Annotated in this window: 104 protein-coding genes, 1 tRNA gene, 1 pseudogene and 1 CRISPR repeat array (1 of these 107 cut by a window edge); of the genes and pseudogenes, 42 read left to right on the top strand and 64 right to left on the bottom strand. The window is 67.0% G+C overall.

Annotation, left to right across the window (positions count from 1 at the left end; all coding sequences use genetic code 11):
- From ACYYG1_RS00530 to ACYYG1_RS00520, 3 genes are all read right to left on the bottom strand, one after another.
- Positions 1-1,346, bottom strand: the 5' portion of a protein-coding gene (locus ACYYG1_RS00530) for an efflux RND transporter permease subunit (protein ID WP_461208307.1). 1,744 nt of this gene lie to the left of the window's left edge; only the first 1,346 of its 3,090 coding nucleotides appear in the window; its start codon is at positions 1,344-1,346; the stop codon falls past the left edge of the window.
- A 10-nt stretch (positions 1,347-1,356) separates the two neighbouring features.
- A complete protein-coding gene (locus ACYYG1_RS00525; protein WP_461208306.1) occupies positions 1,357-2,505 on the bottom strand; it encodes an efflux RND transporter periplasmic adaptor subunit in 1,149 nt (382 codons plus the stop codon).
- A gap of 116 nt (positions 2,506-2,621) precedes the next feature.
- Positions 2,622-3,032, bottom strand: a complete 411-nt coding sequence (locus ACYYG1_RS00520; RefSeq protein ID WP_461208305.1) for a hypothetical protein — start codon at positions 3,030-3,032, stop codon at positions 2,622-2,624.
- A gap of 692 nt (positions 3,033-3,724) precedes the next feature.
- Here ACYYG1_RS00520 and ACYYG1_RS00515 point away from each other — a divergent pair.
- The 8 genes from ACYYG1_RS00515 (at position 3,725) to ACYYG1_RS00480 (ending at position 11,611) form a co-directional block, all read left to right on the top strand.
- On the top strand, positions 3,725-4,705 hold the full coding sequence (locus ACYYG1_RS00515) for a uroporphyrinogen decarboxylase family protein (RefSeq protein ID WP_461208304.1): 981 nt from the start codon (positions 3,725-3,727) through the stop codon (positions 4,703-4,705).
- Between the two features lie 29 nt (positions 4,706-4,734).
- Positions 4,735-5,730 (top strand): TRAP transporter substrate-binding protein, encoded by a 996-nt coding sequence (locus ACYYG1_RS00510; protein WP_461208303.1) that lies wholly within the window; start codon positions 4,735-4,737, stop codon positions 5,728-5,730.
- Positions 5,731-5,805: 75 nt separating this feature from the next.
- Positions 5,806-6,333, top strand: a complete 528-nt coding sequence (locus tag ACYYG1_RS00505; protein WP_461208302.1) for a TRAP transporter small permease — start codon at positions 5,806-5,808, stop codon at positions 6,331-6,333.
- The gene (locus tag ACYYG1_RS00500) at positions 6,326-7,621 is read left to right on the top strand and encodes a TRAP transporter large permease (protein ID WP_461208301.1); all 1,296 of its coding nucleotides are present in this window, start codon (positions 6,326-6,328) and stop codon (positions 7,619-7,621) included. The genes ACYYG1_RS00505 and ACYYG1_RS00500 overlap by 8 nt, the downstream gene beginning before the upstream one ends.
- A 40-nt stretch (positions 7,622-7,661) precedes the next feature.
- Positions 7,662-8,945, top strand: a complete 1,284-nt coding sequence (locus ACYYG1_RS00495; RefSeq protein ID WP_461208300.1) for an L-cysteine desulfidase family protein — start codon at positions 7,662-7,664, stop codon at positions 8,943-8,945.
- A gap of 26 nt (positions 8,946-8,971) precedes the next feature.
- Positions 8,972-9,616: a helix-turn-helix transcriptional regulator gene (locus tag ACYYG1_RS00490; protein WP_461208299.1), complete on the top strand. Its 645-nt coding sequence runs from the start codon at positions 8,972-8,974 to the stop codon at positions 9,614-9,616.
- Between the two features lie 190 nt (positions 9,617-9,806).
- Positions 9,807-10,397 carry a hypothetical protein gene (locus ACYYG1_RS00485; RefSeq protein WP_461208298.1) on the top strand — a complete coding sequence of 197 codons (591 nt, stop codon included), beginning with the start codon at positions 9,807-9,809 and terminating at the stop codon, positions 10,395-10,397.
- A gap of 209 nt (positions 10,398-10,606) precedes the next feature.
- Positions 10,607-11,611, top strand: coding sequence for a methyltransferase family protein (locus tag ACYYG1_RS00480; RefSeq protein WP_461208297.1), 1,005 nt, complete (start codon positions 10,607-10,609; stop codon positions 11,609-11,611).
- A gap of 177 nt (positions 11,612-11,788) precedes the next feature.
- On the opposite strand, the gene ACYYG1_RS00475 is transcribed toward ACYYG1_RS00480, so the two are convergent.
- From ACYYG1_RS00475 to ACYYG1_RS00455, 5 genes are all read right to left on the bottom strand, one after another.
- Positions 11,789-12,835 carry an HD-GYP domain-containing protein gene (locus ACYYG1_RS00475; protein WP_461208296.1) on the bottom strand — a complete coding sequence of 349 codons (1,047 nt, stop codon included), beginning with the start codon at positions 12,833-12,835 and terminating at the stop codon, positions 11,789-11,791.
- Between the two features lie 23 nt (positions 12,836-12,858).
- On the bottom strand, positions 12,859-14,010 hold the full coding sequence (locus tag ACYYG1_RS00470; protein WP_461208295.1) for an HD domain-containing phosphohydrolase: 1,152 nt from the start codon (positions 14,008-14,010) through the stop codon (positions 12,859-12,861).
- Entirely contained in the window at positions 14,003-15,220 is a 1,218-nt protein-coding gene (locus ACYYG1_RS00465) for an HDOD domain-containing protein (protein ID WP_461208294.1), read from the bottom strand. Before ACYYG1_RS00465 ends, ACYYG1_RS00470 begins: the two co-directional genes overlap by 8 nt.
- On the bottom strand, positions 15,213-16,991 hold the full coding sequence (locus ACYYG1_RS00460; protein WP_461208293.1) for an ATP-binding protein: 1,779 nt from the start codon (positions 16,989-16,991) through the stop codon (positions 15,213-15,215). Before ACYYG1_RS00460 ends, ACYYG1_RS00465 begins: the two co-directional genes overlap by 8 nt.
- A 283-nt stretch (positions 16,992-17,274) precedes the next feature.
- Positions 17,275-17,351, bottom strand: a tRNA-Pro gene (locus ACYYG1_RS00455).
- Positions 17,352-17,522: 171 nt separating this feature from the next.
- Between ACYYG1_RS00455 and ACYYG1_RS00450 the strand changes: the two genes are divergently transcribed.
- Positions 17,523-17,816 carry a TIGR03905 family TSCPD domain-containing protein gene (locus ACYYG1_RS00450; protein ID WP_461208292.1) on the top strand — a complete coding sequence of 98 codons (294 nt, stop codon included), beginning with the start codon at positions 17,523-17,525 and terminating at the stop codon, positions 17,814-17,816.
- 18 nt (positions 17,817-17,834) lie between these two features.
- Here ACYYG1_RS00450 and amrS read toward each other — a convergent pair whose 3' ends face one another.
- Positions 17,835-18,848: an AmmeMemoRadiSam system radical SAM enzyme gene (amrS, locus tag ACYYG1_RS00445; RefSeq protein WP_461208291.1), complete on the bottom strand. Its 1,014-nt coding sequence runs from the start codon at positions 18,846-18,848 to the stop codon at positions 17,835-17,837.
- A gap of 10 nt (positions 18,849-18,858) precedes the next feature.
- A complete protein-coding gene (locus ACYYG1_RS00440; protein ID WP_461208290.1) occupies positions 18,859-19,251 on the bottom strand; it encodes a hypothetical protein in 393 nt (130 codons plus the stop codon).
- Positions 19,252-19,364: 113 nt separating this feature from the next.
- Between ACYYG1_RS00440 and purM the strand changes: the two genes are divergently transcribed.
- Positions 19,365-20,426, top strand: coding sequence for a phosphoribosylformylglycinamidine cyclo-ligase (gene purM, locus ACYYG1_RS00435; protein ID WP_461208289.1), 1,062 nt, complete (start codon positions 19,365-19,367; stop codon positions 20,424-20,426).
- Between the two features lie 73 nt (positions 20,427-20,499).
- Here purM and ACYYG1_RS00430 read toward each other — a convergent pair whose 3' ends face one another.
- The 4 genes from ACYYG1_RS00430 to rplM form a co-directional block, all read right to left on the bottom strand.
- Complete coding sequence (locus ACYYG1_RS00430) at positions 20,500-22,596, bottom strand: transporter substrate-binding domain-containing protein (protein ID WP_461208288.1); 2,097 nt, start codon at positions 22,594-22,596, stop codon at positions 20,500-20,502.
- 144 nt (positions 22,597-22,740) lie between these two features.
- Positions 22,741-24,003: a radical SAM family protein gene (locus tag ACYYG1_RS00425; RefSeq protein WP_461208287.1), complete on the bottom strand. Its 1,263-nt coding sequence runs from the start codon at positions 24,001-24,003 to the stop codon at positions 22,741-22,743.
- Between the two features lie 104 nt (positions 24,004-24,107).
- The gene (gene rpsI, locus ACYYG1_RS00420; RefSeq protein WP_461208286.1) at positions 24,108-24,500 is read right to left on the bottom strand and encodes a 30S ribosomal protein S9; all 393 of its coding nucleotides are present in this window, start codon (positions 24,498-24,500) and stop codon (positions 24,108-24,110) included.
- A 23-nt stretch (positions 24,501-24,523) separates the two neighbouring features.
- Entirely contained in the window at positions 24,524-24,952 is a 429-nt protein-coding gene (rplM, locus tag ACYYG1_RS00415) for a 50S ribosomal protein L13 (protein WP_461208285.1), read from the bottom strand.
- A 233-nt stretch (positions 24,953-25,185) separates the two neighbouring features.
- On the opposite strand from rplM, the gene ACYYG1_RS00410 reads away from it, so the two are divergent.
- From ACYYG1_RS00410 to ACYYG1_RS00395, 4 genes are all read left to right on the top strand, one after another.
- Positions 25,186-26,427, top strand: coding sequence for an HD domain-containing protein (locus ACYYG1_RS00410; protein ID WP_461208284.1), 1,242 nt, complete (start codon positions 25,186-25,188; stop codon positions 26,425-26,427).
- Between the two features lie 134 nt (positions 26,428-26,561).
- Positions 26,562-27,518, top strand: coding sequence for an MBL fold metallo-hydrolase (locus ACYYG1_RS00405; protein WP_461208283.1), 957 nt, complete (start codon positions 26,562-26,564; stop codon positions 27,516-27,518).
- Between the two features lie 179 nt (positions 27,519-27,697).
- Positions 27,698-28,189 (top strand): GNAT family N-acetyltransferase, encoded by a 492-nt coding sequence (locus ACYYG1_RS00400; protein WP_461208282.1) that lies wholly within the window; start codon positions 27,698-27,700, stop codon positions 28,187-28,189.
- A gap of 40 nt (positions 28,190-28,229) precedes the next feature.
- Positions 28,230-29,033, top strand: coding sequence for a substrate-binding periplasmic protein (locus ACYYG1_RS00395; protein ID WP_461208281.1), 804 nt, complete (start codon positions 28,230-28,232; stop codon positions 29,031-29,033).
- Positions 29,034-29,115: 82 nt separating this feature from the next.
- Here ACYYG1_RS00395 and ACYYG1_RS00390 read toward each other — a convergent pair whose 3' ends face one another.
- The 4 genes from ACYYG1_RS00390 to ACYYG1_RS00375 form a co-directional block, all read right to left on the bottom strand.
- Positions 29,116-30,324 carry an aminotransferase-like domain-containing protein gene (locus ACYYG1_RS00390; protein ID WP_461208280.1) on the bottom strand — a complete coding sequence of 403 codons (1,209 nt, stop codon included), beginning with the start codon at positions 30,322-30,324 and terminating at the stop codon, positions 29,116-29,118.
- A gap of 112 nt (positions 30,325-30,436) precedes the next feature.
- Entirely contained in the window at positions 30,437-31,138 is a 702-nt protein-coding gene (gene thiE, locus ACYYG1_RS00385) for a thiamine phosphate synthase (protein WP_461208279.1), read from the bottom strand.
- Entirely contained in the window at positions 31,135-31,983 is an 849-nt protein-coding gene (gene thiM, locus ACYYG1_RS00380) for a hydroxyethylthiazole kinase (RefSeq protein ID WP_461208278.1), read from the bottom strand. Before thiM ends, thiE begins: the two co-directional genes overlap by 4 nt.
- A 253-nt stretch (positions 31,984-32,236) precedes the next feature.
- A complete protein-coding gene (locus ACYYG1_RS00375) occupies positions 32,237-34,165 on the bottom strand; it encodes a hypothetical protein (protein ID WP_461208277.1) in 1,929 nt (642 codons plus the stop codon).
- A gap of 205 nt (positions 34,166-34,370) precedes the next feature.
- On the opposite strand from ACYYG1_RS00375, the gene ACYYG1_RS00370 reads away from it, so the two are divergent.
- Positions 34,371-34,853, top strand: coding sequence for a CBS domain-containing protein (locus ACYYG1_RS00370; protein ID WP_461208276.1), 483 nt, complete (start codon positions 34,371-34,373; stop codon positions 34,851-34,853).
- Between the two features lie 257 nt (positions 34,854-35,110).
- Positions 35,111-36,013 carry a delta(1)-pyrroline-2-carboxylate reductase family protein gene (locus tag ACYYG1_RS00365; RefSeq protein WP_461208275.1) on the top strand — a complete coding sequence of 301 codons (903 nt, stop codon included), beginning with the start codon at positions 35,111-35,113 and terminating at the stop codon, positions 36,011-36,013.
- A gap of 22 nt (positions 36,014-36,035) precedes the next feature.
- Here the strand turns inward: ACYYG1_RS00365 and ACYYG1_RS00360 are convergent, their stop codons facing one another.
- A complete protein-coding gene (locus tag ACYYG1_RS00360) occupies positions 36,036-37,493 on the bottom strand; it encodes an aminotransferase-like domain-containing protein (RefSeq protein WP_461208274.1) in 1,458 nt (485 codons plus the stop codon).
- Between the two features lie 122 nt (positions 37,494-37,615).
- Here ACYYG1_RS00360 and ACYYG1_RS00355 point away from each other — a divergent pair, with 122 nt between their 5' ends.
- Positions 37,616-38,311 (top strand): type 1 glutamine amidotransferase, encoded by a 696-nt coding sequence (locus tag ACYYG1_RS00355; RefSeq protein WP_461208273.1) that lies wholly within the window; start codon positions 37,616-37,618, stop codon positions 38,309-38,311.
- A 1-nt stretch (position 38,312) separates the two neighbouring features.
- Positions 38,313-38,792 carry a pyridoxamine 5'-phosphate oxidase family protein gene (locus ACYYG1_RS00350; RefSeq protein ID WP_461208272.1) on the top strand — a complete coding sequence of 160 codons (480 nt, stop codon included), beginning with the start codon at positions 38,313-38,315 and terminating at the stop codon, positions 38,790-38,792.
- An 80-nt stretch (positions 38,793-38,872) separates the two neighbouring features.
- Here the strand turns inward: ACYYG1_RS00350 and ACYYG1_RS00345 are convergent, their stop codons facing one another.
- Positions 38,873-39,877 carry an HD-GYP domain-containing protein gene (locus ACYYG1_RS00345; RefSeq protein WP_461208271.1) on the bottom strand — a complete coding sequence of 335 codons (1,005 nt, stop codon included), beginning with the start codon at positions 39,875-39,877 and terminating at the stop codon, positions 38,873-38,875.
- A gap of 371 nt (positions 39,878-40,248) precedes the next feature.
- Here ACYYG1_RS00345 and mraZ point away from each other — a divergent pair, with 371 nt between their 5' ends.
- The 16 genes from mraZ to ACYYG1_RS00265 all read left to right on the top strand — a co-directional run bounded on the left by mraZ (position 40,249) and on the right by ACYYG1_RS00265 (position 58,733).
- Positions 40,249-40,704 (top strand): division/cell wall cluster transcriptional repressor MraZ, encoded by a 456-nt coding sequence (mraZ, locus tag ACYYG1_RS00340; RefSeq protein ID WP_461208270.1) that lies wholly within the window; start codon positions 40,249-40,251, stop codon positions 40,702-40,704.
- 9 nt (positions 40,705-40,713) lie between these two features.
- Complete coding sequence (gene rsmH / locus ACYYG1_RS00335) at positions 40,714-41,703, top strand: 16S rRNA (cytosine(1402)-N(4))-methyltransferase RsmH (RefSeq protein WP_461208269.1); 990 nt, start codon at positions 40,714-40,716, stop codon at positions 41,701-41,703.
- Positions 41,700-41,999 (top strand): FtsB/FtsL family cell division protein, encoded by a 300-nt coding sequence (locus tag ACYYG1_RS00330; RefSeq protein ID WP_461208268.1) that lies wholly within the window; start codon positions 41,700-41,702, stop codon positions 41,997-41,999. Before rsmH ends, ACYYG1_RS00330 begins: the two co-directional genes overlap by 4 nt.
- A 4-nt stretch (positions 42,000-42,003) precedes the next feature.
- Positions 42,004-43,992, top strand: a complete 1,989-nt coding sequence (locus ACYYG1_RS00325) for a penicillin-binding transpeptidase domain-containing protein (RefSeq protein ID WP_461208267.1) — start codon at positions 42,004-42,006, stop codon at positions 43,990-43,992.
- A 16-nt stretch (positions 43,993-44,008) separates the two neighbouring features.
- Complete coding sequence (locus ACYYG1_RS00320; RefSeq protein WP_461208266.1) at positions 44,009-45,439, top strand: UDP-N-acetylmuramoyl-L-alanyl-D-glutamate--2,6-diaminopimelate ligase; 1,431 nt, start codon at positions 44,009-44,011, stop codon at positions 45,437-45,439.
- A gap of 2 nt (positions 45,440-45,441) precedes the next feature.
- A complete protein-coding gene (locus tag ACYYG1_RS00315; RefSeq protein ID WP_461208508.1) occupies positions 45,442-46,833 on the top strand; it encodes a UDP-N-acetylmuramoyl-tripeptide--D-alanyl-D-alanine ligase in 1,392 nt (463 codons plus the stop codon).
- Positions 46,830-47,906 carry a phospho-N-acetylmuramoyl-pentapeptide-transferase gene (gene mraY, locus ACYYG1_RS00310; RefSeq protein ID WP_461208265.1) on the top strand — a complete coding sequence of 359 codons (1,077 nt, stop codon included), beginning with the start codon at positions 46,830-46,832 and terminating at the stop codon, positions 47,904-47,906. The genes ACYYG1_RS00315 and mraY overlap by 4 nt, the downstream gene beginning before the upstream one ends.
- Before the next feature lie 23 nt (positions 47,907-47,929).
- Positions 47,930-49,195 carry a UDP-N-acetylmuramoyl-L-alanine--D-glutamate ligase gene (gene murD / locus ACYYG1_RS00305; RefSeq protein ID WP_461208264.1) on the top strand — a complete coding sequence of 422 codons (1,266 nt, stop codon included), beginning with the start codon at positions 47,930-47,932 and terminating at the stop codon, positions 49,193-49,195.
- Positions 49,192-50,325: a putative lipid II flippase FtsW gene (ftsW, locus tag ACYYG1_RS00300; RefSeq protein ID WP_461208263.1), complete on the top strand. Its 1,134-nt coding sequence runs from the start codon at positions 49,192-49,194 to the stop codon at positions 50,323-50,325. Before murD ends, ftsW begins: the two co-directional genes overlap by 4 nt.
- Positions 50,325-51,428, top strand: a complete 1,104-nt coding sequence (murG, locus tag ACYYG1_RS00295; protein WP_461208262.1) for an undecaprenyldiphospho-muramoylpentapeptide beta-N-acetylglucosaminyltransferase — start codon at positions 50,325-50,327, stop codon at positions 51,426-51,428. The genes ftsW and murG overlap by 1 nt, the downstream gene beginning before the upstream one ends.
- On the top strand, positions 51,428-52,810 hold the full coding sequence (murC, locus tag ACYYG1_RS00290) for a UDP-N-acetylmuramate--L-alanine ligase (RefSeq protein ID WP_461208261.1): 1,383 nt from the start codon (positions 51,428-51,430) through the stop codon (positions 52,808-52,810). The genes murG and murC overlap by 1 nt, the downstream gene beginning before the upstream one ends.
- Before the next feature lie 2 nt (positions 52,811-52,812).
- The gene (gene murB, locus ACYYG1_RS00285; protein ID WP_461208507.1) at positions 52,813-53,697 is read left to right on the top strand and encodes a UDP-N-acetylmuramate dehydrogenase; all 885 of its coding nucleotides are present in this window, start codon (positions 52,813-52,815) and stop codon (positions 53,695-53,697) included.
- Complete coding sequence (locus tag ACYYG1_RS00280) at positions 53,694-54,497, top strand: cell division protein FtsQ/DivIB (RefSeq protein WP_461208260.1); 804 nt, start codon at positions 53,694-53,696, stop codon at positions 54,495-54,497. The genes murB and ACYYG1_RS00280 overlap by 4 nt, the downstream gene beginning before the upstream one ends.
- Positions 54,498-54,531: 34 nt before the next feature.
- Positions 54,532-55,761 (top strand): cell division protein FtsA, encoded by a 1,230-nt coding sequence (gene ftsA / locus ACYYG1_RS00275; protein ID WP_461208259.1) that lies wholly within the window; start codon positions 54,532-54,534, stop codon positions 55,759-55,761.
- 57 nt (positions 55,762-55,818) lie between these two features.
- Positions 55,819-57,207, top strand: a complete 1,389-nt coding sequence (gene ftsZ / locus ACYYG1_RS00270; RefSeq protein ID WP_461208258.1) for a cell division protein FtsZ — start codon at positions 55,819-55,821, stop codon at positions 57,205-57,207.
- A gap of 191 nt (positions 57,208-57,398) precedes the next feature.
- Positions 57,399-58,733 (top strand): M23 family metallopeptidase, encoded by a 1,335-nt coding sequence (locus tag ACYYG1_RS00265; RefSeq protein ID WP_461208257.1) that lies wholly within the window; start codon positions 57,399-57,401, stop codon positions 58,731-58,733.
- Positions 58,734-59,002: 269 nt separating this feature from the next.
- Here the strand turns inward: ACYYG1_RS00265 and ACYYG1_RS00260 are convergent, their stop codons facing one another.
- On the bottom strand, positions 59,003-59,260 hold the full coding sequence (locus ACYYG1_RS00260; protein ID WP_461208256.1) for an FmdB family zinc ribbon protein: 258 nt from the start codon (positions 59,258-59,260) through the stop codon (positions 59,003-59,005).
- A gap of 134 nt (positions 59,261-59,394) precedes the next feature.
- On the opposite strand from ACYYG1_RS00260, the gene ACYYG1_RS00255 reads away from it, so the two are divergent.
- A complete protein-coding gene (locus ACYYG1_RS00255; RefSeq protein ID WP_461208255.1) occupies positions 59,395-60,561 on the top strand; it encodes an ATP-grasp domain-containing protein in 1,167 nt (388 codons plus the stop codon).
- A gap of 10 nt (positions 60,562-60,571) precedes the next feature.
- Here the strand turns inward: ACYYG1_RS00255 and ACYYG1_RS00250 are convergent, their stop codons facing one another.
- The 16 genes from ACYYG1_RS00250 to ACYYG1_RS00175 form a co-directional block, all read right to left on the bottom strand.
- Positions 60,572-61,345: a substrate-binding periplasmic protein gene (locus tag ACYYG1_RS00250; protein ID WP_461208254.1), complete on the bottom strand. Its 774-nt coding sequence runs from the start codon at positions 61,343-61,345 to the stop codon at positions 60,572-60,574.
- A gap of 2 nt (positions 61,346-61,347) precedes the next feature.
- A complete protein-coding gene (locus ACYYG1_RS00245; protein ID WP_461208253.1) occupies positions 61,348-61,587 on the bottom strand; it encodes a hypothetical protein in 240 nt (79 codons plus the stop codon).
- 15 nt (positions 61,588-61,602) lie between these two features.
- Complete coding sequence (locus tag ACYYG1_RS00240; protein ID WP_461208252.1) at positions 61,603-63,786, bottom strand: hypothetical protein; 2,184 nt, start codon at positions 63,784-63,786, stop codon at positions 61,603-61,605.
- 4 nt (positions 63,787-63,790) lie between these two features.
- Entirely contained in the window at positions 63,791-64,345 is a 555-nt protein-coding gene (locus ACYYG1_RS00235) for a prepilin-type N-terminal cleavage/methylation domain-containing protein (RefSeq protein ID WP_461208251.1), read from the bottom strand.
- Between the two features lie 13 nt (positions 64,346-64,358).
- Positions 64,359-64,766, bottom strand: a complete 408-nt coding sequence (locus ACYYG1_RS00230; protein ID WP_461208250.1) for a type II secretion system protein — start codon at positions 64,764-64,766, stop codon at positions 64,359-64,361.
- The gene (locus ACYYG1_RS00225) at positions 64,763-65,227 is read right to left on the bottom strand and encodes a pilus assembly FimT family protein (protein WP_461208249.1); all 465 of its coding nucleotides are present in this window, start codon (positions 65,225-65,227) and stop codon (positions 64,763-64,765) included. The genes ACYYG1_RS00230 and ACYYG1_RS00225 overlap by 4 nt, the downstream gene beginning before the upstream one ends.
- Positions 65,224-65,595 (bottom strand): type II secretion system protein, encoded by a 372-nt coding sequence (locus ACYYG1_RS00220; protein WP_461208248.1) that lies wholly within the window; start codon positions 65,593-65,595, stop codon positions 65,224-65,226. The genes ACYYG1_RS00225 and ACYYG1_RS00220 overlap by 4 nt, the downstream gene beginning before the upstream one ends.
- A gap of 65 nt (positions 65,596-65,660) precedes the next feature.
- Positions 65,661-66,068, bottom strand: coding sequence for a type IV pilin protein (locus tag ACYYG1_RS00215; protein ID WP_461208247.1), 408 nt, complete (start codon positions 66,066-66,068; stop codon positions 65,661-65,663).
- Positions 66,069-66,169: 101 nt separating this feature from the next.
- Positions 66,170-67,399: a type II secretion system F family protein gene (locus ACYYG1_RS00210; RefSeq protein WP_461208246.1), complete on the bottom strand. Its 1,230-nt coding sequence runs from the start codon at positions 67,397-67,399 to the stop codon at positions 66,170-66,172.
- 16 nt (positions 67,400-67,415) lie between these two features.
- Positions 67,416-69,119: a GspE/PulE family protein gene (locus ACYYG1_RS00205; RefSeq protein ID WP_461208506.1), complete on the bottom strand. Its 1,704-nt coding sequence runs from the start codon at positions 69,117-69,119 to the stop codon at positions 67,416-67,418.
- Positions 69,120-69,121: 2 nt separating this feature from the next.
- Positions 69,122-71,146, bottom strand: a complete 2,025-nt coding sequence (locus tag ACYYG1_RS00200; RefSeq protein ID WP_461208245.1) for an ExeA family protein — start codon at positions 71,144-71,146, stop codon at positions 69,122-69,124.
- 19 nt (positions 71,147-71,165) lie between these two features.
- Complete coding sequence (gene pilQ, locus ACYYG1_RS00195) at positions 71,166-72,779, bottom strand: type IV pilus secretin PilQ (RefSeq protein ID WP_461208244.1); 1,614 nt, start codon at positions 72,777-72,779, stop codon at positions 71,166-71,168.
- The gene (locus ACYYG1_RS00190) at positions 72,766-73,311 is read right to left on the bottom strand and encodes a hypothetical protein (protein ID WP_461208243.1); all 546 of its coding nucleotides are present in this window, start codon (positions 73,309-73,311) and stop codon (positions 72,766-72,768) included. Before ACYYG1_RS00190 ends, pilQ begins: the two co-directional genes overlap by 14 nt.
- Positions 73,312-73,339: 28 nt before the next feature.
- A complete protein-coding gene (locus ACYYG1_RS00185; RefSeq protein WP_461208242.1) occupies positions 73,340-73,867 on the bottom strand; it encodes a hypothetical protein in 528 nt (175 codons plus the stop codon).
- A 9-nt stretch (positions 73,868-73,876) separates the two neighbouring features.
- A complete protein-coding gene (locus tag ACYYG1_RS00180) occupies positions 73,877-75,949 on the bottom strand; it encodes a hypothetical protein (protein ID WP_461208241.1) in 2,073 nt (690 codons plus the stop codon).
- A gap of 299 nt (positions 75,950-76,248) precedes the next feature.
- On the bottom strand, positions 76,249-76,614 hold the full coding sequence (locus tag ACYYG1_RS00175) for a CGGC domain-containing protein (RefSeq protein WP_461208240.1): 366 nt from the start codon (positions 76,612-76,614) through the stop codon (positions 76,249-76,251).
- Positions 76,615-76,942: 328 nt separating this feature from the next.
- Here ACYYG1_RS00175 and ACYYG1_RS00170 point away from each other — a divergent pair, with 328 nt between their 5' ends.
- From ACYYG1_RS00170 to ACYYG1_RS00155, 4 genes are all read left to right on the top strand, one after another.
- Complete coding sequence (locus tag ACYYG1_RS00170) at positions 76,943-77,416, top strand: FlxA-like family protein (RefSeq protein WP_461208239.1); 474 nt, start codon at positions 76,943-76,945, stop codon at positions 77,414-77,416.
- A gap of 477 nt (positions 77,417-77,893) precedes the next feature.
- A complete protein-coding gene (wtpA, locus tag ACYYG1_RS00165) occupies positions 77,894-78,871 on the top strand; it encodes a tungstate ABC transporter substrate-binding protein WtpA (RefSeq protein ID WP_461208238.1) in 978 nt (325 codons plus the stop codon).
- 3 nt (positions 78,872-78,874) lie between these two features.
- Positions 78,875-79,732 carry an ABC transporter permease gene (locus tag ACYYG1_RS00160; RefSeq protein ID WP_461208237.1) on the top strand — a complete coding sequence of 286 codons (858 nt, stop codon included), beginning with the start codon at positions 78,875-78,877 and terminating at the stop codon, positions 79,730-79,732.
- The gene (locus ACYYG1_RS00155; RefSeq protein WP_461208236.1) at positions 79,729-80,790 is read left to right on the top strand and encodes an ABC transporter ATP-binding protein; all 1,062 of its coding nucleotides are present in this window, start codon (positions 79,729-79,731) and stop codon (positions 80,788-80,790) included. Before ACYYG1_RS00160 ends, ACYYG1_RS00155 begins: the two co-directional genes overlap by 4 nt.
- Positions 80,791-80,803: 13 nt before the next feature.
- Here the strand turns inward: ACYYG1_RS00155 and ACYYG1_RS00150 are convergent, their stop codons facing one another.
- The 3 genes from ACYYG1_RS00150 to ACYYG1_RS00140 are packed head-to-tail and all read right to left on the bottom strand — an operon-like array spanning position 80,804 to position 82,797.
- Positions 80,804-81,397 (bottom strand): major capsid protein, encoded by a 594-nt coding sequence (locus ACYYG1_RS00150; RefSeq protein ID WP_461208235.1) that lies wholly within the window; start codon positions 81,395-81,397, stop codon positions 80,804-80,806.
- Positions 81,398-81,438: 41 nt separating this feature from the next.
- Positions 81,439-82,353 (bottom strand): substrate-binding domain-containing protein, encoded by a 915-nt coding sequence (locus tag ACYYG1_RS00145; RefSeq protein ID WP_461208234.1) that lies wholly within the window; start codon positions 82,351-82,353, stop codon positions 81,439-81,441.
- A gap of 21 nt (positions 82,354-82,374) precedes the next feature.
- Complete coding sequence (locus ACYYG1_RS00140) at positions 82,375-82,797, bottom strand: hypothetical protein (protein WP_461208233.1); 423 nt, start codon at positions 82,795-82,797, stop codon at positions 82,375-82,377.
- 101 nt (positions 82,798-82,898) lie between these two features.
- Between ACYYG1_RS00140 and ACYYG1_RS00135 the strand changes: the two genes are divergently transcribed.
- Positions 82,899-83,582, top strand: coding sequence for a HesA/MoeB/ThiF family protein (locus tag ACYYG1_RS00135; RefSeq protein ID WP_461208232.1), 684 nt, complete (start codon positions 82,899-82,901; stop codon positions 83,580-83,582).
- 14 nt (positions 83,583-83,596) lie between these two features.
- Here the strand turns inward: ACYYG1_RS00135 and ACYYG1_RS00130 are convergent, their stop codons facing one another.
- The 23 genes from ACYYG1_RS00130 to ACYYG1_RS00020 form a co-directional block, all read right to left on the bottom strand.
- Positions 83,597-85,522 (bottom strand): molybdopterin biosynthesis protein, encoded by a 1,926-nt coding sequence (locus tag ACYYG1_RS00130; protein ID WP_461208231.1) that lies wholly within the window; start codon positions 85,520-85,522, stop codon positions 83,597-83,599.
- Positions 85,523-85,580: 58 nt separating this feature from the next.
- The gene (locus ACYYG1_RS00125; protein ID WP_461208230.1) at positions 85,581-86,819 is read right to left on the bottom strand and encodes a molybdopterin molybdotransferase MoeA; all 1,239 of its coding nucleotides are present in this window, start codon (positions 86,817-86,819) and stop codon (positions 85,581-85,583) included.
- 80 nt (positions 86,820-86,899) lie between these two features.
- A complete protein-coding gene (locus ACYYG1_RS00120; RefSeq protein WP_461208229.1) occupies positions 86,900-87,124 on the bottom strand; it encodes a MoaD/ThiS family protein in 225 nt (74 codons plus the stop codon).
- 146 nt (positions 87,125-87,270) lie between these two features.
- Positions 87,271-88,998 (bottom strand): aldehyde ferredoxin oxidoreductase family protein, encoded by a 1,728-nt coding sequence (locus ACYYG1_RS00115; RefSeq protein WP_461208228.1) that lies wholly within the window; start codon positions 88,996-88,998, stop codon positions 87,271-87,273.
- 547 nt (positions 88,999-89,545) lie between these two features.
- The gene (locus ACYYG1_RS00110) at positions 89,546-89,809 is read right to left on the bottom strand and encodes a DUF7973 family transport facilitator (protein ID WP_461208227.1); all 264 of its coding nucleotides are present in this window, start codon (positions 89,807-89,809) and stop codon (positions 89,546-89,548) included.
- The gene (locus ACYYG1_RS00105) at positions 89,806-90,009 is read right to left on the bottom strand and encodes a hypothetical protein (RefSeq protein WP_461208226.1); all 204 of its coding nucleotides are present in this window, start codon (positions 90,007-90,009) and stop codon (positions 89,806-89,808) included. Before ACYYG1_RS00105 ends, ACYYG1_RS00110 begins: the two co-directional genes overlap by 4 nt.
- 442 nt (positions 90,010-90,451) lie before the next feature.
- On the bottom strand, positions 90,452-92,080 hold the full coding sequence (locus tag ACYYG1_RS00100; protein WP_461208225.1) for a Coenzyme F420 hydrogenase/dehydrogenase, beta subunit C-terminal domain: 1,629 nt from the start codon (positions 92,078-92,080) through the stop codon (positions 90,452-90,454).
- A 74-nt stretch (positions 92,081-92,154) separates the two neighbouring features.
- Positions 92,155-93,405: a hypothetical protein gene (locus ACYYG1_RS00095; RefSeq protein WP_461208224.1), complete on the bottom strand. Its 1,251-nt coding sequence runs from the start codon at positions 93,403-93,405 to the stop codon at positions 92,155-92,157.
- A 20-nt stretch (positions 93,406-93,425) separates the two neighbouring features.
- Positions 93,426-93,920 (bottom strand): PocR ligand-binding domain-containing protein, encoded by a 495-nt coding sequence (locus tag ACYYG1_RS00090; RefSeq protein WP_461208223.1) that lies wholly within the window; start codon positions 93,918-93,920, stop codon positions 93,426-93,428.
- A 201-nt stretch (positions 93,921-94,121) separates the two neighbouring features.
- On the bottom strand, positions 94,122-95,909 hold the full coding sequence (locus ACYYG1_RS00085; protein WP_461208222.1) for a hypothetical protein: 1,788 nt from the start codon (positions 95,907-95,909) through the stop codon (positions 94,122-94,124).
- Positions 95,910-95,949: 40 nt separating this feature from the next.
- Positions 95,950-96,816, bottom strand: a complete 867-nt coding sequence (locus ACYYG1_RS00080) for a cytochrome b N-terminal domain-containing protein (RefSeq protein WP_461208221.1) — start codon at positions 96,814-96,816, stop codon at positions 95,950-95,952.
- A gap of 20 nt (positions 96,817-96,836) precedes the next feature.
- Positions 96,837-97,253: a QcrA and Rieske domain-containing protein gene (locus tag ACYYG1_RS00075; RefSeq protein WP_461208220.1), complete on the bottom strand. Its 417-nt coding sequence runs from the start codon at positions 97,251-97,253 to the stop codon at positions 96,837-96,839.
- On the bottom strand, positions 97,250-98,836 hold the full coding sequence (locus tag ACYYG1_RS00070; RefSeq protein WP_461208219.1) for a hypothetical protein: 1,587 nt from the start codon (positions 98,834-98,836) through the stop codon (positions 97,250-97,252). The genes ACYYG1_RS00075 and ACYYG1_RS00070 overlap by 4 nt, the downstream gene beginning before the upstream one ends.
- Positions 98,837-98,838: 2 nt before the next feature.
- Positions 98,839-99,087, bottom strand: a complete 249-nt coding sequence (locus ACYYG1_RS00065; protein ID WP_461208218.1) for a hypothetical protein — start codon at positions 99,085-99,087, stop codon at positions 98,839-98,841.
- Between the two features lie 21 nt (positions 99,088-99,108).
- Entirely contained in the window at positions 99,109-99,459 is a 351-nt protein-coding gene (locus tag ACYYG1_RS00060) for a hypothetical protein (RefSeq protein WP_461208217.1), read from the bottom strand.
- Positions 99,460-99,480: 21 nt separating this feature from the next.
- Positions 99,481-99,789, bottom strand: coding sequence for a hypothetical protein (locus tag ACYYG1_RS00055; RefSeq protein ID WP_461208216.1), 309 nt, complete (start codon positions 99,787-99,789; stop codon positions 99,481-99,483).
- A 16-nt stretch (positions 99,790-99,805) separates the two neighbouring features.
- Positions 99,806-100,045, bottom strand: coding sequence for a sulfurtransferase TusA family protein (locus tag ACYYG1_RS00050; protein ID WP_461208215.1), 240 nt, complete (start codon positions 100,043-100,045; stop codon positions 99,806-99,808).
- A 50-nt stretch (positions 100,046-100,095) separates the two neighbouring features.
- Positions 100,096-101,283, bottom strand: a complete 1,188-nt coding sequence (locus ACYYG1_RS00045; RefSeq protein ID WP_461208214.1) for a YeeE/YedE thiosulfate transporter family protein — start codon at positions 101,281-101,283, stop codon at positions 100,096-100,098.
- 21 nt (positions 101,284-101,304) lie between these two features.
- Positions 101,305-101,745, bottom strand: coding sequence for a hypothetical protein (locus tag ACYYG1_RS00040; RefSeq protein ID WP_461208213.1), 441 nt, complete (start codon positions 101,743-101,745; stop codon positions 101,305-101,307).
- Between the two features lie 10 nt (positions 101,746-101,755).
- Positions 101,756-102,934, bottom strand: a complete 1,179-nt coding sequence (locus tag ACYYG1_RS00035; protein WP_461208212.1) for a rhodanese-like domain-containing protein — start codon at positions 102,932-102,934, stop codon at positions 101,756-101,758.
- A 40-nt stretch (positions 102,935-102,974) separates the two neighbouring features.
- On the bottom strand, positions 102,975-104,096 hold the full coding sequence (locus ACYYG1_RS00030; protein WP_461208211.1) for a hypothetical protein: 1,122 nt from the start codon (positions 104,094-104,096) through the stop codon (positions 102,975-102,977).
- A gap of 9 nt (positions 104,097-104,105) precedes the next feature.
- Positions 104,106-104,306 carry a hypothetical protein gene (locus ACYYG1_RS00025; RefSeq protein ID WP_461208210.1) on the bottom strand — a complete coding sequence of 67 codons (201 nt, stop codon included), beginning with the start codon at positions 104,304-104,306 and terminating at the stop codon, positions 104,106-104,108.
- 248 nt (positions 104,307-104,554) lie between these two features.
- A complete protein-coding gene (locus ACYYG1_RS00020; RefSeq protein ID WP_461208209.1) occupies positions 104,555-107,155 on the bottom strand; it encodes a sigma 54-interacting transcriptional regulator in 2,601 nt (866 codons plus the stop codon).
- A gap of 755 nt (positions 107,156-107,910) precedes the next feature.
- On the opposite strand from ACYYG1_RS00020, the gene ACYYG1_RS00015 reads away from it, so the two are divergent.
- Both ACYYG1_RS00015 and cas3 read left to right on the top strand, forming a co-directional pair.
- A complete protein-coding gene (locus ACYYG1_RS00015; protein WP_461208208.1) occupies positions 107,911-108,216 on the top strand; it encodes a terminase gpA endonuclease subunit in 306 nt (101 codons plus the stop codon).
- Between the two features lie 11 nt (positions 108,217-108,227).
- A CRISPR array of direct repeats spans positions 108,228-108,683; the repeat unit is 29 nt; unit sequence CGGTTCATCCCCGCGCATGCGGGGAACAC.
- A 225-nt stretch (positions 108,684-108,908) separates the two neighbouring features.
- Positions 108,909-111,659: a CRISPR-associated helicase Cas3' gene (cas3, locus tag ACYYG1_RS00010; protein ID WP_461208207.1), complete on the top strand. Its 2,751-nt coding sequence runs from the start codon at positions 108,909-108,911 to the stop codon at positions 111,657-111,659.
- A 129-nt stretch (positions 111,660-111,788) separates the two neighbouring features.
- Here the strand turns inward: cas3 and ACYYG1_RS00005 are convergent.
- Positions 111,789-111,898: pseudogene (locus ACYYG1_RS00005) on the bottom strand (IS1595 family transposase); the annotation flags it as partial.

Genomic DNA, 111,898 nt, shown 5'->3' with positions numbered 1-111,898 from the left:
ACCGGGATGAACACTGCGGCCAGGGACACGGTCATGGACAGGATGGTGAAGCTGATCTCGCGCGAGCCGTCCAGCACCGCGCGCATGGGCGGGGCCCCGCGCTCCATGTGGCGCACGATGTTCTCCAGCATGACGATGGCGTCGTCCACCACGAAGCCCAGGGACAGGGTCAGGGCCATGAGGGAGATGTTGTTCAGGCTGAAGCCCGCCACGTACATCACCGTGAACGCGCCCACCACGGACAGGGGCAGGGCCAGGCTGGGGATGATGGTGGCCCGGGCGTTGCGCAAAAACAGGAAGATCACCAGCACCACCAGGCAGGCCGCGGTGTACAGGGTGAACTCCACGTCGCGCACGGATTCGCGGATGGATTCGGAGCGGTCGTAGAGCACGTCCAGGTCCACGGCCGCGGGGATGCGGCTGCGGAAGGAGGGCATCAATTTCTTGATGTCGTCCACGATCTGCACGGTGTTGGACCCGGGCTGGCGCTTGATGGCCAGGATCACCGAGGGGTTGCCGTTGTAGGTGTTGCCCCGGCGCTCGTTCTCCACGCCGTCGCGCACCACGGCCAGCTCGCCCAGGCGTACGGGCGAGCCGTTGCGGTAGGCCACGATGAGGGGCCGGAAGGCATCGGCGTCCATGAGCTGGCCGCTGGAGCGGATGGTGAATTCGCGCTTGGGCCCGGCCACGGTGCCCACGGGCTTGTTCACGTTGCCCTGCTCCACGGCCTGGGCCACCTCGTCCAGGCCGATGCCCCGGGCCGCGAGGATCTCCGGGTCCAGGGCGATGCGCACGGCGTATTTCTGGGAGCCGTAGACGTTGACCTGGGCCACGCCCGAAACCATGGAGATGCGCTGGGCCATGAGGTTCTCGGCGTATTCCGTGACCTCGGACAGGCGCAGGCTGGGGGAGCTGACCGCTATGTAGTAGATGGACGAGGAGGCCGGGTTGGTCTTGCGGAAATAGGGGGTGGTGGTCATGCCGTCGGGCAGGGAGCGCTGGGCCGAGGAGATGGCCGACTGCACGTCCAGGGCCGCGCCGTCGATGTCGCGGTCGAGGTCGAATTCCAGGGTGATGCGGGTGTTGCCCTGGTAGCTGGTGGAGGAGATGGATTCGATGCCCGAGATGGCCGAGAACTCCTTTTCCAGGGGCGAGGCCACGGAGCTGGCCATGGTCTCGGGGCTGGCCCCGGCCATGGACGCGCGCACCTCGATGGTGGGGAAGTCCACGTTGGGCAGGTCGCTGATGGGCAGCATCTTGTAGCCCGCCAGGCCGAAGACCAGCACAGCCAGCATGACCAGGGTGGTCATCACCGGGCGCTCGATGAAGATGCGCGAGAGGTTCACGGCGCGTCCCCTAGTTTCCGGCCTGGGGCGCGGTGTCGCTCACGGGCTTCACGGCCGAGCCGGGCTTGAGGCGCAAATGCCCCTCCACCACCACGGTCTCGCCTCCGGCGAGGCCCGAGGCGACGACGGTTTCACCGTCCACGTCCGGGCCCGTGGCCACCGGGGTCAGGGCCACCCTGGAGTCCCGCCCCACGGTGTACACGAAGGGCCCGTCGCGGCCCACGCGCACGGCCGGGGAGGGCACCACCACGGCGTTCCTGATGGTGTCCAGGCGCAGCAGCACGCGCACGAACTGGCCGGGCCAGAGGCGCTTGTCCGCGTTCTCGAAGGTGGCGCGCAGGGTGATGGTGCCCGTGGATTTGTCCACGGCGTTGTCCAGGGCCGTGAGCCGTCCGCGCACGGGCTCTCCCGTGTCGCCCTCGGGCGCGGCCAGGACATCCATGGCCCCGGCGCGCATGCGGGCCTGGATGGCCGGGAGCCGCTTCTCGGGCACGGAGAAGTCCGCGGCGATGGGGCTGATCTGGTTGATGACCAACAGCGGCCGGGAGTCGTCGGCCTGGACCACGGCCCCGCGCTGGATGAGCACCCGCCCGGCCTGGCCGCCGATGGGCGCGCGCACGTCGCTGAAGTCCAGCCGCAGGGCGGCCTGGTCCACGGCTGCGCGGTCCATCTCCACGGTGGCGCGCAGGGCGTCGGCGTCGGTGAGGGCCTGCTCGTACTGGTCCCGGCTCACGGCGTCCTTCTTGGCCAGACCGGCGTAGCGGCGCATGTCGCGCTCGGCCTGGCCCAGGGAGGCCAGGTCGCGCGCCAAGCGGGCCTTGGCCTCGCGCAGGGAGGCCTGCAGGGGCCGCCGGTCGATCTCGAACAGGGGGTCGCCCTGGGCCAGCACCTGGCCGTCGGCCACGTGCTGGCGGGTGATCATGCCCCCCACGCGCGGGGTCACGGTCACCGAGGCCAGGGGCTGCACCGTGCCCACGGCGCGCACGTCCAGGGGAAAATCCTTGGTGCCGGCGTGGGCCACGCGCACCGGGATGGGGCCTTTGGCCTTGGTCTGCTTGCCGTTGGCGTCGTCGCCGCACCCGGCCAGGAGGCAGGCGCAGACAAGCGCCGCGCACGCGACCGGAGAGAGAAGGGAAAGGAGCGGGGCATGGGGGCGCATATGTCCGGGACCTCGCACGCCGGGCGGCGCGAAAAAAGATTGCTTGTCGCAGACAACGCAATAAATCGCGCCCGTTGGCTTCGTCAAAAGAAAAGTGCGGCGGCCCCTCGCCGAATTCAGTTTTTCGACTGGGTCAGGGCGCGCACCAGGCGGTCCGGGTCCAGGACCGCGAGGAGGTCCTGCTTCTGGGCTTCGGGCGCGGGTTTGATGATGCATTCCACATAGCTGTCCGGCGACTCCAGGATGGAGCAGCCCGTGTCCACCCGGTCCATGCAGACAGTGCGCTCGAAGAGATGGCGGATTACGATGTCCACGCAGACCTGGGCCTTGCCGTCCATCTCCTGTACGGTCTTTTTCAGAGGCTCCAGGCCGACCTGTGCAAGGAGCTTCGACGTTAGGCGCTGAAACCTCTGTCTGGTGGCCGTCATGTTCGTGCCGGTTCCGTTCATCCGGCCGAGGATGGGCAGCAGTTCCCGCTGGTTCCCGAGGTTGCCGGGCTCTTCGCGGTACCCCTCCACGTCGGCCATGTGTTGATCCTTCCAGAGAGCGGTCTTGTGTTTTAATATCCTTATAATATGGTTCTTTTGCATCCTTTATTTCCAACGGAAAGCAATAATTTTATTCAAAAGCGGCTTTATGCGAGGAAAAATAATATTCAGTAAAGCACGAATTAGTAAAAAATGAATTGCTCCGAGTCCTGTTCTCTGCGTTGCAATATCAGCCTGCGGCAGTAGGCATTTCCATGGCGCCCCATTGTGCGGTGCGCGGCCGCATTTCTGTCCGAAGGGATGATGAAAGGGCCTTACGAGAGTGGGCCGGTTTTTCTCTGCGGGAGGGAGGTGCGCACCATGGCTCCCGTAGGTTCGCCGGTACGCGCTCATGCGCGCGTGGCGGATGGCCGCAAGGGGTTCTCTCTGCGCAAGGGGCGAAAAGGGTTGCGGCCCAGGGGCGGGAGCCCTTTGTTTGTGGAAGGAAAGTTGAAAAGAGGGTTTTTCTGGTTTTTGTAAATTTTTTAATCTATATATAAACACTTGAAATTTTACAAAATTAATAAATCTTATGACATGATTGTAAAGCGTAAAATTTTTGTTGACGGATTCAAATAAATTTTGTTGAATTATTCAACAGTAACGATATGGCGGGCGCGCCACGGCGGCGGTGTGATTCCCGCGTTTCCATGCCAACAGCTGCCCATCCTAAGGAGGCTCACATGCCGGCAATGACCAGAAACGAACGCGTCCGTGCGGCCCTGGCCCTGGAGGACGTGGATCGGGTGCCCTGCAGCATCTGGTTGCACTACTCCCATCTCGATCAGGACCCCCGCAGCCTGGCCGAGGAGCAGGTCCGCGCCGCGCGCAAGTTCGACTACGACTTCATCAAGCTGATGCCCTTCGGCCTGTACAGCGCCCAGGACTTCGGCCCGCGCATCAACGTCTTTTCCAAGAAGGGCCAGCCGCCCGTGGTGGACCGGTTCTGCATCGACAAGCCCGAGGACTGGAACTCCGTCCAAGAGCTGCCCGGCACCTACGGCGCCTACGGCAGCCAGGTCACCCTGGCCAAGCACGTGCGCCGTCTGGTCGGCGACGAGATCCCCTTCATCCAGACCATCTTCAGCCCCCTGACCACGGCCCGCAAGTTCGCCGGCGAGCGTATCTTCGACGACATGAAGAACTGCCCCGAGCTGCTGCACAAGGCCCTGGACGCCATCACCCGCACCTCGGTGAGCTTCATCGAGGAGAACATCGCGGCCGGGGTCAGCGGCTTCTTCTTCGCCACCCAGAATGCGGTGAAGACCGAGCTCTCCGACGAGGCCTTCGAGGAGTTCGCCGCGGCCTACGACCTGCGCCTGTTCGAGGCCTTCGCCGACAAGACCTGGTTCAACGTCATCCACATCCATGGCGACCCCGTGCGCTTCGAGCGCGTGGCCCAATATCCCGGCAACTGCATCAACTGGCACGACCGCTGGGGCGGCCCGGAAATGCCCGAGGCCCGCAAGCTCACGGACAAGTGCCTGCTCGGCGGAATCAACGAGCGCGATGTGCTGCACGTGGAAGACAGTGACACTATCCAGAAGCATGTGACCGAAGCCGTGGTGGCGGCCGGCCGCAAGGGCCTGATGATCGGCCCCGGATGCGTCGCGGATCCCGCAACCCCCGAGGCGAACTATTTTGCGGCTCGCCTGGCGTTGGAACACCTCTAACCCGTTTCCCTATCGCGAGGAGGAATCAAATGAGGATCAGGAACCTGTTAGTCGCCCTGCTGGCGCTGGTGGTGGTCTGCGCGGCCGCCCCGGCCATGGCCAAAACCTACAAGCTGCGCGTGGCCACCGTGGTCTCGCCGGTCCACCCCTGGATCAGCGGCATGGAGTTCATGGCCCAGGAGCTGGACAAGCGCTCGAACGGCGAAGTCAAGATGACCATCAGCCACAGCTCCGTGCTTGGCTCCGACCAGACCACCATCGATGAGATGCGCATGGGCACCGTCGATATGGTCGTGGGCGGCGTGACCGCCGTGAGCTCCTTCGTGCCCGAGTACGCTCTGCTGTCCATCCCCTATCTGTTCAAGGACTACGACGCGTTCAAGAAGGCCACCGCCGCCGACAGCCCCATGGTCAAGATGTACCAGGGCCTCTACGCGGAGCATAAGCTGGGCCTGAAGCTGCTCGGCCTCACCGGCGGCGGCCTGCGCAACGTGTCCAACAATCTGCGTCCCATCGTGACCCCCGCCGATATGCAGGGCATGAAGATGCGCGTTCCCTCCAACCCGCTTCTGACCAAGATATGGGGCGCCACCGGCGCCATCCCCAGCCCCCTGCCCTGGAAGGAGATCTACTCCGCCGTGCAGACCGGCGTCGTGAACTGCTTTGACAGCTCCGTGTCCGGCTACTACGGCAGCCGCTACTACGAGGTGGCTCCCTACATGTCCCTCACCGGCCATCAGTTCATGGTCTCCCACCTGTCCATGAGCGAAGTCTCCTGGAAGCGCCTGCCCGAGAAGTTCCAGAAGCTGGTCGCCGAGGTCGCCGCCGAGGCCTGCGTGAAGATCACCGAACTGGCCGAGGAGGGCGACAACGCCAAGATCAAGACCATGGCCGAGAAGCATGGCGTGAAGGTCAACGAGGTGGACAAGGAGTCCTTCCTCAAGCTCTACCGTCCCCTGCAGGACGAACTGGCCTCCGACAAGCCCCACGGCAAAGAGATCCTTGATATCATCCGCTCCATGTAGCGAACCCTCCGGGCCCGCCTCCGGGCGGGCCCGGTCACATTCCAACACCGCATCCGAGGTTCCGGAGGTGCAACCGTGCTGTCCATTCTGACCGCAGTCAATGACCGCCTGTACAAGGTCATGCACACCTTGTGCGGCGTACTGCTGGCCGTGTTTGCCTTGTGCGTGTTCATCCAGGTCGTGACCCGCAACTACATTCATTTCAATCTGCCCTGGACCTCGGAACTTTCGCTGCTCTGTTTCGTGTGGGGCGTGATGCTGGGCTCGGCCGTGGCCGTGCGGGAGGGGCGCCACTACGTGGTGGATTTCCTGCCCGCGTCCTGTTCCAAATTCGTGGGCGGTCTGGATCTCGTGGCCATGGGCGTGTGCCTGTTCATCTTCTTCGTGCTCATCAAGACGGGCTACGATTTCAGCATGCTCGGTCTGAACCGGCGCGGCAATTCCGTGCCCATCAGCATGGCCTGGACCTTCGCCTCCATCCCCGTGTCCGCCTCGGCCATGGTCCTGTTCGGCGTGGAGGTCCTCTGGAAAAAGATCAACGACGTGCGCGCGGGCTGCGCCTGCGACGCGCGCACCGTGGAGGAGGGCACCTGCGATGAGTGATATCCAACTGCTTCTGATCAGTTTCTTCGGGCTGGTCTTCGTGCGAGTGCCCATCGCCTTCGCCATGATCCTTTCGTCCGTGCTGGTCATGCTGCACATGGACATGCCGCTGACGTCCGTGGCCAACAACATGTACGCCAGCATCAACTCCTTCCCGCTTCTGGCCGTGCCGTTCTTCATGCTGCTCGGCCAGGTCATGAACGTGGGCGGGGTCACGGACCGGCTGGTGAACGTGTCCAACGCCTGGGTGGGCCACATCCGGGGCGGCTTGGGCCACGTCAACGTGCTGGTCAGCATGCTCTTCGCCGGGCTCTCGGGCTCGGGCGCGTCGGACACGGCGGGCGTGGGCTCCATCATGATCCCCACCATGCACAAGGCCGGGTTCGCCATGCCTTTTTCCGTGGCCATCACCGCGGCCTCGTCCACCCTGGGCGTGATCATTCCGCCGAGCATCATGATGGTGCTCTACGGCGCACTGGGCCAGATATCCATCGGCGCGCTGTTCCTCTCGGGTATCGTGCCGGGCGTGCTCATCGGCCTGTCCCAGATGTTCTACTGCTGGCTGTGGTCGCGCAAGCACGGCGCGCCCGTGGAGAAGCCCATGCCCTGGGGCCAGCGCTTCGTGATCACCTTCACGGCCATTCCGCCGCTCATGCTGCCCCTGATCATCCTCGGCGGCATCACCTTCGGCATCTACACGGCCACTGAGGCCGCGGCCATCGCCGCCTTCCTGGGCCTGGTGCTGATGCTCGTGGTCTACCGCGAGACCCCCATCCGCAAGCTGCCCGCGCTGTTCAGCGAGTCCTGCGTGCACGCGGCCATGCCCATGATCTGCGTGGCCGGGGCGGGCATCCTGGGCTGGCTCATCGCCTACCTGGACGCGCCGGCGCAGATCTCCGACTGGATCCTGTCCGTGACCAACTCCTACTACGGGGTGTTCGGCATGGTGGTCCTGGCCATGCTGCTCCTGGGGACCTTCCTGTCGCCGGTGGCCACGGTGGTCATCTTCATGCCCATCATCCAGTCCCTGGGCCAGGCCGCGAACCTGGAGCCCGTGCATCTGGGGCTCATCGTCAACCTGACCCTGGCGCTGGGCATGGTTACGCCGCCCTACGGCATCTGCCTGCTCATCGCCTCGGAGCTGGGAGGCATCTCCGCGCCACGGGCGTTCTTGGCCATCATGCCCATGTTCCTCTTGGCCCTGGGCATCATCGTGGCCGGCATCGTCTGGCCCGACCTGTTCATGTTCATTCCCAAGCACTTCATGCCCGGGGCGTTCGCCAACTAGGCTGGCCCGAGCTAAACCACTGAACCATCAGGATTATATAATGGATCTGCACGAATTTTTTCACAGTGAAGTCAAGCCGGCCCTGGGTTGTACCGAGCCCGTGAGTGTGGCATTCTGCGCGGCCGTGGCCGCCTCTCACCTCACGGGCGAGCTGGAGTCCATGCATCTGGCCATGTCCGTGAATATCTACAAGAATGGGCGCGACGTGGGCATTCCGGGCACGGGCGGCCGCCGCGGCAACGAGCTGGCCGCGGCCCTGGGCGCCATGGCCGGGGACCCGGCCCTGGGCCTCATGGTCCTCAAGAACGTGACCCCGGACGACGTGGACAAGGCCCTGGCCTTCATGGCGGACGGCCGCCAGACCGTGGAGGTCATGAAGGAGGTCCCTGGCGTGCACACCGAGGTCACCCTCAAGAGCCAGGATCACAACGTGACCGCCGTGGTCAAGGGCCGTCACGACCAGGTTTGGAGCGTCGTCGTGGACGGCGCGGAAGTGGTCGCGCCCCCGGCGGCCACGGGAGGCGGCGACGCCGGAGGCCCCGGGTACGTGGAGGAGCTCAAGGCCATGGGCATGCAGGAGCTCTGGGACTGCGCCTCGGCCATCGACGACGAGCTGGTGGCCTTCATGTACGAGGGCGTGAAGGTCAACACGGGCGTGGCCGCAGAGGGCCTGCGCCACAAGGTCGGCCTGGGCGTGGGCAAGACCACTCTGGACCAGTCCTGCGGCGATGACCTGACCTGCCGCGTGCGCGCCACGGCCTCTGCCGCGGCGGACGTGCGCATGTCCGGGGCGGAAATGGCCGTGATGAGCAGCGGCGGCTCCGGCAACCACGGGCTCACGGCCATCCTGCCCATCGCGGTGGTGGCCGAGGCCGAGGGCAAGTCCGGTCGCGAGGTGGCCGAGGCCCTGGCCCTGTCCCACCTGGTCACGGGCTACATCAAGGCCTACACCGGCCGCCTGACCCCCATCTGCGGCTGCTCCGTGGCCGCGGGCGCGGGAGCGGCGGCCGGGCTGGTGCGCCTCATGGGAGGCACCCCCGGCGAGGCCGAGCGGGCCTCCTCGACCTTGATTTCATCCCTTATGGGCATGCTCTGCGACGGGGCCAAGGGCTCCTGCGGCCTGAAGGTCTCCACGGCGGCGGCCGAGGCCTGGAACGCCGCCCAGCTGGTGCTGGACGGCAGCGGCATCCAGGACGCCCAGGGAGTGGTGGACACGGACCTCAAGACCACGGTCAGCTCCCTGGCTGAGATCAGCCAGAAGGGCTTCTGCGGTCTGGACAACGTCATAGTGGACCTCATGCAGGCCCGGCCCAAGGCCGGCTGAGCCTTGCGAGCGAGGATGGGGGAAGCATGTTGGACAAGCAACGCATCATAGAATTGCTCATGAACCTGGCCGACACCACGGTCAGCGCATACGGCCGCAACTGCGAGGTGGTGATCCACGACCTCGAGGACATGGCCCATTCCCTGGTCTACGTGGCGGGCAAAGTCACCGGGCGCAAGCCCGGTGCGCCCATCACGGACCTCGCCTACACCATGCTCAAGGAGCACGGGGACGAGTCGCCGGACCTGCTCAACTACCGCACGGTGACCAAGACCGGGCGCATTCTCAAATGCGCCACGGTCTTCGTGCGCGACGACGACGGCAGGATCATGGCCTGCTACTGCATCAACCAGGACATCACCGATTTCCTGTCCGCCAAGGCCGCTCTGGAAGAGTTCACCCAGAACGAGGAGCCCCTGGTGGAGACCCGGCAGGAAACCTTCGCCGAGACCGTGGACGAGGTGGTGGAATCCCTGGTGCTGGAGTGTTCGTCGCGCATGGGCAAGCACCCCACGGCCATGAACAGGGCCGAGCGCATCGATCTGTTGCGCGACCTGTACCTGAACGACGTGTTCAAGTTCCGCGGGGCCGCCGAGGCCATCGCCGCCATCATGGGCGTGACCCGCTACACGGTCTACAACTATCTGAAAGAAGTGAAACGCCGGAACTAGACTCCGGCTCATGCGACCTCCAGGGCCCGGGGGCGGAGCGCGTGCTCCGTTCCCGGGTTCCGTGGTTCATGGGGCGGGGCTGATGGGTTTGCCTTCGGTCGCCCGGTCGGCTATGCCCTTGTTCCCGTGGATTCCGGCGGACGCAATTTTCCCATAGCCCACCGGCAGGCAGCCAAGCAGGAGAAACCGCATGCCCGACGACATCATCGCTTTGGCCGAACGCAACCAGCGGCGCGCGCGCCGCGTCCTGGACGACACCGGGATAGTGGACATCTGGGCCTGTTTCGGCATCCGGGCCGAACTGGTGGGCTCGCTGCGCATGGGGCTCTTGATAAGCAACCTGGACATCGACATGCACGTCTACTCGGAGCCCTTTTCCATGGAGGACAGCTTCGCCGCCATCGCCCGCCTGGCCAAGAATCCCCGCATCCGGCGCGTGGAATACGTCAACCTCCTGGACGCCGAGGACCGCTGCCTGGAGTGGCACGCCTGGTACGAGGAGCCGGAGGGCGACACCTGGCGGCTGGACATGATCCACATCCTGGCTGATTCGCAGTACGCGGGCTATTTCGAGCGCGTGGCCGAGGGCGTCATGACCAGGCTCACGCCCGAGACCAGGCTGGCCATCCTGGGCATCAAGCACGGCCTTCCCGAGGCCGAGAAGGCCATGGGCATCGAAATCTACCAAGCCGTGCTGCGCGACGGCGTGCGGGACCTCGCCGGGTTCCGGGACTGGAAGCGCCGCAACCCGGCCCAGGGCATCATCGACTGGATGCCGTAGGGCGGACGGGGTGCATGGCTACAAGGGGCCTGCGGCAGCTAGCCGCGGGCCCCTGTCGTTTTCGGCCGGGCGCGGGCGGCCGGATCGTCGTCGTCGGGCCCGTGGAGTTGACAGGGACGGACGCCTTGGCTAAATGTCGTGAAAATGAAAGTCACAATCATATCTGCGAATTGAGGATGAACACACGGCCCAGGCCGAGGAGGTGCGCCATGGACAAGCCGCAAAGCGATTTCAGCCCGGTTAAGACGATGATGATGCAGCGCATGGCGTTTTTCGCGCTGCTGCGGTCCCTGGAAATGGGGCTGTTCGACAGCCTGGAGCAGGCGGGCGGGCTGTCCGCCGGGGAAGCCGCCCGGGCGCACGGAGTGGACGAGGCGCGCCTGGAGGCGCTTCTGGAGGTGCTGGTGGCCAGCGGCGTGCTGGAGCGCCGGGGGGACGCCTACGCCAACACGCCCATGGCCTCGGAATACCTGGTCCGCGCCTCGCCGTTTTTCCAGGGCAAGTCCCTGAGGCTGCACGTGGGCTTCAACGACGCCGTGGAAAAGGACTTCATGGGGCTTTTGCGCGGCGACGTGCGGATGCGCGAGGAGGTGGATGACGGCTGGGGCGGCGGCGATACCATGGAGGGCACGGCCCAGGACGCGCGCGACGGCACCCTGCAGGACACGGTGCGTTTCGCCTCGGAGCTGCCGGGGTTCGCGGGCCTGCGGACCATGGCCGACATCGGGGGCAACCACGGGGAATTCTCCATGGGGCTCCTGGACCTGAATCCGGACTTGAGCGGCGAGATCCTGGATCTCCCCGGGGTCGTGCCGGGCATTGCGGAGCGCATCGACGCGCGGGGCTATGCGGGCCGCCTCAAGGCCACGGCCCACGACCTGCGCGCCAGGGCAATGCCGCCAGGTGCCTACGACCTCGTGCTGGCCTCCCACGTGCTCTACGCCTTCATCGACACGATCCCCGAGCGGCTGGCGGACATCCTCGCCGCCCTCAGGCCCGGTGGCTGGTTCGTGGCCCAGCACCTGGACCCCGAGGGGAACGCGTCCCCCCGGCATTCCACGGTGGTGGAGTTCGTGACCCGCATGGCGGGCTACAAGACCCACCACATCCACGGCCAATGGCTGGCCGGGCTCCTCGCGGACGCCGGATTCGCCGAAACGCGGACCGCCAAGGCCGGCCCCTCCGGGCTGCTGGTGGCCGCGCGCAAGGCGTGAAGCGAATCGGCATTGCACTTGCCATTGCACGACACCAAAAAGGCTTGCGCGGGTTACGCGCAAGCCTTTGATCTCATTGGTCGGGGCAAAAGGGTCTGAATCTTCGGCATTCAGCTCCCAAAGCTGACGCGCTGCCGGGCTGCGTTACGCCCGGGCGTGCACGGAGGCCTGCTGTGGCTAGGGAGGTGGATTGAGGCCGGAGCAGAGCCAGTCGCAATAGGGCGGGCTGCCCTCGGTGACGGCGAGGGTGAATCTGTCCTCCTCGAAGACCTTGATGCAGGCGCGCACCGCGTCCCGGTCGTAGATGATGCCCGAGCCCGTGCGGATCTCCGCCATGGCGGCGTTTATGCCCTTGCCAGGGCGATAGGGGCGGTGCGAATTGATGGCGTCAACCACGTCGGCCACGGCGAGAATTCTGGATTCAGGCAGGATGTCGTCCCCCGAGAGCCCCAGGGGATAGCCGCCGCCGTCCAGGCGCTCGTGGTGCTGGCGGACCATCTCCGCGATGGGCCAGGGGAACTCCACGGGAGAAAGGATGGAGTAGCCCACGTTGGGGTGGGCCTTGATGATGGCCAGTTCCTCCGGCGTCAGCCTGCCGGGTCGGTTGAGGAATTCCGCAGGCACGTAGAGCTTGCCGATGTCGTGCACCCCGGCGGCCAGGCGCAGGCCTTGGATGTGGTCGTGGCTCATGCCCATGGTTTCTGCGATGGCCACGGCCAGGCCGGTTACGTTGCGCTGGTGCCCGGCTGTGTAGGGGTCCCGGGCCTCGACGAGGATTCCGAATCCCGTGATGATGCCTTCCATGGCATCCTTGAGCCGCCGAAGGAAGACGATCTCCTGCTGGTCGAGAAGCAGCCGCCGCTGCCGGAGACCGTCGTCGATGGCCTTTTCCAGGTCTTGCTGGGTGATGGGCTTGGACAGGATGCGGAAGACGTGACCGTTGTTCACCGCTGAGAGGGCGTTCTCCAGGTCCGCGTATCCTGTCAGGACCATGAGGATTCTTTGTGGATCATTCTTCCTGAGCATGGCCAGGAATTTCAGCCCGTCCATGCCCGCCATGCGGATATCGGAGATGACCAGGGCGAAGGGAGGGGCAGTGGCGATGAGGGAGAGGCCTTCCTTGGCGCTGGTGGCCGTGACGATGTCGTATTTCCTGCCCAGCATGCGCCGGATGGACGTCAGTATCTTCGTGTCGTCGTCGACGAATAGGATTCTTTCGGGCATGCCTTGCTCTTGCGGGACTGTTGCTACAGGGTGCAGGTCAGCGGCTCGATGACCTGGATGGGTTCCTGGATCTCGTCGCGCTTGGAGTAGCGCAGGAGGTACTCGATGAGCATCTCCGTGATGACCTGGCCCTTGGCCAGGATTTTTTTCCTGTGGTGCTTCGCCACGAGGTCGGCGGCCAGCACCATGCCCGGCTGCAGGCCGAGCAGGTGGTATTTCCGTAGGGCGTAGCAGCCTTCCTCGCCGATGAGGTCGGCCAGGGCGTCGAGCACTTTCTGGTCGTAGCGGCCCTCGCGTTTGAGCAGAAGGGTCAGGGCGTCGCCCTTGGCCGCGCCGGAGCACAGGGCCGCGTCGTAGTCCGCCGCCACGCGGATGATACGGGCGCCCAGGGGGATGTCCTCGCCGGACACGCCGTCCGCCGGGGGGCCCGTTCCGTCGTAGTTCTTGAGTTGGTAGGAGACGATGCGGGCGACGTGCCCCATGCGGGGCACCCGGCTGATGAACTGGGCCGCGAAGGTGGGATGGTCCTCGAACAGCGGCGTCTCCACGGGGGCCAGCGGCTTGCCCGCGAGGACCTTGGCCACGATCGAGTCCGGCAGGGTGACGAAGCCGAGCATGGAGAGATGGGCGGCGGTCTCGATTTCCCAGTCCCCGGCCTGGGCCAGGCACCGGGCGAGAAAGTGCACGGTGGGCAGCATGCGGGACGTTCGGCTGAAGATGTCCGGCCGGACCAGGGAAATGACGTCGGCCAGAAGGCCTACGCTGGAGCGCAGGGTCTGGTCCAGCAACTGCGCCTCGGCCACCAGGGCCTCGTGGTACCGGATGGCGTCCTTGAGCGCCAGGGCCAGGTCCTTGGGATTGCAGGGCTTGGTCAGCAGGCGGAAGATGCCCGACTCGTTCACGGCCTTCAGGGCCAGGTCCAGGTCCGCATACCCCGTGAGCATGATGCGGACCATGTCGGGGGCCGCGTCCCGGGCCTTGGCCAGGAATTCGAGACCGTTCATTTCCGGCATCTTGTAGTCGGAGATGACGACGGAGAATTCGTCGCCTCCGGCGAGCAGGGCCAAGGCCTCCTTGCCGTTGCAGGCGGTCTGCGCCGTGAAGCGGCGGCAGAGGACGCGCTGGAAGGAGGAGAGGAGCTTCTTGTCGTCGTCGACGATGAGGATGCTATGCATTGTTGTCCTTCCGGTCGGCTGATTCCAGGGTCAGGGTCCAGAGTTCTTCTATGGATGGGCTGACCAGGTATCTCCTCGTGTAGTCGCCATCGATCAGGGGGGCCGTATCGCGCTTGCTGAACACGACGAGCCGGTGGTCGAAGATGTTTGCCACATGCACGGCCATGAGGGGGCTGCTGTTCATGCCCGCCGCGCTGGGAATATGATGGTGCGTTATGGCCAGGACCTCTTCACTGGGCAGGCCCCAGAGGCGCATGAGATAGCCGCCGATGTCGTCGTGGCTGCACCCGCAGACCTTCCGCTCCGCCTGCCAGAGCAGCGTCTTTTCCCGCTTTACCATGGCGATGGATTCGTTGAAGCTGTCTGGGAGGTGGGTTGCGATGATGATCTTGCCGATGTCGTGCAGCAGGCCGCTGATGAAGGCGTGGTCGGCCTCCTCCTTGGTGCATCCGATGGCCCGGGCGATCCGCTTTGCCAGGACCGATACGCGTACGCTGTGGTCGAAGAGGAAGGCCAAATTGAAGTCCGGGGTCTTGTCCTTGTTGAAGCCGGCGAAGAGATGCAGGCACAGGACCAGGGACCGGACTACGTTCAGGCCAAGGAGCGTCACCGCCTGGTTGGGGCTGTCTATGTGCCGCGCGAATCCGAAGAACGGCGAGTTGACCAGCTGCAGGATTTTCGCGGACATGGAGACGTCCTTCGCTACGATGGCGGCCACGGCGTTGATGTCCACCTCCTGCCTGGACAGCTCCTCATTCAACCGGGCCACGATGGTCGGCACGGAGCAGAGCCGGTCGATCCTGGAAACGACCTTGCGGATCGAGTCGCATTGCATGGAATTGCGGCCGATTATGCTGTCTTCCAGGGTTTCAATCAGTTCCTCCGCCTTGCATGGCTTGTTCAGGAACCTGTGGACCGTCAGCGCGGACAGGGAGGCCACATCCGCGCTCGAATGCCCCGTCATGGCGATGCGTATGGTGTCGGGGTACAGGTCCTTGACCTTGTTCATCAATTCCAGGCCGTTCATCTCCGGCATCACGATGTCGGAGACGATGATGTCCACCGGAGCCTGCCTCATCGCCTCCAGGGCCGCCACGCCGTTGTCGGTGAAGATCATGTCCCATTCTTCCGCCTTGGGGCGCAGGGAGCGCCGCAGCCCGCGCAGAATCAGGGGCTCGTCGTCGATGAACAGGATGCGCCTTCTAGACATCGGCGGCTCCTTCGGTGTCCAGGGGTAGTTCGATCCTGAAGGTGCTGCCCTGGCCCTCCATGGAGGAGAAGGTGAGCTTTCCCTTGTGGTTGTCGACGATGGCCGTGTGGGCGATTGCCAGGCCCTGGCCGGTGCCCTTGCCGGGCGGCTTGGTGGTGAAGAACGGGTTGAAGATGCTGCTCTGGATGTCTCTGGGGATGCCGATGCCGTTGTCCTGCACCGTGATGGCGACCATTCCGTTCTCTTCGGTGGTGGTGATGGAGATGGTCCCCTTGTCGAAGATGCGGCGGGCCACCTTGCTTTCGATGGCGTGCGCGGCGTTGATGATGATGTTGAGCATCACCTGGTTGACCTGGGAGAGCACGGCGTTCACCGTGGGCAGGTTCTCGGCGAGGTTCGTTTGCACCTCGCAGTGGTATTTCCACTCGTTGGTCGAGACGGTCACGGCGTTCCCGATGACGGTGTTGATGTTGACCTGTTCCTTCTTCTCCTGCCCAGGGTGGGCGAACTGCTTCACTGATTTCACGATGGTCGAGATGCGCTCTATGCCGTCGAGGGTGTCGGAGATGGCCTCCTGTATGTCCTGGAGCAGATCGTCGAGGTCCAGGCTCCTGATCTTCGCGTCCAGGCCGTCCAGAGTGGCGCGGTAGTCCCCGCCGTTTTCGACGAGCGTTCTGAACCGTTCGTAGACGGCCATGACGTCGGTCATGTCGTCGAAGGCCGTCTTGAGGAAGCGGGTGTTGTTCTCCACGTATTGGCAGGGCGTGTTGATCTCGTGGGCGATGCCCGCCGCGAGCTGGCCTATGGATTCGAGCTTCTGGGCCTGGAGGAGCTGGCTTTCCAGCATTTTTCGCTCGGTGATGTTGTAGAACGTCTCGATGGTGTGCTTCTTTCCGTTCAGGATGATCGGAAACGCCGAGTGGACGACCGGTATCTTGCCTTTGGACTTCGTCTCCAGCGTGACTTCGAGGTGTAGCGTGCCCTTCGGGCGGACCTTGCCCGTGTCCAAGGCGTGCAGGGCGACGATGTCGTCCCGCTGGCCGCCAATGATGGCGGCCTCGGGAAGCCCGATCAGGCTCCTGAACACGTCGTTGGTCTGGATGATCCGGTTCGATCTGTTTTCGATGACGATGAACCCGACTTTGATGCCGGACAGCACGGCGGCCAGGAGCGCCGCGTATTCCCGTGTCCGCTCCTCGGATTTGTGCCGTTGTATGGCCAGGGCGAAAAAGTTGCCGAGGTGTTCGATCTTCGCGAGATCGCTTTCGTCGAATTCGCCGTCCTTGTTGGCGAGGGCTATCTGGCCCACGAGCGCGTCGCCGAGCACGACGGGCGCGGCCAGGAAGTTGCGGATCGTGCCGTGGCCTTTGGGGGCACTCCTGGACGCCTTGTGCCTGGACGGCTCGTTGGTGAAGTGTGCCGTCCGCGTGTTGAGCGAATGCCCATAGAGTCCGCCGAATTTTCCGTCCTGCAGCGGTTCGAATCGGAACGACTTGCTCTCTGTGCGTTCGATGCGGCAGTTCCCGCTCATCATGCGGGTCAGCGTATGCACCACCAGGGTTCCGGTTTCCGGGTCGATGGTCCCCACGTATCCGTCCCTGCTCGAGGTCAGTTTTTTCGCCTCATCGAGCAGTAGGTCCGCGACGGTCTGGATGTCGGAGAGTTGTGAGAGGAGGGGTTTGTATAAATTGGACAGCGCGTTGGCGATCTCGAGCTCCAGCCCGGGGGCGTGTGTTTTCCTGCCCTGTCCGGGGGCGTCCGTCTTCTTCATGGCGGGTCCTGCGTATAGGTTGCTCTTACTATACAACTTAGTACCAAGTGTCGGGCAAGGTCAATCATTCGGGACGCGGACATCACCGGCGGATGCGAAATCCGCGGGGCATGTCCTTGCGGGGTGTTGGCGGGAGGCTGACGGGTATTCGAGTCCGACTGGTTTATCCCGTTTTTTCGCAGGAGCTTCGATCGGGGACACACAGCGGCCTCGGGCCTGGAACCGCTTTCGCGTTTCAAGAAAAAGGGCCCACGGCGATTGGCCGCGGACCCCCTTGGTGTCCTGGTCGGGGCGAAAGGATTTGAACCTTCGACATTCAGCTCCCAAAGCTGACGCGCTGCCAGACTGCGCCACGCCCCGAGGAAGGTGATTTCCTAACCGAAAGCCCGTGCCAAAGCAAGAAACCCGGGGTGCGGGCCGTGCCTGGGTCCGGGGCCGGGCGGTCCGCCCGCGGCTTGTATTTCGCGGGCCGCAGGTATATCAACACGCCTTGCCCAACTGTCATTCCAATTCCCAGAGGTTTTGATCACCATGTTCGAGATTCCGGTCATGCCCGCGCGCGAAGAGCGGACGGGTGACGAGGATGTGTCTACCTTCACGCCGTCCGGCGTGTGTTCCAAGCTGATACGGTTCACGGTGCGCGACGGCCGCGTGTACGACGTGGCCTTTACCGGCGGCTGCGACGGAAACCTGCAGGGCATCTCCCGTTTGGTGCAGGGCATGTCCGTCGAGGACGTCGTCGGGAAATTGAAGGGCATCCGCTGCGGCAGGAAGACCACGTCCTGCCCGGACCAGCTGTCCCGGGCCCTGGAAGGCCGCCGCTGAGCGCCCGCTGAAGGGCCGTCAGGCCCAGACCCCGGCCAGCACGCGGCCGCAATGCGGGCACGAGCCGCCCTCGGGCGGGCGTCCGGCCAAGGTGAAGCCCCTACGGGGGAGGACCATCTCCCCGCAGCCCGGGCAGCTGGTGGACTCGCCGTCGTGGCCCGGGACGTTGCCCGTGTACACGAAGGACAGCCCGGCCTCGCGGCCGATGTCCCAGGCCCGCTCCAGGGTGGCCACGGGCGTGGGCGGGATGCGCGTCTGGCGAAAGTCCGGGTGGAAGCGCGACACGTGCCAGGGGACCTCGGCCCCCAGGTCGCGGGCGATGAATTCGGCGATGGCCGTCAATTCCTTGTCGGAGTCGTTGAGCCCGGGGATGACCAGGGTCGTGACCTCCAGCCACCAGCCCGCCTCGCGGATGCGCATCAGGTTGTCCAGCACGGGCTGAAGCCGCGCCTGGCAATGGTCGCGGTAGAACTCTTCGCTGAAGCCCTTGAGGTCGATGTTCGCGGCGTCCATGAGCGGGCCCAGGCGCTCCAGGCACTCGGGGCTCATGAACCCGTTGGAGACCATGATGTTCTTCAGTCCCGCGTCCCGGGCCAGGAGCGCCGTGTCCTCCATGAGCTCGAAGAACACCGTGGGCTCGGAATAGGTATAGGACACGCTGGCGCAGCCGTGGCGCCTGGCCGCGTCCACCAGGTCCATGGGCGAGGCGGCCTGCCCCATGGGCTCGTGGCCGTCCCTGGGCGGCTGGGACAGGCTGTGGTTCTGGCAGAAGTCGCAGCCCAGGTTGCAGCCCATGGCCGCGAAGGACAGGGTGCGCGTTCCGGGCAGGAAATGGAACAGGGGCTTCTTTTCCACGGGGTCCACGTTCAGGGCCGCAATCCGGTCGTGGACCAGGGTCATGAGCGTGCCGCCCCGGTTCACGCGCACGCCGCACGTTCCCCTTTCGCCGTCGGCCAGTACGCAGAAATGGTTGCACAGGCGGCACTGGACGCGCCCCTCGGGCAGGGGCTTCCAGAGGCGGGCCTCGGTCATGCGCGTTCTCCTAGTTCCCCTGCTTGTGCCGCCCGTGCCCCGTGCGTCCTTGCCAGCCCTGTGATTGCCCGCCCCGGGCCGGGACCTGGACGCGGGGCTCCACGGTCACGGGGGGCATGCCGTACTGCGGCTTGGGCCGGGGCCTGGGGGTCACGCTGATGACGCTGTCGCCGGTTTGCGGGTCCCGGTCCATGCGGATGTTTTCGTCCATGGTGCCGAAGACCTCGTCGCGGCGCTCGGGCGCGGGCTGGGCCTTGGGCGTCTCCTCGGCCACGGCTTCCTCTCCAGTGGCGGGCTCGGCCTCGGTTTCCGCCGCCCACAGGGGCGCGGCCAGCAGGCCCCAGGCCAGCAGAAGCGCCAAAGCCAGCGGCGGCAGGCGGAATACGCGGTATTTCCTGGTCATATTTGCTCCCTTGAATTTCAGGGCCGAAGTACCTATAACTCAATCCCTCGGCGGCCGGTGCCGCCCGCCCATCGCCCCCTTCCCCTTCTGCACGATTGCAAGGAGCGTACCTCATGACGGACAGGGCCAAGGCCTACACCAGGGCCGGTGTGGATATTCACGCGGGAAACGCGTTTGTCTCGCGCATCAAATCCATGGTGGCCTCCACCTTCACCGGCGGGGTCATCACGGACATCGGCGGCTTCGGCGGCCTGTTCAGGCTGGATACTTCGGGCATGGAGCAGCCCGTGCTCGTGGCCTCCACCGACGGCGTTGGAACGAAGCTGAACCTGGCCTTCGAGTACGACCTCCACGATACCATCGGTATTGATCTTGTGGCCATGAGTGTCAACGACATTCTGGTTCAGGGCGCGAGGCCCTTGTTCTTCCTGGATTATTTCGCCACGGGCAAGCTGGACGGCGAGCGCGCCGCCAACGTGCTGGCCGGCATCGTGGAAGGCTGCAAGCAGGGCGAATGCGCGCTCCTGGGCGGCGAGACCGCCGAGATGCCCGACTTCTACAAGCCCGGGGAATACGACGTGTCCGGGTTCTGCGTGGGCGTGGTGGACAACGCCCACATCGTGGACGGCTCGGCCATCCGCCCCGGCGACGCGGTGGTGGGCGTGGCCTCCTCGGGCATCCACTCCAACGGCTACTCCCTGGTGCGCAAGCTGGTGGCCGAGTCCGGCCTCAAGGGCGGCGACCCCTTCCCGGGCACGGACCAGACCCTGGCCCAGGTGCTGCTCACGCCCACGCGCATCTACGTCAAGGCCGTGAAGGCGCTGTTGCGGGACATGGACATCCGGGGCATGTGCCACGTCACGGGCGGCGGGTTCTACGACAACATCCCGCGCATCCTGCCCAAGGGCACGGCCGTGCAGATCGAGTTCGGCTCCTGGGAGATGCTGCCGGTGTTCACCTGGCTCAAGGAGCAGGGCGGCCTGGACTGGCCCGAGATGCTCCAGATCTTCAACTGCGGCGTGGGCTACATCGTGGTCGTGCCCGCGGACCAGGCCGACGACGTGGTCTCCCGCCTGGTGGGCTCCGGGGAAAAGGCCTGGGTCATCGGCTCGGTGCGCAAGGCGCAGAAGGGCGAGAAGGACCAGGTGGCCGTGGACTTCGGCGAAGCCTGCTGACCCGTTTCCGCAATCAGGATGATTCGGGCCCCGGCCGGTGCAAACCGGCCGGGGCTTTTTCATTGCGGTTCGGCTAATCCGTGCCCAGGGGCAGGGCCACGGTGAAGACCGCGCCCTGGTTCGGCGCGGACCAGACCTCGAAGGTCCCGTGGTGGTTGCGGGTGACGATGAAATAGGACACCGAGAGCCCCAGGCCCGTACCCACGCCTGGCTCCTTGGTGGTGAAGAAGGGCTCGAACACGCGCTTGCGCACGCTTTCGCGCATGCCCGGCCCGTTGTCCTCGAACTCGGCCACGGCCATGCCCTCTTCCTGGCGCAGGGTGATGCCGATGCGCGGCGGGTCGCCGCCCTCGCGCCCTCCGGCCATGGCCTGGGCCGCGTTGCGCAGGACGTTCATGAAGACCTGGAGGATCTCCGTCTCCGTGCAGGGAACCTCGGGCAGATCCGGATCATAGTTGCGCCGGATTTCTATGGCCGTGAAATCCTGGCGGCTCGTCATGCGGTATTCCGCCGCGACCATCTCCAGGGCCCTGTCCACCAGGGCCGCGAGGTCGCACGGAGCGCGCTGCGATCCGCTGGAGCTGGAGAAGCTCAACATGTCCGTGACCACCTCGGCCACGCGTTCCCCGGACGCCCGGATGCCCTCGAGCATGCTGTCGATGCCGCGGCTTTGCATGTAGGCGCGCATGCGCTCCATGTCCACGCCCGCCTCGCGGGCCGCCCTCTCGTTGGCGGGCAGGCCCGGGGTGATCCGGCGCACCACGTTCTGGATGCCCTGCAGGATGCCGCCCAGGGGGTTGTTGATCTCGTGGGCCATTCCCGAGGCCATGCCGCCCAGGGAAATCATTTTCTCGGTCTGCACCAGGGCCTCTTCCGTGCGCAGGCGCTCGGTGACGTCCATGGCCAGGATCATGATGTCCTCGCCGATGAGCCCGAGGCGGTATTCCACGTCCTTGACCGTGCCGTCCTTGCACCTGATCTTGATCACCGCCGGTGGCGGCTCGGCCTCGCCGGCGTAGAGTTTCTCCACCGCGGACCACCACCTGTCCTCCACCATGGCGCGGTAGCGCTTGCTGGGATAGGCGCGGTCCCCCCAGCTCTGGATGTCGGTTATTTCCTCCAGGCCGTAGCCGCAGAGCTCTTCCATGGCCTTGTTCATCAGCAGGGGCTTCCCTTCCCTGTTCACGATGGTCGTGCCCAGGGGCGAGTTGCCCACCATTTCCTGGAAGCGCTTGCGGTTGTCGTCCAAGGCGCGTTCGGCGTCCAGGCGTTCGCCGAATTCCTTTTCCAGGGCTTCGGTCTTTTCGCGCACCTTGCGCCGCAGGGTCCAGGTCCAGAGCAGGGTGGCGGCCAGAAGCAGGGACAGGGGCGCGACCACGTATGGCCAGTGGCGCAGCAGGTGCCGGGCCAGGGCCTTGTCCTCGTACACGCCGAACCACTTGTCGCGGATGGCGTCGAACTCCCCCGAGAGCTTGATCATGGCCAGGCCCTCGTTGAAGTGGGCCAGCAGGCCCCCGTGGCCCTCGGGCACGGCGATGCAATAGCGCAGGGGCTCGATGGGCTCGCCCGCGATGTCGATGTTCGTGAGCCCGTATTTCTTGATCAGATACCGCCCCTGGTAGGTGCCCAGCAGGGCGGCGTCGTGGCGTCCCGAGGACAGGAAGGTCAGGGCCTCGCCCGGGGACGAAACCAGCGCGAGCCGGGCCTCGGGGAAGCGGTCCTGGGCGTATTCGTGCATGATGTCGCTGTCCTGAACGATGAGCGAGTGGCCCGCGATGTCCCGGGTGCCCGCGATCTTCGACCCGTGGCGCACGAACAGGGAATGGGAGGTCAGGTAGAAGGGCGTGGAGAAGTCCACGGCCAGGTCCCGCTTCGGCGAGGCGTGCATGCCCATGACCGCGGCGATCTCGCCCCGCTCCAGCTGCTCCCGGACCTCGGGCCAGGGGCCCAGGTCGATCTTGATCTTCAGCCCCGTGGCCTTGGCCACGGCGCGCATGACGTCCACGGAGAAGCCCGTGGGCACGCCGTTTTCAAGAAATTCGAATGGGGGATAGTTGTAGTCGCCGCGCACCACCAGGTGGTTGTCCGCGCGCGCGCCCAGCGCGAGGCACAGCACGAGAGCAAGCGTCAGCAGCGCGGTGGCGGGAAGGAAATGGCGGGTCGTGTGCATGCGTCTTGAGTATCCGGATTGTTCGGCCAAATTGTCCTAGAGTCCAAGGATAGCAGATTATTGAGGACACAGGCAAAGAGAAAGATTTTCTACTTTCCCAAGGCTTGCAGGCGGCTGTTCGGCAGCTTTCGGGGCGTGGGGGGGCTAGCCCCCCAGGTAGGGGTTGAAATACCCGAATTCGATCCAGGGACAGGCTTTTTTCAGGCGCTTGCGGAAGTTGGCCAGGCCCATGCTGGGCCCCGAGGCGTGGGGCGCGGCCAGGCCGAGGTAGATCTCGGGGTCCAGGTTCAGGTTGCGCAGTTGGATGAAGTCCACCTTCAGGTCCTGGACCAGCCCCGCCAGGGCGTCCCATTCCCTCTCGGTGTCGGACACGCCCGGGAAGAACAGGTAGTTCAGGGACACGAACAGGCCGTTTTCCTTGGCCTGGGCGATGGTCTCGCGCACGGCGGGCAGGCCCGCGTAGCCCCGGGGGCGGTAATAGGCCGCGTACAGGTCCGGAGTGGCGCTGTTCAGGGACACGCGGATGGAGGACAGCCCGGCCCGGGCCAGGGGGGCCATGGTCTCGGGCAGGCTGGCGTTGGTGTTGATGTTCACCGTGCCCGCGCCCCCGGCCTTGCGGAAGGCCTCCACGGCCTTGGTGATGGTGGCGGCCTCGGTGAGGGGTTCGCCCTCGCAGCCCTGGCCGAAGGAATACACGGGGCGCTTCTTCTCGCGCCGGGCGTGCTCGGCCATGACCTCCACGATCTCCTCGGGCGTGGGCCGGAAGTCGATGCGGTTCTGGGGCGAGGGGAAGCCCGAGTCCTCGTCCTGGTACGAGATGCAGCCCACGCAGCGGGCGTTGCAGGACCGGGAGGTGGGCAGGGGGGCCTCGTAGCGGCCCAGGGCCAGGTTCTTGGCCGCCGGGCAGCAGTAGGTCAGGGCGCAGCCCGCCAGGTGCGCGACGAGCCGGTTGTTCGGGTACTTGGCCAGCAGGGCGTGGGCGCCCTTGTCGATGCGTTCCTGGGGGATGCCCTCGAACACCTGGCGCGGGTCCTCGTCCACCTTCTTGGCGCAGACCCAGAACCGGCCCTGGGCGTAGCCCACGGCCGCGTAGGCCACCAGGGGCAGGGTCGGGGCGTCCTCGGCGGTGTCGTAGGCCGTGATGCCGCTGATGGTGTAGGCCGGGCAGACGAAGGCCGAGACGGCGTTCTCCTCCAGGGCCACGGCCTCGCCGGTTTCGGGGTCCAGGCCCACGGCGTGGCGGCCGGGCAGCAGGAACACGTCGCTGCCCGGGGGCAGGGGGGTCAGGTCCTGGGGCCGGGGCAGGGCCAGCTCGTCGCCCCGGCGGCAGAGCATGAGCAGGCCGGGGTGGTCGTAGATGCGGCCGGATTCGTCGGCGAACAGAAGCTGGGGCTGGACCTTGGCCATCTGGGCCTCCTGGGTTCCCGGGGCGCGGGGGCCCGGAATAGAAAAAGGGGCGGACCCGCAACATGCAAGTCCGCCCCGGGGAGTGCACCGCCAAAAGGCGAGTTCTAGCGCTTGGAATACTGGAACCTGGCGCGGGCGCCGCGCTGGCCGTACTTCTTGCGCTCCTTGACGCGGGCGTCGCGGGTCACGAGGCCGGCCTTCTTCAGGGCCGGGCGCGTCTCCAGGTCGAAGGCCATCAGCGCACGGGTGATGCCGTGGCGCACGGCCTGGGCCTGGCCGGCGATGCCGCCGCCGCAGACGTTGACCTTGATGTCGAACTTGCCCAGGGTCTTGGTGATGTTCAGGGGCTGGCGGATGATCATCTGCAGGGTCGCCCGGGGGAAGTAATCCTCGTAGGGGCGGCCGTTGACGGTGATCTGTCCGGTGCCGTTGTCATACAGGCGGGTGCGGGCCACGGAGGACTTCCGCTTGCCGGTACCGTAGAAAAATTCGCTCATTTCCTCTTACTCCTTGGCGGTGCTTAGAAGTCCAGCTCTTTGGGGGCCTGGGCCGTGTGCGGATGTTCGCTCCCGGCGTAGACCTTGAGCTTCTTCAGCTGGGCGCGGCCAAGGCGGTTCTTGGGCAGCATACCGCGCACGGCCTTGATGATCACTTCCTCGGGCTTCTTCTCCAGCATCTCCTTGAGGGAGGTCTCGCGAAGGCCGCCGATGAACCCGCTGTACTGATAGTATTTCTTTTGATCGAGCTTCTTGCCCGTGACCTTGATCTTCTCGGCGTTGACCACGACGATGAAGTCGCCGGTGTCGACGTGGGGGGCGAACTCGGGCTTGTGCTTGCCACGCAGGCGGGTGGCGATCTCCGTGGCCAGGCGGCCCAGGATCTTGTCCTCGGCGTCCACCACGTACCACTCGCGGGCGATGTCGCCTTCCTTGGGGGTATATGTCTTCATTGGCTGCTCCTCAATCGGAATTCAGTGTCGGAACGGCGCTTGATAAGCGCTTTCGTCCCGCAAGTCAATGACAAAACCGAAATCGGTCTTGCCGAAAATCATAACGGGGGCGCGTACCATAAACAAAAAGAATCCGTTTGTGAACCCCTGAATGCCAATCCCTCAAAGGCCAGTCATTCCGGGCCTTGAGCTTTGCGCCGCCCGAATGTAGTCTCTGTTTCAGGGAGGGACACATGCCCATTATCAGGAAAAGTCTGCTGCAACTCATCTTCTCCGGCACCTACATGAAGCGCTGGAACGACAAGCTCCGGCCCGTGGCGCTTCTGGAGGTGGACAAGCAGGCCCACAAGATGATGGTGGCCTGGATGCTCATGACCCTCAACTCCCGGGGCATGGGCGCGGACGAGCGCCGGGCCCTGGGCGACGACGTGATGGAGGGCGGGCTGTTCGATTATTTCTACCGCCTGGTGATCACGGACATCAAGCCGCCCATCTTCTACCGCATCAAGGAGAACCCCGAGCATTTCGCCCAGCTCACGGCCTGGGTCCTGGAGCAGATCCGCCCGGCGCTCCAGCCCCTGGGCCCGGAGTTCTGGGAACGCCTCTCGGCGCGGTTGTCGGAGCCGGACGAGGAGAGCCTGGCAGGTCAGATCCTGGGGGCCGCGCATCTCTACGCCTCCAGCTGGGAGTTCAATCTCATCAAGGACCTGGGTCCCTGGGACGCGGAAAAGGCGGGCATCGAGGAGTCCTTCGTGGTCGGGCTCAAGGAATACTCGCATCTGGAGGGCGTGCCCGAGCTGATGGAGGGCACCGGTTCGGTGCTGGGGCGCTTCGCCCACCTCTGCGGGCAGCTGCGCTTCCAGACCCGCTGGTCCCAGACCCCGCGCATCCCCGAGACCTCGGTGCTGGGGCACCTGTTCATCGTGGCGGCCTACGGGTATTTCTTCAGCCTGGCCGTGGACGCCTGCGCCATGCGGCGGCAGAACAACTTCTTCGCCGGGCTGTTCCACGACCTGCCCGAGGTGCTGACCCGCGACATCATCTCGCCGGTCAAGAAATCCGTGGCCCCCATCGGCGACCTGATCCGCCAGTACGAGGAGGACGAGCTCCAGGGCCGCGTGTTCGGCCCCCTGCGCCAGGGCGGCTACGAGGACCTGGCCGAGCGCCTGTCCTATTTCCTGGGCCTGGAGGTGGGCGACGAGTTCCAGTCCGTGATCCGCGAGGACGGCCGGGTGCGGGCCGTGGACGGGACTGAACTGAACGCGCTCTACAACGCCGACGCGTTCGACCCCAAGGACGGCCGCCTGCTCAAGGCCTGCGACAGCGTGGCCGCCTTCGTGGAGGCCTACACGGCGCTTCGCAACGGCATCTCCTCGGACCAGCTGCAACAGGCCGTGTGGCGCATCCGCAAACGATACAACGACTTCTCCTTCGGCGACCTGCACGTGGGCGCTCTCCTGGCGGATTTCGACTAGGACCGGCTGCGGCCCCTGGGCCTTAACGATTTTCCCCCTTTCAGGTACGGGTTTGACGCAAAGGTTTGCCGGAGTGTATAAACCCGTCCAATGAAAAACCTCAATTCGCCGGGGACGCGGCGCGGGAGGCGCGGGTGAAGATCAGTATCTGGGGATGCAGGGGATCGCTTCCCGCGTCGGTGAACGCACCGCTGGTGCGCAAGAAGATCGTGGCGGCCCTGGAGACAGCCGTGCTCAGGGGCGTGGGCAAGGGCACTGACATCAACGCCTTCGTGGACCGCGAATTGCCCTTTTCCGTGCGCGGGTCCTACGGCTCCAACACCTGCTGCGTGGAGGTCTCGGCCGGGGGCGGCGAGTTCCTGATCATCGACTGCGGCTCCGGGCTGCGCGACCTGGGCAACCACGTCTTCGCCACCAAGGGCCCCAGGCCCCAGGTCTACAACATCTGCATCACCCACCTGCACTGGGACCATCTCATGGGGTTCCCGTTTTTCACCCCGGCCTATGTGCCGGGCAACGTGATCCGTTTCTACGGCTGCCACGAGGGCATCGAGCACGCCATGCGCACCCAGATGTCCGAGCCTTTTTTCCCCGTGCCCTTCGACGCCCTGGGCGCGGACATCGAGTTCCACTCGCTCACGCCCGGCGAGCCCCGCGACATCGCCGGGGTCTCGGTCATGCCCTGGAGGCAGGACCACCCGGGAGCGTCCTACGGCTACCGCATGGAGCACGAGGGCAAGGTCTTCGTCATGTCCACGGACAGCGAGCATCGCCAGGACATGGAAAACCCCGCGTATCCCTTCCTGGACTTCGTGCGCGACGCGGACCTCCTGATCTTCGACGCCCAGTACACCTTCCAGGCCGCCAGCACGAGCAAGCAGGACTGGGGGCATTCCTCGAACATCGTGGGCGTGGAGCTGGCCAAGCGCGCCGGGGTCAAGCGGCTGTGCATGTTCCACCAGGAGCCGACCCTGGACGACGCGTCCATCGAGGCCTTCCACAAGGACACCAAGCGCTACTCCCTGCTCTACATGCCGGACACGGAGCTGGAAATCCTCATGGCCTACGACGGCCTGGCCGTCAGCGTGTAGCGGTCGGCCGGGGATTTGCCCTGGCCCCAGGGGCAGGGGCGTTTTTGGGGTGCGGGCTTGGCTCTGTTTGTATTTTCATATACAAAACAAGATGTTGGCCCTTTCTATGGCTGGGCCGCGCTCGGAGCGGCTCATGCGCGGCGAGGCCCGCCCCGGCGCGCGGCCGTCCCGGAGGCGGCATGGCGGGCAACGGGACACTCCCCACGCGCACGTTTCAATCAAAGGACCGCATGCGAATAGAACGAGCCGGCAAGGATGATTATCGCGAGCTGCTGGAGGTCTGGGAAGGATCGGTCCGCGCGTCGCATGATTTTCTGGCGGAGGAAGACATCGCCTTCCTGCGGCCGCTGATTCTCGGGCAGTATTTCGACGCCGTGGAATTGCGGTGCGTCCGGGGCGAGGGGGATGCGATCCTCGGCTTCTGCGGCGTGGCCGACGGGAAGCTCGAGATGCTGTTCGTCGCGCCCGGGAGCAGGGGCCGGGGGATCGGTTCCGCCCTGTGCGCCCATGCCATCGGGCGGATGCGCGTCCGGCATGTGGACGTGAACGAGCAGAACCCGCAGGCCGTGGGATTTTATGAGCACGTGGGATTTCGGAAAGACGGGCGTTCGGCGGTTGACGGACAGGGGAAGCCTTTTCCCCTGCTGCACATGACCCTGGACAGGACTTGAACGCCCGGGGCATCCGCGCAAACCCCGTGAAGCAGGTCGCATGACGCACGCCATCACCGAACGCATCGGGCCGAGGTCCGGCCCCCGTGGCCCGCGCCTCGCCGTGCTGGCCGTCTGGCTGTTCGCCCTCCTGGGCTGGTCGTGCCCGGCCCTGGGCGGGGAGACCCTGGTGGTGGCCCTGTCCGAGCTGGCGCCGTGGAAGATGGTGCTGGACGGGGAGCCCCAGGGCATCGACGTGGACATCCTGAGCGAGGCCGCCGCGCGCATGGGCCTGGGCCTGGAGTTCCGCGTGGCCTCGTTCTCCCGCTGCCTGAAGGACATGAAGGCCGGGAAGGCCGACCTGATGACCGGGCTGCTGCGCCTGCCCGAGCGCGAGTCCTGGCTGGTGTACGTCACGCCCCCCTACGTCACGGAAACGGCCTCGGCCTTCTATTCCACGCGTTCGCGCGCGCCGACCATCGTGCGCTACGAATACCTGCGCGGCCTGCGCATCGGCGTGAAGCGGGGCGAGAAGCACTTCCCGCAGTTCGACTACGACCGGGAGCTGCGCAAGGCCGAGGTCCGGGACCTGGACGACGGGTTCAGGCGGCTCCTGGCCGGGCAGGTGCAGGCCGTGGCGGCCGAGGAGTTCCAGGCCGACTGGTGGCTGGCCGCCCACCACCGCACGGCCGAGCACGTGGCCAAGACCCCCCTGCGTTATCAGGGCTACCAGCCCATGTTCTGCGCGTTTTCCGCCAAATCCCCCAAGTCCGCCTTGGCCGCCGAACTGGGCGCGACCCTGGCCTCCATGATCAGCGACGGGTTCGTGGGGCGCGTCCTCGCGCGTTATGCCGTAGGCCGCTGATCCTCCAACCCCCGAGGTAGAATGAAAGACCGGCCCCCGAGGGGGCCAGTCTTTGTTGTCTGTAGCCGTGCGGGGCCCAGCGCTAGGCGGCTTGGGTCTCCTTGGCGGACAGCTTGGCCAGATAGGCGGTCATGCACTTGCCCAGGCGGCGCATGCCTTCCTCGATGGTGGCCTCGTCGGCGTTGGAGTAGTTCAGGCGCAGGGTGCGCTGGCCGCCGCCGTCCACGTAGAACGGGGTGCCGGGCACGAAGGCCACCTTCTCCTTGGACGCCAGGTCGAAGAGCTCGTGGGAGTTCGCGCTCTCGGGCATGGTGGCCCAGAGGAACATGCCGCCCTCGGCGCGGGTCACGGAGACGCAGTCCGGGAAGTATTTGTCGGCGGCTTCGCGCATCACCGAACACTGGCGGCCGTAGTTCTCGCTGATCTTGGCCACGTGGGAGTCCAGGTCGTTGTCCGTGAGCCAGCGGTGCAGGATGATTTGGTCCACGGTGGAGGTGTGCAGGTCGGCGGCCTGCTTGGCCTTGACCAGGGCCGAGTGCACCTCGGGCTCGGCCACGACCCAGCCGATGCGGAAGCCCGGGGCGGCGATCTTGGAGAAGGTGCCCATGAGCATGCTGTTCTCGCGGCGGTAGGCGAACAGGGGCGTCTGGTGCTCGCCGGCGAAGCGCAGCTCGCCGTAGGGGTTGTCCTCCATGAACACCGTGTCCGTGCCCGCCAACAGGTCCGCCACGGCGCGGCGCTTGGCGTCGGAATAGGTCAGGCCCGAGGGGTTCTGGAAGGTGGTCACGGCGTAGAACATGCGCGCGCCGGTCTTCAGGGCGCTGGCCAGGGCGTCCAGGTCCGGGCCGTCCTCCTCCAGGGGCACGGGATGGTAGTTGGGCCGGAACATGGAAAAGGCCTGGATGGCGCCCAGGTAGCCCGGGGACTCCATGACCACGGTGTCGCCGGGGTTGATGAAGACCTTGGCGGCCAGGTCCAGGGCCTGCTGCGAGCCCGTGGTGATGACCACGTTGTCCGGGTCGATGTCCAGGCCCACCTTCTGCTTGTAGCGGTCGGCGATCCACTGCCTGAGCGGCGGATGCCCCTCGGTGGTGGAGTACTGCAGTGCGTTGGCGCCGTTCTCGGCGATGGCGGCGTGGGCCGCGTCGGCCAGGGCCTCGCAGGGGAACAGCCGCGGGTTGGGCAGGCCGCCGGCAAAGGAGATCACCGAGGGGTCCTGGGTGACCTTGAGAATTTCTCGGATGAAGGAACGGGGCACTGTCTGCATGCGTTTGGCGAAGGTCGCGGTCATGGGAAATCTCCTTGGGTGAGCTTGCGCGCTCGTATCCGGCCCGGGCTCTGCCCTGGACCTTGAAAATCGAAAAATGGAAGAAAAAACGGCTTAGGCCAGCGGTAACGGCGCGCTACGCACTGGCCCCGGTAATTCGCAGATCGTCGCATAGAGCGGCGGATGCGGGGGCCTGGCTACGTAGCGCGCCGCATACAGCGACGCGTAGTTCGCGCGCGGCTACTTGGGGGTCGGAGGCGGTGCAGATGGCGGAGACCACGGCCACGCCGTGGGCTCCTGCCCGTGCGGCGTCGGCGGCGTTGGCGGCGTTGATGCCGCCGATGGCCACCAGGCGGTGGTGGGAGGTCCGGCGCAACTCGGCCAGGCCGTCGAGGCCCCAGGCGGGGGCGGTGTCGGTCTTGGTGGGGGTGTCGAACAGGGGGCTCACGCCCAGGTAGCCCACGTCCCAGCCCTCGGCCTCGCGGGCCTGGTCCATGGTCTCCACGGACAGGCCGATGAGGGCGTCGGGGCCCAGGATGCGGCGGGCTTCGTCGTAGGGCATGTCGGACTGGCCCACGTGCGCGCCGTCGGCGCCCACGGCCAGGGCCACGTCCACGCGGTCGTTGATGAGCAGCAGGGCTCCCGTGTCCGCGATGGCGTTCTTGACCGCGCGGGCCAGGTCGATGAATTCGCGTGTGGAAGCGTGCTTTTCGCGCACCTGAACCACGCCCGCGCCGCCCAGGGCGGCGAGGCGCGCGGTCTCCGGCACGCCCCGGGGGGCGCACAGGGCCGAGTCCGTGACGAAGTACACGGACAGGTCGGCGGCGGGCCTGCTCACACTTCCTCCAGGACGATGGACGAGGCGATCTGTCCGGCGTCCAGGTTGTACAGGGCGTCGTAGAAATGCAGTTGCAGGGTGCCCGGGCCCTCGGCCTTCTTGCCTGCCGCGTCGCCCGCGGCGCTCATCACGGCCATGCCGGACACGGCGGCCCGCAGCGGGTCCTGCTCCACGGCGGCGAAGGCCCCCACCACGGCGCTGGCCGTGCAGCCCATGGCCGTGACCTTGGGCATCAGGGCGCTGCCGCCCTTGACGAGAATACAGTGTTCGCTGTCGGCCACGATGTCCACGGGGCCGCTGACCACCACCGCGCAGTCGCAGCAGGTGGCCAAGTCCCGGGCCACGCCCACCAGGCCCTCGCCGGAGTGCGCGCTGTCCACGCCCTTGGGGCCGGTCAGATTGCCGCTCGCGGCGGCCCGCAGATGCTCGGGGCTGGCCGCGTCCAGGGCGGTGCACAGGGCGAGGATTTCCGAGGCGTTGCCGCGGATCACCGCGGGCGCGCATTCGCGCAGGATGGACAGGGCCGTGACCGTGCGCAGGGACGAGGCCCCAGCGCCCACGGGATCCAGGAGCACGGGAACGCCGCGTTTCTGGGCCGCGATGCCCGCCTCGATCATGCTTTCGATCCACATGGGGCTGAGGGTGCCGATGTTCAGCACCAGGGAACCCGAAATGGCGATGAGGTCGTCCAGTTCTTCGATGGCGTGGGCCATGATGGGCGAGGCCCCGAGGCAGAGGAGGGCGTTGGCGGTGTTGTTCATGGCCACGAAGTTGGTGATGTTGTGCACCAAAGGCGCGGCGGCGCGGACTTTTTCCAGGTCCGCGTATATGGAGGCGGTGTCCATTGGGATTCTCTCTTTCGTGTTCCCGTCGTCAGGCGGTCCGGCCATTGATACTCAAAAGTTTTCGGATTGCAATAGCCCGAGGCCCAGGAGACGGAAATTGTGTTTGAAACCGACGAAATTGTCGCCCGGGGTCACTTTCCGCGAAGCGGATCCCGGCGCAAACCGTTGCGGGCCGGGGATCGGTGCGATTTTACGCGTTTGCTAGAATTGTCGCTGCTTGCATTACGAAACGCGTAATATAAAGATGAATATTCTATTCACTACGTCGCTGGAGCATGCCCGTGATGCCGATGATCAAGAGGCCGGTGAATATCCAACCCAGGCAGATGTAGAACCAGAAAAAGACGTGGAGGAGGGATGTCCAAGTCAAATATTTTTGACCAAGGGGTTTCAGAATTATGAGCACCAGAGGAGTGAGCTTGGTTTCATCATAATTAGCAGGTATCCAGTAGTCCTCTTGGTCCAGGTCGATGAAGGGGACGAAGGTATCTATGGCGTAGGCAACGGCGTTGAAGCAAGGATAGGGCTCGCCCTGCATGGTGGCGGTTAGGTCCTGGCCCTGCCGGATGTTCCAGGTCTGTGCCCGCACCATGAGCCCGCCCAGGTAGGCTGCGTGGAAAATTACGATGCCCAAAGCTATGGACCCAGCGATCCAACCAAGGGCCTTTTCGGGCTTGTATCCGTATGCGAGAGTGCGACCGAACCACTTGTGCCACAAGCTTCGCAACCAGCCCATGTTGGGGTCGAATTCCCTGAGCCGCCGATTCTTCTCAATGAGTATTTCCCGCGCGTCCCGCTCGTGTCCGGCCCGGCGCAGGGCCGAGGCCAGTTGTTCGTAGGACTGGGGCGTGTGCGCGCCCTTGGGTTGCAGTGCCAGCCAACGCTTGCGCGTCGCCGCGTCGCGCGGGGCCGTGTGGTGGATGTCCGTGTAGGTCAGGCCGTGCAGGCGCAGGTTCCCGGGGGCGGGCCAGCTTGCCTCCTCGTCCATGAGTACGCCCAGGGTGGCGCATTCCAGGCTCAGTTCCGCCGCATTGGGATCAAGCAGGCCGTGGTACTGGAACGTACCGTGAACCGTGGCCCGGCTGAAGTCCAGCTTGCCCTGGGCCTGGAATCCCTTGCGAAGCCCCACATATCCGCCCACGGTTATGCTGTCGGCGTATAGCGCCGTCTCCCCGGGATTGTTGAAGACGCCTTGGTCGCAACGCAATTTCCCTCCGATATTTGCGCCCATGAAGCTGACTTTTCCCGTGGCCTGGAATCCCTTTTCCAGGAAGACGTTTCCTCTGATGTCGGCCGTGCTTGCGTCGAGGGCATAGCCGCCGACGCAGGTGAATTGTCCCCCTCCGCATTCCAGGTTGCCGCCGATGTCCGCGCCAAGGAATCTTGTTTCTCCCACTGCTTGAAAGTCGTCATCCAGAAAGACGTCGCCTTTGACGGTCATCCCGTCCGCGTTGAGGGCCGTGCCCTTGGGGTTGCCGAAGAGTCCGTTGCTGCATTCCAGGTTACCGCCGATATCCGCACCGAGAAATCTGACCTCGCCCCTGGCGTGGAACTCCTTGTTCAGAAAGAGGGAGCCGTTAATGGCGGCCCTGTCCGCGTCGAAGGCGAATCCTTCGTCGTTTTCAATGCATCCACCGCCGCAAGTTAGGTCTCCGCTGATTGTTGCTCCAAGGAGCCTGGCTCCGCCCTTGATGGACGTCCAGTTGAGAAAGAGGGATCCATGAACGTGCACTCTGTCGCTTTCAAATGGACCTATATAGGAGTTGTTAATATATATTCCTTTTATGTGCGCATCGTAGAGAGTCAGCCCCGCATGAATAGCACATTGAAATAAACCGATACTGAAAGGTATGTCGGCAGCTCTAAGATCAATATTGTTCTCGATTCGTGCGCCCTGGATGCACGGACCCTGGCGATGCACGTACGGTTGCGCCTCGCGGTTCGCGCACAGCCATTCCAGGCATTCGCTGCGGATGATTTTCTCCGTTCCCCATTCCGCTGCCTGGGCCGGGTCGATTTCATCGTCGTCCCCCCAGCCGCACGTCACCGTCTCCCCTGTCGGGGCCTTGGTGAACAATTCCACCTCGGCGGCGGACAGCTCCTCGAAGCGTTCGCGGGCCAGGGCCAGGAGGGCGGAGGCGGTTTGGGCATCGGTCATGCGGCAAGCAATATCAGATTTCATATCTCCGGGGCAACGGGCGGGTAGCCCCGGCGCGCGGGATTCGGGGGTGTTCCGGGACGCCGGGCAATCGTCGGCGTGGGCTCGCGTCCAACCCGGGAGTTGCCCAACACCGCGACATGACATACACAAGAATCGAGGACGCCCAACGCCGTGGGGTGCGGCGGGGCCGGGACACGTACTCATACAAGGAGTTGCCATTGTGCTGATGCGCAAGCGAGCCTGGGATTTGATGCGTGACGATTTCATCAAGGTGGGAGAGGACGTGGGGCTGGTGGAGCTGATCCGCACCCTGCACGAGGCGGTGGCCGAGGACGCGGACAACCACGTGGCCGTGGTCTACGACAAGGACGGCAAGGCCCTGGGCGTGATCTCCATGTGGAGCGTGATGAAGAAGCTCGAGGCCTGCGTGTTTTCCGAGGAGGTCCTCATGGCCCACGAGGAGGGCGATTGGGACCGGGCCTTCGCCCGCGCCTGCCGCGCCTGCGCGGACAAGGGCCTGGAGGGGCTCCTGGAGGGCGACGCCATCTACGTGCTGCCCAACGATCCCCTGGTCATCGTGGTGGAGACCCTGCTCAAGCACCGTCGCAACTGGGTGCTGGTCAAGGAGGCCGAGCAGGTCCTGGGCGTGATCTTCAAGAGCGACATTTTCAGGGAAGTCAGTAGCGACGTGCTGCGCCACGTCCAATAGCAGAGCGTCCACAAACAGCGATCTGCTGCGTTACTGCGAAAATGCAAACCCTCCCGTACGGGGAGTACGCTTCGGTCTTGCACAATTTTGCAGGAGGGCAAAATTGGTCGATGCGGCGAAGCGCATCGCCCGCAGGGGCGCTGGCCAGGACGGCCAGCGAACATTTTTTTTGCGCCTTGCATCTCACTATTTGTGAACGCTCTGCGGCGGCTGCTGGGCTACATAATTTCCAATAATCATCTGGCACCGGAGACGGGATGAAAGTCTATTCCGCGCGGGAGACGGCCGATCTCCTGCCGTACAAGGAACTGTCCGACGCCGTGGCCGACGTGCTGCGCGCGGCCGCGTGGGGCGAGGCCCAGGCCCCGCCGCGCCTGGTGCATTCCCTGCCCGACGGCGGGAGCCTGCTGCTCATGCCCGCGTCCGACGGGCGCATGGCCGTGACCAAGGTGCTCACCGTACTGCCGGGCAACGCCCACCGTGGCCTGCCGCTCATCAGCGCCGACGTCCTGGCCCTGGACGCGGCCACGGGCGAGCGCCTGGGCATCCTGGACGGGCAAACCGTCACGGCGCGGCGCACGGCCGCGGCCAGCCTGCTGGCAGCGCGGACCCTGGCGCGGGGGCGTGGCGGCCCCTTGCTGGTAGTGGGCGCGGGGGTGCAGGCGCGGGCGCACCTGGAAGCCTTCGCCTCGGGCCTGGGCGTGCGCCAGGCCTATCTCTGCTCGCGTTCCGGACAGAATCTCATGAGCCTGGCCAACCACGCCTTGTCCCTGGGCGTGGACGCCTCGGTGGTGGCCTCGCCCGCCGAGGTCCTGTCCCGCTGCCCCCTGGTGGTCACGGCCACCACCAGCCGCGAGCCCGTGCTCCCGGACGACGCCCTGGACCTCCTGATGCCCGGCGCGTTCATCGCGGCGGTGGGCTCCTTCACGCCCGAGGCGGCGGAGATCCCCCCCGGCGTGGTGCGCGGGGCCTTCGTGGTGGCGGACACGCCCGACGTGCGCCACGAGGCCGGGGACCTGATCCGTGCGGACGTGGACTGGGGCCGTGTCTCCTATCTGGCGGACGTCCTGGACGGGCCCGCGCCCGAGGGGCCGGTGTTCTACAAGTCCGTGGGCAGCGCGCTCTTCGACCTGGCAGCCGCCAGGCTGGCCCTGGGCTGAGCCGGGGCGAAATCCGAACCTTTCAGGCCGCGCCTTCGGGCGCGGCCTTTTTCATCATTTCGGCCACCGCCTGACCCAACCGCTCCACGGCCTCCTCCGTGCCGTCCTCCCAGACTCCCGGGCAGTTGATGCGGATGTAGTCGTCGAAGGTCCCGGACAGGGTCTGCAAGCCGCCCGGGGTCACGGTGACGCCCAGGTCCCGCGCGCGCAGGAACAGCTCGCGCGAGTCCACGCCGCCGGGCAGGCGCACCCAGAGGCAGATGCCCCCGGCGGGCAGGGCGGCCTGGGTGCCCGGGGGGAAGTGGCGGCCGATGGCGCTGTGCAGCCGGGCCGCGTAGGCGGCCATGGAGGCGCGCAGGCCGCGCAGGTTGCGTTCGTATTCCCCGCGCCGCAGGAATTCGGCTACGGCCATTTGCGCGGGGTTGGCGGCGAAGGCGTTGATGCCCGTGCGCGCCGCCTTGAAGGCCTCCGCGAAGCGGCCGGGCAGGGCCCAGCCCACGCGGTAGCCCGGGGCCAGGGTCTTGCTGAAGGACGACACCGCCGTGATCAGCCCGGTGCCGTCGAAGGCCTTGCACAGGCGCGGCCGCTCGGGCCCGAAGTGCAGGTCCCCGTATACGTCGTCCTCGATGAGGGGGATGCCGCGCGCCGTGAGCAGGTCCACCAGATCGGCCTTGGCCGCGTCCGGGGTCAGGCTGCCGTCCAGGTGGAAGTTGGCGATGACCAGGCAGGCCCGGATGGTGAAGTTGGAAAGCGCCTCCTCCACCAGGTCCACGCGGATGCCCCTGGTGGGGCAGGAGGGCACCTCGATGGCCCGCAGCCCGAGCTGTTCCAGCACCGAAAAATACACCAGATAGGTGGGCGACTGCACCAGCACCGCGTCCCCGGGGTGGGTCATGCACTTGAGGAGCGTCATGGCCCCGTCCCGCGCGCCCGTGGTCACGAAGACCTCGTCGGGCAGGGCGGATACGCCCGCGGCCATGGCCCGCAGGGCCAGCTGCCTGCGCAGGTCGGGCAGTCCCTGGTGCGGGGCGGGGGCCGCCGCTAGGTCCGGGGCCTCGCGCACGGCCGCGCACAGCCGCCGGGCCAGGGCCGGGCCGCCCAGGAGGGAGGCGTGGGGAAAGGAGCTGTGGAAGAAATGCCCCTCGCACTGCCCGTGCTCGTCCTGGGAGGCGCGCAGCAGCCCCTGGCGCGAGAGGTCCACCGCCCCGGCCTGGGCCCCGGGCTCCAGGGTCGGGCCCGTGAGGCGGCCCCAGTCCTGGCGCACGTAGTGCCCGGAGCGCTCGCGCGATTCCAGCACGCCCCGGCTCTCCAGCCCGGCATAGGCCTGGGCCACCGTGGGCACGCTGACCCCCCTGGCCGCGCCCATGGCGCGCAGGGAGGGCAGCCGGTCCCCGGGGCGCAGGCCGCCGTCCTCCAGGAGCTTCAGGATGTGGTCCTCGATGGCCTTGTAGCGGTAGGGCGGGGCGGGCGTCGCGGGCATGGGTGTCCAAGTCTGTTAAGGTTGCTGTTCATATGAATTGCATCTGTTCAATTAACAGCGAGGTGCGTCAATGTAAACGCGTGCCGCCCACGGCCGGGCGGCCGGAGACAAGGAGAGAGGCGATGCGGATTCGGACATTGGAACACGTGCCCTTCGAGGGGCCCGGGGCCATCGCGCGCTGGGCCGGGGAGCACGGCCACGAGCTGCACAGGACGCGGGTCTTCGCGGGCGAGCCCCTGCCGGAGTCCGGGGACGCGGACCTGCTGGTGGCCATGGGCGGGCCCATGGGCGTGCGCGACGAGGGGCGCTTGCCCTGGCTGCGCGCGGAACAGGATTGCCTGCTCCGGGCCATGGACGCCGGGCGCGCGGTGCTCGGCGTGTGCCTGGGGGCGCAGCTCATGGCCCGGGCGCTGGGCGCGGAGGTTGAGCCCAACCCGGCGGGCCGCGAGATCGGCTGGTTCCCGGTGACCCGCTCGGGGGAGGGCGAATCCTCCGTGTTCGACGGGTTCCCCCGGGTCTTCCCGGCCTTCCACTGGCACGGGGACACCTTCGCCATTCCTCCGGGCGCAGTGCGCCTGGGCGGGAGCGCGGCCTGCGCCAACCAGGCCTTCGCCCTGGGCGACCGGGTGGCGGGGCTGCAATTCCACCTGGAGACCACGCGGGAAAGCATGGACCTGCTCATCACCAATTGCGCCGACGAGCTGGCTCCCGCGCCCTTCGTGCAGACCGTGGGTCAGCTGCGCCGGGGCGCGGCGGGCATCGCGGCCCTGGAGCCTCTGCTGGACACCCTCTTAGCCAACATCACCAAGGAGTTATGACATGCGGCACGAGAAACGCGAGATCAAGGACAAGGCCAGGGTGGAGGCGCTGCTCACGAGCTGCCTGACCATGCAGCTCGGCCTGTGGGACGGCGAACGGCCGTACGTGGCCACCGTGAACTTCGGCTACCGGGACGGGGCCGTGTACTTCCACGGCGCGGCCAAGGGCCGCAAGATGGACTGCATCCGCGCCAACGGGCTGGTGAGCTTCGCCACGGTGGTGGACAGCGAGCTGATCCGCGCGGAAAAGGGCTGCGGCTTCACCACCCACTACACCTCCGTCACCGGCTTCGGCCGCGCCGAGGTGCTCACGGACCCGCAGGACAAGGCCCGGGCCCTGGACGTGATCATGGCCCAGCACGGCGGCCCCGTGGACTCCTACGACCCCAAGGTCCTGGAATACACGGCCGTGGTGCGCGTGGCCCTGGAGCAGCTCACGGGCAAGGTCAACCCCGCCTATCCCGGCGACCCCCAGGTATAGCCGCCCGGGTTTCGGAAATCGGAAAAGACCAAGGCCGGAGGGACGTCCCTCCGGCCTTGGTTCGTTTTGCGCGGGGAAATCTAGAGCTTTTCCGAGTACAGGGCCTCGAGGATGTGCTTGGCCATCTTCTGGGTGTATTTGCCCTCGGCCTGGGAGATCTGCATGGCGGCCTCCTTGGGATCCATGGCCTCGGCGAAGGGCCGCTTGGTGGTCATGGCGCAGTAGGAGTCCACCACCGCGCAGAGGGTGCCCAGGAAGGATATCTCCTTGAGCTTGTTGGGATAGCCGCTGCCGTCCAGGCGTTCGTGGTGCTCCATGATGCACTGCTGCATCTCGTCGAACTGTAGCCCCAGCTTGAGGGCCATCTTGGAGCCGAGCAGCGGATGCATGTTGACCTTGGCGCGTTCGTCCTGGGTCAGGGGTTTGGCCTTCTCGCGGATGAACGGGGGAATCTTGGCCATGCCCATGTCGTGCAGGAACAGGGACAGGGCGACCTTGTCGTAGTCGCGGCGGTTGGAGCCTCCCGGGCGCATCTTCTCGAACAACCACAGCCCCAGCACGCCGGTGTTGAAGCTGTGGTTCTCCAGGGTGTGCTCCTTGTGCATGCGCCGCACCAGGGCCCGGATGCGGTTCAGGTCGTTCCAGAGATATTCCGTGAGCACCATGAGGTCGTTGTAGAGCTTGGTGAACACGGGCTTCACGGGCTGCTCCAGGAATTCGGCGATGCGGTCCGTGAGGGCGTAGGAGAATATCTCGGCGATCTCGCCTTCCTTCAAGTTCTCGTCCACCAGCACCAGGTCCAGCTGCTTGGCGATGTGCTTGGAATAGATGGAGTGGTCGCTGCGGGCCACGAATATGTTGCCTTCCTTGCACAGCTCGGCCAGCTGCTCCTGCTTGGCCGTGTCCATGCGGTCCCCCTGCTTCTCGAAGAGCAGGATCTGGGCCGTGTCTTCCTTGAGCACGTACAGGTTCAAGGGCGGCCTGAACTTGGGAAAGCTGGCCAGGATGTCCAGGCTGATCTGGTAGTATTCCTCGGCGAGGTTGTCGACGATGTTGGATTTGAGCGTGGTCTTCAGGGAACACATTGGGCATGACCTCGTGGCTGCTTTCCGGGCCGTCCGTCCCACCCCATCGGGCTTCCCGGGCGGCCTCGTGCTGGTGTCCTCCGCGTGCCCGGCCGGAGGGGCCGGGCGAGGTTTCCACGCCGTCTCCCCGTTTCCAGGCGGATGACGGCGGTCCTGCGGTCTCCGGTTTCCCGTTTCCACGTGCGCGGCCGGACTTACGCCTATCCCTTCTGTTTTTTCAGCGGATTGTCAACCGTGGACCTTTACTTTTTGATATTTTCTCTAAATAATTTCTAGAAAACTCAACTCTCCCGCTGGAATTTCCTTGCATGCGCCCACGGTCTGGTGGTAGATAGTGGTAAAAAGTGGGAAGAAGTGTAAGACCAATGCGCATGTTCAGAAGCCATTCCAACCGCAGCCTGGACCCCAAGGGGCGGCTGATGATTCCCCCGGAGTTCAGGGAGGTCGCGGCTTCCCTCGGTTCCGAGGGGTCTCTGATGCTGACCAATTTCGACGGCTGCGTGATGGCCTACCCGCTGCCCGAGTGGGAACGCATCGAGGAGAGCTTCAACCGCATCAACGGTCTGGACAAGCGTCTGCGCAATTTCCAGCGCTTCTTCATCTCCGGTGCCACCGAGGTCTTCCTGGACAAGCAGGGGCGCGTGCTCATTCCGCCCCACCTGCGCGAATACGCGGGGCTCGGCAAGGACGTGGTCGTGGCCGGAGTGGGCAAGAAGTTCGAGATTTGGGATCGCGGCCTGTTCGAGACCAAGCGCCGCGAGATGGAAGAGAGCTTTGACGAGGATATGGCCGATCTCGCGGACAAGGGCTTCGAGCTTCGGTTGTAGGAGACGGGCATGAGCGAACAAGACGGGAAGGCACCCGCCGAGCGGCACGTCCCCGTCCTGTTCGACGAGGTCATTGACTATTTGAGGCCCGCGCCGGGCATGCGGTTCCTGGACGGAACCCTGGGACTGGGCGGGCACACCGAGGGGCTCATGGAGCGCTCGGGCGGCAAGGCCGAGGTGTTGGGGTTGGACCGCGACGCCCAGGCCCTGGAGCTGGCCCGCACGCGCCTGGCCCGGTTCGGGGACAGGGTCCGCTTCGCCCAGACGCGCTTCAGCCGCTTCGCGGGCGCCCTGGCCGAGATCGGCTGGGATGAGCTGGACGGCGCCCTGGTGGACGTGGGGGTTTCCTCCATGCAGCTGGACGACCCCGAGCGGGGCTTCAGCTTCATCCACGACGGCCCCCTGGACATGCGCATGGGGCACGCCGACGGACAGGCCCCGGCGAGCAGAATAGTGAATACGGCGTCCGAAGAGCGCCTGAAATTGATTATCGGCCGCTTTGGCGAAGAACCCCAGGGGGGGCGCATCGCCCGGGCCATCATCCGGGCCCGGGAGAAAAAGCCCATCGAAACCACCCTGGAGTTGGCGGCCATAGTTGAAAATGCCTACCCGCCGAAAATGCGGGCCAAGGCGCGGAACCACCCGGCTACCCGGACCTTCCAGGCGCTGCGCATGGAGGTCAACGGGGAACTGGACGAGCTTCAGGAATACGTCACTGGGATACTGCCTTTCCTGAAGCCCGGAGCGCGGCTGGCGGTCATTTCCTTCCACTCGCTGGAGGACCGGATCGTCAAGCGCGCATTCCAGCGGGAGGCCAAGGGATGCCTCTGTCCGAAAGAGGTTCCCATTTGCACCTGCGGGCATGTCCCGCAACTGCGGATACTGACAAGAAAGCCTGTCACAGCCACCGAGGCCGAGCGGGATGCGAATCCCAGGGCGCGCAGCGCCAAGCTCAGGGTGGCCGAGAAGCTGGCGCCTCCTTCGGGGGGGACCCGGTGAGGTCCGTTCGCTGGTGGATCGCGGTGATGGGGGCGCTGGTCCTGGCCCTGGGGCTGGGCGTGGTCCTGTGCAATATCGAGCGCGTGGGCCTGGCCTACGACCTCAAGACATTGCAGGGCGAACTGGACTCGGCGAGCTCCCTGGTGACCAGGCTGGAAATGGAGCGCGACAGCTTGCTGTCGCCACACAGGCTCAGGGCCAGGGCGGCCGAGTTCGGACTCGAGCCCGCCGGCCAGGGGCGGCTCAGGCGGTTGCCCGCCAAGACGCCGGGCGCCGACAAGCCATCACAGGAGTAGGTTCATGGTTGCCAAGTACGCACCGCGACACGTCAGAAACCGGGATTGGGCCGGTATTCGTCTGGCGGCGGTGGCGGTGCTCTTCGGCCTGGCCTGGATCGCGCTCTGGGGCCGGGCCTTCCAGGTCCAGGTGCTCAAGGGCGACGAACTGTCGGCCATGGCCCGTCGGCAGCATCTGGCCAGCGAATTCGTGAGCGGCGAGCGCGGCAGGATCATGGACCGCAAGGGCCGGGTGCTGGCCCAGAGCGTGGAATGCCGCTCGGTGTTCGTGCGCCCCGCCGAGATCAAGGATCCGGCCGAGGCCGCGGTCCGGCTCGGCCGGGTGCTGGGCCTGCCCTCCCACGACGTGGCCCGCGACCTGCGCTCCCGCCGCCCCTTCGAGTGGCTGGCGCGCCAGGTGGGGGACCGCGAGGCCGCCCTGGTGGAAGGCCTGGACCTCCCCGGCGTGCACCTGGTGGACGAGTACAAGCGCATCTACCCCAACGGCTCCCTGGCCGGACAGCTGCTGGGCTTCACGGGCTACGACGGCGAGGGCCTGGAGGGCATGGAGCGCTCCATGGACAAGGCCCTGGCCGCCAGGACCGACCGCGCCGTCGTCCAGCGCGACGCCCGGGGCCGGACCCTGTATCTGGACGGGGCCACGGACGAGGCCGCCCAGAGCGGGCAGGACGTGGATCTGACCATCGACGCGGACATCCAGGCCGTGGCCGAGGCGGCCCTGGAGCGGGCCGTAACCGGGAACAAGGCCGCCAACGGCACCTGCCTGGTGGTAGACGTGGCCAGCGCGGAAATCCTGGCCTGGGCCCAGTATCCCTTCTTTAATCCCAACATCTACCGCCAGAGCGGGCCGGGCGTGTGGCGTAACCGCATCGCCCTGGACGCCCTGGAGCCGGGCTCGACCCTCAAGCCCTTCGTGGTGGCCGCCGCCCTGCAGGAAGGTGTGATCAAGCCCGGGAACACGTATTTCTGCGAGAACGGCAAGTGGGAGGTTCCCGGGGCCGTGATCCGCGACACCCACAAGTACGGCAAGCTCACGGTGCGCGAGATCATCACCCTGTCCTCCAACATCGGAGCCGCGAAAATCGGCCTGGACCTCGGGGCCGAGCGCCTGTACGGCTACCTGTCCCGTTTGGGCCTGGGCAGACGCCCGGGCCTGCCCCTGCCTGGCGAAAGCCGGGGCATCCTGCGCGAGGCCGATGCCTGGACCCAGGTGGATACGGCCAACATTTCCTTTGGACAGGGCGTGGCCGTGACCCCCCTGCAGCTGGCGGAGGCCTATCTCTGCTTGGCCAGGGGCGGCGTCTACACGCCGCTTCGCATCCTGCGCGACGGAACCGGACCCCAGCAGGGCGCCGAGGTGCTGCACCCCGACGTCTGCCGCGAGGTGCTGTCCATGCTGCGCGAGGTGGTGGAGGGCGAGGGCACGGGCCGCGCGGCGCGCATCGAGGGCCTGCCCGTGGGCGGCAAGACCGGCACGGCCCAGAAGGCCTCGCCCTCGGGCGGCTACGGGGACGAATACCTGGCGTCCTTCGTGGCCCTGATTCCGGCGGACAAGCCGCAATATCTCATCCAGGTCATGGTCGACGAGCCCCAGCCGCACCACTACGGCAGCGTTGTCGCCGCGCCGGCGGTGCGGGACATCGCCATACAGACCCTGGCGCAGCTGGGCAAGCTGCCCGAGCCGTCCGTGGAGGCGGCGCGGGCCATTGCAGATGGAGGACAGAACAATGGGAATGATGACGGACATCGTGTCGGGATGGCTGCGGTCGACGGCCTTCGCCCTGAAATTCGGAAGGTGGGGCGTACCGTACCGGATGTCGTTGGCCTGTCCGTCCGGCGGGCCGTTGAGATATTCGCCGATGCCGGAACCGTCCCGGATTTCCGGGGGGACGGCGTCGTCGTCCGCAAGCAGGACCCCCCTTCGGGCCGTCCCTGGCCGCAGCGGGGACGCGCCTGCGTCCTCTGGCTCGGCGACCCTCCGGACCGGAGCTGAGGGCCGGGACGTGGTCATGTGGGAGGAATTGCTGCGCAAGGTCGCGGGCGGCCTGATGGTGCGCACGGATTCCCGCCAGGTGCGCCCGGGCGAGGTCTTCGTGGCCATGCCCGGGGCCAAGGCCGACGGCGGGGCCTTCATTCCCGACGCCGTGGCGCGCGGGGCCGCCTTCGTGGTGGCCCGGTCGGGCGCCCGGTTCCCGGCCGGCTGCGCGGCGCAGCTGGTGGAGCACGACAACCCCCGCCGCGCCCTGGGCGAGCTGGCGGCCGCGCGCTTCTCCACGCGCAAGCTGGGCCTGACCGTCATCGGCGTCACGGGCACCAACGGCAAGACCACCGTGAGCTACATGCTGGAGCACCTCCTGGCCAAGGCCGGGCGCAAGGTCGGCGTGGTGGGCACGGTGAGCTACCGCTGGCCCGGGTTCAACCTGGAAGCGTCCATGACCACCCCGGACTGCTGGCAGCTGCACGAGCTCTTGGCCAACATGGCCGCCGCGGGCGTGGACACCGTGGTCATGGAGGTCTCCTCCCACGCCCTGGACCAGGACCGCGTCTGGGGCCTGGACTTCGACGTGGCCGCCCTGACCAACGTGACCCAGGACCACCTGGACTACCACAAGACCATGGACGCCTATTTCCGGGCCAAGGCCCGGCTCTTCGAGGATTGGCCCAAGCCCGGCAAGGCCGCGGTGGTCAACGCCGACGACGCCTACGGCCGCATGCTGCTGACCCGCTGCGAGAACTGCGTGGGCTACGGCCTGTACTACCCGAGCATGGGCCCGGGCCCCGGCCTGTCCGGGCGCATCAAGACCAGCTCCTCGCGCGGCCTGGAGCTGGAGATGCACTACGGCGCGGATTCCTGGGTGCTCAACTCGCCCCTCATCGGCCGCCACAACGCCTCCAACCTGCTCACGGCCCAGGCCGTGGGCCTGGCCCTGGGCCTCAGGCCCCGGCACCTGAAGGCGCTGGAGGACTTCACGGGCGTGCCCGGCCGCCTGGAGCGCGTGCGGAACGCGCGCGGCCTGGACGTGTTCGTGGACTACGCCCACACCCCCGACGCCCTGGAGAACGTGCTCTCCTCGGTGCGGGAGCTGGATTTCCGCCGGTTGTTCTGCGTGTTCGGCTGCGGCGGCAACCGCGACAAGGCCAAGCGCCCCCTCATGGGCGAGGCCGTGTGCCGCTACTGCGACGTGGCCGTGCTGACCTCGGACAACCCCCGCGACGAGGAGCCTGGGGCCATCATGGACGACGTGCGCCCCGGCCTGTCCGGGTGCGCCGAGGTCATCGAGGACCCGGACCGGGCCCAGGCCATCGCCCTGGCGCTGGACGCCATGCAGCCCGGCGACGTCCTGGTCATCGCGGGAAAGGGCCACGAGACCTATCAGGAGGTCAAGGGCGTGCGCACGCATTTCAACGACGCCGAGGTCGTACGGGAGCTGGCTTGCTGAATGTGACCCTCGCACAGGCCGCCGCCGCCATGGGCGCGCTGGGCGACATCGGGACCGGAGCGGACACGACCCTGGCGGGCGTGTGCACGGACAGCCGGCTGGTGCGCCCGGGCGAACTGTTCTTCTGCCTGGCGGGCGAGAACTTCGATGGCCACGAGTTCGCGGGCCGCGCCGTGGGTGCCGGGGCCCTGGCCGTGGTGGCCACCCGGCCCCTGCCGGAGATCGAGGGCCGGGTTCCCGTGTTCATGGTGCGCGACGTGCTGGAGGCCCTGGGCGCCCTTGGCGCGGCCTGGCGCGCGGCCAGCAAGGCCACCGTGGTGGCCGTGACCGGCTCGGCGGGCAAGACCACCACCAAGGAAATGCTCGCCTGCATCCTGGAGCGCCTGGGCGACACGGGCAAGAACTACAAGAACCACAACAACCAGCTGGGCGTGCCCCTGTGCATGCTGGGGCTCACGGGCCGCGAGCGGTTCTGGGTCCTGGAGCTGGGCATCAGCCAGCCCCGGGACATGGACGAGCTGGCGGCCATGGTCCGGCCCGATGTGGCCGTGGTGACCAACATCGGCCCCGCGCACCTGGAAGGCCTGGGCGGGCTGGAAGGCGTGGCCCGGCACAAGAGCGACGTCTTCAAGTACCTGGCCCCGGGCGGCACGGCCGTGGCCAGCGTGGACTACCCCCTGCTCTGGGAGCGCGCCAGGGAACTGGCCCCCGGGGCGGTGGGCTTCACGGCCAGGGACGCCGCGGCCCCCTACGCGGGGAGCTACCTGGGCCCGGACGGGCGGGGCGGCGGGCGTTTCGCCCTGTCCCTGTGCGGCGACGGCGTGGAGTTTTCGGCCCCGTTCACGGGCCGCTATTTCGCCGAGAACATGGCGGCGGCCGCCGCCGTGGCCCACGGCCTGGGCGCAACGGCCGGGGACGTGGTGGCGGGCATCAAGGCCGCGGGCGTGCCCGAGCACCGCTTCCAGGTCATGCGCGCCGGGGCCTGGACCGTCATCGACGACACGTACAACGCCAATCCCCTGTCCATGCGCAACGCCGTGGACAACGCGGGGGAGCTGGCCGGCGACGGGCCCCTGGTGCTGGTTCTCGGCGAGATGAAGGAACTGGGCCCCGGGGCCGCCGACCTGCACCGCGAACTGGGCGAACACCTTGCCGCGAGCAAGGCGGCCGCCGTGTTCTGGCACCAGGGACAGGGCGACGCCGTGGCCGAGGGCTTGGCCCGGGGCGGCTGCGCCCACGGGCTGAGGAAGATCGGGGACCCGCGCGATCTGCGGGCGAATTTGAAGGAGTTGGAGCTCGCGGGCGGCGTGATGCTGGTCAAGGGTTCCAGGTCCTGCAGGATGGAGCGTTTCGTGTCCGCCATGACGGACGCCGCAGGGGAGGACGCCGAGTGATCTACAATCTGCTGTATCCGCTTTCCAGCGAAGTGGGCATCTTCAACGTCTTCCGCTACATCACCTTCCGGTCGGTGTGGGCGCTGTTGACGGCGCTCCTGGTGACCATCGTGGTGGGGCCGATGTTCATCCGCTGGCTCAAGCGCGTGAAATTCGGCCAGGAGATCCACGAGGACGTCAGCGGCCACATGCACAAGGCCGGGACCCCCACCATGGGCGGCCTGCTCATGGGCTTCGGCGTGCTGCTGGGCGTGTTCCTCTGGGCGGACCTGACCAACGTCTACATCTGGCTGGCGCTGTTGGTCTTCACGGGCTTCGGGGCCGTGGGCTTTCTGGACGACTGGTTGAAGGTGGCCAAGAAGCACAACAAAGGCCTCTCGGCTACGGCAAAGTTCGGCCTGCAGATCATCGTGGCCGGGGTGGCCCTGTACCTCCTGGTGCAGCAGCCCGCCTACGACACGCACCTGTTCTTCCCGTTCTTCAAGTCGCTCAGGCCGGATCTGGGCTGGTTCTACATCCCCTTCGCCGTGCTGGTGGTGGTGGGCGCGTCCAACGGCGTGAACCTCACCGACGGCCTGGACGGCCTGGCCATCGGCCCGAGCATCGTGGCCGGGGCCTGTTTCGCGGTCTTCGTCTACGCCACGGGCCACGCGGCCATCGCCAAGTACCTGCAGATCGCCAGCATCCCCGGCATGGGCGAGGTGGCCGTGTTCTGTGGGGCCCTGGTGGGCGCGGGCCTGGGCTTCCTCTGGTACAACGCCTACCCCGCGCAGGTCTTCATGGGCGACGTGGGCTCCCTGTCCATCGGCGGCAGCCTGGGGTTCGTGGCCGTGCTCTGCAAGCACGAGCTGATCCTGGTCATCGTGGGCGGCCTGTTCGTGGTGGAGACCCTCTCGGTGATCCTGCAGGTGGGCTACTTCAAGTTCACCGGGGGCAAGCGCATCTTCCGCATGGCCCCCCTGCACCACCATTTCGAATTGAAGGGCATTCCGGAATCCAAGATCATCATCCGGTTCTGGATTCTTTCCATCCTCCTGGGGCTGATGGCCCTGTCCACCCTGAAGTTGAGGTAGGGACGATGGACGCTCGCGCAGATATGAAGAACAGCACCGTGGCCGTGGTCGGCGCCGGGACGTCGGGCCGCTCCGCCGCCCGCCTGGCCGTGGACCGGGGCGCGAAGGTGCGCCTGTTGGAGCGCAGCCAGACCCCGCCCGCCGAGGCCGCCGAACTGGAGCCCCTGGGCGTGGAGCTGCTGCTGGGCGAGCACTCGCCCGAGCAGTTCGCCGGCGCGGACATGGTGATCCTGTCCCCGGGCGTGCCCCTGGCCAGGATCAAGGCGCTCCTGCCCGCCGCCGGAGGGCCCGAGGTCATCTCCGAGATGGAGCTGGGCTACCGCTTCGCCCGGGGCCGCATCCTGGCGGTCACGGGCACCAACGGCAAGACCACGTCCTCGGGACTGGCCGCGCACATTCTCCGCAGGGAGGGCCACTCCGTGTTCCTGGGCGGCAACATCGGCACGCCCCTGTGCGAGCACGTCCTGTCCGGCGAGGCCGCCGACGTGCTGGTGCTGGAGGTTTCCAGCTTCCAGGCCCAGGCCTGCACCACCTTCCGTCCGGAGGTGGGCGTGCTGCTCAATTTCGCCCCGGACCACCAGGACCACCACGCGAGCATGGAGGAATACCTGCGGGCCAAGCTGAACATGTTCGCCAACATGCACTCCGAGGACCTGGCCGTGCTGCCCGCGGCCATGCGCGACAAGCTGGAGGACTACTACTTCACCCGCGCCCGCATCCACTGGTTCGAGTCCACGGACCGCTTCGAGTCCGAGTGCCTGCCCGGGGCCCACAACCAGTCCAACATGGAGGCCGTGTTCCAGGCCGTGAAGCGCTTCGGGATCACCGAGCGCGGCATGCGCGAATCCCTGGACGGGTTCGAGCCCTATCCCCACCGCCTGGAGCTGGTGGGCGAGCGGCGGGGCGTGCGCTTCATCAACGACTCCAAGGCCACCACCGTGGACGCTCTGGCCGCCGCCCTGGAGACCTTCGATGCCCCGGTGCTGCTCTTGGCGGGCGGCGTGTACAAGGGCGGCGATCTGGCCGCCCTGGCCCCGCTGATTCGGCGCAAGGTCAAGGCCGTGTGCCTGTTCGGCGACAGCCGCGAGATTTTCGAGAAGGCCTGGGCCGGGCACGTGCCCCTGGCCTGGGAGCCGGCGCTGGAGAAGGCCGTGCATCGCCTGATGACCTGGGCCGAGCAGGGCGACGTGATGCTCCTGTCCCCGGCCACGGCGAGCTTCGACCTGTACAAGAACTACAAACAGCGGGGCCTGGATTTCAGGCGCATCTTCGAGGAGCTTGGCGAATGAGCAGCGTGGCCGCCCAGGCAAGCGGGCCCCCCCGCCACGCCGTGCGCTGGCGCATGGACTGGACGCTGTTGGCCAGCGCCCTGGTCCTGGTCGGCCTGGGCCTGATCATGGTCATGAGCGCCAGCGGCTTCATGGCCGAGCGCTCCTACGGCGACGCCTACATCTTCTTCCGCCGTCATTCGCTGTACGCCCTGTGCGGGCTGGTGCTCATGGTCCTGGCGGCCTTCGTTCGCCGCGAGATCTTCCGCCGCCTGGCCTATCCGGCGCTGGGGATCGTGGTGCTCCTGCTGCTCTTGACCTGGCTCACGTCCCTGGGATTCGAGGCCGGCGGGGCCAAGCGCTGGCTGCGTCTGGGGCCCCTGTCCGTGCAGCCCCTGGAGGCCGCCAAGGTGGCCCTGGTCTTCTATCTGGCCTATTTCTTCAGCCACAAGCAGGACAAGATCAAGACCTTCAGCGTGGGCTTCCTGCCGCCGGTCATGGCCACGGGCTTTTTGTGCCTGCTCCTGCTGGCGCAGCCGGACTTCGGCGGGGCCGTGTTCCTCTGCCTGCTGCTGTTCCTCATGAGCCTGGTGGGCGGCACCAGCCTCATCTATCTGTTCGCCTCCATGGTCCTGGGACTGGGCTGCGCCTTCCTGCTCATTTCCCAGTCCGCCTACCGCATCAAACGCTGGACCGCGTTCCTGGACCCATTCGGCAACGCCCAGGACACGGGCTACCAGCTGGTGCAGTCCCTGTTCGCCTTCGGCTCGGGCCGCTGGACCGGCGAGGGACTGGGCGCGGGCAGGCAGAAGCTCCTGTTCCTGCCCGAGGCGCACAACGATTTCATCATGGCCATCGTGGGCGAGGAGCTGGGCTTCCTCGGCGTGTCCCTGGTCTTCGTCTGCATGGGCGCGCTGCTCTGGCGGGCCTTCATGATCAGCCTGGCGCAGGAGGACGCCCAGGACCGCTTCCTGGGCTACGGCCTGACCCTGATTTTGGCCATCGGCGCGGTGCTGAACATGGCCGTGGTTCTGGGCATGGCCCCGCCCAAGGGCGTGCCCATGCCGTTCCTCTCTTACGGCGGATCGAGCCTCCTGGTGTCCTGCTTCTGCGTGGGCGTGCTCCTGAATCTTTCCAGGAGGCGCGTCTGATGCGGCGCGTCGTCATCACCACCGGCGGCACCGGGGGCCACGTGTTTCCGGCCCTGGCCGTGGCCGAGGAGTTGCGCCGCCGCCATCCGGAAGCGGACATCCTCTTCGTGGGCGGCTGCCACGGCCGCGAGCGGGAGTTCGCCGAGGCCGCGGGCCTGCGCTTTCTGGGCCTGCCCGTGCGCGGGGTCATGGGCCGGGGCCTGCGCGCCGTGGGCGCTCTCTGGGGCCTGGGCCGGGCCGTGGTCCGCTGCTGGTGGCTGATGCTGGGCTTCAAGCCCGAGGTGGTGCTGGGCTTCGGAGGCTACGCGGGTTTCGCCCCGGTGCTGGCCGCGTCCATGCGCGGCATCCCCTGCGCCGTGCACGAGCAGAACAGCTACCCGGGCAGCGCCAACCGCCTGCTGGGCCGCTGGGTGGATCGCGTGTTCCTGAGCTTCCCGGACGGCCACGGATTTTTCGACGCCGCCAGGGCCGAGATCACGGGGAACCCCGTGCGCGGCGCCCTGGTGGACCTGGGCGAGGCTTCGGGCGAGACGCGCGAAGGCGGCAAGCGCCTGCTGATCCTGGGCGGCAGCCTGGGCGCGCGGCCCCTGAACAAGGCCGTGTGCGCGGCCCTCGGCGGCCTGCGCGAGGCGGGCTTCGAGATGTTCCACCAGACCGGCGAGGCGGACCTGGCCGAGGTGCGCGCCGCCTACGAGGCCGAGGGCTGGACCGGGCCGGACGCGCGGGTGGAGGCCTTCATCCGGGACATGGCCGGGGCCTACGCCTGGGCCGATCTGGTGCTCTGCCGCGCCGGGGCCACCACAGTGGCCGAGCTGGCCGTCACGGGCAAGCCCAGCGTGCTGGTGCCGTATCCCCTGGCCACCCACGACCACCAGACGGCCAACGCCCGCTACCTGGAGAAGGAGGGGGCCGCCGTGATCCTCGCCCAGAACCTGCTGGGCGAAGTGAACCTGGCGAAATCTTTGGACACGCTGTTTACAGCGCCCGGCAGGCTCACGGAGATGGGCCGCGCAGCGCGCTCCCTGGGCAGGCCCCGGGCCGCGGCCGTGCTGGCCGACGCCGTGGAGGCCCTGGCCGAGGGCAAGAATCGCAAGGAAGGATAATGAAGGACAAGATCAAGAAGATACACATGGTGGGCATCGGCGGCTCGGGCATGAACGGCATCGCCGAGGTGCTCCTGAACATGGGCTACGAGGTCGCTGGCTCGGACCTGGCGGACACCCCGGTGACGCGCAGGCTGGCCGGGCTCGGGGCCGTGATCCACAAGGGCCACGCCGCGGAGAACGTGGGCGAGTGCGACGTGCTGGTCAAGTCCACGGCCGTGTCCGAGGACAACCCCGAGGTGCGCGAGGCCCGCAAGAAGGGCATCGCCGTGATCCCCCGGGCCGAGATGCTGGCCGAGCTGATGCGCCTGCGCACGGGCATCGCCGTGGCCGGAACCCACGGCAAGACCACCACCACGTCGCTTTTGGCCACCATCTTCACCGAGGCGGCCATGGACCCCACGGTGATCATCGGCGGCAGGCTGAACACCTTCGGCTCCAACGCCATGCTCGGCGGCGGCGAATACCTCATCGCCGAGGCCGACGAGTCCGACGGCTCGTTCCTCTGCTTGAAGCCCATCGTCACCGTGGTCACCAACGTGGACCTGGACCACATGGATTTCTACCCGGACCTCGACGCCATCAAGGATTCCTTCGTGGAGTTCATGAACGGCATCCCCTTCTACGGCCTGAACGTGGTCTGCGCGGACAGCCCGGTGGTGCGGGACATCCTGCCCCGGGTCAAGCGCCCCGTGATGACCTACGGCATCGAGGACGAGGACGCGCGCTTGCGGGCCGAGATCAGGGAGTGCGAGGCCGCCAGCTGCTTCGACGTGACCCTGGACGGCGAGGCCTGGGGCGAGGTGGTCCTGGCCCAGCCCGGCCGCCACAACGTCCTGAACGCCCTGGGCGCCATCGGCGTGGCCATCGAGGCGGGCATCGCCAAGGATGTGATCATCGCGGCCCTGGCCAAGTTCGGCGGGGTGGGCCGCCGCTTCGAGCACAAAGGCGAGGCCGGGGACGTGATGGTGGTGGACGACTACGGCCACCATCCCACGGAGATCCTGGCCACCCTGGAGACGGCGCGCCAGTGCTACCCGGCCAAGCGCCTGGTGGTGGCATTCCAGCCCCACCGCTTCACGCGCACCCAGGCCCTGTTCGGCGAGTTCTGCCGGGCCTTCGGCCTGGCGGACCTCTTGCTGCTCACGGAGATCTACCCGGCCAGCGAGGCCCCCATCCCCGGTGTCAGCGGCCAGAGCCTGGCCCAGGGCATCCGCCAGGTGTCCGAGACTCCGGTGCTGTTCTTCGACGATTTCGACGCCATGAGCGCGGCCCTGCCCGAGGTGCTGCGCCCCGGCGACCTGCTCCTGACCCTGGGGGCGGGCAACATCTGGCAGGTCGGCGTGGGCTGGCTGGAACGCGCCGGGAGCCGGGGAGTCTGATGATGGGTTTGAAGGTGCTGCCCGGACCGCTCATGAGGGAGCGCACCACACTGGGGCTGGGAGGACCGGCCCTGGCCGAGGTGCGCATCCATTCGGAGCGCGGCCTGGACGAACTGCCCGCCGTTCTGGAGAAGATCGGCGGCAGGCCCCTGGTCATGGGCTGGGGCAGCAACCTTCTGGCCGCGGACGGCGAACTGCCCGTGACCCTCATCGGCCTGCCCGAGGCCGGACGGCCCAGGGTGGTGCGCGAGAGCGGCGAGCGGGTCACCGTGCACGTGGACGCGGGCATGCGCCTGCCCCGGCTGCTGGCCTGGTGCGCCAAGCACGATTTGGCCGGGCTGGCCGGGCTCTCGGGCATCCCCGGGGGCGTGGGCGGCGCCGTGGCCATGAACGCGGGCTCCTTCGGCGCGGACATGGCCGGGTGCGTGTCCCGGGTGCTCCTGTTCAGCCCCTGCTGCGGGCTGAGGTGGGCGGGGCGCGCGGACGTGGACATGGGCTACCGCCATTTCGAGCCCCGGACCTGGGACAGTTTTTTCATCGTCCTGGCCGTGGAGCTGGACCTGGCCCGCGCCGAGGCGGGCAGCGTCCTGGCCCACGGCGCGGATTGCCTGGCCAGGAAGAAGGCCACCCAGCCCCTGGCGGCCAAAAGCGCGGGCTGCGTGTTCAAGAATCCCGAGGGCGACGCGGCGGGCAGGCTCCTGGAGCGGGCCGGGCTCAAGGGCCAGCGCCTGGGCGACATGGCCTTCTCGGACCTGCATGCGAATTTTCTGGTCAACCTGGGCGGCGGCACGGCCGCGCAGGCCTTCGAGCTCATCGAGGCCGCCCGGGGAGCGGTGGCGGAGCGCTTCGGCGTGGAACTGGAACTGGAAGTCAGGGTGGTGGCATGAGCGCGGTTTCGGCCATACGCAGGGGGCGCTCGTCGGTGCGCGGCAACCGCCCGCGCGGGGCCGACCGGCCGCGCCTGCGTCCCGGCCGCGCCCTGCTCTGGGCCGGGGGCCTGACCCTGGCGGTGGTCCTGGTGGGCGCGCTGAGCCTGGGGCTGCTCATGGGCTTCCGCTGGCTCACGGTGTCGCCGTTCTTCGCCCTGACCCGGGTGGAGGTCGCGGGCAACGTGCGCCTGACCCGGGAGGAGATATTGACCCTGGCGGGCGTGGAGCCCGGGGAGAACGTCCTGGAGCTGCGCATCTCCGACGTGGAGGGGCGCGTGGCCGCCAGCCCCTGGGCCGCGCGGGTGGCCGTGCGCCGGGTGTTGCCCGACGGGTTGTCCATCGTCGTAACCGAGCGCTCCCCCGCGTACTTCGTGCGCACGGGCAAGGGGCTCTGCTACGCCGAGGCCGACGGCTCCGTCATCACGGCCGTGGACGCGGACAGGTTCACGGGCTGCCCGCTCCTGATGGTGGATCAGTCCGCCGGGGACGGGGTGGACGGCCTTGCCGCGCGGCTGGCGGCCCTGGACGGGGCGGGACTGCCCGTGCGCTGGGCCCAGGCCGCCTGGCTCCGGCTCCTGCCCGACGGCATGGAACTGTATTTCGAGGATCGCGGGCTGCGCGTCAGCGTGGCGGACGAGGATTTCGACGGCAACATGGCGCGGCTCTCCCAGGTCTGGGAAGACCTCGCGCGCAGGGGCGAGGACGCCCGGACCAAAGAGGTCCGTGTACTGGGCGGCAGGGTCTGGGTCCGGACCTGAACGCGTTGCATCAATTTTTTGGAGGAATGAACTCATGGCCAAATCCGAACTTATAGTCGGCCTGGACATCGGTACCACGAAGATCTGCGCGGTGGTGGGCGAACTGACCCCCGAGGGCGTGGACGTCGTGGGCATCGGCACCAGCCCGTCCACCGGCCTGCGCAAGGGCGTGGTGGTGAACATCGAGCAGACCGTGCAGTCCATCAAGAAGGCCCTTGAAGAGGCCGAACTCATGGCCGGGTGCGACATCCGTTCGGTGTACGCTGGCATCGCCGGAAGCCACATCAAGGGCTTCAACAGCCACGGGATCATCGCGGTCAAGGGCGACGAGGTCACTGCCCGCGACGTGGAGCGCGTCATCGACGCGGCCAAGGCCGTGGCCATCCCCCTGGACCGCGAGGTCATCCACATCCTGCCCCAGGAGTACATCGTAGACGACCAGCAGGGCATCCACGACCCCCTGGGCATGGCCGGGGTGCGCCTGGAGGTCAACGTGCACATCGTCACCGGCGCGGTGACCAGCGCCCAGAACATCGTGCGCTCCTGCCACCGCTCCGGCCTGGACGTCTCGGACATCGTGCTGGAGGCCCTGGCCTCGAGCAAGGCCGTGCTGACCCCCGAGGAGCGGGAGATCGGCGTGGCCCTCGTGGACCTGGGCGGCGGCACCTCGGACCTGGCCATCTTCTCTGAGGACTCCATCAAGCATTCGTCGGTGCTGGCGCTTGGCGGCACCAACCTGACCAACGACATCGCCTTCGGCCTGCGTACGCCCATGGCCAGCGCGGAGCTCATCAAGGAGCGCCACGGCTGCGCCCTGGCCGAGATGGTGCCCCCGGACGAGACCATCGAGGTGCCCAGCGTGGGCGACCGCGAGCCCCGGCTGCTCTCGCGCCAGGTCCTGGCCGAGATCTGCGAGCCCCGGGTGGAGGAAATTCTGGCCCTCATCGACCAGGAGCTGTCCCGCTCCGGGTTCAAGGACAAGATCGCCGCGGGCGTGGTGCTCACGGGCGGCACCTCCCTCATCGAGGGCATGCAGGAGCTTGGCGAGCAGATATTCAACCTGCCCTGCCGCATCGGCTACCCCCGCGAGGTGGGGGGGCTGAAGGACGTGGTCAACAGCCCGGTGTTCGCCACGGCCACGGGGCTGCTCATGTACGGGGCGCACAAGGAGGGCGGAGAGGCGAACTTCCGCATCCGCGACGACAAGAAAGCTTTCAACCGCATCCTTGGCAAGATGCGCAAGTGGTTTGTGGACGCGACATAAGGCGAATCAGCGAGGCAACGCCGGTCAGCCCGGCAAACCCATGAAGGGAGGATACTCATGGACTACCTCGAACTGGAAAACGACAGCGGCGCGAAAATCAAAGTGGTTGGCGCCGGAGGCGGCGGCGGAAACGCCGTGAACAACATGATCTGCTCGGCTCTGAAGGGCGTCGAGTTCATCGTGGCCAACACCGACGTGCAGGCCTTGAACAAGAGCAAGGCGGAGCACAAACTGCAGCTTGGCGAAAAGCTGACCAAGGGCCTGGGCGCGGGCGCGGATCCGGGCATCGGCCGTAACGCCGCCCTGGAGAGCGTGGACCAGATCAACGCCTTCCTGGAAGGCTCGGACATGGTCTTCGTCACCGCCGGAATGGGCGGCGGCACGGGCACGGGCGCCGCGCCGGTCATCGCGCGCTGCGCCAAGGAAGTCGGGGCCCTCACCGTGGGCGTGGTCACCAAGCCCTTCTACTTCGAGGGCAAGCGCCGCCAGGAGGCCGCCGAAGAGGGCATCAAGGCCCTGGCCGAGAGCGTGGACAGCCTGATCTCCATCCCCAACGACCGGCTGCTGTCCCTGGCGTCCAAGAAGGCCACCTTCCTGGATATGCTCAAGAAGGCCGACGAGGTCCTGTACTTCGCGGTCAAGGGCATCTCGGACCTGATCATGGTCCCCGGCCTCATCAACCTGGACTTCGCCGACGTGAAGGCCGTGATGAGCGAGATGGGCCTGGCCATGATGGGCACGGGCATCGCCCGGGGCGAGGCCCGCGCGCGCGAGGCCGCCATGAAGGCCATCACCAGCCCGCTGCTTGAGGACGTGTCCATCGACGGGGCCAAGGGCGTGCTCCTTAACATCACCTGCGGGCCCGATCTCACCATCGACGAGGTCAGCGAGGCCGCCAGCACCATCTCCGAGGCCGCGGACGAGGACGCGCGCATCTACTTCGGCACGGTCTTCGACCAGGACGCCGGGGACGAGATGCGCATCACGGTCATCGCCACGGGTATCGAGTCCTCGGTGCAGCAGGCCGCTCCTCCGGTGCAGGACGAGCGCCTGGCGAGCCTCCTGGCCCGCCAGGGCGGCCGCGCCGGGAAGATCACCCAGTTCAACACCGGCCGCGCGGCCACCCGCCGCTCCACCGTGGTCGAGGGCGGGCTGGACACGGCGCGCGGGGACAAGGACCTGGAGATCCCCGCGTTCCTGCGGGCCAAGAAGCGGCGCGAGCAGGGCGCTCCCCAGGAGATCGCCACGCCGCAGCGGCGCATCAAGGCCCAGGCCTCCGAGGCCCCGGCCGCGCCCGCCGCACCGGCCGAGCCCGAGATGCGCGAGGTCCAGGCCCAGGCCGTGAACGCGCCGCGCGCCGCGGCCTCGCAGCCCGGTTCCCAGGATTTCTGGTTCGATGAGGGAGAGTACGAGATTCCCTCCTTCATCCGCATGCAGGCCGACTAGGAGAGAGACGTGAACACCCCGCAAGCCCCCGTGGACGCGCGGCCGGATCCGCGCCGGGGGCCCGGGATACAAGGATTCGGGTAGTATCCTCCCCCGACGAAGCCGGGGCCGGTCGGTTGGCCTTCGCCAGCCGGCCGTCCGGCTCCGGCTTCTCCCTTGGGAGGGAACCCCGGACAGGGCAGGGCAAGCTTATGGCACTCTTCACTCGACAGCGCAGGAACCTGTTCAGGGACCGGGCCAGGGAACGACGCGCCACCCGCATTTCACTCGCCGGGCTGGCGCTCCTGGCCGTTCTCGGCGTGGCGTTCTTCGTGCTCATGGTCCACAACCCGCAGAACCGAACCAGCGACGTGGCCGAAGCGGAACTGGCCGCGCCCCAGGCGCTGCAGGCGGCGGCCGAATCAGCCCCGGCTCCGGAGGAACCGGCCCTGGACGTGGTGGAGCGGACCGTGCTGCGGGGGCAGACGGCCTCGTCCCTGTTGTCCGAATACCTGAGCCCGGCGGAGATTCACGACCTGAACCAGCGCAGCAGGGAGGTCTATCCCCTGTCCAGAATGCGCGCGGGCAGGCCGTATCGCATCGTCTCCAGCGAGGGCAGGCTGAAACGCTTCGAGTATGAGATTTCGGGCGAGGAGATGCTGGTGGTGGCCTTGGGCGGCGCGGGCTACGACGTGCTCAAGGAGGACATCGTCTACGACACCGAGACCCGCGTGGTGCGCGGGAACATCGATTCGTCCCTGTACGAGGCCGTGGCCGAGGCCGGGGAGAAACCCGCCCTGGCCGTGCGTCTGGCCGAGATGTTCGCCTGGGACGTGGACTTCATCCGCGACATCAGGCAGGGCGATTCCTTTGTGGCCGTGGTGGAGAAGCGCTATCGCGACGGCGAGTTCGCCGGGTACGGCGCCATCGAGGCGGCGCGCTTCGTGAACCAGGGCGAGACCTTCAACGGTTTCCTGTTTGCGGACGACAGCGGCCGCACGGACTACTACGACGAGAACGGGCGCTCCCTGCGCAAGGCCTTCCTCAAGGCCCCGCTGGAGTTTTCGCGCATTTCCTCGGGCTTCAATCTGCGCCGCCTGCACCCCGTGCTGCACGTCCGGCGGGCCCATCCGGCCATCGACTACGCGGCTCCCACGGGCACCCCCGTGAAGACCGTGGGCGACGGCACGGTGCTCAAGAAGGGCTGGGACCGGGGCGGCGGCAACTACGTCAAGATCCGCCACAACAGCGTGTACGAGACCACCTACATGCACCTCAAGGGCTTCGCCAGGGGCCTGCGCAGCGGCCAGCGCGTGAAGCAGGGGCAGGTCATCGGCTACGTGGGGGCCACGGGCACGGCCACCGGGCCGCACCTGGACTTCCGCATGAAGAAGAACGGCTCCTTCGTGAACCCCCGGACCATCAAGTCCCCGTCCTGCGCCCCCGTGACCAAGGCGCGCATGGCCGCGTTCCGGGCCCTGGCCGAACCGCTCATGGCCAGCCTGGACGCCGGCGACGCGCTGCACGCCGAGGCCGAGATCCGCTAGGCGACCCGCCCCGGAGCTCTTCTTTTCGGGGGCTTCCCGTATCTGTGAGTGATTGCGAGCGGCCTGCGTATGCGGGGCGCTTTCGTGCGTCCGGCGTCAGACCGTGGTCAGAAGCAGGCGCGGAATGTGGAAATTGGCATTTCGCGCAGGCCGTCCACAAATAGTGAGATGCGAGGCGCAAGAAAAAGGCAAGACCGACGCGTATCCCCATACGCGAGGTTTTGCCTTTTTTGCAGCAACGAAGCAGATCGCTGTTTGTGGGCGGCCTGCTAGTCGTCTCCGCCGCCGCAGGAACCGCACCCCCCCGCCATGGGGCAGGCGGGCTTGCGGCCCGTGGGGTTGTAGCCCACCATGGGTGCTACGCCCCGGTCTATGGGGCTGGCGTATTCCGTGCGGATGGACGCCGCGGAGACCACCTTGTCGGCCGCGCCCGAGCACTGGGGGCAGGGCGGGCAGGGATCGTCGCACCCGGCCAGTTCCTCGAAGCGAAGGCCGCACTTGGTGCATTCGTATTCATACATGGGCATGGGTGGCTCCTGGGCTGTGGTTCGGCTCGCCAGGGAAATGTACTGCCCGGGGGGCTCTTGTCAAGGTGGCGCGTGGTTGCCTGGTGCGGGGGATTGGGATAGGAACCCGGGTTCACCGCTCCTAGGAGGACGCCATGATCATTCTGGACAAGCCCTATGTCTCCCAATACCTCAAGGACCGCATCCTGGCCGAGTCCATTCCCGTGCTGGACACCCCCCAGGCCCGCGCCGCCCTGGGAAACGCCCCGAGCCTGGTTTCCGAGGCCGAGTTCGTCGCCCGGGTGCGCGATGGCCGGGCCCCCCGGCTGTACCTGAACTCCGAGAACGCCATCGGCTGGATCGGCGGGCATCTGGATTTCTCGCCCCTGCCCGGGCGCGTGGAGCTGTTCAAGAACAAGGAGCGCTTCCGCGAACTGATGCGGCCCCTGTTCCCGGACTTCGGATTCCGGGGCGTGGACCTCGCGGACCTGGACGCGGTGGACCCGGCGGCGTTTTCCAAGCCCTTCATCATCAAGCCCGCGGTGGGCTTCTTCAGCCTGGGCGTGCACCGGGTGGCCGAGGACGCGGACTGGCCCGGGGTCGCGGCCGCCATCCGCGCGGAGGTGGCCGCCATCCGGACCCAATATCCCGCCCAGGTCCTGGACGTGGGGCGGTTCCTCATCGAGGAGAACATCCCCGGCCAGGAGTACGCCGTGGACGTCTACTGGGACGGGCGGGGCGAGCCCGTGATCCTGAACATCCTGCACCATTTCTTCCCGGACGAGGACAACGTGGCCGACCGGGTCTACGTGACCTCGCCGGACATCGTGCGCGCCCACGGGGAGCGCTTCCGCGGGCTGCTGGCCGACATGGGCCGCCTGGCCGGGCTGACGGATTTCCCGGCCCACGTGGAACTGCGCCTGGACGACGAGGGCCGCGCCGGGTTCATCGAGGTCAATCCCATGCGTTTCGCGGGCTGGTGCGTGGCGGACCTGACCTGGCACGCCTGGGGCTACGATCCGTACGGGGCCTACCTGCGCGACGAGCGCCCGGATTGGGAGGCCCTGTGCGCGGGGCGCGAGGGCACGGTGACCAGCATGGTGCTCGGCGATGTGGCTCCGGGAGTCGATCCCGCCAGGATCAGGGCCGTGGACTATGAAGGCTTTGCGGGGCGGTTTGCCCAGCCCCTGGAACTGCGGCGCATCGACTGGCGCGAATACCCCGTGTTCGCTTTTCTCTTCGCCCGTCACAAGGCCGACGACCTGGGCGAACTGGACGCCGTGCTGCGCTCGGACCTCACGGAACATCTCGTCCTGGACTAGGCGGAAGGCTTCAGGGCGTGCGCCCGGCGGGCAGGGGAAATCCCCATTTCTCGAAGATGGGCCGCAATTCGCCCCGGGCGCGCAGTTCGGCCATGCCCAGGTCGTAGAGGTCCCTGACGGCCAGGCCCCGCTGCGAGGGCTTGAGCAGGGGCCGGTAGGACCGCCGCCCCAGGGGTTCGATGCGGAAGTCCGCCGGATCCAGGGCGGGGCGGGCCTTGAGGGATTCCTGGATCAGGTTCAGGTCGTCCAGGTAGAAGTCCAGGCCGCCATCGGCCACGCGGTCCAGGGCCGTGACGCCCAGGTCCGCTTCCTCCACCCGCATGGAAGCGGGCACGTCCCCCGGCGCGTAGTAGCCCCGACGCCAGGCTATGGAGCGCCCCTCGAGGCTCTGCGGCGGGTCCCAGGCGGGCCCGCCACGGCGCAGGAACAGCACGTAGTACGCGCCCTCGTACATGGGCTCCGTGGCCAGGGTCAACCCGGGCAGGGGCTTGTCGTGGCAGAGCATCATGTCCGCCCGGCCCACGCGCACCAGGTCGTAGGCCTCCTGGCTGGGCACGTAGTCGTGGGTCACACGCACGCCGTAGAGCCCGAACACCGCCTTGAGAATCTCATGATACAGCCCCCGGCCGTCGTGGTTGGTGAACCCTTCCCAGGACGGGCCCGCCGTGCGCACGTGTTCGATGCCCCGGGGCGAGGCGTCGAAGGCGCGGGCGGAATGGGACGCGGCCAGCAGGAGGCAGGCCGCGAGGATCGAGAGCAGTGGGCGCGCGGGGCGCTGGGGCATGGCTACTCCTTGGGCGCGGGGGGCTTAGGCGTCCCGGTCGTCTGGCCATCGGGCGCGGTGCGGATGGTCAGCGTGCCCTTGCTCCGGGCGGGCTGGGGGGCCTTGCGGGTTTTCTGTTTGGTCGCGGACGAAGAGGTGGTGGACTCCGTGGGGGCTCCGTCCTCGACGGCGCGCATGGCCAGGGCCGATGCGGGGGCCAGGAGCAGGGCGGCCAGCAGGGAAAGGGTCATGATCGTGCGCATGGCTTGTCTCCGGGCTTAGTTGTACAGCAGAAACTGGATGGCCAGGTCGTCGAAGGTCGCGGCGTGGTTGGCGTTGCGCATGTATCCGAAGGCGTGCAGCGCCACCTCGGCCCGCTGTTCCGAGTTGCTGGGGAAGCTGTCGTTGGGCGTGACGAATTCCTTTGAGCGGATGGTGCCGCCGTCGGACAGGATGCGGATGTCCGCGCCGGTGAAGGTCGCCACCCTGCTCGAGTTGAATCCGTCCCAGGTGCACTGGCGCGCGCTCGTTCCGCCTGCGGTGTAGGTGGGCGGCGAGGTCTCGATGAACGAGAAGTAGTCCACGCCGGCCGACCAGTCGTCGATGTCCAGGGGCGGGAACGAGGGGTCCCAGGACCAGTTGTAGGCGCCCGTATCCAGTATCCAGCTCGGCGAGTAGCGCTTGCGCCCGCCGTAGATCACGTAGTTCTCCACCCAGCGCTGCCGCCAGCCCCACAGCCAGTGGTAGTAGTCCTCCCAGTAGCCTTCGTCCCGCCCGGCCACTATGTCGTAGGGCACGTAGGGCGCGGAGAGGTTGCGGTCGCCGTCCGGGATATCGTTCGCCCCGTCGCCGAAGAAGACCTTGATGCGGTTGACCTTCACGCCCTGGACGTACTGTTCCTCCACGCGGATGAGCATGGTGGTGTTGTCCGAGACGATCTGGCCGTCGCCGTCCCACTGGTCGGGTGCGGTGCCCACGTCGTCGGTGATGTCCTTGTAGGCGATCCAGTCGCGCACCCCGTCCTTCTGCCGCCAGAGGACCAGCAGGATGCGGCCCGCCAGGCCCGGGGGCTTGATGCCGCTGGGGATGTAGTCCGTGCCGCTCGATGCGTATTTCATGAACGACACCGCGTAGAAATTGTCGTTGCCGCTGTCCTTGTGGTGGCGCACGCACAGGCCCATGGCCGCGTTGTCCAGTTGATACCCGGAGCCGATCTTGATCTGCACGTCATAGGACAGGCGATGCAGCAGGGAGTCGGCCAGCCACTGGTCCCGGAAGTTGTCGATGTCCAGCTTGACGAACTTGCTGGTCAGGGTCGAGCCCCCGCCGTGGCCCTGGTTGCTGCTGTACATGGCCGCGTAATAGGGGTGGTTGCCCTGGGACGACTCGTAGCGGGTGCGGTTCAGGTTGTTGCGGTCGTTGGCGTTGAAGTCGCTGAAGTCCTCCATGGTCAGCTCCACGGTGGCGTCGGACACGTCGTCGGGGTCGATGGTGGAGGATTCGTCCTTGGGCGCGGCGTAGTAGACCAGGGTCTTGGTGGCCAGGGTGTCGCCGCTGCCCACGGAGCCCACGGACTGGAAGGCGTAGGTCTTGCGCAGGATGATCACCGCGTTGCGGAAATCAGCAATGTCCATGGAGCCGCCGTCGGCCTCCACACCGGCCAGGGTCACGGAGCCGTTGGATTCCACTGTGCGGGTGCGGTAGGTGTAGGCCTTGTCCGTGCCCTGGAAGCCGATGCGCCCGTTGCGCGGCGGGAAGCTGGAAAGGCCCGGGGGCAGGTTGCGCACGGTGTCGCCGCTCAGGGTGGCCCCGCCGCTGGACTCGAAGGCGATGTTCACGAAGTCCAGGTCCGCGCTGGCCGCGGGCAGATCGCCGGAAAAGTAGAAGGTCACGACGTCCGCTACGCCGCTCTGGTCCACCCGGGCCCCGGAGCCGCCGGGCCCGGCCACCAGGGTCACGGGGATGTCGTTGCCGATCTCGTCCTGGACGCTGATCATGCCGCCCACCGGGAAGCTGATCAGCGCGCTGGAGCCCGGATCGTCCATGTTCGCCAGGGGCACGCTGCGCACGGCCCTGGCCGTGATGGTCTTGGGCGAGGAGCTGTTGTTCACCGCCGTGACCCTGAAGCCGTAGGAGAAGACGTTCATGGTGAAATGTTCGTTGGTCGCGGCGTTCAGGGTGAATGTCTTGCCGTCGATGTCGCCGAGAAGCCCGGCCTTGTCCGTGCTGGCCGGGGCGTTGTTGTATTCGGCCGTGACCAGCCGCAACCCGGCCTCGGCCGCGTAGAAGGCTTGGCGCGCGGGCAGAGCCTTGCCCTGCTCCACTTTGGCTGTGGAGTCGAGTTGCGCGATGACGGCGCTCAGGGCCCCGAGAGCGATCAGGGCCAGCACCACCGCGAGGATCGCCGCGCCCCGTCGGGTGCGGGATCTGCGGGAAGGGGAGACGCGTGCGGCCTGTTGCATGATACTACTCCAATTTGGGCGCGTCGGGCGTGGTTGTCCGGCGCGGAGTGACCGTGAAGGTGAAGACGCTGGCCTCGCCGGAATCTATGGCCGAGGTCAGGCGCAATTCCACGGTGATGCGGTACAGGGCGTCGAAGCCGTCGGAAGTGGACCAGGAATTGTCGTTCTCGTCCAAATAGGTGAACAGCTCCGATGAGCCGTAATCGGCCACATTGTCCACCAGGGGCTGGCCATTCATGCGAATTTCCCCGTCCGCCAGGACCAGTGAACCGGACTGGCCGTCGTGGTCCAGATAGTAGAACGCCGACTCGCCGATGCTGCCCGAGTGCGAGGGGTCGAGGCCTTGGATTTCGGCCAGTTCCACGTACATCCTGGTCAGGGCCAGGCGCGCCTTTTGGGCCAGGGCCGTCGCGTCGCGTGCCGAGAGATAATTGCGTACGCCATAGACAAGGCTGTCGGCAAACGCCGCGGAAACGATGCCCAAAAGGACGATGACCGCGATCATCTCCAGGAGGGTGAAACCCGGGGCGAAGCCCTTGGCGTTTCGGCGTCTGCGCATGGTCCGGCGACTCCTATTCCGTGAAATACGCGGCCATGGTCTGGCCGTCCTTTGTCAGGGTCACGCGACGGATGGTGGCGTATCGGAATGTGTAGCCGCCGTCGGTGGAATGCACGGTGATGGGGTCCGAATCCATGGTCACGCCATCGTCCGCAGTCCAGGAATTCAGCAGGGAGTCGAGGTTCAGGGCGTTTTCTTCGATGCGTTTACGGTATTTGGCGGTGACGCGTTCGGCCTCGCGAATGGTTTCGAACTCCAGGTTCACCATGCGCATGGCCCGGGTGGCCTCGGCGGCCTGGTAGCCCATCTGCACCAGCAGGGCCGTGAGCAGCATGCCCACCACCAGGACCAGGATTATCTCCAGGAGGGTGAAGCCCGGGGTGAAGCCCGGGCGGAAATTTTTGTGCGTGCGAGGTCTCATGGCACGAACCCCGTGATCGGCGTGACGGCTACTGTGGCGGAAGCCTCGTCCGTGCTCAGGGTGATGCTCAACGTGTTGGCGAGTCCCGTGCTTTGCCCCGCGTCGCTGTAAGGGACGCCCCATTCGTCGAAGGATACCACGAAGGACGACACCGTGACGCCCGAAGGCAGGGATACGACCTCGTCGTCCTCGGCGGGGAAGATCTTCTGGTTGCTGGTGGATATGCCTGCGAACAGGAAATACGAGTTTCCGTTGCAGGAGACGCCGAAGGCCGTGTTGCCTCCCATGGCCCGGGCCTGGGCGTAGCGGATGCGGGATTTGAGCAGGTCGGTCTGCTCGCCCAGGTCGGTGTCCGTGTTGGCCGAAATGGCCAGCGCCGCGGACAGGATGCCCATGAGCACGATGACCGTGATCAGTTCCAGGATCGTGAAGCCCGGGGTATGTGGCGTGCGCGTGGTCATGGCAGGTTCCAGGTTTCGACGACCTCGAATCCGTCCAGGGTCACGGTGATGGTTATCGCGCCGGATTCGTCCGGTCCGCCGAATTCCACCGCGAAGTCGCTTTCGACACCGGATGCGGTCGCCGTGGCGATGACCTCCCCGGCCGAGGGTTCCCGTCCTCGGGAGATGAACTCCGAGCCATAGGCCATGGCCAGGGTGGATCGCCCGGCGGCCACGGCCCCCTGGGCCGCGTTCGTGCGCGCCGTGTCCATCATGTCGGCGTATTTGGCCACGGCCAGCCCGGCCAGAGTGCCCAGGATGACCAGCACGGCGGTCAACTCCACCAGGGTGAATCCCGCGATCAGAGAGGGGCGTGCGCTACGCTGCATGAAGCCGCCTTGCGCCCCCCGGCCGCGCCGCGCGCGGCCGGGGAACGGCAATTTTCATCCAGAGGCTAGGGCATCGTCCACGTGGTGACAACCGTGCTGGGGAAGGTGATGGCTACGTCTTCAGAGTTGTACACGGTGATCTGCAGCTGGTTGGTCGCGGTACCCGCCGTGATGGCAACCCTGTAGTCGTCGCTCTCCACCGCGTCGGCCTGCTCGGCGGCAGTGCCGATGGCGGCCAGCACCTGGGCGATGGTGGGCTCGCCGAGGTTCGTCATGGCGGCCTTGGCGTAGGCCATGGAGCACACGGATTTGCCCGCGCCCAGGGCGCCTTGGGCCGCGCCGATCTCGGCCTGCTCGGTCATGTCCATGTACTTGGGCACGGCCACGGCGGCCAGGATGCCCAGGATGACCATCACGGCCACCAGTTCGATGAGGGTGAAACCCTTGCGCCTGTTGTTGCGGTTCGTGTTCATGCTTCTCTCCGTTTGTTTGTCCCGCAGAGGCGGGGTTCAGGATGTATGCCTGCATGCTGCGGGCAAGGCCCGAGCTGCTAGAGCGCCGAAATATATGGTTGCTACTGGGCCATTTTCACCAAGTCGAAGATGGGCAGCATTACTGCCATCGCGAAGAATCCCACGACGAAGGACAGGCCGAGCACCAACAGCGGTCCGATCATGTCCGACATCTTGTTTACTGAATACTCAACCTCATAGTCGTAGTGCTTGGCAACCTCCTGGAGCATTTCGTCCAGGTTGCCGGTCTCCTCGCCGATGGCGATCATGTTGATGACCATGGGCGTGAAGTATTTGCTGGTCTTGAGCGGCGCGGATATTCCCCGGCCCTCCTTGAGCTTGTCCTCCAGGCTGTCGAACTCGCGGGCGATGGCCGCGTTGCCGATGGTCCGCGAGATGATGGACACGGATTCCAGCACCGACACTCCGCTGGATTGCAGTATGGCGAAGATGCTGGAGAAACGGCTCATGGCCGCCTTTTTCAACACCGGGCCGATAAGGGGGACCTTGAGATACAGCTTGTCCCTGTTGTGGCGGCCCTGGGGGGTCTTGCAATAGAGAATCACGGCCGCGACCAGCACGGCCAGCGCAATCAGGCCCACGTGCCAGTAGTGCTGGAGGCCCTGGTTCATGGCGATGCACAGCTCCGTGGGCCAGGGCAGGTCGAGCTTGGCCTTGCGGAAGATGGGGATGAACTTGGGGATCACGAAGTTCAAGAGGAAGAAGAACGCGCCGATGAGCGTGACCAGCACGATGGCCGGATAGGTCAGGGCGGACTTGATCTTGCCCCGGACCTTGGATTCGTGATCGATGAGATAGATGAGGCGTTCCATGACCGAGGTCACGTTGCCGCTGATCTCGCCCGCGCGCAGCATGCTGCAATAGAGTTCGTTGAAGCAGGCCGGGTGGGCGGAAAACGCCTTGTACATCGAGGCGCCCTGGTTGATGTCTTGCTGCATCGCCACGATGGCGAACTTGAGCTTCCTGTTTTCGGTCTGCTGCTCCAGGACCTGCAAGAGCCGCGACACGGGCAACCCGGCGTCCAGCATTGTCCTGAACTGCTTGGTGAAGAGCATCAGGTCGTCGGCCTTGACCTTGGCCAGCCAACGGTTCACGGCCTCCATCCAGGCGGGGGAGGCCGAATCGCCGTCGCCCCCGCCGCCTTCCTTCACGGATTGCGGGATGAAGCCCTTGGCCGCGATGAGCTGGCGCGCGTGCTCCGGGTTCTCGGCCGCGATGCTGCCGGAAACCGTGCTGCCGCTGTCGGTCAGGGCCTTGTACTTGAAGTTCATCGCGTCTCTCCCGCCTCTACACCAGCACCGCCGAGGCGGCCTCTTCCAGGGTGGTCAGCCCGGCCAGGACCTTGGAGGCCCCGTCCTCGCGCAGGGTGCGCAGGGTTCCGGCGGCCACGGCCGCGCGGGTGATCTCCTTGGCCGGGGCCCGGCGCATGATCATCTCCTGGACCATCTCGTCGATGTTCAGGATCTCGTACAGGCCCACGCGGCCCTGGTAGCCCACGTGGTTGCAGCGGTGGCAGCCCTTGCCCCGGTAGAAGGTGTGCCCGTCGGGCTCGATGCCCATGGCCCTGAGGGCGGCCTCGGGCGGATCGTAGGCCTCCTTGCAGTGCGGGCAGACCCGGCGCACCAGGCGCTGGGCCATGCTCACCAGTAGGGTGGAGGCCACCAGGAAGGGCTCCACGCCCATCTCCGTCAGCCGGGTCACGGCCCCGGCCGCGTCGTTGGTGTGGATGGTCGAGAGCAGCCTGTGGCCCGTGAGGGCGGCCTGCACGGCGATGCCCGCGGTCTCGGCGTCGCGGATCTCGCCCACCATGATCACGTCCGGGTCCTGACGCAGGATGGAGCGCAGGCCGCTGGCGAAGGTCATGCCTGCCTTGCGGTTCAACTGCACCTGCCTGATCTTGGCCACCCGGTATTCCACCGGGTCCTCCAGGGTGATGATGTTGATGTCCGGCTGGTTGATGCGCCGGAGCAGCGCGTACAGGCTGGTGGACTTGCCGCTGCCCGTGGGCCCGGTGGCCAGGATCATGCCGTAGGGCCGGTGCACCGCGTATTCCAGCTTCTCCCGGTCGGACGCCTCCAGGCCCAGATCCTCCAGGCCCAGGCCCGAGCCGCTGCGCATGAGCAGCCGGAGGATCACGTTTTCGCCGTAGATGGTGGGCAGGCTGGAGGCGCGCACATGCACCTCGCGCTGCTCGTAGTTGAAGGAGAAGCGCCCGTCCTGGGGCACCATGGACACGGCGATGTCCATGTTGGCCAGGATCTTCAGGCGCGAGACGATGGGCAGGAAATACTGCTTGGGCGGGGCCGGGACCTCGCGCAGCTTGCCGTCCACGCGAAAGCGCAGCTGTACGTAGTCCTTTTCCGGGCTGATGTGCACGTCGCTGGCCCCGTCGCGCACGGCCTGGGAGAGGATGGAGTTCACCAGGCGCACCACCGGGGCCTCGTCGGCCATTTCCTGCAGCGAGCTGACAGTGAATTCCGATTCCCGGACTTCGGTGGACACGGCGCCGCCGTCCGCGCCCTGTTCGTTCATGCCGTCCATGACCTGGTCCAGGTCCGAGGAGATGCCGTAGATGGAGTAGCACAGGGATTCGAAGTCCCGCTGGGTGCAGATCAGCGGCTCCACCTCCAGGTTGGTGTGGATCTCCACGGCGTCCAGGGCCTCGATGTCCATGGGGTCGGGCGTGGCCACGGTGAGCAGCCGCCCCTTGCGCGTCAGCGGCACGACCTTGTGCTTTTGGGCCAGCTCCAGGGGCACCAGGGACTCCACGCCGACCTCGAAGGGGTGCTTGTCGGAGTCGTAACTGGGGATGCCCACCTGGTCGCTGATGAGTTCCAGGATGGCCTCTTCGCGGACCATGCCCGAATGCACCAGGAATTCGCCCAGGCGCAGGCCGCTCTTGCGCTGGTCCGCGAGCACGGCTTTGAGCTGTGCGGGCTCCAGCATGCCCGCCTCCACGAGCATCTCGCCCAGCCTTTTCCTGTTGGTCATCTTCATTGTTGTTCCTTTGCCCCGCCGCGGCGGACGGCTGCGTGTTCCTCGGTCCGGGGCCCGTCGGCGAAAACGAGAGCCTGTCCGCCCCTGGGAAGTATGGTGACGCCCAGGGCCCGGGCTTCGCTTCCGGCCTGTTCCTCGGTGGCGCAGGGCGCCCCGGCGGTCACGGCGAAGCGCAGGCCGTGGCCGTGGCTCCACCAGGCCAGAATCCGCGCCTCGGGCAGGAAGGGCGCGGCCCGCCACAGGGCCATGGCTCCGGCCAGGGTCCGGGCCTCGGCCAGGGGCACCCACCAGGCCTCGCGGAAGGCCAGGCCCGCCAGGGGAAAGCGCAGGACGTCCTCCGCGCCCGTCCGCCCCGAAGGCGTCAGGCCGGGGTTGGCCTTGCGCAGGGCGGCCAGGGTGCGCGGGCTGGCGTCGCCGTAGACCACGCCCGCCAGGGTGGGCAGGTCCTCGTCGGGGCGCATGTCCACTTCGCCAAGCATCTCGGGGGTTCGCGGGGTCGTCGCCTGGCCGGATCCGCGCCAGGGACCCGCGGCGCGCGCCGGTGCCGCGTCGGTGCAGGCCAGGGCCCATCCCGAGGCCGGGTCCTCGTCGCCGTGGGCCGCTGCTTCGGCCCTGGTCTCGTGGCCGCCTCCGGCCGTGAGCACGAAACGCAGGCCGTCTTCACCGTCCTTGCAGGCGAGGATCTTCGCGTCGCCCCGGGGGCGTCGGGCCCGCCACTGGGTCACGGCCTCGGCCAGGGTTCCGGCTTCGGCCAGGGGCACCCACCAGGAAAGCTGGAAGGCCATGCCCCGCGAGGAGAAGCGGATGGTGTCGCCCGCCTCGATGCGGTCCGGGTTTTCCAGGGCCGGGTTGGCGTCCAGCACCGTCTCCAGGGTCGAGCGGTTGAAGCTGCCGTAGACCACGCGTGTGAGATGGGAAATGTTTTCGCCTGCGTGTATGCGCACCTGACCCAGGATGGGCGGCGGCGCTGTGGCGGCGGCCGGGGCCGTTTCGCGGGCGGCGGGGGTCGGCGACGGCATGAAGCGGGCCTGCCTGCCGGACGTCCGAGCGGCTTCCCCGGGCTGGACGGCTTCCGCGCGGTGCGTGTGCGCGGGCCAGGGCGGCAGTTGCAGGGGCGCGGGCCAGACCAGCATCCCCAGCACGCAGAGCAGGACCAGGAGCGCGGCCGGGGCCAGGCGCGCGCCGTTGGGCTCAGGGCCTGCCTCCTCCCGGCGGGAGCAGGCCCGCACCAGACCCCAGCTGGCCTTGCGCCGCTGGCTCAGGATCAGGGACAGGATGACCTTGTGCCCCAGGCGCACGATGCGCCGGGGATAGCCCCCGGTGAGCCTGTACAGGGCCCGGTAGCCCAGGCTGGTGAAGAGCTCGGGCGTTCCGTATCCGGCCTTGGCCCGGTCCAGGCGGTGGCGGACCATGGCCACGGTTTCCTTGAAACTCAGGGGGCCCAGGGAGATGATGTCGTTGACCCGGTCCCGCAGGTTGGGCATGGCCTCCAGGGATTCCCGGAATTCCGTCTGGGCGAAGATCACGATTTGCAGGAGTTTCCTGTCGTTGGTCTCGTAGTTCAGGAGTTCGCGCAGGACCTCCAGGCACGGGGGCGTGAGCTTTTGGCCTTCGTCGATGATCAGGCAAAGCAGCCTGTCCTGGTCCGCTCCGTACTCGAACAGGGCGTGCTTGATGTCCTCCTTGAGCTGCCAGTCGGAGAGGGCCGCCGCGCCCCGCTCCCTGTAGAGCAGGGAGTGCAGGGTGGTGAGCATCTCGCGGGGCGATGAGAATCCCGGGTCCAGCACCAGGTGGGCGGTCACGGCCCCGTCCTCGGACAGGATCCGCAACAGCTCCCGGCAGAGGGTCGTCTTGCCCGTGCCCACCTCGCCCAGGACGACGCACAGGCCGCGGCGCAGGCGCAGGGAAATCTCCAGGGTGTGCAGGCAGCCCTCGTGCCCGGAGGACCGGTACAGGAAGTCCGGGTCCGGGGTGTTGGAGAAAGGCTCCGCCCTGAGATCGAGTACGTCGAAGTAGTTCATGCCTCTGTCCGGGCCGGCGTTAGCGGTCCTGTTCGTCCTTGCCGTTTTCCTTGTCCCTCTTGGCCTGCACCTCGGCCTCCACCTCTTCCATGGTCTTCTGGATCTCGCCGTGTTGCCACTCCGCCAGGATGGTGGGGGTGATGAAGATCAGCACCTCCTCCTTCTCGTCGGACTTGGAATCGCTTTTGAACAGCCAGCCGAGGCCGGGTACGTCCTTCAGCCCGGGCACGCCCGAGGTGCCGCTGCCGGATTTGCTGCGGGTCAGGCCCGAGATGACCACTGTCTCGTTGTTGCGGGCGATGAGGCTGGTTTTGGTGGCCTTCTTGATGATCACCGGGTTGCCCTGGACCTGGCGGGTGAAGTCCACCTCGTCCTTCTTGACCTCGATGTCCATCTTCAGGTTCAGGCTGTCCACGATGTGCGGGGTGATCTCCAGGCGCAGCACCGCGTCCTTCCACTCAACCTCCGCGTTGCCCGACTCGTCCAGGGTGATGAAGGGCACTTCCTCGCCGTTTTCCGTGTACGCGGTCTGGTTGTCCAGGGTGGTGATGGACGGGCTGGAGAGGATGTTCAGCTTGTTGTCCTCGGCCAGGGCCCGCAGCTGCACTTCCAGCACGTTGCCGTTCAAGGCGCCGTAGACCAGGCCCAGGGCCATGCCCTGGCCCGTGTCGCTCACGGTGTTGCCCGGGAAGTTCACGCCGTACCCCTGTCCGGACATGCCCCCGGCGTTGGAGTTCAGCACCGAGGTGTATTCGCCGGTGTCCTTGTCGACGTTTATGCCGCCAGGGACCACGGCGAGGGTGTTGTTCGCGCCCGTGACATGGGTGCGCCTGTAGAGGCCGCCCCACTGGATGCCCAGGTCGCGGGCCACGTCGTCGGTGGTCTCCACGATGTAGGCCTTGAGGCGCACCTGGGCGCTGGGCCGGTCGAGCTTGTTCACCAGCTCGGCGATCTGGACCACGTCCTCCTTCACGGAGTGGATGATCAGCGAGTTGGTGTGCTCCACCACCTCCACGGACCCGCGCGCCTTGCCTTCAGAGTCCTTGGACAACAGCTTCTCGAAGTCCTCGCGCAGGGATTCGGCGTCCGCGTAGTTGATTTTCAGCGCCGTGGTCACCAGGGGCTGGCGGAAGCGGATCTGGTCCAGCTTGAGGTTCTTCTCCATGTCCTCGGCGGTCATCACGCGGATGATGTCGCCTTCCCATTCCCAGGCCAGGCCGTGGGTCCTGACGATGCCCTTGAAGACCTGGTCCCAGGGCAGGTCCCTGAGGCTCACGTTGATGGTCCCCGCGACCCCGGGGCTGACCATGATGCTCTGGTTGGCGGCCCGGCCCAGGGAGCGCAGGGCGGCCACGATGTTGGTGTTGCGGGCGTCGAATTCGCTGACCATGGTCCCCGGCAGTTCGCGCTCGGGTTCCAGGGGCATGACGTCCTTGGCCACGAGGTCCGTCGGCTCCACGAGCTCGGGCGGAGACGGGGAATGGCCCTGGGACTGCTCGGCCATGATCTTCCACTTCTCCAGGAAGGGATCGGTCTTCGTTTCCTTCTTGCAGCCCAGGGCGGCAAGCGCGGCCAGGCAGAGCAGGAGGGTTACGGCGTTTCGGGCCGCGCGGGCGGGCCTATTTTCTTGCATCGGCATCCTCGGCGGTTCTGCCCCCTTCCTCGGGGAACGTGATGATGTCCTCCCGGATGGGGATGACGATTTTTTCCAGGGTCCCGCTGGTGGGATTGTTGCCCTGGATGGTGGCGGCCTCCCGGGTGACGCCCAGAAGCGTGTACCCGGTGTCGGCCACGGGGTCGCCCGGGGCGCATTCCTCGTCGTTGATCACGGCCATGGCCTGGTCGCCGAAGCGCATGAAGGCGGTGTAGGTGAAGCGGTCGTCCCCGGTGCGCGAGGCCACATCCTTGTCGGCTTGGTCGGCGGGGCCGAGCTTGACCAGGGGGTCGCCCGCGTCCGGACCGCCCAGCAGGGAGATGCGGTAGGCCTCCACGTCCGTCAGCTTCTGGGCGGCCAGGAGGGTGTCTACCTGTTTGACGAGCTTGTCCAGGTCTTCCTGGCGGGCCTCGGCGGGGGGCGCGGGCGCGTCGCCGAAGAGCAGGTCCGCCGCGGCGAAGGCCACGGTCAGTCCCATGAGGATCAGCAATATGAGTTGGCGCTTGGGCATCGTGTTTCCTTTGCGTTGGGCCCGGCGGCTAGTCCAGGTTCATCCATGCCTTGACGCGCATCACGGCCTCGCGGCCCTCCTCGCGCACGTGGACCTGCTCCAGGCTGTGCAGGGAGGACAGGGCCCCCAGGTCCAGCAGTAGGCCCCGCAGGGACTCCAGGGAGCCGTGGAACACGCAGTCCACGCTCAGGGCGTTGCCGTCCGTGGCCAGGGACGAGGGGTCCGGGATCACGGATTCCGGGAACACGCTGCGGGCCTTGGCCGCGTCCACGAAGATGGTGCGGATGTCCGTGATGCCGTCGCGGGTCACGCGCAACTCCCTGGGCGGGGGCACGCTCTCGGGCAGCCCCTTGTTCACCTGGGACAGGAGCTTGGCGTAGGTGGGCATGAGCGCGGTCTGGCGCCTGATGTCCGCCTTGGCCGAGGCCACGTCCGCGCGCAGGCCCAGGATGCTCTTGTGCTGCGGCAACAGCACCGCCACCACCAGCAGGGCCAGCGTCAGCACGCAGGCGGCCAGCTTGACCACGACCTGGGAGGGGATGGATTTGACCTGCATGGGACGCTCCTAGACCACGTTGACGTGCAGGATGAACCGCAGGACGTCGCCCTTGCCCTTGCGGATTTCGATTTCACGCTTGTGCACCACCGGGGCGCTGAACAGCGGCGAATACTGCAGCTTGGCCAGATACGTGGCCAGCATGGCGTCGAACATCTCGGGCGGGCCGCTGACCATGCCGTCCAGGATCATGATCCTGGGGGCCTTGTCCGCGCCCTGGGCGCCGCGTCGGCCAGCCTCGGGCTTCTTGGCCGCGTCTTCGGGGCGGCCCAGCTCCAGGGCCATGGAGTGCAGCTTGATGTTCTCCGGGGTCAGGCGGGACACCTCGTTGATGGCGGCCAGGCCCTCGTATTTTTCGCTCAGGATCTTGATCTGCCGTTGCAGGTCTGCGGTCTTCCGGGCCATGGCCAGGAGCCCGGCCTCGTCCACCTTGGGCCTGAAGGCAGCGATGCGGGTGTTCAGGCCCTGGAGTTCGGCCTCCAGGGCGGTGGTCTTTTCGTGCTGCATGAACCAGGCGGCGGCCATCACGGCCACCAGAGCCAGGAACACGCCGTAGACCATGTTGCCCTGGCGTCTGATCTGGTGGGTCTTGTCCTTGTCCTGGTAGGTCCACAGGAGGTTGGGCGTGTCCGTGGCGTCGCACAGGGCCAGCCCGCAGGCTAGGTTGAAGCCTAGGCGCACGGCCGGGGAATCTTCCACGTCCGGGGCTCCGGGCTTGGTGCCCAGCAGCCCCAGGGGGTCCAGCAGGGAGCAGGGCACGCCCAGCTCCGAGGTGAGCACTTCCAGGAAATGGGTGTTGGTGCAGATGTCGCCGGAGAAGAATATCCGCCGCACCGGGTCCCCGCCCAGGGTGTTGATGTGGTGGTCGAAGGTGCGCTCGATCTGGCGCACCAGGCGGGAAACGGCGGCCCCGGCCAGATGCACGACCTCCTCGGCGTCCAGCTCGGAACCCGGGCCCTCGCCCTCCAGGGGGTGGCCCAGCAGCCGGGCCAGGAGCACTTCCTTGGCGCGGTCCTCGTCCATGGGCTCCGCCGCGGCCGGGGCGGGGCGGGGCTCCTCGACGGGGGCGGCTTCCTGCTCCAGCTCGAACACGGGCTCCTCGGCGGAGCCGTCCAGCTCCAGCTCGAAAACCGGCTCGGCGGCGGGCGCGTCGGCCTCCAGCTCGAACATGGGCTCGGCCTGGGCCTCGTCGGCCTCCAGCTCGAACATGGGTTCCTCGGCGGCCCCGGGCGTCTTGATTTCGGCGGGCCGGGCCGGGGCGGCTGCCTGCCTGGCGACGCGGTCGCCGTAGGCCTCGGCCAGGGCCGAAACCAGGCTGGAGGTGCCCGTGTTCACGCCCCGGGAAAGCACCAGGTCGCCCTTGGCGAAGACGTCGATGCGCGACCAGTTGCGGCCGATGTAGATGTTGGCGCAGGATTCGCCGTTCTCCGTGACCAGGCTGGAGCGGAACAGGGACTGCAGGGCGATGGGCGAGATGGTCAGGCCCGTGGGCTTCAGGCCAGCGGCGGAGAACAGGGCCTTGGCCCTGGACACGACCTCGCGCGGCACCATGTAGACCAGGGCCTGGATCTTGGGCACGCCCTTGTCCATGATCTCGCCCTGGACCTCGTAGTCCATGAGGAATTCCGAGGCGTCGAAGCTCTTTTCCTTCTGCGCGGTCCAGTAGATGGTCTCGGAAAGCTTGGAGCGCGACACCTTGGGCACGCGCACGTGGTAGGTCTCTGCCTGGGCAGAGGACACCAGGGACCAGAGCTCGGCCTTTTTGTCCTGGCCCCGGAACTCGCCCACGCGGGCGGAGAGGAAGGGCGCGAAATCCGGGCTCTTGGGGTCCACGCCCTGGGGGTAGGGAACGGACCAGTAGCCGCGCAGCCTGGCCCCGGCCTCGGTGCGTTCGATCTTGGCCATGCGCAGGGCGTCGGGGGCGATGTCCACGCCCACGACCAAGGCCCCGCCCTTGCGGTGGCGCTGCTTGCGGCGGGCGGCGGCCGGCGCGGTCTTGGGCGCCGAGGACTTGGCCGATGCCTTGCCCCGGATGGTTTCGAGCAGCCGCTCTGTGGACGTGATCTTGGACGGCGGAGTCAAGCCTGCCCCCTCTTTCCTGAAAGCTCGATGATGGCCTCCCCGCGCCATGCGGGGCGGCTCGGATGTGAATTTCTTCTTAGTGCCTACGAAGTCAGGGGTTTTGCGTCAATAGGGGGAGGTCTATTTGATATGGGGGAATGGAGTGGGCGTTTCTGGGGGAAAGCCCCAGAACCCCTGTGGGACAATGGAAAGTCCCTGCGGAGGGGGGGAGGCTTCGTGATGCGAATATCGGCGGATCGTCTTCTGGCCGAAACAGAGTCCCGCCCCTCCCCATCGCGCGTGGAGGGGCGGGCGCCGCGTCAGGCGAAAATGGTGGGCGGCACGTAGGCGTGGGTGCCCTCGATGACGGGGATCCCGGCCTTGACCTGGATTTTGGTGACCACGTCGTCGGCGTGGGGGCAGTGGTCGCTCAGGCAGGGGCCGATGTGTATCACCGTGGGCCGCTCCTCCAGGGGCATGTTCCAGAGCTTGACCTGGATCAGGCGGGTCACGATGCTCGCGCCCGGACAGCCGCCGCAGCTGAGGATGCCCATGATTTCGGCTTCCTTGTCCTTGTAGGCCTCGAAGGCGCCGACCCTGCGGTTGAAGGCGACGATGCAGCGGGAGCAGCCGATGCAGACGTCGTCCATGGTGTTCTTGCAGCCGATGATGAGAATTTTTTCCATTTCGGACCTCCTGGTATGCGTGGCGGATGGGCACGGGCGAATTGCGCGCCGGGCGGAAACGACAAACCAATGTTAATGCATGATGAGTGCCTGGATAGAGATGCTGCAAATTCAGCATGTTGCGCTCTGTCCGTGTCCCGTGATCAGCGCGGGGAGGCGAGAAATGCGCCCGATTCGTCCGGGGGCGGGCTCGTTGTGCGTGGGTGGGCGTGGCGGGTGGTCGGCGACGTAACATATCAGCGGCCCTAAAGGTTTGCGCTTCGGCACCGATAAGAAATCAGTTATGGGCCGCACCTTTTCTGCGGGCCGCAACCATAAGGAAGAAACCATGGACGACGCCACAGCCATTGCGTATGCGGGCACATCCCTTTCGATGCAGAACACCATGCAGCTGCACGTCAAGGAGACCGATGAGGACGATTCCGCCAGGGAGGAGGCGACCTCTGGATCGGCTTCGTCGACGGGGGACACGGTTTCCATCTCTCCCGAAGCCATGGCCCTGTCCGCCAGGGCGGTGCAGGCCTCCGAGGAGAGCGGCGAACCCGAGGCGGGCTCCGACGAACAATCCGCCGGCGATGCCCAGATCGAGCAGATCAAGAAGCGCATCGAGGAGCTTGAGCAGGAGATCCAGGAAGTCCAGGAGGACGACCAGTTGAGCGGCGAGGAAAAGCAGCAAAAACTCGCCGTCCTGAACACCGAGCTCATGCAGTATCAGCAGCAGCTCCAGGAGCTCCAGAACGATGACTCTGGCGGAATCGTCGGCGGCACCAGCGCCGAGGGCTTTGCCAATAGCCTGACCTGACGACGCGGGTGGCCTGGCCCGCCCGCGTCAACGCGACAATCCCGCCCCGCGGTCCGGCCCCTGCCGGACCGCGGGGCGGGATTGTCGTTGAAGAAACCCGGGCAGTGCGGGATGGCCCGCGATGGGCCAAGCGGTGCGCCCATCCCATGACCGGGGTGCGTTCTGCGGGTGAAAGTGCCGGGGGAGGCCTTGGGGAAGGCGCCAAACTGTTCGGCGGGCAAGGCCTGGGCCCTGGTCGTTGAGGCCTTATCCCGTCGTCATCTTCTTTTTTGTTCATGGCCGCGCCGCTGTTTGGGGGAGGGATTTGGGCCCGTGGCGGCGGCCCCGGGCCGGAGCAGGATGCATTTCGCGCGTTGCGGCGTCCGCTGGGGGTTTTCAAAATCAATAAATATGTGCATTCTCGGTTTGAAATATCCATACGCGCAGATGGAAGAGTCCATTGCGCCAATATCGAACCATTTCAAACGGAGATCGCCCATGTCCTTTAGCCGAACTCTGGTGGTAGTGGCTGCTGTTTTTGTCGTGCTGATCTTGTCCCGAACCTGCTGGGCGGAGCCGTCCGGCAAGCTGGTCATCTTCCATGCCGGGTCGCTTTCGGTTCCGTTCGCGGCCATGGAGAAAGCCTTCGAGGCCAAGTATCCCAAGGTCGACGTCCTGCGGGAGGCGGGGGGCTCCACCAAGATGGCCCGCCTGATCTCCGAAGTGGGCAAGCCCGCGGACATCATGGCCTCGGCCGACTTCGTGGTCATCGACAAGAACCTGATTCCCAAATTCGCCACCTGGAACGTCCGCTTCGCCTCCAACCAGCTGGTGCTCTGCTATACGGACAAGTCCAAGTTCGCCGACGAGATCAACGAGAAGAACTGGTACGAGATACTGCAGCGCAAGGGCGTGGTATGGGGCCATTCCGACCCCAACCTGGACCCCTGCGGCTACCGCAGCCTGATGGTCCTGCACCTGGCCGAGATATTCCACGACAAGCCCGGCCTGTATGACGCGCTCATCGCCAACAGGCCCGAGAAGAACGTCCGGCCCAAGTCCGTGGAGCTCATCTCCCTGCTCCAGTCCGGCAACATGGACTATGCGTGGGAGTACATGTCCGTGGCCGTGCAGCACAAGCTGAAGTACGTCACGCTCAACGACCATATCAATCTCGGCAGCTACAAGATGGACGCGTTCTACAAGCAGGCCAAGGTCACGGTGACCGGCAAGGAGCCCGGCGCCACCATCGACCGCATCGGCAAGTCCATCACCTACGGCATCACCATGCTGGACAAGGCCGGGAACAAGGAGGCCGCCGAGGCCTTCCTGGCCTACATGTTCGATCCCGAGGGCGGACTGGCCGTCCTGAAGTCCATGGGCCAGCCTCCCTTCGTCCCGGTGCGCGTGCCCACCGAGGCCATGCACAAGAGCCTGCCCGCGCCCCTGCAACCCAAGGTCGAGGTCAAGCAATAGGGCATGGCCGTTTTCGTTTCTCCTCCCGCTCATGACTCCGAGGCGCCGTCCGCCCCGCCCCTGCCGGGGGGGCGGCTCCTCGGAGGATTCGCGTTCCACGGCTGGATGGTGGTTTCCGCCGGGCTGGTCCTGGCGTTCATTTTCGGGCCCCTGGCCCACACCATCCTCGCGCCCGAGCCCGGCATCTTCCTGGAGACCCTGCGGGACCCAGAGGTCCTGCGCTCCATCTGGCTCTCCCTGTACACCTCGGGCCTGGCCGCGCTCATCGCTCTGGTCCTGGGCACGCCCCTGGCCTACATCCTGGCCCGCAAGCGGTTTCCCGGCAAGAAGCTGGTGGAAAGCTGCATCGACCTGCCCATCATGATCCCGCATCCGGTGGTGGGCATCGCGCTGCTCTCCGTGGCCGGGCGCAATTGCCTGCTGGGCGAGGTGCTCCGGTCCGTGGGGGTGGAGCTCATGGGCACGGTTACGGGCATCGTGTCCGTGCTGGTCTTCGTGGGCATGCCCTTTTACGTGAACACGGTGAAGGCGGGCATCGAGAGCGTGCCCGCGCGCCTGGAAAAGGTCTCGCGGTCCCTGGGAGCCTCGCCGGGCGCGACCTTTTTCCGCATCACCCTGCCGCTGTCCTGGCGCTATCTGCTGGTGGGCATGATCATGTGCATGGCCCGCGCCCTGAGCGAGTTCGGGGCCATCATCATCGTGGCCTACCATCCCATGGTCGCGCCGGTGCTGATGTACGAACGCTTCACGGCCTACGGGCTCAAGTATTCCCAACCCGTGGCCGTGCTGCTCATCGTCATCTCCATGCTCTTCTTCCTGTTCCTGCGGGTCGTGGCCCAGCCGAGGGAGCGCTCCTCGTGATCGACATCGACGCCCTGCGCCTGGATTTCCCCGGGTTTTGCTTCGGTCCGGCGTCCCTGCGGGTGGACGGGGGCTCGTTTTTCGCGCTGATGGGGCCCACGGGATCGGGCAAGACCCTGATGCTGGAATGCCTGGCCGGGCTGACGGCCCCCCACGCGGGGGCCATCCGCATCAACGGCCGGGACGTGACGGGCGATCCGCCCGAGAGGCGGCGCATCGGCCTGGTCTACCAGGACAACGCGTTGTTCCCGCACATGACGGTGCTGAGGAACATCCTCTACGGCCAGCGCTACCACGGCATCGATCCGGAGCGGGGCAGGGCCTACGGCCTGGAGCTGGCCGAGATGCTGGACATCACCCGCCTGCTGGATCGTCTGCCCGCCAAGCTCAGCGGCGGGGAGAAGCAGCGCGTGGCCCTGGCCCGCGCCCTGGCCTGCAGCCCGGACATCGTGCTCCTGGACGAGCCCCTCTCGTCCCTGGATCCGCAGTTCCGCGACGGGCTGCGCGCCAACCTCAAGGGGCTGCACCAGGCCACGGGGGCCGTGTTCTTCATGGTCACCCACGATTTCGTGGACGCCCTGACCCTGGCCGACCACTGCGCCGTGATCCACAAGGGGCGCATCGTCCAGACCGGCCCGACCCTGGACATCTTCCACAAGCCCGCCACGACCTTCATCGCCGGGTTCGTGGGCATGGAGAACATCTTCCCGGCGGTCTACGAGCAGGGGTATTGCCGGTTCGCGGGCCTGTCGGTCCCGACGGGGGGCGGCCCCCAGGACGGCGCGGCGGGCTATGCGGCCCTGAGGCCCGAGGACGTGATCATCTGCCGCAACGGCGATTCACCCCTGGCCTGGGTTTCCGCCAGGGGGCGCGTCGCGTCCGTGGCGCGCCAGGGCTTCTCCTGGGCCGCCACAGTGCTCCACGGCGACGCACGGTTTACGGCCCGGCTGGAGCATCGCCTGGTCCTGGACGGTTCGGTCCGCGAGGGCGCGGACGTGACCCTGGCCTTCGACCCGGCCGCCGTGCACCACATCCCCGATACCGCGACAGGGGGCTAGCTCCTCCACGCGTTCAGGCGTCGATGCTCAGGGACAGGTCGGTCTGCCGATACCCGGAAACGAGGTCCGGGAACCGGTCGCCGGCGACCGGCCGGCCGTCATGGAGAATCCGCATGGGGCGGCTGAAGAGGTCGCCGCGCCGCTTGATGAAGCTGGCCAGCCCGGAGCTGGAGAGGCGGACCCCGGCGAGCATCAGGTCCACGACGCGGTCCGTGCCGATGGAGTTGTACAATTTGACGGTGACGAATCCCCCGCGTTCCGCGTCCGCGTGGGGGGCCTCCTCCACCGTGGCGCGCAGGGAGGCGTGCATCCCGGCCCGCCGGAAGATGGCGCCCGCCAGGCCGGGCATGGCCGCCGAAAGGGCCAGCGTGTCCCCGGCGTACAACAGGTCGTCCAGGCTGTCCGTGGCCACGCCGTTGTGGAAGATGGTCTGGACCTCAGTTTCGATGTACTCCCGCGAAAAGCCGGGGAGCCCCGTGAGGAAGTCCCGGATGGCGACCGGACCCGTGACGGGGTGCTGAAAACCCTGCTGCATGAGGGACGCGAACTGGGCCGCCAGCTCGCGGGAAAGGGCTATGTCGATGCGGCAAATGCTGTCGGTGGGCATGGTCTGATCCTTTGTCGGGCGTTGCGTTTGGTTGCCTGGGGCTATTCCTGGCCGTTCTGGAAGACGACGTTCCCCGTGGCGCCGATGTCGTATCCCTCGATGCCCCTGGCCATCTCCCGGAATTCTTCCGAGCGTATCAATCCCAGGAAATTCTGGATCGTCTTTTCGAAAAACACGTTCTTGCAGACCAGCAGGTCGAACCGCTCCCAGCGCAGGGGCAGGAAGCCCAGGCCCAGGGCGTGGGCCACGGGCTCGATGGCCGGGCCGACGTCCGCCCGTCCGGCCAGGATTTCCAGGCCCACGTCCATGTGGCGGGACACCTCGTTGTCGTATCCGGCGATCTTGTCGCCCCGGAGATGGGCCTTTTCCAGTTCGCGGTCCAGCAGCACCCGCGTGCCCGTGCCCTGGCCCCGGTTCACCAGGCGCACCCCCGGCAGCCCCAGGTCCGCCACCGAGCCGAACTCCCGCGGGTCGTCCTTGCGGAAGAGCAGGCCCTGGTGCCGGCGGCAGAAGTTGACCACCACGGGCAGCTCGTCGAACAGCTCCGCCGCGAACTGGAAATTGTATTCCACCTCGTCGTCCTGGACCAGATGGCTGGCGCAGATGTGGCAGAGGTCCTTGCGCAGGGCGTGGATGCCGCCCAGGCTGCCGATGTTGCCGAATACCGCCAGGCTGCCGGGGAAGGTGCGGTTGTACAGGGACACGGCCGTGTCCAGGAGCAGGTCGTTGCTGCCCGCGAGGACGATGAGGCGCGGGTTCGCCGTGATGGAGCGCGCATGGGCCGGGTAGTTGATGGTGTTGTTTTCCACCCACTGTTCCACCAGGTGCCTGGGGAAGACCCACTTGCCCGCCACCCGCGTGGCCGGGAGCCCATTGTCGGAGATGAGCGAATAGACCTTCTTTTCGTTCACATGGAGGAACTCGGCCGTTTCCTTGGTCGTCATCAGATGGGTCATGCCTGTCTCCCGGCTCCGGTCTCAATCGCCCTTGGGCGGTATTGGTCCGTCTTGGTCCTTGTTTTCCCGTTTTTCCCAGCCCTGGATGATGGACCAGTGGCGGTAGCGGCGGGGCATGTGGCTGCAGACGCTGCCGCTGACCAGGATCGCCCAGAACAGGGGGGTGGTCCAGGCGGGATGGATCTGCCAGACGATGAACAGGGCGATGTGCAGCAGGGCCAGGAGGCCCTTGCCGCGATGGAGCCAGCGCCGGTCCTGGAGGAATTCCAGGATTACCAGGACGTCGCCCGTGGCGATGACGAGATAGTGCCACCAGGTCGAACCCGCGGCGACGCCGGAGGCCAGGGCGCCGCCGAAGACCATGGCGGCCGCGCCGATATGCGCCGTGCGCACGGCGATGTTGACCCAGCGCATGGCGTCCTTTTCCCGGTCACTCCAGCTCACCGCGCACCTCTTAGCCGTTCCCCGGGCCCTGGCCGTAATTGACAGTGGTCATGCTTGAACATAGTTTTTGATACGTTGCATCCACAACCCGAGTGAACGCCATGGCATCCTTCCCCGAGACCTTTCTGCGCAACCTGGGCGCCCTCAGCGACGGGCAGCAGCGGCGGCTGCGGTCCTGCGGCTTGGCCGTGGTCGGTTGCGGCGGCCTGGGCGGCCACGTCATCGAGGCCCTGGTCCGCATCGGGGTGGGGCGGCTGCACCTCTTCGACCCCGACGTCTTCAGCCCCAGCAACGCCAACCGCCAGCTCAACGCCCTGCAAGCCTCCATGGGGCGCAACAAGGCCGAGGCGGCGGCCCAAAGGGCCTCGGAAATCCATTCCTTCTGCACCGTGCGCGCGTTCGCGGCGGACTTCCGGGACCTCGATCCCGGGGAGCCGTTCCGGGTGGACGCCGTGGTGGACTGCCTGGACGACCTCTCCGCCCGGCGCGACCTGGCCGGGCTGTGCGACCGCCGCAGCCTGCCCCTGGTGCACGGCGCGGTGGCCGGCTGGTACGGCCAGGTCGGGGTGCGCATGCCCGGCGACGACCTGCTGGAGCGCCTCTATCCGCCCGGCTCGGCCGCGCAGGCTGCGCCGTCGGTCCTGTCCTTCACCGTGGGCGTGGTCGCCAATCTCCAGGCCGCCGAGGCCGTGAAGCTGCTGCTGGGGCTTGCCTCCGAGTTGCGCAACGGCTGGGTGCATGTGGACCTCAAGGACTGCGAGTTCCTGGTTCACCCCGCGCCCTGACCCCGGGCCGCCGGTCAGTCCAGGGGGACGAGCCGTCCCGTCTCCCGGGTGGAATACCCGCCCAATCCCTCCACGGCCTCCTTGAACGGCTGCCCGCCGATGACGTCGAGCACCGCCTGGACCATGGACGATTCGTACAGCTCCCCGGGGATGAGCAGGTCGTAGCGCTCCTCCACCACGGGGATGAAATCCAGTCCCAGGGCGTTGGCCGCGCTCTTGATGCCCATGCCCACGTCGGCCTTGCCGGAGAGCACGGCCACGGCCACGGCCATGTGCGTGTATTCGTCCTCGCCGTATCCGCGGATGCCGTCGGGGTCGAGACCGTTGCGGGACAGCTCGAAATCCAGCAGCACCCGCGTGCCCGAACCGGCCTGGCGGTTGATGAGGCGCATGTCCTCGCGCAGCAGGTCGGTGATGCCCGCTATGCCAGCCGGGTTGCCCTTGCGCACGATGAACCCCTGCTCGCGGTGCACCAGGGTGACGATGCGGATGTCCCTGCCCGCCAGATAGCGGCGCACGTAGCTCTGGTTGTAGGAGCCGTCGTCGGGGTCCAGCAGGTGCGAGCCCGCGATGTGGCACATGCCCTGTTTGAGGGCCATGATGCCGCCCAGGCTGCCCACGTGGGTGGAGGCCAGGAAATGGGCCGGGTCCCGCTGGCGGAGCCGGTCGTCCAGCACGTCGAGGCAGAGGTCGTGGCTGCCTGTGCAGAGGATGGTCCGCTCCACGTGCCTGCGGGGCACGAGGAGCTCGATGTCCGCCTCCTGGCCGTGGACTTCGCCCTCGGAGGAGGCGGGGATGCGGAAGATGCCGTTGGCCCGGGTCAGTGTGGTGATGGAGCCCGCGCCCTGTTTGAGGGGCGCGGCCACAAAGGCCTCGCCGATGCGGCCGACGACCATCCGGCGGAATTCCTCGATGCCCACGCGCGAGGGCAGGTCCTTGGCCAGCACGGCCCGCACCGTGTCCGGCTCCGGCGCGTCCAGCCCCTGCATGCGCCGGAGCAGCGGCAGCACCAGCTGCTCCATGGCGATGACGGCGGACACCGGGTAGCCCGGCACGCCCACCACGGGGGTGCCGCCGACGTCGCCCAGGATGGTGGGCTTGCCCGGCATGATGGTCACGCCGTGGACCAGGACCTCGCCCAGCTGTTCGATGATTCCCGCCGTGTGGTCGGCGCTGCCCGCGGAGGATCCCGCGTTGACGATGACCATGTCCACGCGGGAGGCCGCGGCGCGCACGTGCTCGGCGATGGTTTCGAAATCGTCGGGGATGACGGCCTCCACCTCCAACTCGGCCCCGGCCTGCCTGGCCATCTCCGCCAGCACCGTGGCGTTGGATTCCACGGTCTTCCCGGGGGGGACGCCGTCGGGGTGGTCGTCCAGGTCCACGAGCTCGCTGCCCGTGGGCAGGACGGCCACCGTGGGGCGCTTGCGCACCTCGACGGCGGCGCAGCCCGCCGTGAGCAGGGCGCCGATGTCCGCGGGCCGGATCAGGTGGCCGGAGGGGAAAAGCAGCTCCGTGGCCACGATGTCCTCGCCGATCTTGCGCACGTGCTGCCAGGGGAAGGCCGGGGCGCGGATCACGGCCTCGGCCCCGTCCGCGCCGAGGAGCACGTTTTCGATCATCAGCACCGCGTTCTTGCCGTCGGGCAGGGGATGGCCCGTGTTGACCATCACGGCTTGGCCCTCGTCCAGGCGCAGGGTCAGGGGCGTGTCGTCGGACGCGCCGAAGGTTTCCTCGGCCCGCACCGCCAGGCCGTCCATGGCCGCCGCGCTGAACGAGGGGGAGGAGAACCGGGCCCTGACCGGGCCAGCGGTCACGCGGCCGCAGGCCTCGCGGGAGGCCACGGCCTGGCTGCCGGTCTCCAGGCCCGAGAACCGGGTCCAGAACACCTGCTGCGCCTCCTGCAGAGGCTTCATGTGGAGATAGATCTTTCGCGCCATGGGAATGCTCCCGGATTATCCGGGCCCTGGGCGGGCCCGGAGGAACGTTGTCGGTTGTTCAGGGAAACAGGAGGACCCGGCTTTCGACCCCCTGGTCCAGCCCTTCCATGTCCCGCCCGATGGCCAGCAGGCCGTCCGCCCGCACCAGGGAGCGGAGCATGCCGGATTTGCCGAAGATGGGCGTGGCCAGGGGCAACGAATCGCCGTCCGGGGCCGAGAGCCGGACCCGGACGTAGTCCTCGCGGCCGACGACCGAGGGAATCTGCTGCGCGGTGAGCGCCCGGACGCTCCGCAGCCCGTGGGACACGCCCAGGCCCGCGTAGTGCCTGAGGAGCGGGCGGACGAAATTGTAGAAGACCACCATGGCGGCGGCCGCATGTCCCGGCAGCCCCCAGAGCGCCTTGCCGCCCTGGCGGGCCAGGATGGTCGGCTTGCCCGGGCTGATGGCGATGCCGTGCACCAGCACCTCGCAGCCCGGGATGTCCGCAAAGGCGCGGGTCGTGAAATCCGCCCGGCCAACGGAGCTGCCGCCGGAAACGAGGAGCATGTCCGCGTCCCGCAGCCCCTGTTCGCAGGCCGCGAGCAGCGCGTCCTGGTCGTCGCCGCAGATGCCCAGGGGCACGGCGACGCCTCCGGCCTCCTCCACCAGCGCCGCCAGGATGGTGGAGTTCATGTCGCGGATTTTGCCCGGCTGCATCGCCTGGCCGGGGGGGATCAGCTCGTTGCCCGTGGAGAGGATGGCCACGCGGGGCCGACGGCGCACCTCGACCCTGGTCAGGCCCAGGCCCGCGCACAGGCCCAGGTCCTGGGGCCGCAGGAGGTGCCCCGGGCCCAGCACGGCCGTTCCGGCGGCCACGTCCTCGCCGGCCTGAATCACGTGGGTTCCCGGCGCCACGGGCCGGAACACGGTCACGGTCTGCGGGTCCAGCAGCTCCGTGTGCTCGACCATGACCACGGCGTCGGCCTTCTGGGGCAGCTCGCCGCCCGTCCAGATGCGGGCGGCCTGTCCCGGGCGCAGGCTGATGTCCCGGCTGGAGGCACCCATGGCGATTTCCGCGGCCACGGTGAGCAGGGCGGCCTCGGACTCGGAGCAGCCGAAGGTGTCCGCCGCGCGCACCGCGTAGCCGTCCATGGTCGAGCGGGAGAACGGCGGCACCGGCTCCCCGGCGACCACCTCCCCGGCCAGGGCGCGCCCCAGGGCGTCGCCCAGAGGGACGCTTTCGGCGTCGAGCGCGGAAAATTCGCCGAGCAGGGCCAGGACGTCCTGCGGGCTGACCAGATTGAAGAATTCTTCCATACCCTCTCGCAGGCCTTTCGGTTGCGGTCCGTCCCGCAACCGCGTTGTGTGGCAAGCCGCATCCGGTTGGAGGGGATGCGTCATCCGCCGCCGATGGCCGGGAAAATGGCCAGCCGGTCGCCCTCGGCCAGGACCTGATCCAGACGGCAGTGCCGCGAGTTGATCATGGTCACCCCGAGTTCGTCCCGGGGCAGGCCGAGGGTGTCGACGACCGTCTCCACCGTGGTCCCCTCGGGGAATTCCATGACCCGGCCCTTGAAGCGGCCGTCCCGAAAATAGGCGAAGAGCTTAACGGTGCATTGCATGGCGTTGTACGAATCGCGCCCCCCGGATGGCCGGGGGGCGCGGGTTGTTGCTGAGTGGGGTTCAGACCCGCCGGATACCCCGTGGTATGCGGGATTGGAGTCTTCCAACCCTAAGCCGAACATGGGCCGGGTGTCCAGCCGGCCCGCTAGAAGTCCCAGAAGGAATCAATGGCCTCGTCGCTGATGTCCCAGACCACGTTGTGCGGGGCGATGGGCTCCTCGGAGAAGAACTCCGGCAGCCGGTCGTCCTTGTTGGTGAAGCCCGCGGCCAAGTTGAAGGCGTGCTCGATCTTGAGGATGTTCATCCCCAGGTTGGTCACGTCGTCGGCCGTGAGGGCGATGCCGAAGCGGGCGTTGATCATGTCGATGAGCGACGGCAGGCAGGTGGCGTCGTCCAGGGCCGCGAAGGCGATGAACAGGCACATGCCCGTGGAGTCGATGGCCGCGGTGGCGATCTGCAGGTTGCGCGACAGCTCCACCTGGCCTTCCTTGCTCAGCGGGTCCACGCTGCCGCCCACGCCCAGGATGTTGGTGGCGATGGTGTAGCCCATGGTGTGGTCCGCGCCCTGGGTGGAGGTGGCGTAGGTGATGCCGATGCCCTTGATGGCCCGGGGGTCGTAGGCCGGGATGGCCTGGTTCTTGACCACCGGCACCCGGGTGACGCCGTAGGCCCGGCCCACGGAGCCCGCGCCGTTGCCGATGATGCGGCCCAGCGGGGTGCCCTTGGCCACGTCCTCGCGCAGGATGCGGCAGAGCCCGGCGCCGTCGCCGAATTCGAGCACGCCCGCCTGCATGGCCACGCCGAAGGCCACGGGGACCTCGATGGAATCCAGGCCGAGGTCGTCCATCAGGTTGTCGGCCTCGGCCACGTGGTCGAGATCGTCGATGGCGCAGTCCGCGCCCAGGGCCCAGATGGTCTCGTACTCGAAGCCCGAGGTCTTGTATTCTCCCTTGAGGTCCGCGTAGATCTGCGAACACTGGATGACGCAGCCGGGGTGGCAGTTGTGCTTGGGCTTGCCGCCCCGGGCGACGATGGTGTCGTACATGGTCTCGCCGGAGATGGCGTCGTGCGTCTCGGACTGGCCGGAGGTGAAGTTCCTGGTGGGCAGGCCGCCGGCCTCGTTGATGATGTTCACGAGAACGTTGGTGCCATACTGCCCCAGGGCCTTGCTGATGGGGTTGTCCACCAGGGCCTTGACGAACGCGCCGTTGGCCGCCTTGAAGGCCTCGGGGTCGGCGATGGCGACCTTCTGGTCGGTGGGGGCGATGGAGATGAACTTGATGCGCTTGGAGCCCATGACTGCGCCCATCCCGCCGCGTCCGTGGGAGCGGATGTGGCTGTCGGGGTCCTTGACCGAGATGTTGGCGGCGGTCATCCGCATCTCGCCGGCTGGGCCGATGGTGATGACGCCGACCTTGGGGCCGAAGCGTTCGTTCAGGGTCTTGACCACGTCGAAGTTGCCCATGCCGATGGTTTCGGTCTCCTCCTGGATGGTCACGCCGTCGGCGTCGACGCTCAATCCGTACCACGTGTCGCCCTCGGGCAGGCCCTCGATGATCAGCGCCTTGACCCCCAGCTTGGCGAGCATCTGGGCCGAGGTGCCGCCGGAGTTGGCCTCCTTGATGGTGCCGGTCAGCGGGCTCTTGGCGCCGCAGGAAAGCCGTCCGGAGTTGGCCGCCACCGTGCCGGAGAGCAGGCCGGGGGCGAACACCAGCTTGTTGTGCCTGCCCAGGGCGTGGCAGGTGGGCACGACCTCGGCCGCCACGATGGTGGAGGTCAAGCCGCGTCCTCCCAGGCCCATCCAGGCCTCGGGCACCGCTTCGACCTTCGTGCTCATATCCGACATGTTTACGCGCAAGATTTTATCAGTCATCTGAGTCCTCCACAGATAAAAGGGGCGGAGCCGGCTCCACGACGCCGACAGGTTCTGGTCATACTACAACGTTAGTTCATATTTTTACGTATCGGTCAACATGGTTTGAACTGGTTATTTTTGGTTAGCAATTGTTCTCCGCGCGGAATGCGGCGCCGGCGCCCGCGCATTCGTTCCACAGGTGGAAATCAAGCCTGGCCGGGCGCTCCCGGAGTTCCGGGCCGCAGCCGGGGACGACTCCGGCGGCGCTATCCTGGCTTCAGTCCCCGGGCGGCGGCTTGCTAAGAGCTTGTTCCCGGCTGGTGGAATTTGGAGAAAAATGGCGGGTCGGCGGAAGGAAAGGAAAAAGGCCCCGGCTCCATGCCGGGACCTTTTCCGGGCGGCCTTGCGCGCCGCAGGAAAAGCCTCCGGACCTTGCGGTCCGGCGGCTTTGGAGTGGGAGGCTGCCGCCTGGGATGGGGCTGCATGCGCGGCCGGGGATGAGGCGAGGCGTATGGCTGAGGAGGAGAGGGCGGCCGCCCCCGGGGTTCCGTCATGGCGCGGAGTGCTACGCCGTGGCGAGATGGATGACGTTGAGCAGCAGGGTGCCCACGGCGATGGCCGAAGCGGTCGGGGCCACGTGGTTGCGGCCGTGGTTCCAGGACATGCGGGCCATGAGCTCCTGCAACAGGGCCCCGGGGGCGCCGACAAGGCCCGCCAGAGGAATGCTCCCGCAGCACAGGTAGGCCAGGGCCGCGAGAACGGCCTGGCCCACGGTGAAGCGTCTGGACATGGGGGAGGGCACGGGCTTGCCCTCGCGGATGGTGTTCACCAGGTCGTTCGCTTCTGGCTGGCGTACTCGGGCGTGATGCCTCTGGAGGCCCAACCGATGGTCTGCCAGTGGCCCTTGCCGTCCGCGCCCTCGTACCAGATCACGTAGCAGCGGTCCGCCTTGCCGCGGTCGCGGCTGGTGGCGGATTCCCTGTAGTAGACGCCCCTGAAGCGGGTCTTGAGAAATTTGCGGGAAGCCATGCCCCGTGGATAAGCGAAGCGCATCCGACGCACAACTTACTTAGTTTAATCCAGAAACGAGAAAAGGGTTGCAAGCGATGCTCGCAACCTTTTGAAATCTTTGGTGCGCCAGCCAGGATTCGAACCCGGGGCCGTCGGCTTAGAAGAATGTTAGAATGATAAATTATTCCAGTGCGTTATGACAGTAATTCAAATGAAATGAGTATCTTGAGAAATTTCCAATCATCACGATTAATCACCCGACAGCAGAGTGAGTGGAGCAAAATTGGGGCAAGAGGAGGAGCGGAAAGGGGGGGGCATTTAAGGACGCAAGCATTACGGCTCCAGGACGAGATCTTTGGCAAGGTGCGAGCCCTTGGAGACTTGGTCCAGCCATGGGTGGTGACGCGTGTTTGGACGACCGGTTCAACGGGCCGGAGCGTCAACGGTTTAGAAACGCGTCTCAGCTTTGGGCCAGCCGTTCGGCTGTCCTTTGTGCCTGATCCTTCTTGCGTTGTGCGTGCAGTTCGACGTTTTCGCGGATGCGCCTGACGAAGTCGGGGGCGGCCATCGAGGCGTGTTCTTCGAGCACCGTCTGCCGCGCCTCGGCCAGGATGCGCATGCCCATTTCCGTGCGTGCGACCACGGTGGTCCAGCCGTCCTCGGCCCCGATGCCGCCAAAGGCCAGGTCCGCGAATTCGGCGGCGTAGTCCGTGCAGTGGCGGCAGGCCTTGCGCTTCACGAAGTCCAACTCCTCCAGCGGGACCGTGACCTGTTCGCCGTCGGCCAGGCGGATGATGAGGGCGTCCTTGATGTTGATCTTGACCACCTCGCTCCACTTGAAGTGGCCGATGCGCTCGATCTTTTCACGCCGCTTGTCGCCGAACACGTAGCTGCCCGAACAGAACAGGCCCAGGGTGCAGTGCACCGACTGCGAGGGCACCACGCCCAGGGTCTCCATCTTGCGCATGGCCTTGATCTGGCACGGCGTGCCCACCAGGGCCACGCTGCCGAGCCCCTTGTCCACCAGCGGTCCCAGGGTGCGCAGCGACGGGGAATAGGTGGAGTAGTCCTGGCTGTACAGGGTCAGCGAGCCGCTGCGCGAATAGTCGAAATTCGATCCCGCGGAAAGCATGACCTCGTCCGCATTGGTGGCCAGCCAAGGCTCTCGCCTGAACGGCCCGGCCTGGCGCGTCACCGCCGCGCCGTCTATCTCGCCCCGTTCGAAGAGGTGGGTCAGGATGGCCGTCACCGCGCCGCCGTCCGTGGCCAGTTCGCGGATGGCCTCGTCGCGCGCGCGCACCACGGCCACGTCCAGCACCGCGCCCATGGGCTCCTTCCAGCCGACCTTGGCGCGCACCATGTCCTCCATCTCGTTCAGCGCGGGACAGATCATGTAGCACACGCCGCACTCGATGCACTTGTAGGGATCCCGGAACCGGGGGCGGCCGGTCTCGGACAGCTCCAGCGCGCCGTAGTTCATGGCCGTGCAGAAGGTCACGCATCCGCCGCACTGGTGGCAGAGGCCCTTGCGCTGGACCTCCTTGATCAGGCTGCGGAAGGTCTTGATGTGGGCGGGCCGCACGCCTTCGAGATGGCGCTGGACCATCTCCTGGACGCGGCCTTCCAGATAGCGTGCGTCGGCCTCGATGTCCTCGCGCGCCACCTGGCGGATGCCCTGGCCGAGCTTCACGGCCAGGTAGTCCTCCATGCCCGTGACCTGCTTGACCAGTTCGCCGTCCACCGTGCCCTCGGGGGGCAGCAGGCCGCAGCAGCCCACGATGCCCACGAACTCCTCGCCCACGAACACGGGCACCGAGATGTTGAGGAGCCCCGCGCCGCAGGTGCCGATGACGATCTTGCCCTCGCCCTGGGCCGTGGCCGACATGGTCTGGTGGCAGGCGTCGCACAGGCCCTTGGCGCGATCCGGGTTGCCGCGCAGCACCGGGCAGAGCTGGTTGGCCCACTTGCGCTGCTCGATGAGGTGCCCGCCCTCGACGTCGTAGGCATAGGCGTTCATGCCCGAGCGGTCGAACACGTCCGTGCCGAATTCGAGCCACTTGTCCGGGGGGATCAGGTCTTTCATCTCCATGTGCGTGCTCCTTGCCGCTCCGGGAGGGCGGGCGCGGCAGGGGCGGCGGCCCGCCCGGACCGCCGCCCCGCCTGTCAGAACTTCTCAAGGGTGAAGATGGGGTTGCGGCGCTGCAGGTATTCGCCGGTGACGTATCCGTCGCCCAGCCCGTACTTGTCCGCCGTGCCTATGACCACGTCGAAGACCTCGGGCCGCAGCAGGCTTTCCGAGGGCTTGATGCCCGTGGACAGCAGGCTGCATACGCTCTGGGAGTCGTAGGCCTGGGCCGCGTTGTTGTGGCCGCAGAATCCCGAGTAGGTCACTCCGTTGCACTTGGGGCAGTAGTACCACTCCTTGGCCAGCACGGATTCGATGCCCAGGTCGGGCAGGTCCTTGAAGGCGAAGTGCGCGGCGTAGGTGTCGCCGAACCCGTCGGGGTGCGCGTGGTTCTTGCCGAACACGTGCCCGGTGCAGCCCAGGTTCTTGCGGATGATGGCGTGCTGTACGGCCTCGCGCGGGCCCGCGTGGCGGCGGTCCCAGAGGAGCATGGTGGTCATGTGCACGCCCTCGCGCAGGTAGCCGGACCTCTCCAGCTCGTCGTGGCCCAGGAGCACGCTCTCGTCGATGCAGTCGCCGATGAGCTTGTCGCCCACCGCGCAGCTGACGAGAATGCCCCGGGCGTGGTGCTGGAACCAGGCCGCCTTCATCAGCCATTCGTGCCCCAGGTGCGGCACGCTGGTGGTGTGGAAGGCCACCACGCGCTTCCAGTGGCGGCGCTGGAACTTCTCGCGGATCTCCGCGGGCGTGAAGAAGAAGCGGTCGTACGGGTCCTGGAACACGGGCGGGTTGACCATGCTGACCTTGCCGCCGATGAAGGTCCGCTCCAGGGAATTGAAGAACTTGATGCCCGGATGGTCCACGTTGTCCTTCTCGAAGATGCTGGAGATCATGTACGAGGGGTCGAAGGTGTAGATGTCCTCCACGTCGAGCACGGCGAAGGGCACGTTATGGTATTCGAGGAGCAGGGTGTCGCCCACCTGGGCGCCCGAAGCCGCCAGGGCCTCCTCGGTGACGTCGAGCACGATGGGCAGGGCCCAGACGTGGCCGTCGGCCAGCGTCATGTGGCTGCACACGCTCTCCACGTCCTTGCGGGTCATGAAGCCTTCGAGGGGCGAGAAGAACCCGTAGGCGATGTTCACGATTTCGCGGGCGATCTGCCCTCGGATGCGCAGGACCCCGGCGCAGCCGTTGACCAGCTCTTCGGCCTTGGCCCTGTCGCTGACGAATCGATCGACCAACCTGCCGCCGTGCGGAGACAGGGAGTTGTCCATCTGTATCGCGTTCATGGGAATCCTCCTTGCACGGTTCAGTGCAGCATTTCATTGAGCCGCCTTTGCAGATGCCTCCCGATGGCTTCCATTTCCGAACTGTCCAACCGCCTTATATTTTTACACAATTCTTTTATCTTGGTGATGCTCAGTCCCGTTGCGGCGCTCACGGCCAGGGTGTCGGGCGTACCGACCATGGGCAACAGCCCGCATCCGCCCACGAATCCCAGGAGCCTGCCGCCCCGGTAGACCGGCACGGCCAGGACCAGGAGCCCCGCGCCGCATCTCGTCACCGCGATCTGGCCCGGCTCGTGGGCGGTTTCGCGGATGCGGCGCTCCACCTTGTCGCAGATGGCGGCCTGGCCCTTGGGGTCGCCGCGTATGGCCGGGCACAGGGGGTTGGCCCACTTGCGATAGGCCGTTATGCGTAGCCCTTCGCGGTCCACGACACAGCTGTTCCAGCCGGAGCGCTCGTTGAATTCCCTCTCGAATTCAACCCACTTGGCCCAAGGCATGAGTTCGGTCAGTTTCATGGCGCCCCCAGCCAGTTGAAGGCCCGCGCGGATCTGGTTGCCGTTTTCGGGATCACTCCAGACAAAGCATATTCGATACCAGTCCGCGTGTTCCTGGATGAATAATATTTGATTGGAAAATCATATGGATATGCCGTATTCTGCAATGCCGCAGCCTGCGGGGCGACGCCCAGGGGGCGCCGTGCGACACTTTGTAACGCGTCAATGTGTACAACTGGACAGCGCCCCGCCGTCCGTCCCGGTGCGGGCAGGTTCCGGACAGCGGCAGCGCGGCGCGTCCCCGGCGCGCAGCCGGGTCCGCGACGCGGCGAAGTTCTGATACACGGCGTCGGCGTAGGTCCCGTGGCAGGGCAGGCACGGGGCCACGGCCAGCACGGCGTCACGCTCCCTGGCGTCCAGGGCCCTGTCGCCGGGGCCGGGGTAGCCGTAGCGGGATGCCCGGCCTTCGGGGACGGGCGCGGGCGCAAGGTGGCAGTCCAGGCAGGCGCGCGAGGCGCTGCGCGTGGCGTGCGGGTCGAAGCTCGCCAGGTCCACGGCCACGCGCGAAGGTTCCGGGGCGGGGCCGACGGACGGCCCGGCGGCGTGGACGAAGACCTCGCAGGGCGAGAACGGGGCGATGCGCCCGCCCGCCCTGAGCGCCAGGGCCGGGCGCAGCAGGCGCGCGTAGTCCTGGCTTTCCGTCCAGCGCCCCGGAGTCTCGCGGCCCAGCAGCAGGTCCGTCTGCCGGGCCTGGGGATCCCAGGCCACGTGGCAGCCCCGGCACTGGGGCATGAGCGGGCTGTGGCAGGCCTGGCAGGCCAGGCGCTCGTGCCCGCGCAGGGCGTGGTGCGGCTGCGGAGTCGCGTGCAGGGGGATGGACAGTGCCTTGCCGTCGGCCTTGCGCAGCAGCACGGCCTCGCCGGGAATTCGCCCCTTCGGCGGGGACTTCCGGCGTAGGGCGTAGAGCGGGGAGCCCTTGGCCGCCGTATACGCCAGGGGGGCGTCACCAAGGGGCGGCAGGGCGGGGTTCATGGCCGCCAGGCGCTCGCCCTCGGCCCGCCGGGCTCCGGCCGGGCTCCGGCCGGGCGCGGGGGGCGGCAGAAAGCGCGGGGCGTGGCAGTCGGCGCAGGCCACGTCCAGCTGGCCGCGCAGGCGTTCGTGCGCCGTGCCGTCGCCCATGATTTCGCTCCCGGTGTGGCAGTCGATGCAGGCCATGCCCGCCTCGAAGTGCGCGTCGGGCCGGATGCGCGCCGCGAAGCGGCCTCCGGAAAGGCGCAGGGGGTTGAGCCCGCCGTCCGTGTGCGGGCCGCCGGAACCGAAGTCCTCGACCAGGCCCTGGTAGCTCAGCCCCACGCGCGCCGAACGGTTGTGGCAGCGCACGCAGTTGTCCACGGGCACCGCCATGGTCAGTCGCGCGTGTCGGAACGCCCCCGCGTTTTCCAGGCGCGGCGGCGCGGGCCCGGCCGCGTGGCAGGCGGTGCAGCCGCCCCCGCGCAGGCGCTGCTCGCCCAGGCCCCGGCCCTTGGGCCACCACAGGTGGCAGGCCGCGCAGAGCTTGGCCCAGTAGTCCCTGGGCGGGTCGCGCGGGGAGTCCTCGGCCCACAGCAGGGTGGCGTCGCGCGGCCCCTGCGTGCCCCACAGGGCGTCCAGGGAGGCCAGCATCCCCGACGCCGTGGCCATGACCGAACGCTTGACCCTGCCCGCCAGGGCTGGGTGGCACCCGCCGCGTCCGCAGGTGGCGTCCACCACGCGCAGGTCGCCGGGGTTCCTGACCATGCCGTGGTGGGCGCGGGAGCGGTCGAAGGCCAGCCCGTTGCCCAGGTGGCAGGGCGAGCAGCCCATGGCCGAGGCGTTGTGACCCGCCGATATCCCCGGAGGCTCCGCCGTGTGGCAGGCCGCGCAGCTGTCCGCCGTGGGCGTGGCGGGGCGGCCGTGGCGGAGCGACCGCTCCGTGCCCAGCAGCAGGATGAGCATCAGGCCCAGGCAGAGGATGGCGAAGACGTTCTTCATGGCCGGTTCGTCGCTCCGGTTTCCGGTTGTGCGTGCGCTCTCATGCCAGGGCCAGCCCCAGCGCCAGATAGCCCACGGCGGCGCAGGCAAAGGTGATCCGCACGGCGCGGCCCGCCGTGCCGCGCAGGCAAGGCAGCGCCACCAGGGCCGCCGCCAGCAGCAGGGGCGCGAGCACGCCCGCCGCCAGGGGCGGGGCATGGCGCAGGGCCAGCTGCAGCCCGTACAGGAACCACGGCCCCGAGGCCTCCAGCGCGGGCAGGCCCGGTGGCGGCGAGGGGGGCATGGGCACGAACAGGCCCCAGGCCCCCAGGACGGCCGCCGCCGTCCACAAGGTCCCGGGGCCGGGCAGCCAGCGGCGCACGTGGCGGCCCATGAGCGCCAGCAGCGCCAGGGGCAGGATGAAGCAATGCAGCACGTAGGGCGGCAGGAAAAAGGCCTCGCCCTCCCCGGCCACCAGGGGGGCCAGGGCCGGTCCCGCCAGGGGCACGGATTCGGCCAGCCCGCGCAGCACCGTGCCCGCCAGCCTGGATTCGGCGTCGCCCTTGAGGATGAATCCCGTGGCCAGGAGCGCGAAGCACACGGCCAGGGCGGCGGCCAGGCGCAGCCTCGGCCCCGTGGGCGTGCGCGCGGCGCGCCGGGCGGCCAGGTGGCGCAGGGCGTGCGCCAGGGCCAGCAGGGCGCAGGCCTGCCCGGCGGCGAAGTGCACGCGGCGGAAGAAGAAACCGTAGGGGGCCAGGGTGGTGATGGTTTCCACGCCGCGAGCCACATCGCCCATGGGCCGGTAGTGCAGCAAGAGGAGCGCGCCCGTGCCCAGGCAGATGGCCAGGCAGGCCAGGAACAGCCACGGCAGCAGCCGCGCTAGGCGGTGTGCAGTCGTGCTTGTCGTGCTGATGCGTGTCTCGGGCATGATCGTGTCTCCTGGCGGGGTCAGAGCCGGACCTCCACCTCCAGCCCGCCGTCGGGCAGTATGCGCACGGGCAGGCGGTCCAGGTCGCGCGCGGCGCGGCCCTTGAGCCTGCGGCCCCGGGCGTCGTATTCGCTGCGGTGGCAGGGGCACACGAAGCGGCCCCTGGCCGGGTCCCAGCCCACTATGCAGCAGAGGTGTGTGCAGCGCGCGGACAGGGCCGCGTAGCCCCCGCCGTCGCGGATGAGATAGACTCCGTCGCGGTAGGCGTGGTCGGCCAGGTCCTCGGGGCCGAAGCGCACCAGGGCCGTGGCCTTGCCGCGCCAGGTGGCGAAGCGCAGCACCGGCCAGGCGCAGGCCGCGGCCAGGGCGGCGGCCCCCGCCCGCCTGGCCCAGGCCAGCAGCGCCCTGCGCGAGAACATCATGCCCAGCCGCGTCATCGTTCCTCCAGCATCGCGCCCAGATGGCGCGAAAATTCCTCGGCCCAGCGGCCTCCGGGATCGAGCAGCCGCTGGCGCGCGTCGCGCGGCAGCGAGCCTTCCGGGCCCGCGCGCAGGATGTCGAAGGCCTCGTCCCTGTGCGTCCCGTTGCGGCCCTCGCCGCCGTCCAGCCCCAGGCCCGCGGCCAGGGAGCTGCGATGGCAGTCGGTGCACAGCCTGCCCCGGGGGCCGACGGTATGGGGCGTGTAGGGCTCGAAGGCCGCGAGGCCGTGCGCTCCGGGCGGGATTTCGGCGTCCATGACCACCCGGCCCGAGGGGCTGACATAGGACACGGCGGCCTGGTGCCGAGGCCTGAGCGCGGCGATGCGCCCGCCGTTGTCCAGGCCCAGGGGCGCGTGCTCCCAGCGCCGCATGCGCCAGCCCGCGATCCAGCGCCTGCCCGGCGTGCGCGGGTCGTCCAGGATTCGCACGCCGTGGTGCGGCCCGTCGTCGCCGCGCGCCAGGGCCCGCGCGATGCGCGCGTCTCGCGGCAGGGCGTCCAGGCACAGGACGTCCAGGCCGTAGTCGCCCTGGAACCACTGGGCGTGGCAGGCCTCGCAGCGGACCCTGGCGTGCAGCTCGGGATCGTGGCCCGGCGTGTTCGGCCTCGGGCGCGGCGGGAGCGGGATGCGTCCGCCCGAGGCGGAGGCTGCGGCGCCGCCGTGGCAGCCCCGGCACGAGGGCGGCTCGCCGCCCAGGCCCATGGTCCGCCGCCCGTCGTGGCAGTCCGGGCAGCGCATGCCCCGCAGGACGTGCACGTCCCTGGCCAGCCGGTGTTCGTTGCCGCTTCCCGGGCCCACGCAGGCGGGGTCGAGCTGGAACAGGCCGTGGAGGTCGGCCCCGGTGTGGTTGCCGCGATGGCAGGCCAGGCAGGGCGCGCCGTCCCGGGGTATGCGCAGCTCGTGGCGCGCGGGGCGGCCAGCGGGGGCCCCGGCCAGGGCGGCGTCTCCTCCGGCGTAGCGGCCGTCGGCGGCGTAGGCCATGTGGCAGGCCCCGCAGCCGCGCGAACGGCGCAGGCCGGGCTCGTCGGGGCCGCGTTCGCCCAGGTGGCAGCGCAGGCAATACATGCGCAGGAAGTCGTCGACCAGCATGGCCGGGGAACGCGGCGCGGGCGCGCCGGGTGGCGGGGGAGTCGAGTCCGGCCCCACGCCGTAGGGGGCGGCGGCGGGGCGGGCGCGCGCCCCCCACTGGGCCCGGGTGCGTTCGATCAGTCCCGCCAGGGTGGCGTGGGGCGAGGCGCGCACGCCGCGCACCTCGGCTGGATGGCAGGGGCCGCAGGCCGCGTCGGCGTGTTCCGGGGCCCCGGGGTTGGCGATGATGTCTTCATGGGCCGCCGGGCCGGATGCGCGCAGGCCGGGCGGCAGGTGGCAGGTGGCGCAGCTTTCGGGGTGCCCCGGCCCGATGTGCTCGATGCCCGCGTGGCAGGCGGCGCAGTCCGTGAAATCGGCACGGGGGCTCCCCTCGATCCCGCCGTCGGCGGGGACCAGGGCCAGGCCCAGCGCTAGGCAGAGCGTGGCCGCGCGCCACACCCGCATCCCATGCATGGCTACCACCAGCAGATGATTTCGTCATATTCGAAGATCAGTTCGATGAGTTCGTCGTAGTCCGCTTCCGTGTTTTCCTCATACAGGGGGAAGCGCAGGGTGTGGTAGCCCAGGGACAGCGTGCTGATGAGCTCCGACTGCGTTTCGTCGGGTTCGGAGTTGAGGATGTGCAGCATCTTCTTACGCGTGCGGCGCGGGCAGATGCCGATGTCCTCGATGTGTACCCTGTCTTGGGTCGTCGCTTCGGTCATGTCCGTGCCTCCCGATGATGGTCAGTTGTCCAGCATCCACAGGATGGGCAGCTTGCCCATGGGCGCGCTGCGGCGGTTGCCGAAGGGGATGACGATGTCCATCTCCTTGAGCTTCTTCGCGATCTTTCCCGTGGGCATGTATTTGACCAGGCTTTCGGGGCTGTAGCGGGTGTTGGACCAGCATTCGCATTCCATGTCTTCCACCAGCCACTCCAGGTTCTCCTGGATCTTTTCGTCGATGTCCTCTGGTACGTCCACCAGGAACAGGTAGGCGTAGAAGTTGCCCACGGCCAGCCCCAGCGCCGTGCGCGTGCCCTGCCAGAAGTCGGCCTGGCGGTGGACGACGAGCCCCACGTGCTTGATGTTATCCATGTCGGTCCTCCTCGCGGCCGCCTAGAAGTTCAGGTAGCGCGTGCATTCCTCGATTATCTCGCAGTGGCGTTCCTGCGTGGCGTGATCCTCTTCCTTGATGCCCGGCACGGGCATCTGCCCCTCGTGCTCCTTGAAGCATACCAGGCACAGGGCCATGCGCCGGGTCACGGGTTCCAGTTCGGGAAACAGCGGGTCGCCCATCATGCTGCATCCGAGGTGGCTGAAGAAGACGTCCACGTCCACGTCGGCGCGCCTGGCCGCGGCGCACAGTTTCACCAGCTGGGGCAGATGTTCGTTGGAGGTGACGTAGATGCCCAACTTCTTGTTCATGGCGTCCTCCATGGCGTCAGTTCTTGCGGATGTAGTAGCTGGTGTGGCTTCCCTCGTCCTCGCTGCCGAGAAGCTCGCAGCCCAGCTTGCCCACACCCTTTTCGATGTCGTTGGCGGTCCCGGGGTCGGTGCCCATCATGTGCAGCACCTGCCCGCCGCCCAGGGCGCCCAGGGCCTTCTTGAGCTTGAGCATGGGCATGGGGCAACTCAGGCCCCGGCAGTCCAGAACTTCGTTCACGGTGATATTGTCGAGCATGGCGTCCTCCTGTGTTTGCGGTGAATTCCTCGTCCGCCCCGGGGGGCGGACTACATTGCGACCACGAACTTGTCCGTGCGCTCGTTCCACCCGGCCAGGAACCACCACAGGGCGAGCACCGTCAGGATGGCGAGCACCGTGGCCCGGTAGCCCAGATAGTCGGGCAGGAAGATGCGTATCCCCACCAAGTCGCGCAGCGTCTCGGACGCGCCCATGGCGGCCTTGGTCAGGGAATTGGTCAGGGCGAAGACCACCAGGGCCACCATGAGCTTGATCTGGCCCTCGGCCGCGCGCCAGGCCGTGCCGCTGCCGCAGCCGCCGGTCACGAGCATCCCCACCCCGAAGATGAAGCCGCCCACCAGGCCGCCCAGCCCGAAGTTGGGCGTGACGTAGGCGGCCTCGGGCCGGATCCCGCCCCACTTGAGGACGGCGAACCCGGCCACGCTGATCATCAGGCTCAGGACCACGGCCTGGGTCACCGAGGCGTCGCCGGTCATGAAGGGCTCGCGAAAGGCTCGCGCGAAGCAGAACCGGCTGCGCACCAGGATGATCCCGAAGGCCATGCCGAAGAGCAGGACCCCGCCGCGCACGGGCAGCCCCTCGTTGCGCGCGTACTGCGACAGGCCGACGCCCGCCGCCACCAGGGCCCAGCCCAGCCAGGGCTTGAGCGGCGTCCAGTCGAAGCCGCCCGTGCGCTTCGCGGCGGGCGCGCCGCCGCCCGAGGGCAGGTGCTCCATCTCCCAGTACAGGTACTTGAGCCCGCACCAGGCTCCGGCGATGAGCCCCGCCATCATGGCGAAGCCCGACAGGGACAGGGCGCTCACGGACGAGTAGAATCCGCCCACGTTGCAGCCCCCGGCCAGGGCCGAGCCCACGCCCAAGAGCGTCCCCCCCGCCAGGGCCTTGGCGAACTCCAGCCTGGGCGGCACGCGCAGGCCGAACTGGCGCGCGATGAGCGAGGCGGCCAGCGCGCCCCACAGCAGGCCGCCGGTGATGATGGAGTTGGTGTCCGACCAGGCCGGGGCCGGGGCGTCGGGGTACAGGCCCAGGGAATGGAACAGCCAGTCGGCCCACACGCGCAGCCCGCCCACCACGCCCCATGGGCGCGCCCAGGCGAAGCAGAGCACGCTGGTGATGCCGATGAGCACGCCGCCGGTCTGCACCGGCCATTCGGTCACGAACAGCCTGGTGTACGTGTCGCGCACGAAGGTGCGCAGTTCGCTGGTTTCGGTGGTCATGGTTCTCGCTCCCCGAAGGGGTCAGCACCCTTCCTCGGGTTGGGGTTCCTCGGGCGCGGCCTGGGCCGGTTCGTCGGCCAGGCCGGGCAGCCCCACCAGGCCGGGCGAACGGTCCACCCTGTCCGCCAGGACGTGCAGCACCGCCTGGTCATAGTTCTTCCAGGCCAGGGTGGACGTCGGGTCCACCAGGATGGCCTTCCAGAAGAAGCGCTTGGCCTCGGCGTGGCGGCCGCGCCCGGCGGCCACCGTGCCGAAGCGGATCAGGCGCGCGCTCAGGGCGGCGTCGAAGCTGCCCACGTCCGAGCGGTTCAGGCCGTATTCCTCGGCGAAGGTGGTGACTTCGCTGTCCGGCGCGGCCGTGGGGGACGCCTGCGGCGACGCGCCGTGCGCCAGGATCGACAGCAGCAGCGCCGTCGCGGCCGCCGCCCCCAGGATCGACAGGACTGTGTTGGTCGTGCTCATGGATCCTCCCTCACTGTACCGGGTACCCGGCCTTGTCCCAGGCCCGCCAGCCGCCATCGAGGTTGACGGCGCCCGTGTAGCCCATGCGCTCCAGGGCCAGGACCCCCAGGCTGCTGCGGTCGCCGGTGCGGCAGTAGACGACGATGGACGCCTTCTTGTCCGGCACCAGGTCGGCAACCTTGAATTCCAGCCAGCCGCGCGGCACGTGCAGGGCCCCGGGGACGTGGCCGGTGCGGTATTCCCTTTCCTCGCGGCAATCGAAGAAGTAGCGGCCCCCCTGGTCCCACATGGCCTTGGCCTCGCTGGCGGAGACCGACTTGATGCGGGCCCTGGCCTCGGCCACCAGATCCTTCTTGGTCATGGGGCCCGTGGCCGTGGGCGCGCTCAAGGCCTGCACGGCCTCGCTGGGGCAGTGGGCCTTGGTCCAGGCCTCCCAGCCGCCGTCGAGGTTGGCGACGCCCGTGTAGCCCATGCGCTGGATGGCCGCCGAGGTCAGGCTGCCGCGCCCGCCGGTCTTGCAGTAGACGATGAGCCGGGCGGCCTTGTCCTTGACGATGGCGCCGATCTTGAATTCGACGAGCCCCCGGGGGATGTTGATGGCCCCGGGAATGTGCCCGGCGGCGTATTCCGCCGGTTCGCGGCAGTCCACGAAGGTATGCGAGCCGTCATCCAGGCGTGCGCGGGCCTCGGCCACGTCCACCTGGCGGATGCGGGCCTTGGCCTCGGCCACCAGGTCCTGCTTGCTCAGGCCCTCGGCCATGGCCGTGGGGTAGCCCTTGTCCGTCCAGGCCCTCCAGCCCCCGGTCATGTTCACGGCCTTGTGGTAGCCCAGGCGGACGATGGCCTCGCAGCCCAGGCAGCCGCGCCCTCCGGTCTTGCAGTAGGTGACGATGGGCGTGCCCTTGTCGGGGATGCGCTTGGCGATCTTGAACTCCAGGAGCCCGCGCGGGATGTTGACGGCCCCGGGCACGTGCCCCGCCGCGTACTCGTCGGGCTCGCGGCAATCCAGGAACAGCGTCCCGCCGGCGTCGAGCAGCTCCTTGGCCCGTTCCGCGCTGACCTCGACGATGCGCGTCCTGGCCTCTTCGACCAGTTCCTGCTTGGTCACGTCCCCGGCGGATGCCCATCCCGCCTGGCCGAGGGCCAAGGCCAGTGCCAGTGCCAGGGCTATGGCGGCGATCTTTCTCATGGCGTCGTTCTCCGGTCGTTTCCAGCGGTGCGGCCCGCCGTCATTGCTGTGCCTTCAGCTTCGCGGGCAACAGCTCCACTGGCACCACCACGCTGCGGTTAGCCGCCTTGTAGGGGCCTTGCACGTCGTCCGGGGTGAGGAACAGCTTCCTGTTGCCGTGGCAGTCGTTGCAGGCGGTGTTTTGCGGGGTTTGGCGGCGGATGGAGTGGGGCGTGCAGAGCTTCCATGTGGGTTCGGCGCCGAAGTCGGCCAGGACCCCGGGGGCGTAGAAGCGGAAGGTGTCCGGGGCCACGGGCACGTGGCGCAGGGTCACGAAGCGTTCGGGCCGCTTTTCCGAACGCAACGGGTTCAGGCCGATCTTGAAGTCCAGGATCGAGGCGTCGTTTCGGAAGTACTTCAGCCCGTAGCGGTCCAAGGCGAAATGGCAGCCCGTGCAGTTCTTGTAGGGCGCGGCGTGGCAGACCTGGCAGCTGGCCTTGCCGCAGTGTTCGGCGTGCTGTTCGCGGTTGGGCGCGTCGTCGTCGTAGATGTCTGCGTGGCAGTCCACGCAGGCGGGCGCGCCCGGGGCCTCGTAGCGGTGGGCGGGCGCGCCTTCGCCGCCGTGCATCTCGTCGGCGTCGTGGCAGGCCTCGCAGCCCATGAATCGCTTGCGCCAGTGCACGTCGGGGGGCGCTCCCTCGTTCTTGCCAAAGTATTCATGCTCCACGCGGCTGCCGTGGCAGGCCGTGCAGACCTCGCGCATGGGCGGCGTGGCCATGAAGGAGTGTGCGTCCAGCAGCCCGCCGCCCACGTAGGAGGGCCGGGAGATGTGGCATTGGCCGCAACTGGCGTGGCAGGCGTTGCAGTGCGCCTTGCGCCCCGCCTCCACCTGGGGGTGGTTGGGGGCGTTGCCCGCGCGGGCGTCGATCATGGTCTTGAAGGGCGAGAGGGTGGCGTGCAGGCTGGCGCGCGAGGCCGTGACCTCGTCGGGGTGGCAGTCGCCGCAGGCCCGCTCGGGGTCCGGCCACGTGGGATCGCGCACCAGGCCGTCGTGCGCGGCCAGCGCGTCCTCGGCCCCGGGGTCGCCCCCGTGGCAGTCGTGGCAGTCGATGCCCCCGTGGTTGGGGTCGTCGAGGAAGGCGGGGGTCACATAGACCTTGGCGTGCGGAGCCAACTGCTCCACGGCGCCCCCTCAGCCTTCCCCGGCGGTCAGCTCCGACGAGCCGGGCAGCCGTGCGGCGGCCGCCTGCAGTTCGCGCACCGCGGGCACGAGCTTGGCGGGCGTGGTGTGGCACTCTACGCATTGGCTGGCCCGCGCCCGGGCGCACCAGACGCAGGTTGCGAGCGCGACCCCCAGCAGCAAGGCCGTGGCGAGCCTCTGTCTTCCTTGCATGGTCCATTCCCCCATCGTGGATGATGTACGGGCCGGTTTCCTTTCGGCGCCATGCATCAAGCAACAACGGGGCCAGAGGGGGGGCAAAAAGGGAGTGTCTAAATTCCTAGTTATTTAGGCATGATATAAATTCTATTGGATTTCCTGAAGCCACGGGCGAGGCCGCACCATGTGCAATGATACATTCTGTAACGGGACAATGTGTCGCAGCGGGGGAACGATCGGTTTTCGGGCGCGGACCGGGCGGTTCAGTCCTCGATGCCCAGGGCGCGCATCTTGCGGTAGAGGGTGGTGCGGCTCATGCCCAGCATGCGCGCGGCGAGGGTCTTGTTCCAGTGGGCCTTGTCCAACACGGCCAGCAGCCGGGCGCGGTCCGAGGGGCTGGCGGGGGCGGCGGCGCTCGGCGCGGTGAGCCCGGAGGGCATGCCGTGGAAATCCGAGGGCAGGTGGGCGCGGGTGATGAGGCCGCCCGGGCACAGGATGCTGGCGTGCTCCAGCGAATGCTTGAGCTCGCGCACGTTGCCCGGCCATTTGTGGCGCATGAACAGTTCCATGACCTCGTCGGTCACGCCCTGGATGTCCTTGTTGTAGACTTCGCGGTAGTGCCCCAGGAAGTGGTTCATGAGCAGGGGGATGTCCTCCATGCGTTCGCGCAGGGGCGGCACCTCCACCACCATGACCTTGAGCCGGTAGTAGAGGTCCTCGCGGAACAGCCCCTGGCGCACGCGTTCGGCCAGGTCGCGGTTGGTGGCCGCCACCACGCGCACGTCCGCCGTGCTGGTGGTGGAGTCGCCCACGCGTTCGTATTCCTTGCTTTCCAGGACGCGCAGCAGCTTGAGCTGGGTGCTGGGCGAGAGGTCGCCGATCTCGTCCAGGAAGATGGTGCCTCCCTCGGCGGCCTGGAAGCGGCCCATGCGGTCCTGCACGGCTCCGGTGAACGCGCCGCGCACGTGCCCGAAGAGTTCGCTCTCCAGGAGGTTTTCGGCCAGGGCCGCGCAGTTGACCTTGATCAGGGGGCCGGTGATGGTGGTGCTGCCGTAGTGCAGGGCCTCGACGATGAGCTCCTTGCCCGTGCCCGACTCGCCCATGATAAGCACCGTGGTCTTGAGATCCGAAAGCTGGTCCAGGATGTTGTAGATGCCCTGCATGCGTTCGCTGCGGCCCACGATGTTGCGGTGGAACGAGCGCTCCTCGAAGCGTTTTTCCAGCTCGTCCAGGCGGGTGATGTCGCGGATGACGAGCACCGCGCCTTCGAATTCCCTGTTGCGGCCGATGAGGGGCGAGGCGTTGATCATGGTCACCTGGCTGCGGCTCGTGCCGCATTCGCATTCCGCACGGTAGCCGCGCACGCCCTCGCGGGTTTCGATGACCTGGCGCAGGAGGCGTACGCAGGCCGGGCATTCGCCATCCTCGAACCCGGCGGTGATGGGCCTACCCTCGATGATCAGCGGCGCGCGCGAACAGATGTCGGCCAGAACCCGGTTTTTCTTGATGACGCGCATGTCGCGGTCCACGGTGATGATGGCGTCGGAGATGCTGCGGAACACGCCTTCGAGCTTGCGGCGCAGGTCGTCCTTTTCGCGTTGGACCTTTTCCACCACCTCCACCGAGAGCATGCTGGCGGTGATGTCGCGGCCCACGGACTGGTATTCCAGGAGAGTGCCCTGGTCGTCGAAGATGGCCCGGTCCACCCACTGCTGCCAGAGCACCTCGCCGTCGGGCATGATGCTTCTATGCACCAGGGTGCCCACCGGGCGGCGCGGGGTGAGCGAGGCGAAGTGGAATTCGCAGCGCTTGCGGTCCTCGTCGGGGATGTGGGGCTTGAAGTAGCAGCCCACGAGGTCCTCGCGCTTCTTGCCGTAATAGCGGCAGTAGGCGTCGTTGGCGTAGCTCAGGGTGCCATCGGGGTAGAAGCGGCAGATGAGTTCGGTCTGGGCCTCCAGCATGGCCCGATAGCGCGCCTCGCTTTTTTCCAGGCGTTCGCAGGCGCGTTCCAGTTCCCTGGTGCGCTCCTCGACGCGCCGCTCCAGTTCGTCGCGCGCCTCGCACAGGGCTTGCTGGGTGGCGCGGCGCACGGTGATGTCGCGGTCGATGCCCCTAAATCCCGCGTAGCGGCCATAGCGGTCGAACACGGGTTCGCCGCTGGATTCCAGGACGACGATCTGGCCGTTTTTGTGGATATTGGTGTTTTCCAGCCCGTGGAAACCCGTGCGCGAGGCCACGTGGCGCTTGAAGGTGGCGGCGACGGCTTCGGCCCTGTCCGGAGGCATGAAGTCGAAGGGGGTCCTGCCCAGCATGTCCTCGGGTTCGTAACCGAGAATGGCGCGGACCTTGGGGCTGACGTAGGTGTAGGCCCCGCGGCGGTCCACTTCCCATATCCAGTCGCTCGTGTTTTCCACCAGCGAGCGGTATTTCTCCTCGCTCATGCGCAGGGCCTCGAAGGCTTCCGTCTGCTCGGAGATGTCCAGGAACGACCCCACCAGGCACACGGGGCGGCCGTTTTCGTCGCGCACCAGGCGTGAGGACACCTGTGAACGGAACAGGCTGCCGTCGGCGCGGCGCGCCATGAGCTCTCCGGACCATGTCCCGTTATTCAGGACGGCCTCAAAGACATTGGCCGTGATGTTGGGGCTTTCCCAGAATTCGGTAACCTGCCTCCCCAGGATGTCGCGGCTGGAGGTGAAGCCCCACAGACGCATGAACGAGTCGTTGGCGTAGTTCAGGCGCCCGTCGAGGTCCGCGGCCGCGACGGCGCTGTGCGACAGGGCCAGGGCCTGTTCGCGGATGGCGAGCAGGGCGTCGTAGGACGCGTGGGATGCCCCTGTTTCGTGCCTGGAGTCCTGAGGCATGGTCCGTGTCTCCTTGCCCACGGCGTCGAACACGTCGGGCTTGGGACTGCATAGATGCGGACACGAAAAGGCGGCGATGCGCGGGCGCGGGTGAAAGCGAGCGGGGCGGGCGGGGTGCCGAGGCGGTGATGGATACGGCCAAATCCGGAATCCTCTTTGTATTGCCTACCTTGTCCGGAAATTAATGGCAATAGCGGATCAAAAGCGGGAGGCAACAGTGGTCATCCCTGGATAGTCAGCCGAAAAGGATAGATGTCGGGATTTAGGACAACGCGGGGTATGCACCTGGTGCTATGTTTTTAGGCGGGGCGAAGGGTGACTGTAGATGGAACGAATTTGAAGAGGCCAGAGTTGTTGAAAAATAAACTGGTTCCAGCAACATGCTGGAACCAGTTTATTTTTGTGGCGCGCCAGCCAGGATTCGAACCCGGGGCCGTCGGCTTAAAAGAATGTTAGAATAGTAAATTATGTTAGTATGTTATAGATAAATTATAAATAAAATGAGCATCTTGAAAAATTTCCAAACATCGCGATTAATCAATAGCAGGCTGAGTGGAGCAAATTTGGAGCAAAAATGGGGCTGGTTTTGGTCTCAGTTTTTGATGGAATTTTGCTTCCACGAGCAAGCAGTGCCCCTCTCACTCCGCGTCATTCCGGATAGCCAGTTGCCTTCTTGCTAACATGCCCATGCCTTTCTACTTTCGGCGCCGGGGCGGCAGCTCCAGTACCAGGGCAAGCGGACCTAGGTCACGCCTGTGTACTCAGCACCGCAGGAGTTCTGCTTAGGTACCAAGAACAGGATCCTCGGCGGCTTAGCGCTCTGGAAGGAGGACACGACCTTCTTCAAAAACGACCTAGCCGCTAAGCTCCAGATCGTTCCGGACGACCCGAGGGCCTTCCACCTGTACGCGGGCGTCATCGATGAATACGCCCGCGAGATGACGGTGGAGTCTTTCGGCGACAAGAAGCTGTGCGGGCTCTGCCCTGAGGGCAAGGACAACCACTTCTGGGACTGCGAGGTCACGGCCCTGGTTGCTGCTGTTCGTCCTGTTCGCCCATAAGCAGACGATAAAGGATCATCCCCGCGCATGCGGGGAACACCTGGTACGTATGGTTCTGGCGGGAATGCGTTGCGGTTCATCCCCGCGCATGCGGGGAACACACGTCAAAGCGCCCGCCGTGGGTTTCGCTGGTCGGTTCATCCCCGCGCATGCGGGGAACACGACCCCGTAAGACTCTGGAACCGGAGCCGTCTCGGTTCATCCCCGCGCATGCGGGGAACACCGCTCGGACCTGGAGCGCATGCAGGAGTACGGCGGTTCATCCCCGCGCATGCGGGGAACACGCCGGCACGATCTGGAGGTCGTATAATCGTGCCGGTTCATCCCCGCGCATGCGGGGAACACCGCACAGCGCGTTCCCGCTGCCCCTCCCCGGGCGGTTCATCCCCGCGCATGCGGGGAACACCCCGTGTCGTTGTCCGTATAGGTGGCCGCCCGCGGTTCATCCCCGCGCATGCGGGGAACACTCTTCCTGGAAGAAACTGCTTTTCATGACAAAAACAATTGATCAAAAATTTACCACGAATTTTAGGCAAAAACCCCATTGCCCAAATGCCCATCCCTATCCATCGTTGTCAAGAATGCGTTCGCCGATCATGTTCGAAACAAAATATACCTTTTGCTGTCGACAAGGCCACACGCACAGGCTAGCGTTTCGCAACAACCCATCTCTACCGCTTTCCATGAGAACTATGCCTGAAGCCGAGCACACCCTCTTGTTTCGCTGCTGGGGCAAGGCCAGAACAAACAATCCCCGGGCCGAGGTCATCGCCCACCCCCTGCCTTGTCATGCCTTGGACGTCGCCTCGGTGGCGGTGACCTTGTTGCGGAGCGACCCGGCCCTGGCGGAGCGCATCACCGCCCTGTCGCCCCTGACCGTTGCGCAAACGATCTCATTGCTGACCTTTTTTGCCGCCATCCACGATTTGGGAAAGCTGAGCCTGCCGTTTCAGTGGCAGGTGCCCGAACTCGCCAAGGCCGCCGGGCTGCCCACCTGGACCCTAGCCACCAGCGGCGCGCAATACCGGCACACTATCTTGGCCCGAGGAATCTGGAAGCCCTTGCGGGCCGACATCGCGCGCTCCCTGGGAGCGGAAGACGACCGGTTCTTAAGGCCTCTGGAGGAAGCGGCCTTCGGCCACCACGGCGAACCAAGCACCGTCAACCGCACCCTCGTCCCGGGCTTCAACAACGGTTTGACAGGGGCCGCTAGGGCATTGGCCGACGGCCTGGCCGAATTGTTTCTGCACGGCCACGCGCCCGGCTTCGTGCCGGTTCGTATCGTCCCCGAATTGGCCGAAACCCTGGATGAGGAATCCCTGCGCCCCCTGTCCTGGCTGGCGGCCGGTCTTTTTGTTCTCGCGGATTGGATCGGGTCCAATGGCACTTGGTTCCCGCCATGCCCGGCGGCGCGCGACCTGACCACGTACTGGCCCCAGGCCCTGAAGCGGGCGGACACGGCCCTGTCCCAGGCCGGGGTGCTGCCTGTCGCGCCCAGCGCGTTCACGGATTTCCATTGCCTGCTCCCGCACCTGGACGCCGCCCTGGGCCCACGCCCCATGCAGGCAGCGGTGCTCGACCTGCCCGAACCCGGCGGGCCGGAACTCTTGATCCTTGAGGATGTCACGGGTGGAGGCAAGACCGAGGCCGCCGTCCTCGCCGCGCACCGCTTCATGCGCTCGGGCCAAGCCTGCGGGATTTTCGTGGGGCTGCCCACCATGGCCACGGCCAACGCCATGTACTCCCGCCTGAGCGAGAGCTACCGCGCCCTGTTTGCCGATCCCGAGGCCTCCCTGGTTCTGGCCCACGGAGCCCGCGCCCTGAACGACGGCTATCTCAAAAGCATCGCTTTGGAGACCACCCCAGCCCTGGCCCGCGGCACGGAAGACGCCGAGGCCTTCTGCTCTGCCTGGATCGCCGACAACCGCAAGAAGGCGCTGCTGGCGCCCTGCGGCGCGGGCACCCTGGACCAGGCGCTGCTGGCCATCCTGCCCTCGCGTCATCAATCCCTGCGCCTGTTGGGGCTGGCGCGCTCGGTGCTGGTGGCCGACGAGGTCCACGCCTACGACGCCTACACCGGGCGGTTGCTGGAAATCCTGCTCACGTTCCATGCCGCCTTGGGCGGCAGCGCCGTGCTGCTCACGGCGACCATGCCTCTGGCGCTACGGGAACGTCTGGTGGCCGCCTGGGGCGAGGGGAGGGCCTTGCTCGCCCCAACCGGAGCCTGCCCGCCGCTGGAGTCACCCGTCGATGAGGGGTTCCCTTTGCTCACCAGGGTGACGGATGCGGAACTCTGCGAGTCGCGCGTGGCCGCCGCGCACGCGCTGGATGTGGCGGTGGAACTCGTCCACGACGAGGAACGCATGTTCCAGGCCCTGGTCGATGCCCACCGCGCGGGGGCCTGCGCTTGTTGGGTGCGCAACACCGTGGCCGACGCCATGGACGCCCGGCAACGGTTGGTCCAGGACTGGGGCCTGCCCGAAATCCACGTCCACCTCTTCCATGCCCGCTACGCAGGCTGCGATCGCAAACGCATCGAGTCCCAGGTGCTGGAACGATTCGGCAAATCTTCCACAGCGCGGGAGCGGGCCGGGCATATCGTCGTCGGCACCCAGGTCTTGGAACAATCCCTGGATTATGACGTGGACCTCATGCTGTCGGATCTGGCCCCCATGGAGCTGCTTATCCAGCGTGCGGGCCGCTGCCACCGCCATCTCCGTGGTGCTGCCCAGCAGGAAAGGCCCCAGGGCTATCGCACGGCGCGGATCATCGTGCTCGGCCCAGAACCCACGCCCGACGCCGGGCCGAAGTGGTTCGCCGAGATGTTCGACGCCGGACAGTGGGTCTACCCAAGCCACGGGATGCTCTGGCTCACGGCCAGCCTGCTGCGAGACAAGGGGCGGCTGCGCCTGCCCGAAGACGCCCGGGAACTGGTGGAGGGGGCCTACGGCGGCGGCGCGCCCAAGGCTCTGGACGAATTGGACGCCAAAGTCCTGGGCGAGAGCTATGCGAAATTCGCCCAGGCGGAGTTTTCGGCCCTGTCCTTCAGCGACGGCTATTGCATCGGCTCGGGCATGCAGTGGGACAGGGACATGAAGACCCCCACCCGTCTGGGCCAGGCCACGCAGCAGGTCCGCCTAGTGCGCTGTCAGGGGGGCGAGGCCGCGCTCTGGGCCGCGCGCGACGCTTGCGATGTGTCCATGCGCGCTTGCCTGGAATCGGAGCTGCGTGTGCCCGTGTATCGCCTGAGTACCCCGCTGGTCCCCACGCCGTGGGGAGACCGGCTGGAGGCGTTGCGCCAGACCATGCCGGACCAGGGCCGCTGGTCCCTGCTGCTGCCCTTGTTCCAGGAAGGGGAGGGCACATGGATCGGCCATGGCCGGGACGAGAAGGGCCGCGAGGTGACGGTGGAATATGGGGCCATGGGGCTGAATATTGACTAGTTCCCAAAACTTATTTTAAAAATAGACGTTCCCCTTGAAAGAGGGGATGAACCAGCAATCATGGCAGAGCCTCATCTTGTTCCCCACTTCGGTGGGGATATTTTTAGGGGCTGTCCTAGCTAAGAGCTTCTACAGCCGTTTTTTAGTCCATTGTTTCAGTTTGTTGAGTAGTCTCTTGTGGTCTCCGCCATTGAAGCGCCATTCGCACTCCTTCAGGAACAGGTAGAAATTGTCCTTGG

This window comes from Desulfocurvus sp. DL1XJH-121 (genome assembly GCF_054819825.1).
This window is presented reverse-complemented; position numbering and strand designations above follow the sequence as displayed.

Excerpts from the sequence above, each read along its gene's own strand:
- ACYYG1_RS00440 (WP_461208290.1), bottom strand. The coding sequence starts at position 19,251 with ATGACCAGGAAATACCGCGTATTCCGCCTGCCGCCGCTGGCTTTGGCG.
- ACYYG1_RS00255 (WP_461208255.1), top strand. The coding sequence starts at position 59,395 with ATGATCATTCTGGACAAGCCCTATGTCTCCCAATACCTCAAGGACCGC.
- ACYYG1_RS00185 (WP_461208242.1), bottom strand. The coding sequence starts at position 73,867 with ATGCAGGTCAAATCCATCCCCTCCCAGGTCGTGGTCAAGCTGGCCGCC.
- thiM (WP_461208278.1), bottom strand. The coding sequence starts at position 31,983 with ATGGACACCGCCTCCATATACGCGGACCTGGAAAAAGTCCGCGCCGCC.
- murC (WP_461208261.1), top strand. The coding sequence starts at position 51,428 with ATGAAGGACAAGATCAAGAAGATACACATGGTGGGCATCGGCGGCTCG.
- ACYYG1_RS00205 (WP_461208506.1), bottom strand. The coding sequence starts at position 69,119 with ATGACCAACAGGAAAAGGCTGGGCGAGATGCTCGTGGAGGCGGGCATG.
- ACYYG1_RS00410 (WP_461208284.1), top strand. The coding sequence starts at position 25,186 with ATGCCCATTATCAGGAAAAGTCTGCTGCAACTCATCTTCTCCGGCACC.
- ACYYG1_RS00170 (WP_461208239.1), top strand. The coding sequence starts at position 76,943 with ATGGACGACGCCACAGCCATTGCGTATGCGGGCACATCCCTTTCGATG.
- ACYYG1_RS00045 (WP_461208214.1), bottom strand. The coding sequence starts at position 101,283 with ATGACCACCGAAACCAGCGAACTGCGCACCTTCGTGCGCGACACGTAC.
- ACYYG1_RS00130 (WP_461208231.1), bottom strand. The coding sequence starts at position 85,522 with ATGGCGCGAAAGATCTATCTCCACATGAAGCCTCTGCAGGAGGCGCAG.
- ACYYG1_RS00050 (WP_461208215.1), bottom strand. The coding sequence starts at position 100,045 with ATGCTCGACAATATCACCGTGAACGAAGTTCTGGACTGCCGGGGCCTG.
- ACYYG1_RS00125 (WP_461208230.1), bottom strand. The coding sequence starts at position 86,819 with ATGGAAGAATTCTTCAATCTGGTCAGCCCGCAGGACGTCCTGGCCCTG.
- murG (WP_461208262.1), top strand. The coding sequence starts at position 50,325 with ATGCGGCGCGTCGTCATCACCACCGGCGGCACCGGGGGCCACGTGTTT.
- ACYYG1_RS00265 (WP_461208257.1), top strand. The coding sequence starts at position 57,399 with ATGGCACTCTTCACTCGACAGCGCAGGAACCTGTTCAGGGACCGGGCC.
- ACYYG1_RS00355 (WP_461208273.1), top strand. The coding sequence starts at position 37,616 with ATGCGGATTCGGACATTGGAACACGTGCCCTTCGAGGGGCCCGGGGCC.
- ACYYG1_RS00360 (WP_461208274.1), bottom strand. The coding sequence starts at position 37,493 with ATGCCCGCGACGCCCGCCCCGCCCTACCGCTACAAGGCCATCGAGGAC.
- ACYYG1_RS00480 (WP_461208297.1), top strand. The coding sequence starts at position 10,607 with ATGGACAAGCCGCAAAGCGATTTCAGCCCGGTTAAGACGATGATGATG.
- ACYYG1_RS00370 (WP_461208276.1), top strand. The coding sequence starts at position 34,371 with ATGCGCAAGCGAGCCTGGGATTTGATGCGTGACGATTTCATCAAGGTG.
- ACYYG1_RS00055 (WP_461208216.1), bottom strand. The coding sequence starts at position 99,789 with ATGAACAAGAAGTTGGGCATCTACGTCACCTCCAACGAACATCTGCCC.
- ftsW (WP_461208263.1), top strand. The coding sequence starts at position 49,192 with ATGAGCAGCGTGGCCGCCCAGGCAAGCGGGCCCCCCCGCCACGCCGTG.
- ACYYG1_RS00060 (WP_461208217.1), bottom strand. The coding sequence starts at position 99,459 with ATGGATAACATCAAGCACGTGGGGCTCGTCGTCCACCGCCAGGCCGAC.
- ACYYG1_RS00375 (WP_461208277.1), bottom strand. The coding sequence starts at position 34,165 with ATGAAATCTGATATTGCTTGCCGCATGACCGATGCCCAAACCGCCTCC.
- ACYYG1_RS00235 (WP_461208251.1), bottom strand. The coding sequence starts at position 64,345 with ATGCGCAGACGCCGAAACGCCAAGGGCTTCGCCCCGGGTTTCACCCTC.
- ACYYG1_RS00100 (WP_461208225.1), bottom strand. The coding sequence starts at position 92,080 with ATGGAGATGAAAGACCTGATCCCCCCGGACAAGTGGCTCGAATTCGGC.
- murB (WP_461208507.1), top strand. The coding sequence starts at position 52,813 with ATGGGTTTGAAGGTGCTGCCCGGACCGCTCATGAGGGAGCGCACCACA.
- ACYYG1_RS00210 (WP_461208246.1), bottom strand. The coding sequence starts at position 67,399 with ATGAACTTCAAGTACAAGGCCCTGACCGACAGCGGCAGCACGGTTTCC.
- ACYYG1_RS00320 (WP_461208266.1), top strand. The coding sequence starts at position 44,009 with ATGTGGGAGGAATTGCTGCGCAAGGTCGCGGGCGGCCTGATGGTGCGC.
- ACYYG1_RS00150 (WP_461208235.1), bottom strand. The coding sequence starts at position 81,397 with ATGCCCACCGACAGCATTTGCCGCATCGACATAGCCCTTTCCCGCGAG.
- ACYYG1_RS00175 (WP_461208240.1), bottom strand. The coding sequence starts at position 76,614 with ATGGAAAAAATTCTCATCATCGGCTGCAAGAACACCATGGACGACGTC.
- ACYYG1_RS00245 (WP_461208253.1), bottom strand. The coding sequence starts at position 61,587 with ATGCGCACGATCATGACCCTTTCCCTGCTGGCCGCCCTGCTCCTGGCC.
- ACYYG1_RS00040 (WP_461208213.1), bottom strand. The coding sequence starts at position 101,745 with ATGAGCACGACCAACACAGTCCTGTCGATCCTGGGGGCGGCGGCCGCG.
- ACYYG1_RS00225 (WP_461208249.1), bottom strand. The coding sequence starts at position 65,227 with ATGACCACGCGCACGCCACATACCCCGGGCTTCACGATCCTGGAACTG.
- pilQ (WP_461208244.1), bottom strand. The coding sequence starts at position 72,779 with ATGCAAGAAAATAGGCCCGCCCGCGCGGCCCGAAACGCCGTAACCCTC.
- ACYYG1_RS00035 (WP_461208212.1), bottom strand. The coding sequence starts at position 102,934 with ATGAGAAAGATCGCCGCCATAGCCCTGGCACTGGCACTGGCCTTGGCC.
- ACYYG1_RS00425 (WP_461208287.1), bottom strand. The coding sequence starts at position 24,003 with ATGGCCAAGGTCCAGCCCCAGCTTCTGTTCGCCGACGAATCCGGCCGC.
- ACYYG1_RS00025 (WP_461208210.1), bottom strand. The coding sequence starts at position 104,306 with ATGCAAGGAAGACAGAGGCTCGCCACGGCCTTGCTGCTGGGGGTCGCG.
- ACYYG1_RS00500 (WP_461208301.1), top strand. The coding sequence starts at position 6,326 with ATGAGTGATATCCAACTGCTTCTGATCAGTTTCTTCGGGCTGGTCTTC.
- ACYYG1_RS00095 (WP_461208224.1), bottom strand. The coding sequence starts at position 93,405 with ATGAACGCGATACAGATGGACAACTCCCTGTCTCCGCACGGCGGCAGG.
- ACYYG1_RS00515 (WP_461208304.1), top strand. The coding sequence starts at position 3,725 with ATGACCAGAAACGAACGCGTCCGTGCGGCCCTGGCCCTGGAGGACGTG.
- ACYYG1_RS00230 (WP_461208250.1), bottom strand. The coding sequence starts at position 64,766 with ATGAGACCTCGCACGCACAAAAATTTCCGCCCGGGCTTCACCCCGGGC.
- ACYYG1_RS00485 (WP_461208298.1), top strand. The coding sequence starts at position 9,807 with ATGCCCGACGACATCATCGCTTTGGCCGAACGCAACCAGCGGCGCGCG.
- ACYYG1_RS00090 (WP_461208223.1), bottom strand. The coding sequence starts at position 93,920 with ATGAAACTGACCGAACTCATGCCTTGGGCCAAGTGGGTTGAATTCGAG.
- ACYYG1_RS00345 (WP_461208271.1), bottom strand. The coding sequence starts at position 39,877 with ATGTGTTCCCTGAAGACCACGCTCAAATCCAACATCGTCGACAACCTC.
- ACYYG1_RS00145 (WP_461208234.1), bottom strand. The coding sequence starts at position 82,353 with ATGACCCATCTGATGACGACCAAGGAAACGGCCGAGTTCCTCCATGTG.
- ACYYG1_RS00280 (WP_461208260.1), top strand. The coding sequence starts at position 53,694 with ATGAGCGCGGTTTCGGCCATACGCAGGGGGCGCTCGTCGGTGCGCGGC.
- ACYYG1_RS00470 (WP_461208295.1), bottom strand. The coding sequence starts at position 14,010 with ATGCATAGCATCCTCATCGTCGACGACGACAAGAAGCTCCTCTCCTCC.
- ACYYG1_RS00465 (WP_461208294.1), bottom strand. The coding sequence starts at position 15,220 with ATGTCTAGAAGGCGCATCCTGTTCATCGACGACGAGCCCCTGATTCTG.
- ACYYG1_RS00135 (WP_461208232.1), top strand. The coding sequence starts at position 82,899 with ATGGCATCCTTCCCCGAGACCTTTCTGCGCAACCTGGGCGCCCTCAGC.
- ACYYG1_RS00495 (WP_461208300.1), top strand. The coding sequence starts at position 7,662 with ATGGATCTGCACGAATTTTTTCACAGTGAAGTCAAGCCGGCCCTGGGT.
- rsmH (WP_461208269.1), top strand. The coding sequence starts at position 40,714 with ATGAGCGAACAAGACGGGAAGGCACCCGCCGAGCGGCACGTCCCCGTC.
- ACYYG1_RS00365 (WP_461208275.1), top strand. The coding sequence starts at position 35,111 with ATGAAAGTCTATTCCGCGCGGGAGACGGCCGATCTCCTGCCGTACAAG.
- amrS (WP_461208291.1), bottom strand. The coding sequence starts at position 18,848 with ATGACCGAGGCCCGCCTCTGGAAGCCCCTGCCCGAGGGGCGCGTCCAG.
- ACYYG1_RS00475 (WP_461208296.1), bottom strand. The coding sequence starts at position 12,835 with ATGCCCGAAAGAATCCTATTCGTCGACGACGACACGAAGATACTGACG.
- ACYYG1_RS00460 (WP_461208293.1), bottom strand. The coding sequence starts at position 16,991 with ATGAAGAAGACGGACGCCCCCGGACAGGGCAGGAAAACACACGCCCCC.
- wtpA (WP_461208238.1), top strand. The coding sequence starts at position 77,894 with ATGTCCTTTAGCCGAACTCTGGTGGTAGTGGCTGCTGTTTTTGTCGTG.
- mraZ (WP_461208270.1), top strand. The coding sequence starts at position 40,249 with ATGTTCAGAAGCCATTCCAACCGCAGCCTGGACCCCAAGGGGCGGCTG.
- ftsZ (WP_461208258.1), top strand. The coding sequence starts at position 55,819 with ATGGACTACCTCGAACTGGAAAACGACAGCGGCGCGAAAATCAAAGTG.
- ACYYG1_RS00450 (WP_461208292.1), top strand. The coding sequence starts at position 17,523 with ATGTTCGAGATTCCGGTCATGCCCGCGCGCGAAGAGCGGACGGGTGAC.
- ACYYG1_RS00080 (WP_461208221.1), bottom strand. The coding sequence starts at position 96,816 with ATGCCCGAGACACGCATCAGCACGACAAGCACGACTGCACACCGCCTA.
- ACYYG1_RS00400 (WP_461208282.1), top strand. The coding sequence starts at position 27,698 with ATGGCGGGCAACGGGACACTCCCCACGCGCACGTTTCAATCAAAGGAC.
- ACYYG1_RS00160 (WP_461208237.1), top strand. The coding sequence starts at position 78,875 with ATGGCCGTTTTCGTTTCTCCTCCCGCTCATGACTCCGAGGCGCCGTCC.
- rplM (WP_461208285.1), bottom strand. The coding sequence starts at position 24,952 with ATGAAGACATATACCCCCAAGGAAGGCGACATCGCCCGCGAGTGGTAC.
- ACYYG1_RS00085 (WP_461208222.1), bottom strand. The coding sequence starts at position 95,909 with ATGAAGAACGTCTTCGCCATCCTCTGCCTGGGCCTGATGCTCATCCTG.
- ACYYG1_RS00240 (WP_461208252.1), bottom strand. The coding sequence starts at position 63,786 with ATGCAACAGGCCGCACGCGTCTCCCCTTCCCGCAGATCCCGCACCCGA.
- cas3 (WP_461208207.1), top strand. The coding sequence starts at position 108,909 with ATGCCTGAAGCCGAGCACACCCTCTTGTTTCGCTGCTGGGGCAAGGCC.
- ACYYG1_RS00395 (WP_461208281.1), top strand. The coding sequence starts at position 28,230 with ATGACGCACGCCATCACCGAACGCATCGGGCCGAGGTCCGGCCCCCGT.
- ACYYG1_RS00070 (WP_461208219.1), bottom strand. The coding sequence starts at position 98,836 with ATGCATGGGATGCGGGTGTGGCGCGCGGCCACGCTCTGCCTAGCGCTG.
- ACYYG1_RS00490 (WP_461208299.1), top strand. The coding sequence starts at position 8,972 with ATGTTGGACAAGCAACGCATCATAGAATTGCTCATGAACCTGGCCGAC.
- ftsA (WP_461208259.1), top strand. The coding sequence starts at position 54,532 with ATGGCCAAATCCGAACTTATAGTCGGCCTGGACATCGGTACCACGAAG.
- ACYYG1_RS00215 (WP_461208247.1), bottom strand. The coding sequence starts at position 66,068 with ATGAACACGAACCGCAACAACAGGCGCAAGGGTTTCACCCTCATCGAA.
- ACYYG1_RS00525 (WP_461208306.1), bottom strand. The coding sequence starts at position 2,505 with ATGCGCCCCCATGCCCCGCTCCTTTCCCTTCTCTCTCCGGTCGCGTGC.
- ACYYG1_RS00105 (WP_461208226.1), bottom strand. The coding sequence starts at position 90,009 with ATGGCTTCCCGCAAATTTCTCAAGACCCGCTTCAGGGGCGTCTACTAC.
- ACYYG1_RS00075 (WP_461208220.1), bottom strand. The coding sequence starts at position 97,253 with ATGACGCGGCTGGGCATGATGTTCTCGCGCAGGGCGCTGCTGGCCTGG.
- murD (WP_461208264.1), top strand. The coding sequence starts at position 47,930 with ATGAAGAACAGCACCGTGGCCGTGGTCGGCGCCGGGACGTCGGGCCGC.
- ACYYG1_RS00065 (WP_461208218.1), bottom strand. The coding sequence starts at position 99,087 with ATGACCGAAGCGACGACCCAAGACAGGGTACACATCGAGGACATCGGC.
- ACYYG1_RS00115 (WP_461208228.1), bottom strand. The coding sequence starts at position 88,998 with ATGACTGATAAAATCTTGCGCGTAAACATGTCGGATATGAGCACGAAG.
- ACYYG1_RS00200 (WP_461208245.1), bottom strand. The coding sequence starts at position 71,146 with ATGAACTACTTCGACGTACTCGATCTCAGGGCGGAGCCTTTCTCCAAC.
- ACYYG1_RS00250 (WP_461208254.1), bottom strand. The coding sequence starts at position 61,345 with ATGCCCCAGCGCCCCGCGCGCCCACTGCTCTCGATCCTCGCGGCCTGC.
- ACYYG1_RS00120 (WP_461208229.1), bottom strand. The coding sequence starts at position 87,124 with ATGCAATGCACCGTTAAGCTCTTCGCCTATTTTCGGGACGGCCGCTTC.
- ACYYG1_RS00520 (WP_461208305.1), bottom strand. The coding sequence starts at position 3,032 with ATGGCCGACGTGGAGGGGTACCGCGAAGAGCCCGGCAACCTCGGGAAC.
- ACYYG1_RS00350 (WP_461208272.1), top strand. The coding sequence starts at position 38,313 with ATGCGGCACGAGAAACGCGAGATCAAGGACAAGGCCAGGGTGGAGGCG.
- ACYYG1_RS00510 (WP_461208303.1), top strand. The coding sequence starts at position 4,735 with ATGAGGATCAGGAACCTGTTAGTCGCCCTGCTGGCGCTGGTGGTGGTC.
- ACYYG1_RS00390 (WP_461208280.1), bottom strand. The coding sequence starts at position 30,324 with ATGACCGCGACCTTCGCCAAACGCATGCAGACAGTGCCCCGTTCCTTC.
- ACYYG1_RS00020 (WP_461208209.1), bottom strand. The coding sequence starts at position 107,155 with ATGCCTCAGGACTCCAGGCACGAAACAGGGGCATCCCACGCGTCCTAC.
- ACYYG1_RS00190 (WP_461208243.1), bottom strand. The coding sequence starts at position 73,311 with ATGCCCAAGCGCCAACTCATATTGCTGATCCTCATGGGACTGACCGTG.
- rpsI (WP_461208286.1), bottom strand. The coding sequence starts at position 24,500 with ATGAGCGAATTTTTCTACGGTACCGGCAAGCGGAAGTCCTCCGTGGCC.
- ACYYG1_RS00260 (WP_461208256.1), bottom strand. The coding sequence starts at position 59,260 with ATGCCCATGTATGAATACGAATGCACCAAGTGCGGCCTTCGCTTCGAG.
- ACYYG1_RS00430 (WP_461208288.1), bottom strand. The coding sequence starts at position 22,596 with ATGCACACGACCCGCCATTTCCTTCCCGCCACCGCGCTGCTGACGCTT.
- ACYYG1_RS00325 (WP_461208267.1), top strand. The coding sequence starts at position 42,004 with ATGGTTGCCAAGTACGCACCGCGACACGTCAGAAACCGGGATTGGGCC.
- ACYYG1_RS00220 (WP_461208248.1), bottom strand. The coding sequence starts at position 65,595 with ATGCAGCGTAGCGCACGCCCCTCTCTGATCGCGGGATTCACCCTGGTG.
- purM (WP_461208289.1), top strand. The coding sequence starts at position 19,365 with ATGACGGACAGGGCCAAGGCCTACACCAGGGCCGGTGTGGATATTCAC.